Below are 91,281 nucleotides of genomic sequence, written 5' to 3' on the forward strand. Positions count from 1 at the left end.
ATCTTCACATAAGACTTCAAGACGCACTTAAAATATCCCAATTCACAACTGTCAGGAAAAGTTGACAGTAGTTTCTATCATGCTTGGAATGGCGTCAAGCAATCCTATCCATCAAAGTTGATATTCGTTACGGTTTCATCGTAATTGATGCAACTTTCGCCGCCACTGCCTTGCGTATGGTGCCCAACTTAACCTGACGGTCAGGATACCAGGGTAGTGGACGCAATAAGGTCATCGCTTTCAAGCCCAAACGTGCCGTTAGAATACCAACACCTAGTCCCTGCCCCGCACGAGCAGAAACTTTGCCAGCAAGATCCATCGACATCAAATCCATACTGGCATCAATAGCGAGCTCACTGGCACCAGCCGCCGCCATATTGACAAATACCGCTCTTAGTAACTTGACGCGAGATGCATAACCTAGCTCTACCCCATATACCTTGGAGAGGTTGTCGATCATTTTGAAATTTCGCCAAGCCACCAGCAACATATCAGCGGCAGCCAGAGGGCTCACGGCGACTAGGGCCGCACACTCGGTTGCGTGCTGTGATACGATTTTCGTTGCCAACTTGTCTTGTTGGCTCACCACCATCGAGTCATACATATCAAGAATTTCAGCGTCACTATGAGCAGGGTTAATACTGTTCTGCCAACGATCAAAGCCCGGATTCTCTGCCATCACACCACTTTGTTCTGCTACGGTTTCGCAAAAGTCTTTCCCTTTCCCAACGCTCTCACTATTAACAAGTGCTTCTGCTTCTTCTTGAACACTAAAATGATTTCGTAGTTTTCGCAGTTTCCAAAGCTCTTTACCCATAGCTCCTAAACCAAGCGAAGCGATCGCAGCAATAAACCCCGTCCAGCTTAAGGCCAGCCAATCAGAAGCCTGAATTGCGGTTATAACCGAGTCCACCGCTTGCCAGCCAACCAAACCAGCAAAAGTTGCAAATGCGCCAGTCGCGAGCCATTTTCTGCCCGATTTTGGACGAATGACATGCTCGAGTTGCAATTCCTGTTCGGTCTCTTGGTGCGCTTCTTTAACTTCAACAGGTACAAATGTTTCTTTTTCGCCGAATGTTTGCTGCGCCGTCAACTCCGGTTGATTCGATTGCTGATCTTTTTCCATTACTTTTTCAGAGAAAACTTGTGTTTGCTTCAACTCACTCATTTCAATTTATCTCCAATCAGGTAATCCAGTGCTTTGTCTAAGCGTATGTGCTTCACTGGCTCATCATTCGGTGAGGGCATCGGACGAAACGACGTAAAATCAAACCCGTTGTTTTGCCAATAAGCTGCATTTGGTAGCTTTTTCGGCACCTCTCCGGGAAACACAGTCATCGGCTCACCACCCAATGTTGTTCCTTGTAACGCCGGGATGGTCTTATCTCCAGAGGAAATAAACCCCGTCGTGGTTGCTTGGATGGAAGCGATACTCATGCAGCTCATCTCAATATTCTCGTAGGCTGCCGTTTGCCATGCTGGATGCACCATTTGTTGGAGCAGAGACACCAAATTTGGGTGCTGATCGGGCGTGATATGATCCGCTTTTGTAGCAGCAAACAACACTTTGTCGATTTTTGGTGAGAACAAACGACGCAAAAAGCTACTACGACCATAGCGGAAGCTATGCATGATCTGTTCTAGCGCTTGGCGCATGTCGTAAAACGCTTCATCACCGGCATTGAGAGGCTGCAAACAATCCACCAGTACAATCTGGCGATCGAAGGTCGCAAAATGATGCTTATAAAACGCTTTCACTACTTTCTGTTGGTATTCCTGAAAACGGGCTTCTAGCATCGCTAAGTTACTGCCCTTGGGCGCTTTGCTTTCCGAATCAGCACGACACGGAAAAAACTGTAGCACCGGCGCGCCTGCTAGCTCACCAGGTAATACAAAGCGGCCAGGCTGAACCCAATGAAGGCCAGAGTCTTTACAAGAATGAAGGTACTCTGTGTATGTGTGTGCAACTTTCTCAAGTAGTTTCTCATTCACTTCTGCAAAGAGATCCACTTTCTCCAGTTCAGAAAGCCAAGCTTTGGCTAAATCGCCACGCTGGCCTTTAAGTGCATCAAACTGAGTTTGCGACCACGTTGCAAAGTCCATGTCCAATAAAGGCAGGTCGAGCAACCACTCTCCTGGATAGTCGATAATATCAACATTTAAAATTGCGGTTTTACTCAACAGCTTTTTCGTAGTTTTATTTGGTTTGTACTTGAGCGCTAAGCGAATCTCACTCACATCACGTGTCGGTACTGGCCACTGAGGTGGAGTCGCATGAATTTGGCTCATCGCCTCATCGTAAGCAAAGCGTGGCACCATCATATTCGATTGAGGCTCACGCTTCGCCCCAATAAGGCGCTTATCTCTAGCCGCAGTCAAAAGAGGCAAATTGTCATGGGTTGCAGTATGAAGAAGCTGATTCACTAATGACGTGATGAATGCCGTCTTACCGGCACGAGAAAGTCCGGTGACAGCAATTCGAACATTAGAGTCCATACCTCTGTTGATAAAGTCATTAACTTCTTTCTTTATTCTCTTCATTACGCTTCTTTATCTTACTCCACTTTAAAACAACGTTGTCAGCGACTTCGAATTTCGATCTATGAATACTGTTCTATCCCGAATTCTATGAGTTTAACTTTATATACCTTAATAAAAGATGAACAAAACATCCGGCTTGATGCTGTATTAAAAAAAGAAAAGCCCCTGAGTGGTTCAGAGGCTTACTTAATCTACAGCATTAGTAACTCTATATGCGCTGATTACTATGTTAAACAGGAACCCGCTTTCTTTAAGCCTAGTCGTCTTCGATTAACTTATAGATAACAAATAGAGCGATTTCCAAAATCAACCACAACACACATGTGATGGTCACGTACTTTTCATCAAAGATGCTGATACCGTGAAGAATCAAGTCATAGCCAACAAAGCCACCTATCACTACAGCAAGAATAATTTGTAGAATCTGAATAAAACGAGGCATGCCGTCTCCTAATTATTGTTCGCATAACGTTTGATTGCTATGCCTAAAGGTTTATATCCTTAATTATATAGACAAAAAGTGCAGGTTTCGCTGCACTTTTGTCAATTGTTTGCTAGGTAAATCAGCACCTTGTCACATTCTCTCTACTGAGACGCAGCAAGATTGCCCTTTGCCTTATGCTTCCATCTCTTGAATTTTCACTTTCCAAGTGTCTGGACCAATTTGGTGCGCGTTAACACCATTTGAGTCGACGGCCACTGTTACTGGCATATCTTCAACTTCAAATTCGTAAATCGCTTCCATACCTAAATCTTCAAATGCGACAACGCGAGCTTTCTTGATCGCTTTCGCCACCAAGTACGCAGCGCCACCTACAGCCATTAGGTAAACCGCTTTGTGATTCTTGATAGATTCAACCGTTGCAGGGCCACGCTCAGCTTTACCGATCATGCCCATGATGCCGGTCTTTTCTAGCATCATGTCGGTGAATTTATCCATACGCGTTGATGTTGTTGGGCCAGCAGGACCAACGACTTCATCACCAACTGCATCGACAGGGCCTACGTAGTAAATGAACTTGCCGTTTAGATCTACGCCTTCAGGTAGACCTTCGCCATTATCTAGCATGCCTTGAATACGTTTATGCGCAGCATCACGACCAGTCAGAATTTTACCTGATAGAAGAACCGTTTCGCCTGTCTTCCACTCTTGTACTTCTTCTTTAGTAATTGTGTCTAAGTTTACGCGACGCGTATTTTCGCCCGCTTCCCAAGTGATATCTGGCCAATCTTCTAGTTTAGGTGGTGTTAGCTCTGCTGGGCCGCTGCCATCAAGTGTGAAGTGTACATGACGAGTCGCCGCACAGTTCGGGATCAAACAAACAGGCTTAGAAGCCGCGTGCGTTGGCGCCGTTTTGATTTTGACGTCGACAACAGTCGTCAAACCGCCGAGGCCTTGCGCGCCGATACCAAGTTTGTTCACGCGATTGAATATATCAAGACGAAGCTCTTCTTCTGCGTTTTGTGGACCACGGTCGATAAGCTCTTGAATATCGATATGCTCCATCAGAGATTCTTTTGCCAGTACCGCTGCTTTTTCAGCCGTACCGCCAATACCAATGCCAAGCATGCCAGGAGGACACCAGCCCGCCCCCATTGTTGGTAGCGTTTTTTCTACCCACTCAGCAATATCGTCAGATGGGTTTAGCATCACCATCTTAGTTTTGTTTTCACTACCGCCGCCCTTCGCAGCGATCTGAATTTCAACTTTATCGCCCGGAACCATGTTGATATGTACGACGGCAGGCGTGTTGTCTTTGGTATTAATACGTTTACCGGCAGGATCCATAAGTACTGACGCACGCAACGGGTTATCAGGGTTCGTGTACGCTTGTCGAACACCTTCATCTACCATCTGCTGAACCGTCATGTCGGTCGAATCCCATTGCACGCCCATACCGATGTTGACGAAGCACGTCACAATACCAGTATCCTGACAAATTGGACGGTGACCTTCTGCGGACATTCGAGAGTTAATTAAGATCTGAGCAATCGCGTCTTTAGCGGCTTGGCTCTCTTCGCGGTGATAGGCTTTTTCAAGAGCTTGAACAAAGTCTAGCGGGTGGTAGTAAGAAATATACTGTAGCGCATCAGCGACACTGCTGATCACATCCTGCTTGCGTATTACCGTCATTACATGCCTCGTTATAGTTATGCTTCCATTATTGGCTTGGCTTCAATCGTGTTTGTTGAGCTTATTGCTCTTTTGAGCTTCGTTTTTTATAAACAATTGTCGAACGGCTGATATCGACACACGAAACGCTGAAGTTGCCTACTTGTAAACCATCTCAAAACCCTATGAATAGAGGGAGTTTGGCTACACAGAGGAATATGATACTCTTGCTGCCCATGACATGCCATGCAGTGAACGATCTCTTTGTCACAAATTACACAAATGAACAACATGGACAATCAATTCATTGATTTTAAAGCGCTGGAATACGCACCAGAGTTTGCTCTTCACCTTTTTTCTCGCATTCAACACCAGCCTTGGGCGATGTTGCTGCGTTCTGCATCAAAAACGCATATCGATAGCCGCTTCGATGTATTGGTTGCCAACCCAATTGCAACGTTAGAAACCACTGCCGACAACACACAAGTTGAAACGCCATCGAATGCCTATTCAACTCAAGATGACCCATTTGCGCTGCTTCATCAGTTGCAAGAACAGTGGCTTCCTCACGTTGAGTTAAATAAGGAGTTGGATTTGCCTTTTGTTGGTGGTGCGCTCGGTTACTTCAGTTACGATTTAGGTCGCCGCGTAGAAACGATGCCAGAAGTGGCAGAAAAAGATCTCAACACGCCGGATATGGCGGTAGGTCTGTATGAATGGGCCGTCGTTGTTGACCACAAGCTTAAAAAAGCATGCTTAGTTGGTCAGAATATCGAGCAAGCTTGGCAGTGGTTAAACGAGCAAAAAGCAGAACAAACCGTTGACTTCGCTTTGTCTGGTGCTTGGCAGTCAAACATGACGAAAGAGAGCTACGCCACTCGCTTTGACAAGGTGCAAGAATACTTGTTGAGCGGTGACTGTTATCAGATCAATTTGGCGCAGCGCTTTAACGCACCGTATCAAGGCAGCGAGTGGCAAGCGTATCTGAAATTGGAGTCCGCCAACCAAGCGCCATTCTCAGCGTTTATCCGTATGCCTGAGTCTTCGATTTTGAGTATCTCTCCAGAGCGCTTTTTAGAGCTCAAAGATCGCGTCATTGAAACGAAACCAATCAAAGGTACTCGACCACGCAGCGAAGATCCAAAGAAAGATAACGCTAATGCCCATGACTTGCAGAGAGCGGAAAAAGATCAGGCAGAAAACCTGATGATTGTCGATTTGCTGCGTAATGATATTGGTCGGGTTGCATCACCGGGTAGCGTTCACGTGCCAAAGTTGTTCGATATTGAAAGCTTCCCTGCCGTGCATCATTTGGTGAGCACCATTCGTGCAAATTTGGATGAACAATACGCTCCTGCGGATTTGCTGCGAGCGTGTTTTCCAGGCGGTTCAATTACGGGCGCACCTAAAGTTCGCGCAATGCAGATTATTGAAGAACTGGAGCCGCATCGACGCAGCGCGTATTGCGGCAGTATTGGCTACATTTCACGCCATGGTCGTATGGACACCAGCATTACTATCCGAACTCTTGTAGCGGAAAAAAACAAACTTTACGCTTGGGCTGGCGGCGGCGTCGTGGCAGATAGCGATTGCGCCTCTGAGTATCAAGAAACGTTGGATAAGCTTTCAAAGATTTTGCCAGCGCTGCAATCGTAGGTTTCAACAGCACACAACGCCGCTTTAATGCTATTGACGAAAACAATCTAAAACGCCTCCAGAACGGATAATGCCGCTCATTTAACAGCGAGTGGCATATTTCTGTATCTCATCACCCTGCACAGCGACGAAAGAGCGTGATACAGGTTCTTCTATTCAAGCACTTTGTGGTCAAATTTGTTTCATTATCCGCTCGGCGTGCTGCTACTAGATTCTTAGTCTAGCCAAGGCTCGCTAGAATGACCCAAAAAACATCGTTAAATGATCGGCATTATCCAGTGTGGTGCGCTTTTTTGTGTGTTTTATTTGCATGTACTTTAGCTTTTAGCCGTTGGCCAACAAACATACTTTTTAAGAGGCAGCGTCTACTGCTCAAGCCACTTACACATAATCTGTTCGATATCGGTTGCGGTGTACGGCTTAGTGAGGATGTCGTCCATGCCTGAATCAATACACTTTTGACGCTCTTCGATGGTAGTGCCAGCGGTTAATGCAATAATAGGATGAGTAAAGCCACGCTCTCTCAGATACATCGTCGCCTCATAACCATCCATTTCTGGCATTCGGCAGTCCATGAATATCAGTTCGTAGTCTTTACTTTTCACCGCTTCTAATGCTTCTTTGCCGTTGGCTTTTAAATCAGGTGTAATGTCGAGTTTTTTCAGCATTTGAGTAACAATGACTTGATTCATTCTGATGTCATCAACCACTAATATTGAGCGTCCTGCTAAATCGCTTCGCTCTATGGTGACCAATTCCCCCTCTGCTGTGCCTTGTGCTTGCCCTTCCTCAAGAGGAATAGCAACTTTAAAAGTTGTCCCTTTGCGCTCTTCACTCTCAAAGCTAATTTGACCTTGCATCAAATCCACGAGGTTTTTACAAATCGCGAGACCTAAACCTGAGCCTTCAAAGCTGCGTTTCGCCGAGCGATCAACTTGGACAAATGGGTCAAAGAGTGACGGCTGTGCTTTTATTGGGATGCCAATACCAGTGTCTTCAACCTCAAAATAAGCCGTGCCGTTAAGCCATTCCACACGTAACACGACACCACCCAAGTGAGTAAACTTAATCGCGTTTCCCACCAAGTTAACCAAAATTTGTGTAATGCGCTCTAAGTCACCGACTAAAAATTCAGGGATCCCCAGCTTTTTGTCGATAGAGAAATGGATGCGTTTTTCCGCAGCCTTAGCTGCAAATACACCCATGATGGCTTTTTCAAGCTCCTCCCAGGCAAAAACTTTATGTATGATTTCCATCATACCGGCATTCATCTTACTGAAATCAAGAAGATCATTAATGATAACTCTCAATAAGTCCCCTGATTGAGTCAAATTGCTCAAGTATTGACGCTGCTCTTCTTCTAATTGGGTTCGACTCAATAACTCCGCACTACCCAATACGCCATTGAGAGGAGTTCGCAGCTCATGGTTAATCATGGCGACAAACTCCTTCGTCGCTTTTTCTGATTCCTCAGCCCGCTTTCTCAGCTCGACCTCTCGCTCTAAACTTAAGTGTCGACCAATAACACCATGAACTAAGTCAGACACGAGCTCCATCTGTTTGGAAATAAAAGACTGATCGATTTGATCTTGCAACACGGAGAAAATCAACTCCCCAACCGTTTCCCCATCAATGATAACTGGCAAATGCAAATTCTCTCCCTGCCAATTAGGAGTGGTGAAAATCTCGTTGTTATGACGAAGCTGTAAGTGACCAAAGTGATGACGACGCAATGAGCTCAGCTTTGTAGCGTCAAGAAACAAGTAAGCCGCAGAAATGATCGAGTTAGAAGTGAGCTGCTCAATAAAGCTCGCTATCATTGCTTCATCGAACGTGCTCGATAAAAAAGTACGACCGAACTTAATCAACGTCGCATCAATTTGCTCTTCAAACTCAAACTTACGAAGATCCTTTTTAGATTTCAGCTCCAGCTTTTTCAATGCAACACTGAGTTGCTGGTTGGATTCATATAACTCTAAGCTTTTCTGTTCCAACAGCTGCTCAGCTGCTTTTCTTGATGCAACTTCTCGTTTGAGTTTCCTTTCTAATGAGGAACTTCCCGTCATATCGTTCTTATTGAGCCTCTAACCAAAAACGTACTTTGCTACCATCTTCTGACTGATTTTGATGTTTGATATGAACTACCTCACCAAAATGCGCAGCACAGCCTTTTATCAATCCTAAGCATACGTGAGACATACATCTTGCGCTGTGGTAGTCAAATACCAATTGGGATTGATTTTCACTAATGAAATCAAATTGCGGAGGGTTAGCATCAGGATAGAGCTTCTTAACTTCGACATGAATAAAGTCTTCAACATGGCGAACAAATTGAAACGTCGTTTCACACTGTTGCAAACTGGCGTGACTAGGAATGGAGCGAAGTAAATTCAAAAAGACGCACTCTCCAAACACTTCTTGCAGTTGCTCGGGGGGAACACCAGATACTTTACTGAGATTCACGATCAACTTAACCAAGTCTTTGTGATCGTAACTACCAACAGCGGTGTAAACACCTTCATCGTTAGAAAGATCGAGAACTTGGTCTAACATATCAAGACCGAATTTCTCTTCTACTAACTCCATGAACTCGGTGAAAATAATCCCTTTCATTGGCCAATACTTGTCCTATAGTGACGTCCTAAAATAAAGAATGGTGTATAACCTTATAAGTTTCAAATTAATATGTTCAAGCAGAGTGAGACACACAACACAAAGAGGGAAAGTGCTGGCGAGTGCTTTAATGCGAATGTTTTATTTGGTAACCAGTAACGATAACGCCATACGCTTTGCCGTCTTTGAGTATAATAAATAATGGTTAGGCACGATAAATAAGGACTCAGTTTGGTTATCGACAAAACTCATTTACTACAGAACTTTCAATTTCGGCTTCCAACGGGCTACCACAAAGAGTCCCTTGCACGACTGAAATGGATGAAAGAAAAGTCCCTGAGAGATGCGGCAGTCTTAATCGGTTTTGTGGAACGCGATGACGGGTTACAAGTCATTCTGACTAAGCGTGCAGCCCACTTACGCCATCATCCGGGACAAATCAGCTTTCCCGGTGGCAAATATGAGCAGGAAGATATTCAGCTCGTGAATACCGCTTTAAGGGAAACCAAAGAAGAAGTTGGGATAGAAGATGAGCATATTCATGTGTTTGGTCAACTGCCTACACTACCAACGATTAGTCAATTTAATGTGACACCTTTTTTGGCTTTTGTTTCTCCGGAATATAAAACGCATATTGACCCAAATGAAGTAGAGTCAGTTTTTGAGGTTCCTGCCAACCATATTCTGAACCCCAAAAAATTGTATAGCACCAAATTTGACCTAAAAAGAAGCAGTCATCGTGTATTTGCTATCCCATATAGACAGCATTTCATCTGGGGCATGACGGCACAAATTATCGAATCAATGCAAAAACATATTATTTCACATTAAACAGTTGTTGATATCGGTGCTTTTATAGGCGCGATCATTATGCGCATCAATATTAATAAAACGTTGCTTCATAAACATTCATTCACATTAGATTAATTTTCCATTTTCACCGCAAACGCTTGCGGTGAAATAAATTTATACAAACAGCCCTATTGATAAGTTTTTCTAATTTTACTCATTAGCAGAAATCACGAGTAGCACATCATTTTCGTGATAAAAAGCAGGTTTTTGACATATCATTCAATAAGCGTAAGCAATAAATGATTTAGATCTAATTTTCCTAGTGTAAAATCTTGCAAAATTACTCCCGACTTATTTCCTGTTCCCAAAATGAGTAACTAAAAAATGAATACAACTACTTCTGCGGTTTCTACCGCACAATCGTCTAGTAAGTTTTCTTACAAAGACTTTACCTGGTGTCTGTCCCTTTTTGGTACGGCAGTAGGTGCAGGTGTACTGTTCCTTCCTATTAAAGCAGGTGCAGGTGGCTTCTGGCCATTAGTAATCCTAGCCCTAATCGCAGCACCAATGACTTGGTTCGCACACAAATCTTTAGCTCGTTTCGTTCTTTCTGCGAAAAACCCTGAAGCGGACATCACCGACACAGTAGAAGAGCACTTTGGTAAGACTGGCGCAAACCTTATTACGTTCGCTTACTTCTTCGCTATCTACCCAATCGTACTTATCTACGGTGTTGGTATCACAAACACAGTTGACTCTTTCCTAGTTAACCAAATGGGCATGGAATCTATTCCTCGCTGGCTACTTTCTGGTGCACTTATTGCTGCAATGACAGCAGGCGTAGTATTCGGTAAAGAGCTTATGCTGAAAGCAACTTCAGCAATGGTTTACCCTCTCGTGTTCATCCTACTAGCACTGTCTGTATACCTAATTCCTGGTTGGAACACTTCAATGATGGAAGTGTCGCCTGACTGGGGTGCAATGCCAGCTATCGTTTGGCTAGCAATCCCTGTTATTGTGTTCTCTTTCAACCACAGCCCAATCATTTCTCAATTCTCTAAAGAGCAACGTCGTGTATACGGTGATGACGCAGTTAAGAAAACTGACACTATCACTGGTGGCGCAGCAATGATGCTGATGGGCTTTGTTATGTTCTTCGTTTTCTCTGTTGTACTTTCTCTGTCTCCAGAGCAACTAGCAACGGCGCAAGAGCAAAACATCTCTGTTCTTTCTTACCTAGCAAACGTGCATGAATCTCCACTGATCTCTTACATGGGTCCATTGGTTGCTTTCGCAGCGATCACCTCTAGCTACTTTGGCCACTTCTTAGGCGCGCACGAAGGTCTAGTTGGTCTAGTGAAATCTCGTTCAAAATCACCAGTAAGTAAGATCGAGAAGATGTCTCTAATCTTCATTGTAATCACAACTTGGATCGTTGCTATCGTTAACCCAAGCATCCTAGGTATGATTGAAACAATGGGTGCACCGATGATTGCGGCAATCCTATTCTTGATGCCAATCTTCGCAATGCAAAAAGTTCCTGCGATGGCTAAGTACAAAACTTCAGCACCTGTGCAAATTTTCACAGCAATCTGTGGTCTTGCTGCAATTAGTTCTGTAATCTACGGCGCTCTTTAATCATCTCTGCCCAGTGCAGTATGATTAATCCAAAAATATAACGATAAAATTAAGCCTCCCAACTCCCCTTGGGAGGCTTTCTTCTGAGGTAATCGATATGATTAGTGTTTTTGATATCTATAAAATCGGTGTTGGACCTTCAAGCTCACACACTGTAGGCCCAATGAAAGCGGGTAAAGAGTTTATTGATGATCTTCGTGCAATGGGAAAACTGCGCGACATCACTAAAATCACCGTTGACGTTTATGGATCACTATCACTGACAGGGAAAGGTCACCACACAGATATTGCTATCATCATGGGTCTTGCAGGCAACACTCCTGAGAAAGTTGATATCGATTCTATCCCGGGCTTTATTGCTCGTGTAGAAGAAACTGAACGCCTTCCCGTTGGCATGCACTGTCACACAGTATCGTTCCCACGTGAAGGTGGAATGAACTTCCACAAAACAAACCTAGAGCTACACGAAAACGGCATGCAGATCCACGCTTGGATTGATGACGAAAAAGCGTACTCAAAAACTTACTACTCTATCGGCGGTGGTTTCATCGTTGATGAAGAAAATTTCGGTAAAGAAGCTGAGAATCCAGTAAAAGTACCTTACCCGTTTACAACGGCAGAGGAACTGGTTAACCAATGCCACGAAAGTGGATTGTCCATCAGCGCACTAACCATGAAGAATGAGCATGCGCTTCATTCAGATGAAGAAACTCGTACTTATTTCGCGAACATCTGGCGCACAATGCGCGAGTGTATGGATCGCGGTATGAATGAAGAAGGTATTTTGCCTGGTCCACTGCGTGTGCCTCGCCGTGCAGCAGCACTTCGCCAGCAGCTACTTACTTCAGAAAAGACAACAAACGACCCAATGTCTGTTGTTGATTGGGTAAACATGTTTGCTTTCGCAGTAAACGAAGAGAACGCAGCAGGTGGCCGCGTTGTTACAGCACCAACTAACGGTGCGTGTGGCATCATCCCTGCGGTACTGGCTTACTACGATAAGTTCATCCAAACTGTGACTGAAAAAGATTACATCCGTTACTTTGCAGCTTCTGGCGCAATCGGAGGTCTTTACAAGCGTAACGCGTCTATCTCTGGTGCAGAGGTTGGCTGTCAGGGTGAAGTTGGCGTGGCATGTTCTATGGCAGCAGCAGGCCTTGCTGAGCTTATGGGTGGTAGCCCTGAGCAAGTATGTATGGCAGCAGAAATCGCGATGGAGCACAACTTAGGTCTAACGTGTGACCCAGTTGCAGGTCAGGTTCAGGTTCCATGTATTGAGCGTAACGGTATTGCGGCAGTAAAAGCAATCAACTCTACTCGCATGGCACTACGTCGCTCTTCAGCTCCAACTGTTTCTCTAGATAAGGTTATCGAAACCATGCTAGAAACAGGTAAAGACATGAACGCGAAATACCGCGAAACATCTCAAGGTGGTCTAGCAATCAAAGTGATTTGCTAACACGCCTTTCTGAATACCAATCAAAACCCGAGTCTGTGCTCGGGTTTTTTTATACCTAAAAAACCCAGGAAAATGCGTTATCAGGACAAGTAAAAAAAACCTAAAACGTTGAATATATCCAAATATTATGGATATCTCAGTAAAAAATCACATCTCTTCCCTAGCTTTATTGATAACGTAGCCAAAAATTAAACTTGGAGCACATCAACACATGATTAGGTTTGAAATTGGAAACCAAATCTGCGTTTGCTTGTCCGAAAACGAAATATCTCTAGAGCTCAATCAGTCACTCCACCACTCCATTCCTGTCAACCCAAATGAGTACGCCATTCTGTCAACTATCGCCACATACGGCAGTTTAAATACGCCGATTAGTCAGCGGTTAATAGAAAGCAAAATCACTCAACAATACAAAATGACACTGCCTGAAAATGGCTTTAAAAACGCGGTGGCCGCTCTAAGAAAGAAATTTCGCAAGCTCACGGAAGAACATTTAACCACTAACAAAAACATTATCGAAAACATTCACCGGACCGGATACTTCATCCCTTTTACTATGCAAAACAACCACCAGAATGGCATCGAACATCAACAGAAGATCAATCAATACACAACCAATAGTCTTCGCAAAGCGCTTCGTATTTGCCTGCGTAATAAAAAGATCTATTCAGAAGCAATGTGGGTTGTGTTGATCACTGCGATCATTTTCTTTGCTATCTGTTACTACGCGATAAACAGCATCGTTAAACATAATTATCTGGATAACGCCTTCGAAATTGCAGAGAGCCTTTCCCGCAGGAGTTGCTTTGCTAATGAAAGCGAACTGAAGTCGCTATTTGATAATGTGAAGTTGGTGGAATCGAGCATGATGCTAGATCGTTTCAATATTCGATGCTTAGTCACTCCAGAAACCGTTGTCCCTGTCAGCAAAAAAGCCTTTGAAGAGTGGAGTAACAATAACAATTACACCACCCAATCATTTGACTTAAATAACGCAACTGTTTTGGTTCGTGTTAAAAACATTAACTTATCCGACAATGTTGAAAATCATATTTCACGTTTTTTTCTTTCTGGTATGAAGCTATCAACGAATACCGGAACGTCGTTAGAGATTGGTAACACCAATGAACGCTTTTTCAATTATCACGTAAAGAATAGTGGCTATAAAGAGGTGTATTACATCTCTGGACCGTTTCAAAGTATCATTCTACTGAGCTTACTTTTTCTCATTATACTGCGTCACCGCTCCCTACAAGCCTTTATGGCTTACTTGTGCGCAATTCGACAATTCAAAATAAAACTGGAGCCGATTTATAACACTTCGGCACAAAAGATTGTGCACTACGAAGCCCTCTCCCGGTTTAAGGTAAAAAATACGCAACGGTTTATTGAAACACTGATCCGCAATGGATTGCTGCTAACTCATACCTTACTGGTGATTGATTCCATCTACACCAAACAAAAAGCGTTGCCCATCCCTATCAGCATTAACGTTTGTCCTTCTTTGCTGCGAGGGCGTAACTTTTCAATCCTATATAGAGAGCTATCTAATCGGGATTGCCGTTTGCTGACAATCGAAATCACAGAAAATGCATCGATGTACTATACCTCTGAGATTTATGGCAATGTCGCAAAACTAAAAGCTCTGGATTGTAAAATCAGTATTGATGACTTTGGCACCGGCAATAATAACGTGGCGCTTATCAGCAAGCTGAATCCGGACTACCTCAAAATCGACCGAGAATTTGTTATTGGCCTAAAATCTGATGATAAAAAGATAGAAACCTTGCGTCAGTTAATTGCTATGGGCAATACGTATCGCTGCACGGTCATTGTTGAAGGCGTAGAAACGGCAGACAGTGCTCACTTACTCACAACATTGGGCGCCTATATTCACCAAGGTTATTATTACCCTCTTCATTGCTAGCTTTTCTTCACTCGGTTAGTTACTTAAAATAGATTTAATACTCTATAAAAACTCGTGGTGGCATAACGGTATGCCGCCAATTTGTGATTGAGCGATGATTGCGATTAAACCCACCAAACTGAAAGAATTTTCAAGTTTGATGCAATTGGATGTGCAAGAAGAGCAAAAAGGATTTTTTACACCGTTTGAAATGGCTTACCAAAAACGCAGTAAGTCAGAGGCGTTCTTTACGATTTATTCTGATGACCTATTAGTAGGCTATCTTGTTATCGATAAAGGTTTCTCCCAACATGCGCCGTTTGCTAAACGATACGAACTGGAGCTTAAATACTTGATGATTGATCAACGTTTCCAACGTCAAAGGGTTGAGAGTGAGGCATTGCGTAAACTGTTCCTTTATGCGTATACCATTAACCCTAAAAGCACCTCTCTTTGCGCCACTGTCCCACAAAGTCAGCAATACGCTATCAGTTTTCTTGATGCGTGCGGATTCATTAATACAGAGGAAACAACATTGGGTGATAATGAAAAAGAATGGATTCTACGACACCCATTAAGTTAGCTGGTGAAGCATAATCAAAATTGGGCCATTCAGACACAACAAAGGCAAGCTTCTCGCTTGCCTTTGTTTAATGCTCAATAGAAAGTGACTTATTCGCCTTTGTAAATACAACCCGCTGTGCACGTTTCTTTGATTTCGACTTTACTTAGCAGTGGTAAGCTTGGCTTAAGCTGCTGCCAAATCCATTTTGCTAACACTTCGCTAGTCGGGTTCTCTAACCCTTCAATGTCGTTTAGGTAGTAATGGTCTAAGCGATTGTAAATTGGTTTAAATGCAGCTTTGATCTCTGCAAAATCCACTACCCAACCTGTATGTGGATCAACTTCACCTTCTACATAAAGACGAACAAGGAAAGAGTGTCCGTGCAAACGACCACACTTGTGACCTTCTGGTACGTGTGGCAAATGGTGTGCTGCTTCGAACATAAACTCTTTGTATATTTCTGACAAATGGGATGACAACTTTTTAAACCTCTGTTTTATATAGACTTTTACAGCTATCAAATAGTGTGTATATGAACTCATATACACGCCTATATACACACTGTATTTTTTCGTGCTCCCCGATATACACACAAATCGGCGTGATTTAAGAAAAGGATCGGGCAAACACGAAACGATAATGTGGTCATTATCGTTGGCTGAGAGGCAATGCGCAAGTGAGTAAAACTTATATACACAATATCCGGCCACCAGCTACACGCAACAAAAAAGGGAACGCTGTCACGTTCCCTCAATCGTAGTAAACTAGATTCACATTCATCATTGATAGCGGCTGAATTGCCACAAAAAGCATACTTGTTAAGAATCTTCTTTTTGGTTGTTGTTAGTAAACTTGACTGCCTCTAGCAAACTGGCCGCTTTCATCACTGTACGCTGTATAAATTCCTTCGCAGCTTCGTCCAAAGCCTCACATTCCATAAGCGTAGCGACCACTCTAAGGTCATTTGATGTATATTTCATTTTATTGTCCTCCTAAGCCGAGTGGTTTACTGTCAAATAATTTACCAAAGAATTAGCAAGTGCTAAATAATGAAAACAATAGAATTGACTCCCAATATGAATGCTATTACTTAACGCAATATGTACATCATTTCGTATAAAAACAACAAATTGGAAACGCGCATAAACTACCAGACACCTGATCGCATATCCAGTAATTTATAACCATAAAGTGTGACTTTGTTATTACTATTTGATAGAAAGCAAAAAGCCGCAATTTAGCGGCTTTTTATGGCATTTAGATGTTTATTAGCGCTCTGGAACGGCATATTCTTCGAATTTCGGCTATTGCTGCGCTGGTGGAATCACCCTTGATTTTCTCGTAGATACAGTCATCGGTTTGGGCTGCAATTTTGGCTTGAGCCTCTTCTATCTGACGCTCAATTTTGTCGCGATCAAGGTTAGTAACCAAATCACCATGAACACCCAACTCAACCTCATAGAACTTGCAAACCTTATACTTTTCGATTTGCTCTTTTAGCTCCACCTCACGCATTGCACTATTAAAGTCAAGTTCCGACTTACCAAAGCCATGCATTTCAGCAACTTTGGCTCTGCCATATTCAAGCGCTTCTTCATCCGACAAACCATTATCAACACCTTGCGCAACATTGATTTTAAAGTCACGCGAGTACAGTTTGCTCTCCATCAAACGTGCATAATGATAATCATACGGGTTTCGTTGTTCCGTTACCGTCGGGCAACGTGGTAGTTGCGCTGCGGTGGCGCACGACGCGCCACCAGCTAAACCCAAAATCATTGCTGTTAAAATGCTTTTACTAGCGATCATTTTAGATCTCTCCATACTTCTTTTCTAAGCACTCCATTAATGCTACCAACTCTGTTGCTCTTGCAGCAACTTCATATATTTTTGATTATAGTGCGCACCATTCTGTGATTTACTCGCCATTTTGAAATGTTGCTTCACCGAACGGCTTAAAACTTCGTTGGTGATCGGGTTTTGTCGGCCCCATTCCGAGCGGTTGAACTCACGGATATTGTTAAGCACGCTTTTACGTCCATCATTGTCCTTAGTGCGTACCGCCAGCCAGTAAGCATTCATTAAGCTTTGACGACGGCGAGTAACTTGACGTTCGTAGCCTTTCAATGCGCTGTTTGAGTCGTACTGCTGAACAAGTCGAGCCGGAGTAAAACCAAGCGCTTGTTGAGCATGTTCAAACAATGTCACATCATCAATGATAATTTCACCATTTCGGTTTGTGACAGTGCCACCTTCTGAAGCGTATCGCGCAGTTCTAAACACGTCCTTAATCCATTTTGGAGTCATGTATTCTACGCCGCGCAAATACTGGCCTTCTGTCATGTAGTCCAAACCACGCGCCCAAGATACAGCAATACCAAATGATGCACCTGCCGCCTGTTGAAGAATGTTTTCAGCAACACCAACGCTATCTTGTGCGTCTGATTCTTGTACCCAAAGGCGAAGCAAATCAATGTTGATTCGGCTTGAAACGCTAGGCATTGAACCGTAGTACAAGCCTTTCGCAATATCTTCACCGAACGTCTTAGCAAGTAGCGATTTTAGCTCTGTCTCTGCATCCCAAGGCTCATTGTCATCACCTGCCACTGCATAGGCCATATTAGCAATTGCCGCGATTGTAGCGACTGGTAGAGCGTTTAGACCGCCAATGGCAAACGTAACGGCAAATGTGCCAAGCAACTGCTTACGCGCTTCCTTTCTCACCTCTGGCGTTTCGCCCTTAATTGAATCAAAGAAACGGCTAAACAAGTAGTAAGTCATGTTTTGGCTGTACTGCTTGAACTGCAATGCTACCGCCGCAACGTCACCTTGCATGAATCGAGCGCGGTTACGGCTCGAATAATCAAAGTGACTATCCCAAGTCGCTTTAGTTGCGTAATCAAGTGACTCTTGTTTGCTTAGTCCGTTCTTCTTCGCCATACGGTAAGCAGTGATAAAACAAACCTCACGGTTCATTACTTCGGCCCAATGGAAAGGCGCACCGATTAGTTGCTGTGCTTTCGCCCATTTACCCGTATAGTTTGACGACTCTTGCTCTGCCATACCTGTTAAGTCGGCCATTTGAGTTACGTCGATAGCACCAATTTTGATCGCGTGGCGTAACGCCTCTCTCTCTTCTTGGTTAAGTACGTCGCCCAAAATGCCGTTGGTCATGTCCATATCACCACGCAAGCCAGCTTTTGATTTTTTAGCAACGAACGTCTTAGCAAATAGGCCCGATAGACTTGCCATTTCCGCCGCTGTTTCCTTAAAACCAAAACGTGAGCCAATGTAAGGCAAAGCAATCTGCCAGTTTTGGGATAAGTTGATCATCGCTGACGCTGGTGAAATACCGATTTGCCAGAAGAACCCAAAACCAGTTAGCGCTTGCGCCCATTGTGCGCGTTGTGGGTTCATCATCCATTCGTGACGCTTAACCATTTCGTTATACAAGCGTGACGCCGAAACGTTATTGCTCTTATCCGTGGCAATCTTCAACTCTTCCATTAGATCGGTGAAGCGCTTCTCTGTTTCTAGTCGCGCTTGTTGGTTCGCTTGGCGAACACCCTGATCTGCTAGAACACGAGCCGCATCTTCTGAATAACCAGCCACACCTTTACGGTGAATGAATGATTTACGAATTGAACGATCAGGCATGGTTTGCAAATACATTTGGTAGATTTCATCAGTTAACTGATCTTTCACCTTGTCGTTAGTTTGCGCACCTGAGATCGCCTTAATAATATCGCTCACGAATGACGCGCTAGCACCATTTAGGCCGCGACTCTCTTGGATTTTTAGACCAAAGCGCACTTGTCCAACTTCTAAGTTCGCATTCTTATCATCCTGAACCTTGTAGCCAGCCGCCTGAAGCTTTTTAACGTCTTTCATCATGGCGTTTTCAGTCTCATACATTTGGAATACACGCTCACCGCTTGGGTCAACGGCATCGATCCAGTAGTTACCAAAACGCGCCAACGGAACATAGAAGCCAAGGCGTGATTTTTCCATCATGTAACGATGGTAAGTGTTCTCACCTGCTCGTTTGTTACCAGCCATGGCAAGATCAGTAATGCGCTCTTCTAGCGCCTTATCCATTTCCTCGCGTTGACTAATGTAGTGATCGCGCACATCGGTAAAGACTTTTTGAGCATCTGGCGAAAGCTGTAGGAACTTCTCGCGTAATGCCTTGTGTTTAAGTCTTAGTTTCGGCTCGTTCTTAATCTCACGCTCTAGCGCTTGGCGTTCTTGCCAAATTTCAGAACCGCGCTTAGTTTGCGAACCGCCGTACTCTTGGTAAAGCTTCGCTAGTGTTTTGAGTAGCGCTTTCTTCTCATCAGTTTGGTCAACATACTCTTTTGACGGGTCAACATCGGCCAACGTCGCATCGTGCAACAAACTAAAGGTAGCTTCGGCGTCTTGTGGCTTATCCTTACGGAACTTATTCAAGGCATCAGCTTGTTTGTGAACTTTCTCAATCAAGTCTGTTTTGCGTGTAGTAAACAAATCTTTGTTGTTTACATACGACTCAAGAATGTTGCCAACCTCACGGCTTACTCGTTTTCTACCTACTTCAGCCATTTGGCGTAGGTTTAACAACGCCCAACCACCATTTTTAAGCGCATCAAACTGCTTGCTAATAAATGGAACGTTGATCTTGCCAAGCATTTGCTTGTAGAAACTCTCATTCTTCGCTGCCAACGCATCAGCAATGCTCACAATTGGATCGCCTTGCTGCGCCAAATCCTCATCCATGCTTGAGATTGTTTGGCTAAAGCGCACAACGTTAGAAAGCGTGGTCATTCCGTTAGGTTTTCGAAGGTCGCTATCCACGTTGTTGATCATGTTGCGCACTTCTGAAAGCGTGATTTTCTCTGCACTCAAAATGCCAGAACGACGCAATGCACCAAGCACCCAAGACAACACTTTGTCTAAGATTCGTTGAGAAACGCTAGACTCTGTTTCTGCAATCTTAGCGATCACCTCTTCCGCTTTTACGTCTTCCGGTGCGGTTCGATATGATTTATCAACCTCGGCAAAGATGCCTTTCAAAGAGTTAACGTTTCGTAGGCTGTTGACCTTCTTGGTTAACTGCGCTTGTTGAGCAACGTCTAGGTTTGCGTATAGGCCATTGTGAGCAATAAACTCATGGCGCAAAGTGCGGCGAACGTCAGCAACGTTTTCCAAGTTTTCTGCCACCAGCACAACACGGTTATCACCGGACAACCATGCGCCTTTAACAATCGCATTGGATTCAGTTTCAACCAGTTCATGCAGATCGGCCATAGTTGGCACAACCATTACATTCGCACCTTTCAAACCGTCGTATTGGTTAATCCAATCTTGAGCGGCTTGAGTAACCTTTTCAGGCGATAGGCTGGTGGAAGGCTTTTTGTTGACTTCGCTGGCCTTGCTGAAACGAATATCGTCGTACTGATCGTTCGCTGGTTTTTCAATGACAATAATCTTTGTTGCTACGTTAGTAGGGTTCAAGCTGTTCTTGAATGCGCCAGCGTCTAGGTTGATCTCTTCTGCACCAACTTCATCTAGGTAACGACGGAAGTTTTTATTTGTTGTGTTGCCACGATTACCAGCCATTGAGCTAGTGATAGCAACCAACTTACCGCCATCTTTTAGCATCGTTAGCGCATGGTTGATGTGGTGAATATCTGCATCGTTACTAAATGGAGGATTCATAACAATGCGGTCATAGATTTCACCAGCGTTATATTCCAAGAAATCACCAGCAACAACGTTGTGCCCCTTCTCTTCAAGTAATTCGCTTAGAGTGAAAGCAAGTTCACCAACATCAAGTTCTACGCCATTTAGAGCTGCAATTTGAACGGCAATGTGACCCATACCAGCACTTGGCTCTAGCACTTTCATACCTGGTTTAATATCGGCTAAATCAATGAGCTTTTTCACTTCTGCTTCAGGAGTTGGGAAGAAGTCATTAAACGCATTACGGTTACCGCGTACAGTTTCCTCAATCTTCTCTGTGAGTTTTTGTAAGCGTGTTTTTTCTTTCTGCGTTGACATTTTTCCGTTGTTCGCTTGCTCATATTCACGCAATGCTTGGCGCAACGTGATATCGCCTTTAATACCCATGCGAATTAAGCGATCTTGCGACTTGAATAACTCGTTGATGTGCTCGACACGGTAAACAGTGTTTGATTTGCTACGCGCTAGCTGGCGCAATTTAGGAATAACTTTATCCCAACGCGCACCATTCAAGTTAACGCTCTCGTGCTCCTTCAAGCCTTTAATGTTTGCTCGAATAGATTTAGCCGTCATCTTGTAACCGTCTAGGTTTTCGATTTCTCGCGCAATGTATTCAAGTGACGCTGGCGTACTCTTCGGCGCTGGAAAACGAACGTAACGAGCAACCTGATTAAACTTAGTTTCTGGTTTTAAATGCCAGTTGCCTTGCTGATCTCGATACGCTAGTTTTTCTCGAACATCTTCAGGCATATCCCATTTAACACGGTTCATAACGCTTGTTAGTTCTTCAAGCTGGCTGATATCAGTCAAGTTGCCTAGCAGTAGGAACTCGCCAGATTCAACGCCATCGGCAATCTTACGCAAGATATTCGCTTGCGCCTCTTGCTTATCTGCTCGTGCCGCTGCGCTTGCTGCCATGGCTGCGCGACGAGAAGTATTAGTCAAACGCTGTGCGTTGTTTGACTCATCAGCTTTCGCCTGTAGTGATGCCGCTTTTTCGCGTAGAGCTTCAACTTGCTTCTCTTTTTTCGACTTCGTTTTCTCTTGATCGCGTTGTTTAACTCGTTCGCTTTGATCAACGTTCAAGCCGCCCATTACAGATAGGAAATCATCACGCGCTTGTTCAGATTTAAAGTCAAAACGAGCTGGCAAGTTTTTAGGTTTGTAAGCTCGTGCGTACCAACCGCCTAGCTGTTTCGCCTTGGCTCTCATATCGTTGAAAGTATCGCTATCAACTTCGCTAAACGCAGCGCCATAGCGTTGTTCACCTTTAGCTTCGTTGAGAACATCGACCTTGCTCAACTCGATAGTCCCGTCAGTTTCAACGGCCTTAACTTCAGCTTTTCGCTCTAGTTCGCGCTTTTCTTGCTCTGCTAGTTTGCTTAACTGATTTTCAGTGTATAGACGGTCAAACTCGGCTAGCTGCTGGTCATTGAAAGCATCAATAGTGCCGCCGTTAGCTCGTGCGTAGGCTTGGAAATCATCAAGTGTTTGAGGATTATCAAGAGCCTTTTTCTTGCGCTCGGCTTCCTGCTCACGCTCGATTGCTTGTTGTTTTCGTTTCTCAGCAAGCTTGTTGTAGTCAGCATCACTCATTTCAGAAAGAATGTTGCGCATAGCTGAAGGTGATTTAACTACAAACATTCCACCATCAGACTGAATAGCAGCAAACTGGTTGCCGATATCTTTAACCGCTCGCTTAACTAGATCGTCTTTACGCAAGCTTGTATCAATCCATTGGCCCATTTGAGCAAAGAAATTGCCGATAGCTGGCTTCGTGAATTGGCTAAATTCTTCCTCTAAAGCCGGAACATCATCAATGTAGTTATCGATCAGCTCAATTGCCTCTTCCTTGGTGTACTCGCCACTTTGAAGCGCGTTGATAGCTTTTAGATATTCACGCGCTCCACTTGGGCGAGAACGGCCTTTTTTAGCTTTAGACGCATCAGTTTCGTTGCTGGTGGCCTTGCTAGATTTTAGTTTGCTTCCTTTTGGTGGCGTTGGCTCTGGCTTGTCGTCACTCAGATAGCTTTTTGCCAAGTCGATTGCTTTTTGGCGATCTGATTGATATTGGCTAGTGATCCAATTGCTGAATGAATACAAGTCGTGCGTATCCGCGCCAGCTTCTTCCATTGCTTTAGATACTGCTTTCCAAGCTGGTTCTAACTCGTAGCTCTTGACGCGATAAGTTGGGTTTTCTGCGTACTTATCTGATACAGCTTGAAGAGTATCAATGAGCGAAGGCTCTTGCTTATCTGCTTTTGTATTGGTTTTGCGCTCTTCTAATTTGGCAATATCACCTTCTAGTCTATTGATTAGTAGGCGCATGGCTTCGCCGTTCTCACCATTAGCAATACGAGCTTTGTAGTGAGCGATCTCAGTTTGTTTGTAGTTGATTAGCGCATCCAGCTCTTCAACGGTTGGATTAGACAAATCTTTAAATGGAGGAACCTTGGCCGGAATCTCTGGAATTTCCACATCGGAATCCGCATCTTCACCAAAATCTAGGTTCAAATCTTCCCAAGAGTTGGCGTCTAGGTGGCCTTGGTTTTCGTTGATAAACTTATCCCAAACCGCTTCGTTACCGCCTTTCGCTCGGTACTCTTTCCAGACTTCACCAAGCTCGTTGTAAGCATCTTGTTCGGCTTTTTCTGCTGTTCTTAGTCGGCTTTGTGCTGCTTTAACTCGTGGATGAGCCATATCAACACCACTACGATCCGTAGAATGTTGCATTTCAACTTCATCTAAGTTCTCTTGAGCTGCTTCAACTTTCTTTTGAGCTGTCGAGATTTTAGAGAGTTTGCCCTTAGCTTTACGGCTGATTGTGGCCGGAATCGCTTTTAATTGTGTAGGTTTGTTCTCAGCTTTTTTCGCCGTAGAGTCGCGCTCTGACTTCACTCGTTCAGATAAGTGGCGATCAGCATAATCACGCAGATACTTATCAAACTCTTTATGCTGTGAAGAAGTTAGATCGGCACCCTTTTTAATTCCGTTTTCGTCTCGGAACTCCGCAATACGATGAGTGATCCAAGACATATAGCCAGCATTGCTATTGATAGATTCAAGCTCTTCCGCTTCCAAAGTATCTAAGTACGCTTGATAACGTGGGTTATCTGCCTTACCTGTTTTTGCTTTAGCAAAGCGTTCTTTTGCAATTGTCTGATTTACGTCCTTAGCTTTCTCTAGAGTGGTAATGCCTCGACGCTCAGACTCAAGCTCTGAACGTAACCATTTAAGATCTTCAGTAGTGCCTTTGCCGTCTTTGATTTTGTTTAGACGACCTAAACGAGCGGTAGCGCGTTGGCGAGAAAGGTCACTGTCACTTGCTTGGTATGCCTTCTTAGCGTCGGAAATCTCGCGATCCAAACCTTCCAGCTCTTCATCACTAAGTAGTGCGTCATATTTTGATAAGCGAGTTTTCAGAACGTCACCAAAGCGGAGCAAATCACCTAGCTTGCCAGTAAAGTAAATCTTGCCTGCTGAATTGATATATTCCGCAGCATCTTGCAAAACATTCATTTGTTCAGGCGTAGGCATTTGACCGCGATCAAGGCGTTGCTCAACACTAGGCCAAATATCAACGGCTTTCGCTGTCTTTTCGCGTTCTTCGACTAAAAGTGATTGGTCAACAACACCTTTGCTTTGGGCTTTTTCTGCTTCGCTCTGAAGGTAAGATTCATTGCTTTTTACAATAAGGCTTACATATTTATCCGCTGCTTGATTAGCTTTTCCAATAGCATCCATCAAGCGCATATCGCTACCTTTGCCATAGTCAAAAGCAGTAACCGGTTCCTCTTGTTCCGCTAGTCGGATTTGTACCTGTTTAAGCTCTTTATCTTGAGTGACGTAAACCGATCTCTCGCCAATAGTTGCATTCCACTTTTCGACTTTAGGCGTCAACGTTGTGGTATTACCGCTGCGCTTAACGTCCACTCCATCAATACCTTGACCTATTTTAAGGGTAGGTTTCTTGGCTTTTTTGCTATCAGCTTGAGCGTTTACTTCTTTGTCCAACCAGTTCAGATCATCTTTTGTACCCTTGCCTTCCAAGATGTTCTTGATGCGTTGTTCACGGTTAACTTTCTGACGGCCTTTGATTGCGATTTCAGCTTGAGCTTTACCAAGTTGACGGCCAAGCTCTGAACGTTTTGCAGCTTCACCAGATTGGTAAACATACTCGTCGCCAGTCTGTGGCAACTCTTCACTGTATGACTCAACCTCTTGAGACTCGCGCTTATCAAATTTCTTTTGAATACGAGCATTGCGATTAGGTTGGCGCTGTTCGACCTCTTGGGTTGATGCGGAAATAGGCTCTTGAGCAACTATATAAGGCGCACGATAACGCTCCTGCTCTGTTTCTACAGGATTTAGGTCATATTCATTCGCTAGCTTGGTGAATCGCTCATCACGATTAACGTCTTTAGGATTAACGTCAGACCATCGATCAAACTCAACTTGTGGCGCGTCATAAACTCGTTGATTCTCGATACCCGTTGCTAACGGAGTAACGTCACGCTCACCGTTTGGTTGATGTCCACCAGCAAACGAGTTGGTTTGAGCTTGTTGTCTCATACCTTGAAGAACACGCGCCTGATTGCGTTGAAACTCTGGCGTTTCCTCAACGTTTGGTTGATAGCCATTGGTTCGAATGCCGCGATTCTCTAGTTTCTGTTGAGCATTGCGCTCTTGAGCTTGCTGATCACGCAGAAAACTCTCTTCATCAGTCGGGCGTAACTGATCGACTTGTTTTAGCTCGTCGGAGTTAATGACACGCTGCAAAGCGCTGATCGCTTGCTCTTGGCTCATGCTTCCGTCACGACGCGCTTTTGCAATCTGAAGCACTGCTGCTGGCGAGATTTCCATGGCGCGTTGCAAGCCTTGTTTAAAGTTTTCGTCTTGCGCTGCAATTTCATCGACAAAACCAAGCTCACCACGTTGAATTGATTGGCTCAATTCAAACTTATCTCGTTGAGCATCTTGAGAATGGTATAGCTCTGAATCTGCCATTACTTCGCCAGTTTCAGGATCAAACATTTCTGCTTGAGCAACTTCATTATCAACTGGTGATTTTTGTTTCTGTCCAATAGCACTCAAGAACTCATTGTAAATTGAATTCATTGAACGCTGCGCCGCTTGACGTTCTTCAATGGATAGATCTGTATTAAGAGTTGCCAAGTAACGGCTCATGTCTTGACGCAATTGCTTCGCGTAATCATTGCCTCGGTCTTGTTTTTCCCAAGTTTTGATTGCGCTGACAGCTTGCTGGCCGTCACGGATTAGATCGGCATGATTGTCTGAAGAGAACAGATTAACAGGCGCTTGCTCTTGCTGTTTTGCAGCTTCAGAAATTGGTTGTTGTGGTTGCGCTTGCTGTGGCTGTACTGGTTCCGGCTGTTGTGGCTCAACACTTTGTTGTGCTTCCGCTTGATCTTCCGTTGCGTGACGCTCTGCTGCTGGTGGCACTTTACCCATTGCAGCACCTAACGCTTGATGTGCTAAAGCCGTAGATTCGTTAGCATCAAAGCCCATAGAAAGAGCGCGGTTCTCAATCTTCGGTCTTAGAAGAGCCTCAATCTCTTGATCTGTTTTACCAACCGAGCGCAATTGCGAAATCACTTCTGGATTGATCGCTTGTTCAATCTTGCTTTCAAAGTTACGACGACGGTAACGACCAGCCACACCACTAGGCGCACCAAAACCACCACCGATCAAACCACCGACTAAACCAGACTCAAGCGCAGCCGCGCCAACGCCTTCGGAGTTGTCGCCTTCAACGTCCATCTTTTCGTTGGTATGAACGTTAGAGCGGTATTGTTCAACGCCACCTTGTACGGCCTCGGTGCCACCTTCAGCAAGTACACCTTTACCAATAGCACCTTTGATTGTTTTGCCTAAACTACCTTTTAGCAGTTTAACCATTGCCTGATCACCTACCGTTTCACCGATCAGGTTGACCATGCCTAGAGTAAGGTCGGTTTTAATCGAATCTCCAACCTCTTGGGCCAATCGAGTACGAGCGTTGTTTAGCGCCTCTTCATCAGAGATATTCTTATCCGCTTCTTCGGCCACATAACGCTTGAACTGTGGAGAATCCATTAATTCGTGATAAGGAATGTTCTCGATTTCTCGTTGAACATTTAAGGCTTGACCACCGTTACCAGCCGCCAAGTTTAGAAGTGCGTTAGTACCGACATTGGCACCTTGGGACACCGCAGCGCTTCGACCTGCCATTGACGCTGCTTTACCTGCGGCACCTGCTGGCAACATGGTTACAGCCATACCACCAAGCACATTAGATGCTGTGCCTAACCATGTACGCCAATCTTTAGCACCTTCGCCAAAGCTCATATCATCATTGATGATATCTTTCGCCATGGCTTCGCGCATTTCAGGCGATAAGGTTTCGTATTGCTCATTAGCCCAATTCTCTAATGAACTTGCTGCCTTTTCTGCACCAACGAAATTCGCAGCACCAGCCAAAGTTTGCAAAGCGCCTTGTTGAGCCATATCAACAACGTCACCAAACGTTGATGTGTTTTGATTGCGTTCCCTTTCCTCAACTAGACGCATCGCCTCTCTGAAATCCATCGGTATCCCCTCTTATTCTGCATAGGAAATAGACAGGGGAAGTATAACCCCAACTGCACCGATTGGGGATTTTTGTTTACGTTCGATGAATTAACGATTAGCCAAACCTAATGCCATGTAGCGTGCGGCTGGTGGCGCATTTTTACGCTGCTCTTCTACTCGTTTAGCCTGAGTTTTTAAGTTATCTCTGGCGTTACTTGTTAGCTTATCGGCTGCGCTATAAAAGCCACTATAGTTAAGCCAATCCATTGCCTGTTGTTGTTCTTCAGGACTCAAGTTCGCTGCCTTAATTGCTGCAAGCTTTTCTTGATAAGTTCCATCAGAGTTTAGGATTTCCTCTCGTAAAGCCTCTAACTCGCCTTGATTTGACGGTTCACCTTCTGTCTGTCCGGCGGCCTTCTTCTCGCTATTGGTGAACTCTTGAGACTCGCTTATCAGCGTTTCATTAGATGGCTTTTTCTTGATGATATCTTTACTTTTAATCATCTCTTGAATAGCCTTATTTACCTGATCAGGCGTCGCGGCTGGGTTTTCCATTAGATAAGACTGAAGTTGCGCTTTGCTGCCCGCTTTGAACTCATAATCAGGATATGACTCAACAAACGCTTGCGCTCGTTTTCTTGCCATACTTTGCGCTTGTTCCTTGGTTAAGTATTGAGGATCATAACCTGTTAGTGGCAAATACATCATCGTATGACGCTCTAGTGCCTTCTCCCTTTCTCGATTCAAGCGATCAATTTCGGCCTGATAATCTTGTTCCTTATCGAACATATTGCGGTCAAGTTTAGCAATCTGTTCATCATACTTGCTATTAATTCCGTTTTGTTCAGATAGCTGTTGCTTCGCCAATTGAGCCATTGAAGAAGAACCACTAGAGCCTGAGCGACTAGAACGGCCTGAACGACCACCATATACAACATTGCCATTTTCATCGAAGTTCAGAGATCGACCTGTTTGAAGTTGACGCCAGTTGTTCAACTCTTCACGGTTCAAATGCTGACGAGTATCAATCATGGTTTTCATTCGGTTACTAAACTCCGACAATGGCACAACTAAGATATTGTCATCTGGCTTGCTTGTTCGGTTTTGAGTAACCGGAACTGTGACAGTTTTGCCATTATCAAGAGTTAGATCTTGCTCAATAACTGCGCCACCGCCTTGAGTGATTCGAACTGCCGAAACTTTTCTCTCAACTATTTGATGTTGCTTACCATCCTTATCCGTGTAGATCGTAGGTAAACCTTTTGCCTTGGTGATTTCAGGCATCAATGTTTCCACTGCATTGATCAACATTGGGTCATTTTCTGCTGGCATTTCACCTTGTGCCATTTTGTTGAACAAAGTCGCCGCCTCACCTAAAGCCTTGCCAGCATCACTACCAAGAATGTTGTTCACATCAAATTGAGGGTTTTTAGCTACATAATCTGCAAACTCCGGCGTCTCCATTAAGGAAAAATCGCCGCTGGCAATCGCCTTATCAATCGCTGGAAGGAAGATTGTTTGAAAACCTTCTTGGCGTTCCATAAGTGTTTTCTTATGGTTATATTCTTCCTGTTGCTGCTTAAATGTAAGCTCTGCTTGCGCCCACTGCTTTTCTTGTTGTTTTCGGCTTTTGGCTTGCCAATCTAGATCATCTTTACGCTGTAACTTTTGTTGTTCTCGATCTTCAAGCCCTTGCTGCCAACGAATATCTTCTCGCTGTTGCAAGATTTTCTTTCGTTCTCGGTCTTCGTTGTGCTCCTGTCTCCACAACTCACGATCTTGCTGGCGGTTGTGTAGGTCAATTAATCCTGCACCAACTCGAACGCCTTCATTAAAACTACCAATAACGTTTGCCATGAAAAAAACCTCTAAAAAAACGACGCAGCTAGACCACCAAGAACGGCACCAATTGCACCACCAGCAACAGTACCAACGACAGGTACAACACTACCAATTGTTGCACCTAGAGTTGCACCAGTACCGATACCTGACGCAATACCTTGCTTGTATTGCTGTTTAAGCTGCTCGTTCACTTGTTTGCGCTGTTGCTCTTGGTTAGAAAGATTTCTATAAGTATCAAGCGAACTTCTTGCGTTATTTCGACCAATATCAATTAGACCGTATCCCATATTAACCCCCTAAACTCCACCAACTGAGTTAATTAAGTTTCTGCTTCCTGACGAAACACCCGTCATCAATCCGACTTGTAAATCGTTTATAGCTTGGCGAGTGTTGTTATTAGTTGAAGCTAGCGCAAGCGCGTTATTCATTTCCAAGTTTCGTTTTTGCTGATCAGTTCGAAGATCACCTAAACCATACTTTCTAGTTGCATTTGCAGCATTGATATTGGCTTGTTCTAAGTTCTTCGTGGCATTTGCGTTATTTCTATCTAACTGCTTATTTAACAACTTATCGGTCATAGCAAAATCGATAAGTTGATTCTCATATTGCTGGAAGCGCTTTAGATAATCTTCGTACTGCTTTCTCGTAAGATTCGCGTATATGTATTCAGGATTACCAGAAGCGTTAACCATCATGTTTGAAAGATTATCGCTTTTAACACTGGCGGTTGGAGCGGTTGTGGCTGGCGCGGCTGAACTGCCAGTATTTGGATTGTAATAACCTAATTCACCCTCTTGAGGCATGATTATTTTCTCCTAACGTTTAACTTAAACCGTATGAACTAGCGCCGCCCATTGGCGCAAAGCCATCGTCTGATTTCATACTTTTGTAAGTATCTGGTTTGAAGTAATTACTTAATCCCTGTCCAGCGCTTGATAGCATCTCTTTGCCTGTATCGGTGCCAGTAAGTAAAGAGGCACCAGCGCCAGCAACCGCCGCCGGAATAGATACGGCGTTAGCTTCATCAATTGCAGCTTGGTTGGCCTTACGCGCTGACGCCGCCGCGATATCGTTAAGCCCTGCCGTGGCTTGAGTCGCCTGACCTCGCCCCATTGCAACTACGTTTTGAAGATTGCCAGTAAAACGCTCGGTTACGTTGTGTTGGCCTTGCGCAGTAGTTTGTACCTCGTTGGCATTGGAGCCTGAGATTATGTCGTTTGAAGCGCTAGACGCCTTACCTGAACTTGGATTAAAGCCAGATGCCGACAATTGTTTTTGAGTCTGATTGACAGCCGAACTCGTTGCACTATTCGACGTTGTATTGGCCGCTCCTGCTATTTTCTCGTAGTTTGCCTCGTCCCCCATTTTTTCGGTGATACGCATATATTCGTTTTCAATTGGAACAAACACCTCTTGATATCTATTCCACTCTTTAGCCGCCACCTCTGCTGCTGCAATCTGATCGGCAGTTGGTTTTGCTTTTTCTGGCCCTTTACCCATTGTTTACCAGCCTTTTCTCAAACCTGATTAAACCTTGCTCATTGTACCCTACTTTTTTAAATCCGTGAGCGCGCCAAAGCCTGTACACACCTGCTCTTCGAGCCAATGAAACAATCTTTTCTGCTCCCACATCTTTAGCAAGTTGATAGTACGCATTGATGTAATCTGATATGCCATGCCCGTTATCAGACCATCCAAAAACCACATACATAACTATCTCGTTATCTTCGTGCGTCACCTCCAAAACTGCGCCACAACGCTCACCAACAAACAAGTGTGCATCACCACTATCCAACTTACTGATCACCTCTTTCGGCAAATCCGGCAAATCATCACGACCAGCCACGTAAACAAGCTTTCTCACAAGCATGTAGATATAATTGTTGTGATCAACTTTAGCGAACCGCACTTTTTACCCCTGAACGATCTAGAGCGCCTTAATAAAATGGCGCAATTCCAAAAGCACTAAACCTAAGCTTTGTAGGTGAGCACTAATCCAGATGAGTTCCACACATTCCAAGAATTGTTTTCGTAGTTTCTTATGCGCAAACTAACCTTATAAGCCTTACCAGCCGGAAGGCTATGCCGCCAGATCGGTGAGTTTTGAGCGCTCATACCACCAATATCTTGACTATGAACAACCTCATCATTAATTAAAAAATCAAACCATGCACCGAACGCAGTCGCATACACACTCCCCCAAACAACCTCGCGATCCCAAGTAGCCATTGGAACATTTACTGAGTAGAGCGTCTGAATTAGTCCTGCACTACTGTCTGTCTTCATAACCGAGTACGGATAAGGTTTTATTACATCACCAACGATCTGATTAACATTGAGACGACCTTGAATATCGCAAGAATCAGTAATCGTAACGTTCCTTAGCACGCCAGAAGTCGCGGTAATTTTCCCCGAAACATCGGCACCAACCATTTTTGCCACACCAGCCGCGCTCACATAGAACTTGCTGTTCGGGTCATTAATCGTTGACGCTCGTAGCGTTACGTTTGCGATCACTGTATTTGCTTGCACGCTTGTTGCCACTACATCACCAGCAACCAGATCTCTAATGTCTGCAACCTTGATTGATGCAGTGTCTATTGCGAGTACGTATTTTGGCGGAGCTGTACCAACTTGGCCGCCGTTAACCCAATCCTGATAGGCTGGGTTTTTGATAGTGCCAAACACCGGAACGATGCTGTTGCTACCTGTACCACCAGTATTCTTGTCGTAAGCGACCTTAAAACCTGCGTTCTTAACAACAAATTCTGCGTTTGCTGTGCTCGTATCAGTGGAAGACTTGGCTATAAGAGCAACACTAGCCGTCATTCCACCTATGCTTGTTTTAACGCCCCACAACGCAGAATAGCCATCATCAAGATCGGCCAATGCTTCACTAATCTGTGTGACTGAAGATGAAACGCCGTTAACCGTTGCATTAACTTTTCCAATCTCGGTACTAATCGCCTGATTGGTTTGCGTCTTTGTGTAGTAGTTCTTGGATAGATTCGAGCTAACACCATCAATTGATGATTGCAGCGTCAAAGCAGATTTAGCAATGGCCTGATCGGTTTGCGCTTCAGTGTAATAGTTGTTGGCTAAGTTACTCTCAACCTCTCCAATTTTTGAAGACAATGAATTGGTTGCAATATTGATCGCCTTTTCAGTATCAACCCACGTTTTATAGTTGGTTGATAGATTGCTCTCAACTCCTTCAATTGACGCTGACAACGACGTATTTAATTGAGAAATTGCTGACGTTAGCTTGGCGTTCGTCGCGTAGTTTTGCTCAATGCCTGAAATCGAATCACCTAACTGAGTTTCGAGATCTAACTTGGCTGTAGATATAGCCTTATCAAGCTCAACTTGAGTCGCAAACTCTTGGCCTACCTGCGCAAGAATTGACTCCCCATTAGACTGAATTTCTGACTTAACAGACTCTCTTAATGCCGATAACGCGCTATCAACTTCAACCTTCGTCGCGTACTCTCGTTTGATCTGAGCAAGAATTGATGTCTCGTTTTCCTCGATCTGAGAAGTAACCGACTCTCTTAAAACCGCCATTGCCTTATCGGTTTCAACTGCTGTGTAGTAGTTGGTTTCAATCTCGGCCCTTAATGTCCGGTTCTCTTCTCTGCGAAATGCGCTTTCCTTATCAACGGTTACAGCGTTTTGCATAGCTGCTTCCGCTAATAATACGTCGATATTCTCAATAGTTTCTGCGTCTGGAATGGATGAAAAATCAATGCCTTCTAATGCCTCCGGTAAAGGAATTAGTTCGGGATGTTCTTCCATCTCCTTAATGATCAGGTCAAGGTAATATTGAGGGTCAACAACGCTCTTTGCATGAGTACCATTAATTGAGTTAATCGCTGAACGTTCGCCTTTTAGGTTTACGAACTTGATCCAATAGTAATAATCACCCGTAGGCTCAATCGGCAATGACGCAACGCTAGACGGAGTTGTTTGCACTACAATAGCATTTGCAAATACGTTATCTCTTGCTTGATAAATTTCGGTGTAAGCATGGCCTTTATATGGCGCGGTATCCCACGAAAGCAGTGCGATACCAAAGCCAGATTTAACCACTAAGTTTTGTGGTGTAGTTGGCGTCTGAACTTCCTCACCAACAATCGGATCACCACTACCGCCGTCCGAACTTGGGATATTAATTGTGCTCTGTAATTTACCGTTTCTGTAGTCAGCAAAACCGAGCTTTTTCATATCTTCCCAAAGGACGGCTTTTTTGCCGCCCTCGCCACGCATACCGATCAACTGTTCCAAGTTGTCGGCAACTGCATCCATTACAGCGTCACTTCCTTTCTTGTGGGGAATAGATTGGAATTTACCCTTTAGCTTTTTGCCGCCTTGTAATGTACGAACTGCCATTTACCCGTAAACCTCTGCCATACTAGAAGCAATGATCACCTCTTCTAATATTCCAGTGCCATAAACTTCAAATTGCCATGAGTTGCCCCTTGCTGGTGGAATGCGTATAGGTCGATTAGTTAACGTACCTATCTCATAATCTTTGATGACGACTCCATCAACGATAATTTTCATTCCAACCAATGCCGGATCTTCCGCTCGGATATACAGCGTACTAAGTGTTGGATACATGGCGTAATACTCTTTAGAACGCCAAACATACGCTTTAGGTTGGCCCTTGTTCCATTCAGCCAATTTTGTTCCATCTTCGCTTCGAACATAAAGCGTACCTGTCACTAAGTCAGTAAATCCAAGGTTTGAACCTAGAGAATGGAACGTAATGCCACCCGTTTTAGGGTCGAATATGAACGACTTATCAAGCGCCTTTCCGTAAAAAGCCAAATACTTTCCATCGTAGTAGTAAGCTTCAATGGTTTCTGGCTCCAATGCTTCCCACTGCTTAGAGTCAATAATATCTTTGGTAATTAGCTCAACGTCTTGACCAGTGAACGCACAAAGGCCATGAGGAGACGCATAGATAATTAGGTTGTCGATATTTCTCATAGAGCGCTTGGAAACACACGCTTGCATAGACTCAAGCTTTCGCCCACTGATCGCATCACTGGTGATACCTTGGAACACCCAAGGGTAACCTTTCGTGCCAACCAATAGCATATTGCTCACTGATTCCATTGCTACGATTTCGTGCTCTGTTGTGAGCTGATAATCTACAGGCCATGCGTGAAGCAAATACGGCTCACTAAAACAAACAGTTCGGTCATAGCCACCAGCCATAATTCCGTTAGGCATTAGGGTTAAAAACCGTAGCTTTTTGTTAGGCATTTCGTATTTTTCACTTTCCAGCGGGAACCCAAGATCATCGGCTGACTTATCATCCACAAACGTATTTTGTGAAATCGGAATTTCCCCAACCAGATAGAAGTCAGAAACACCACCCTCTGTTGACGTTCTATAGATTCGACGTTTAGTGATATTGCCGGATAAAACACCTTCACTTTGAAATGTCAGCGTAACCGTACTCTCTGGGAACTTAATTTCAGCTTGATTGCTGATCGGAGATTGCGCCCCTTCCTCTTCTTGTTCGCTAACAAGCGTGTAGACATAAAAACGAGTTTCGTCGTCGGTTGCTTCGTCTTCTTCTGGTAGAGGATCAGGAGCATTTACTTTTGCTGTCACGCCATGCTCTGGCGCTGGCACTCCTAATGGATAAGAGTCAACGGGAAGATCACCAACACCATTAAATATCTGGTTATTGGTAACACGAACTCCGGTATCACTTGTAAAATAAACACGGTTCCAAGGGTCACCAACAATTGGCGACACAACCACATCAACATCAGTTTTCCACTTGAACCACCAATCTAAAAACTTATAAACCGTTCTATGGCTTTCCGTTAAGCTTTCAGTGGTGTCCTTCAAGCCAAGGTAAGGCTGAAGGTTTCCAACCGGAAACTGACAATCTACCGCTTTTGTAGCATATTCATTTGGTAGGAGTCTCGGCGTCTGTTTTGGCCGTTCTCCAAAGAAAGTAGCGACGTTAATTCTAGGCATTATTTACCTGCTCTCTCTTTGTAATCAGCAACGGCTTTCAATCCGGCAACATCAGCCTGTAGAGCGCTGATATCTTGGCGAATATCTTTTACATCAGTGCCAATGTTTTGCTGAGTCGTCTCGATACTGTTCAAGCGATAATTCATCACATAGCCAGTCCCAACTATCGAAGCACACAACATCACAACGCCTAGTGGATTGTTGTTTAGTAACTTCTCTAACATCTTTCGCCCCTTTCAATTCGGGGCACTTTCGCACCCCGTCATAAACTGCAATGCTTGACCAATAATAACTCGGAATAAAAACACTTTCTCGATTGAAAACAAAAATCACCAATCGAGAACTTTAGATTTCTAAAAATTCGAATGGAGTTTGCATATCCCCTTCTGTCCAAGTGGCATATTGATTAAATAGCTTTTCCAATCGAATCGCATAAGCATCTTTAATTTGTTGGATTTGATTGTAAGTCAGTCTTACAGGTTCATTATTTGCTGCAATCCAGACCGTCTCTTTATCCAGCATATTATTTCGCTCTGCATACCATAGCGTTTCATCCATGTTGTTCCGGTCAACTTGGCGAACTTGGAACTCATATCCATGAATAAAGATGTTTGATAGTTTTATTTCATCTCGCAAAGCTTGCGCCTTGTTCCGATGAAACTCCGCGATCACATTGTCAGGCTTTCTCTCGACAACTGGCGTCTTGGTAACAGTAAACTCTTCATCATTGACCAAATAATCGTATTCACCATTATGAGTGTAATAATTAGCGTCGTATGACACTTCAATCACTTCATAAACGGCGCGGCGATTTTGCATATCGATCACTGGCCGCGCTGGTGGCAACGTGGCAACTTCTTCACCATCTTCGCCAATAGTGATTTCAGGAACAAAGTTCTCTACATCCACCAACCATTGAAGATATTGATCGTGGTTTACTTGAAAATCTTCCCAAGCAATTGCTCGTTCAAGCTCTGGCTTAACAAGTTGCTCCCAAGACTTACCCTCCCAGCGTCTTTGGTTTGCATCCTGATAAGTAATTTCTTCAGGCTTATTAAGAACGATAACCGTGTATTGCTCAGTTATAGGGGAAGTTTCCTCCCCCTCTGCGTAGCCAATCACTCGTTCTCGAACATCTTCAGCATAATAATGCCGGATATTCTCATCAATATCGGTTAGAGCTGTGTAGTCGGTATCAATGATCATAAATCCACCCCACTAACTTGAGAACCAGCACGAGCTTTGTTCTTTGTGTAGCCGTATGGAATTGCCAGCTCATGCGTACCATATAGACATAAATCACCATTGAGATTCTTATATGTCCCAACCTCACTTACGATTCGCAGTTTTCCATCATCACCCCATAAGTCCGACTGTGAACCATATACGACCAAGAAAGGATCTCCCGTTGGAGCTGTGATATACACAAAGCCTTTTCCGTTCTCTAACCACACATCCCCCCAAGACGCAGTAAAAGACTTAACGCAGCGAAGCAACTTATTACCCAAAGCATTTGTAATACTTGGATCGGTTAAATAAAACTGACCAGCAACACCATCAGTCGCAGTGTTAGTGGACGTAATTTTGGTTACATTCAACGACGAATAGCTACCAACCCAAATCAACTCATTGAATGATAGATTTAAATTGGCCTGTTGGTTGTTTGAACTCTGACTCCACAACACTTTGATTGCTGAATCATCATAAGCTGGTTCACCTAATGCAATACATTCATGCGTTGGCGAGAAATCAGGGTTACTAGCAAAATATCCATCAAGCAAAGTACATTTGTTCAGCTTCACTGTTTGGCTGTGAGGATGCATCTGCGAGTAGCCACTCACAACTTTGTTTATAAAACTTTCCCGTAATAATCCACCACGAGTACGATCATTAAACATCGTTGCGTAAACATCACCTACGCCATTAGCGCCATTTAATATAGGCTTGATGTTTGCTGATTTAGTAAGTTTTGCGCTAGCAGTATAAGAATGTAATGCAACGCGAGTTGATGGGATTGCAGAGCTGTTATCGCGCGCATTTAATGATGAAGCGAACGTATAAGTTCCGGTTTGCCAAGCTGTGTCACCGTCGCTCCAATACATTCGCATATCCTTGTCCACCGCAACGTGAGTCATCGGAAATTTATTTGCCACCAATGTATTGTTTGGAACAACCGGAATCCAGCCACCAAGCCAGCCATTTGCTAGTTCAGTTTTAGCCATAATACGCTCTGGTGAACCAAGCACATCAATCATATTAAAATTACCGGACACAGGTATATTGGTAGGTGAAGTGACGACTACGTTGTTACTGACAGACTTCCAGTAAGATGAAATATCGCCGTACTTAGAATCGAAATATACATACTGCCCGTGTCCATCTGTGGCTGCTGTTACCACTGTGTAACCATTTACCTTGAAATCTCTTGGATTCCGAGAACCAATGAAGTCATCAATTCCTTCAATCCATATAGCAGTTTTACCACCGTAAAAATAAGGCTCTGTACTTGTTCGAACGAACAAATCGCAACGAGTAGCAAACTCCTTGCCACGATAAGTACCATTCTCTAGCTTTTGGAAAATCTTAGCCGCTTCATCTTTGCTCCCCATATCCCAAGCACTAAATCGGTAGTCGATCACACCGCCCCAACCAGAAGCGTAGATAGAATCATAGAAACGACCATCGGGACGACTTGAACCGTCACGAGAACCAATAAAACCTGAGAACTCTTCGTTAGCACCAGCTTGAGTTAGGTCACTTGATGCTGTCTTGTAATCAAAACACTGACGAGTAGAACTAATTCCCGTCACTTGCCACCACTGAGCATTCCAACCTTTGCCAGATTGAACCCAACTCTTAGTACCTAATGGGTTAAAGCTTGGATGATAAGCACCTTTGTTTAATCGAGGAACTACACCGCAAACATAGAAATAACACTCACCGTTTACTGCGTAAGAACCATCTGAAGCATGAGAGAAACGAACTTTATACGCGCCCAAACTTTCATCTGGACGAATAGGCTCAACGTTGCCATCAAAAACGCCATACCCAAGAACATTATTAGGTTGACCAAATGAAGTGCCATTACCTCCGAGTACATCTTTAATGCCCTGTGGATTAACCACCGAACAGTTACCAAACACGCCGTAGAAATGTAAATAGTGTTGTGTTGCATCGACAGGGCTAAAGCCTTCCCAATCCCCATTACCTGCACCTGCAATAGTTCTCTGACGCACACGCCATTGAACAATTCGTCCATCATCAAGTAAATAAATGTTGTGTTCAGGATTAGAAACTAAAGCTCTCTTCTGCACATCCGTTGCAGCCCAAAAGTCAACGCCTTTACCTTTTGAGCCTGTATCACCATCAAAAGCAGCATAATAAGTTACAGGTCTATTAGAGCCTGTAGTAGCAATGCCTTCCATTGTGGAAGCAAGCGACTGAATACAACCATAAGGGTAAACAAATGGATTGGCCTTGCTGATTTCTTCTAAGAAGTACTCAAAACCAAACAAATCTACACGGTTGATTACTACTTCTTCAGTAGCTTCACATACCCCAACCGATGAAATAACCATTGTTTGGTTGTTACCTACATAAAGGAGAAAACCATCATCAGGACGGTTACTACCCGCTGTATACGTAAAAGTATTAACACCTTTTCGTAATGGTTCATGTCGTTGGTTAGGGTCAGAATACCCACCAAGACGGATAGCAAAATTGACCATATTTTCTGATGTACTCAGTGAATCAACAACAACAGTAATGATGTATGTTTTATTAGCTTCTGTTGTATGACCAACGTTTTTAACAGCCATTGATGATTTGTTTGCATTAATGCCTGTAGTGTCCTTAATAGTCATCTTCCCATCAGCAATAGTGAACGTACCACGTCCTGATGCAATCCCTAGCCATGAGCCATCACTACCTTTACGGAAATCGCCATTCTTTGTACGACCCTCAAAAGCTCTACCTACTGCTTCATTAACTGAACCAGCAACATCACCATACTTAGGGTCTACATCCTTAGTTAGGTCTAGCGTAGCTTTGCCTGAACCACGACAGTTACCAGTGGAGTCATAAATAACTGCGCCGTTCGGAGCTTCAGGGAACTTAATCGAAGCCCTTGGTTCAAACGCATCGTTGATATTAATCAGTTGCGAAATAAAGCCAGCGATATGCGTAACGGCATGGTTAGTTTTTGACGTTCCTGAAGCATTGGTGACCTTACCTATTCTTAGGCTATTTGGTGAGTCTAACTGCGACCAAAGCCCCTCATTGACAGGAACATAGTTGCCAGAACTATAGTGGCGACCAAAATCAACAAAACCACTAGCCGCAAACTGTTCACTAGCTAGCATTCGTGCAGCTTTCATGTTTGCTTCGCTTTGGCAATAGATTTGCCAACCAACATAACTACCGGATTTAATCTCTTCCGCTACTTGCTTTGTTTCATTCGCTAAGGCTTCAGTTTGCGTTTTCAGGGTTTGAGTATCGGTTTTACTTTGTGCTGCGCTTGTAGCTGAAGCAGCCGCTTGAGTAGCCTTTTGTGTTGCCGTTGATGCTGCTTGTTCGGCGCTCTGTTTTAGTGAAGTCATTTCACTAATTGCTGCGGTTGATTGCTGCGAAATGGCTGCTTTTTCTGTGGTAGCTAGATCCGAGATTTCGTTTTTGCTTGCACTAACTAAGGTGTTAATTGCACCCTTGCTCGTATCGGTAAGTGACGTAATGCTATTAGTGCCACCAGCCACTAGATCTGAAATTTCACCCTTACTCGTTGTCGTAAGAGTCGTAATATCTTTCTTGCTCTGAGTAGCAAGAGCCGCAATGTCACTTTTGCTTTTGGTAGCTAGCGCCGTTATTTCACTTTGACTCGTAGAAGAAAGTGAAGAAATGCTGTCCGTTCCACCAGTAATAAGCTCGGCAATATCGCTCTTACCAGTAGTTACTTGCGCAGAAATCTGGCTCTTACTTGTCGTAACCAGTGTTGTGATTTCGCCCTTAACAGTAGTCGCTTGCGTAGCAATAGCCGTACTAATAGCAGTAGCCTTGGCATCAATTTCAGTTTTTGATGTACTTACAAACTGCTCAATATCTGTTTTGGTTTGCTGAACTTGAGAGGCTTTTAAATCCACATCGCTTTTTGCTTTGTTCACTAAAGCCAACGTATCCGCCGCATCAGCCGCATAGCTCTTCGCTGAATACTTGCCAGGTTCAACTTCGACACCTTGCGCCGCATTAGAGTATTGACGAACAAGGTCTAGAGCTGCCTGTGTATTAGCTAGATCGTTTTTAATACTTTCAGACTGAGCGATCAGGTTTGTGATATCTGACACCAGTGTTTGAAGTGGCACAACCTCAATAGTTGAGCCGTCATCGGTGTGAATAAGAACCTTGTCAGCCGTTGATGTGTAATAACCTCGAAGGTCATCAAGCAACACTTGTTTTGAGTTGATAGCCGCCGCGACCATTGCAGCCACACGAGTTGCAATAGTTACTGAAGTATTTCGAATGATCGCATACTCACCATTTGCTGGTGGAACGCCAGTAAATGGCCTGAACAGTGACAAATGTTCGTTATCGGTGATCGATTCGACCTCATAAATACTGCCAGCTATGAACATGATATCGCCAGCTAGCGGTTTATTTCCGGCATCAACCCATAACGTACCAACGCCTACAACCTCTTTTGAGCCGTCGGTTACAGTTACCGTACCTCTTCGATACCAGCTACTACTCATTGTGCTCTACTCCAATTAATTAGCGTGGTTGGTTTTTGATATCAGCGCTCTTTTGTTGAACGATGCTATCTGCTTGGCTCTTGTCGCCTAGCATTGTTCTAAAGGCGTTTAATGCTGTGGTTGCACGAGCGGCGTTAGCGGTAAACTCCGCATCCTCACTAAATGCTCGGTAGACAAGCCACTCAATGATCGCGTTGTCGTACATCGGGTTTAGTTCGCATTTGGTTTCAGAGTCGTAATCGCTTTCAGTTATTGGCGTAGGCACTTTTGCAAATACGCACTCAATGGTTGTTCCAGAAACAACCGGAGGATACATATAGAACGTGGTTGGATTTCGGTCATCGTAAAGCCACGCCTTGGCCGCGCTAGCAAGAGGCTCTGAACGCCATTCAGGGCGATAATCATCAAGCATCTTCAAATCTACATTGCCAGAAATGGCCGCGCCGCCTTTGTTTCGCAGAACATCAACAACAAAACGGGCACCTACTGGAATTGTCTGAGTTGAACCCTCAACACAAACAAAGTCCTCATTGGCCGTTAGCGCATCAGATCGAATTGCTAGGATTGCTCGAACTGCCGAGTTGAACGCATCTACCCAAAACGCTTTATCCCAACGGATCATGTTTTTATCGACAACGAGACGAGCTGCCTCATCGATCAAGTGTTTGACCGGAGTGTTATTAGCAGACATACACACCTCTAGTAGAAATTGTGCTTACGCACTTTGTTTTTGAATGAATTGAAGTTGTCTTTGCTTATTCGGTAAGCGCGGCGATAACCCTCGATAAATTCACGCTCGTACATCAACGCGAGATCAGGGTTAAACCAATTTGTGCCAACCTGTAGTCGGAGTCGGTAAGCAGCGCCAGCCGCTAGAGCCTCACCGTAGTTTTCAACTAGGTATGAATTAAGGTTGTTCTCATCGAAATTTAGCTTTGGTTTTAGTACCGCCGTAACGGTCACCGCATCAAAATCATTCGTGAATGTGAACTCGTTGGTTACAGGATCAAAAACGTAGTCGTCATTGACGTAAAGCGGAGAACCGCAATTACTCACTACGCTGTCAATTTTTAGAATTGCTGAATCGGTAGGAATGCCAGCAACCGGAATTTGCACACCAGACACAACGGCGGTCAATTTGACCTTTGTTTTTAGGAACTCTGATTTCTCGCAAAACTCGCGGTAAGAGTCGCGCAAGGCGTCATCCATCATGATATCGACAACGCCAGCGCAACGCTGGCGCACTAACCGATATAAATCAGATAGTGCGCTCATCATTAAGCCTCTGGAATACCGTGTTTAGCGTGTAGCTTGTCACGCACTGCCATGCGTAGAGCTGACGCATGTGTTTCGCCTTCTGGAACTTCCAACGCTAGCGGATCAATTGGAAGCTCTTCTGCTAGGATAACGGTTTCAAGTTTCGCCTTGGTGTATTTGGAAATGTTGACGACTTCGCCATCGACCATAACAAGCCAAGTGTTTGCTTTCTCTTCTTCAGCTTTTAGTTGCGCCGCTCGTTCCGCTAGTTGCTGGCGCTTTTGCTCTTCAGCTTGTAGGCTCTCGATTAGAGACTGAGCACTCTCAGGAGTAGCAAAACAAGATTTGATTTGCAGTAATCGGTGCGCCACTTGTTCCGGTACGCTGGTTGGTTCGCCACGGTTAAAGTAGTAGTCACGGCCAAGCGTGTTTACTTTTTTAATTGGCTTTTCACCGATCCAAACAATTTTCTTTTCTGCTGTCATAGTCAATACCCTTATGTGTATTCGATGTGTTGAGCTGCGGCCATTGCCACGGAACATGTAAAAAAGGCCAGCCAATTATCTGACTGGCCTGTTTTTCAACAGAGTGGACTATCTTAGATAGTGCCGACTGAAGTGGTGTAAATCGCTAGACGGATCTTATCTTCCGTAACTGCGGCACCTGCGAACGTTAGAACAAGACACTTATCTTTTTCAGCAACATCTTCTGACGGGAAGTATCCAGCCTCATCAGACGACAACGCACCTTTCGGAACTTCCGTGGCCGTACCGATCACATCTTCTAGCTTGGTGCCAACTTGAGGCGCATGAATACCATCACCTAGCAGCACTTCATTAAGCGATGCTTGTGCAGTCAAACTAGTAACCGCGTCGCCTTTGGTAAGGATCTTCACTTCCACCAGCTTCACGCCAGCCTCAAGGCTTGCTGCGATAACCGAGTCACCATCAGCAAGTGCCGGAACTTCAGCGAACATCACTGAAAGGTTACCGTGAGTACCGTTATAGACGTTTTGCTTAACGGCTGGTGATACTTTAACTGCCATTGCAATTCTCCTTTGATTCCGATGAATAAAGGCTGGCTAGATAGCCAGCCAGTCACTTATTACTTAGATAGACCGCCAACGGCTGTATCTAGCACCATTACGCCGTAGTCATTGATTCGGCCATTCTTCTCTTGGAAGCGAACTTTCTTAACGCCGCTCATCCAAGCGATAGACGTTTCACGACCGTTGCCATGGTCAACCTTCTCGGTGTGCATAGAGAACTGAGCACCGCTTGAAGATTTACCGTAAGCCACTGCTAGCGCTTGGCCGCCAAGTAGGATTGCGCGGTCAATTACTGTTTTTGCTTCGACTTCAGTTTCAGTACCGTTGCCGCTTGCTGCGCCAACTTTCACTTTAGAGCCAGCATTGAAACGTACTGGTTTACGGTATTGACGAACCAAGATGTTGCGCCACATTAGGCGGTCACCTTGGAATAGTGGATGCTTAAAGCCTTGCGAACGGTTAACCGCATTCGCGATTAGCTCTTGCACTTTGCCAGCACCTTGAACGTCAGCCCATAAGTCGGCCCATTGGCGCGGAGTAACAAATAGAACGTAGAAAGGCGATTCGCCGTAAAGCTCATCTGCTTCGAAGCGGATAGGCTTGATTGGGTGTGCCATTTCTTCTAGGTAAAGCGCAATTTCATCGATCTTCGCTAGGGTTAGCGTGTCGGCTGCCACGATTTCCGCAATACCTGTTGCGTCACCACCGAAGAAGTGACGATCCGCTGTAGGAGCGGTAACAGGGTTAACCATGATTTCACCAAACATTGAATGATCCGCAGTTGGAACAATCATGTCGGAAGGCATGAAGTCACCACGCGCACCAGCTAGGTGATACGTTGCGATTTCATCTTGCAGATCGTTGAAGTAGTTACCAAGCATTGTACGAGCTACTTGAAGTAGGTTTTGCTTGGTGCGTTGTTGAGCCATCTTACCGCCTGAATCGACGTTATGACGGCCTTGGTTAATGACTAATTCAAACTCAACTTTTGATAGAGACTCGCCACGACCTTCGATTTTTTTATCGCCCATCGTTGGCATACCGCCCAAGTTGTGGAACAAATCCATTTCAACTGTGTCACCAGCTTGTTTTGTAAGGTCGGTGATCATTACAACTGGCGCACCAGCTTCAGTTTGAGTTTTGTTTCGGTTGCGGTCTGCTGGCACTGCCTTTGGAGCTTTACCAGTTAGCATGTTTACAAAAGTGTTTTGGCGGCGCGTATGAGTAAACAGCGCGGCACCAAACGCTTTAGCAGCTTGAGCTTTAGTGATAGTAGTCATTATGAAATCCTCGACTAATCTAGAGCTATCACCGCTTGAGCTAGGAACTCTTCAACCTTCTCTGGCGACATATTGGCAAGTGATTGCTCAAGCGCTAGTGCGTCTTGATTCAACAATGCCTGATTAGCTGCCGCCGTAGTGTCCAGTGAAGAACCACCTAGACTAGACGGTGAATTAGGTACAACGGTTTGTTTTTCTGCCGTTTGTTGAGGTTGCTGCTGGCCTTGCTCGGCTTGTTTCTGTGCCTTTTCAGCATCAATTGACGCTTGAACCGGATCACCGAAAGCGGCCTTCACTCGGCGTTGCACTTCTGCAAAGCGTTCTTTTAGTGGCATGGCTTGGAACGCTGGATCATTCTTGAGCTTGTTGTCGATAACTAGGGCCATATCCCAACGGTCACGGTCACTCGATTCCCAAGTGCGAAGTTCTGTTAGTTCGTCAGCGTTTAGCGCGTTAGTAACTTCGTTAACTCCGTCATTGGCTTCTTGTTGAGTGGTCGTAGCCTTACTTTGAAAACGCTTAACTAGCGCCGTTAGTAAATTTGCTGCCGTTTCTGGCAACTCATCACGCAGCGCATTGAGTGCATTTTCATCGTTCAGCAATTCTTCAGGTAGCTTTTCAGGCGTAATGCCAGCTTCTTCTAATTGCTTGGTGTATAGCTGTAGTTTTTCCTTGGCGGTTGTAGCTTCACTTAACTGTTGCTCTAGCTCCTGCATACGGCTTGACGCTTCGCTCGCCTGATTGCGAGCCTTTTCTAGAACTGCATAAGGAATCGTATGTTTACCGTCCTTACTTGCTACCGCTGCATTGTCTGGATCAACTTCAATGTAGAGCTTGCCGTCAATCTCTCGAACCCCAATGCTATCTTTGGCCGCATTCGTTTTAGACTCTTGGCCCTGTTCTGATTTATCTAGGTTGGCGTCACCTTTTGGCTGAGTAGTGTCAATAACACTTGGTAGTGCCTCATCTTCCTCGCCTACGCCCATTTCGTTATCAGTCGAATGGTTGTCTTGGTCATTTTCACCGCTGAGAACGCCCAAATCGTCATCTAGGTCAATTTCATCTAGCAGTGCGTCAATGTCTTCGACGTTGCCAGTTAATAGTGCTTGGTCAAGTTCTATAGTCATAATCCCCTCATGTGCGCTTATCGCTGCGCTTGCGTTTGGTTTGTGCTTATCGCCGCACTTGCGAACAAGAAAGCCAGCTAACGCAATCGCGCTAACTGGCTTTTTTATGTTCTCGTGTTGCGTTAGTTTTTCGCCGCACACTCAATTTGCTGATAAATGTACCACAAATTTACGAATGCAAACTAAAAATTAACGTTCAATGATTATCTAGGCGTAGCGAGTCTCACCTGATTTAGTAAACAACAGGATTGCATTCTCTGGTGCATCTTCTGGTAAGTTGAACACATCCAAGTGCAACCAGCTCACACCTTCTTCCATTCTCGTTAGATAAGGGAATCGGTCTTTGTGTTTAATAATCAAATCACGCAACTCTTGAGCCGTGTAATAATTACTAATTAAATCAATATCTTGCCCTCTGCCATGCGCAGAGAATGGAGTGAAATGTTTGTCACTCGCAAGTCGCAAACCTGAGTAACCACGAGATCCACCAGCTTTCCAGTTGTTACAGATAAGCGCCGCTTTCTTCGGATCGATTTCACTAAGCAGCGTTCGCAGCTCATCAATGGTGATCAGCAATCGAGCATCCATACCAAGCATGGCCTTTTCACCACGCGCCTGATAAGCAGCTTTGCTCACAAGTTCCCAAGTCTTGAACCATTTAGGTCGATAGCTTCTTAGTCGTTTGTCATACATGGCTTTTCTCTCCAAACAATTACGTCTTATGCGCTCATCTTTCTGTAAGCTTCTAGCTTGTAGATCTCTTCGAATGTGTTGTTAAAACTCACTTGTCGGCCAATCTGGTCACGCCAGTTTTCAGGGTCGATACAAGTTGCTGGTTTACCAACAACAACAAAGCCGCCTTTCATCTTGATGCCGCAATACATGAATTTATTACCTGCAAGCGTGACGGTTTGAAAATCAATCTCTTCAATTCGATCAGCAATGTCTTGAGGCTTTACACGTTTGCCAGTGCAACCTAGCTCTTCCATCATTTCTTGAATTTCAGTATTCGGCTTAAACTCGGCTGGTAATTTCATTTACTTACTCCCCCACTTCATAAACTTCATTGGTTGCTTTGTTCGACCTAAGCCCTGCATCATCGTTGAGCCTAGCCAAAACACGATAGCCGTTGAGAACGCGCCCATTACCTGACCTGCAATCATGATAATTAGTTGCTCGTATGATTTTGGAACCGTCCACCAAAACAATGAGCAAAACATACCTGACACCATGACACACAAGATCAGAGTTAACGCTGAAGGCATCCAGTGATCGCCGTGTGCGTCTCTCGCGTCTTGTGTGTCTGTTAGCTGCATAGATAACTGGTTAAGCGCCATTTCTTGCAACTTAACTGCGTGTTGATTCTGAAACTCAATAATCTTTGTTAGAGCTTCAGGGTTTTCTATCAGCTCTTTGATAACGGCGTCCGGTGTATCTTTGACACCAAGAACGCCAGCGATCAGAGTACCTATTGTTTTACCAGTGGCACCGCCAAGTAATGAACCAACCAAAGGGGCGGATTCGCCCACGATGTTTTTAACTTGTTCCCACACTTCTAGTTACCTCTTACATTTAGATTTGAAGGTTTAGCAATTGCTGGTCGATGTTCGCTAATATTGCATTAACTGTGCTATCTGCTTGTGCTTTGACTTCTGCGACCTCCTGTAAAACTTTCGCAGTTTCGGCCTCAACCTTGTTGTCTTTAACGTCTTGGCTTTCTGCATCACGTTGTAGTTTGGCAATCTTGGCCTGTAGTTCTTCAACCTTGGCCGCGCCTAAAGCAACCTCGTTTTGTAGCTGCTGCATTTGAATTTCAGCCATTTCTTGCTGCTTGCGTTGTTCTTCCTGCATAGCTGCTTGTTCTTCTGGCGTCATATCTTCCGGCGCTTTTGGAATGTTTAGAGTTTGTCTGATACGGTTCAGGATCTCTTGCTTGTTAGGTACATCCATTAACTCGACAACCATATCTAGCGTTGCCATTTGAATTTGTGGTGGCAACTGAGCAACTAGCGCGGTTAGTTGTTGAGCCATTTGAGCGCGGAATGTGGCAGTTTGCTGGATTGGAGCTTGAGCGATATGACCTTTCCAACGCTTAACGTCGTTGGTCACTGTGCCGTCGTCATTGGTCACGTTTAGGTGAATGACTTTTCGCTTATGGGCGTCTTGCTTGTTGATAGTTACAGCGATATTGCTTTGCTTCGCTAGGTCTTCGATTAGATAGGCCATTAACAGATCAGCAACTCGTGTTCTCGAATAGTGATAGTTGTCATTGATCTCTGCTAGCGTAGTCGCGCCTTGTTCCACTAGAGAGTTAATAGCCACTCCGCTGGTGGCTGAAGAGTCTTGGCCCAACATTGCATTGTAGATACCAGCAACGTCTTGGATTTGCTTCATTGAGTCCTGCATAACAGTAAACTGCTGACTCGCAATATTGAAATCTTGCTGAATCTGGATAGCTTCACTGATTGATTTCTTGTTCTTGCGATCAGGGTTTAACTCAATGTAACCATCTGCGCGTTCGACCTCTTCGAGCAAGTCTTCGCGGCTCATATTGGTTGCGTCTTGGTCTGCAATGACACGTTTAGCTTGTAGCAGCCACGTAAGCTTCATACGACGATAGTTGATCTCATCTTGAGCACTAATCATTCGGCTTACAACACCATAAGGTTGGCCGGATTTATCCATTCGATAACCGAAGAACGGAACAATTGGAAAGTATCCGCTCGGTGCAACTGATTTACGATCAATGATTCTATGAATACCAACAAACCACGCTTCGCGTACTGCTGACCATGTAGCAATTCGTGGTTTAAATGTACCCATTTTTACGCCAACGGCTTGAGCGATATTATTTGGATTGTATTCAACTGTTCGGCCATTCTTTAGGTCGATGACATAACCGCGTCTAAATGTACGGTAGTAGATAACCTGTAAGCAGATACGGCCACGCGCCTGATCTAACCATTCAGACGTATTTCGATCCCAACTCTCAAATTCATGGTAAGCAGCAAGCAAATCTTGGTCTTGCTCTTCGTAGCTTTCAAGGTTTGCAAAGTCTTCCCAATTATTCATTGCTTGGCGAATGATTTCGGCGTGTTCAGGGAAATGAGCAATAGCCTCGTCAACGTCTACCCAACGTTTACGCAGCAACCATCGAGCATCAGACAAGTCGGCCTCTTGAGCGTTCCAGTCCCACCACATTTCCTGACGGCGAACTGGCTTGATGTTGTAGCCACCACCATAGAAAGGATCGTCATTTCTGGTAACTTCTACCCAACCAATACCAGCTTTAATTTGTGAAGCGTAAGCGTCGGCATTAGCGCGATCAGCTCGTGCAAGTCGCCACGCATCTTTAAACTTCTCCTGAAGTGCATCGCGTAGCTCTTCGCCGTCATCGTCATCGGCTGTAAGTACAAGATCAGTTCGTGTTCTTGCTTCCATACCTAAAACGGCGTCAATAGCTGGCGCTATTAGGTTATTGATAATGATCGGTTGTCCACGTTCTTCGTAGACTTGTTTTACTTCCGGCGCTAGTTGGTTGCCGTCGTAGTAATCACAACACTTTTGCGCTGGGTCGCGCCAGTTTGGTTGTGCTTCCACGTTTGAGACTAATCGGCGTAATTGAGCAAGGTTAAAGCCCTTGCCGTCATGCTCCGCATGGTCTTCATTCCAAGCCATAAATTCTCCCCTCACTTAGTACGCCAATCGCTTGATCGCTTGGTGCGTGGCTGTAACTTGGTCATGGTTCTAGGCATTCGAACAACCATTTCTAGCGCAATCGCATAGCTCATCACTTGGTCATCAAATGCGCCTTCAATTGCGTTCATGCTTCCTTTGGAGTCATAAACGTAGGTATTCAGCTCTGTAACTGTCCCGATCCATCGAATGCCCGACGTATTATTGCGCAATTGCTCATTTAAGTTTGAAATAATTATCGGCTTGGATTTACGAGTGGTAAGCCAGCCTAATCGTCCTGTTTCTTCGTCCTCGTCTTCCTTGTCGTGGTGTTCTTCTTGGTAGATTCTGGATATTGGATAGATATCGCGTAGAACGTTTAAAACGGCGTGGCCGTGGTTGTTTCGTTCTGGCGCAGCGTAGGCCGCTCTGCCGTTTTTACCTGCGTACATCTTTCCAATGATTGCGATAATCTTTGCAAACTGGTCTGTGTCGATATGACCAAACCAATGAGCAACTTGATTGCCAGTTTCGTCCAGCACATCAATTGAACCTCTGTCCCCATGTTCCAGACCTTCCGCAACGTCAGCGCCAAGGGCGTAATCCTTTTCTGGATCAGGCAATTCCCAAATAAGCAAATAGCCCTGTAATCCGTTCTGCATGTTCTCGCTTTTACCTTCACGGTTTACGCTATCTCGAACATCAAACATTGCACCTGTCTCTGGATTAACGTCATAGACAAGCAACGGTTTGGTACAAGCTGACTCCGCAGCCATACAGGAAGGAGCGCTAAATACTCGACGGCCTGACGTTAAGAACGCCTCTTGTGGTGTACTTGGATACTCTTGTTTCGTGTACTCTTCGTAGTGGTTATAGGTTTCGACATACCACTGCTTTTGCTCATCCGTTAACGGTCTACCCAAGTGACGGATCACGAATGGCTCAATCGACTTAAAGTATTCAATAAAGTATTTGGATAGCTTCAATCCGCCTAATGGCAATGGTGAGTAATATCTAGGATGAGTGAACCAAGGAATGAATCTAAAGTGGAAATCTTTAGCACCTAACTTCACTCCGCTATGTGCTCGTTCCTCAGCTTTCTTACACAACTCAAAAAAGAGTCCTGCCGCGCCTTCTGCCGTCGATTCAATAAAGAGTTTGCAACCTTCGTGAACAGTAGGCATCGAACCTGTTTGGATCTCTTTGGCCTTTTGTGGGTAACCTGCACAAATACGGCCCAACTCTGAAATATGTAGAAACTGCAACGTACCGGAACGGAATGACGTTGCAACACGGATTCGTGAACCATTAGAAAAACTGAGTCGGCCACCGTTAGCGCCACCAGCTCGTTGAACTACACGAATGCGAGAGCGCAAGTAATTAGGCAAATTGTTATATGGAAAGACAACCTTTGTCTGGAAGATAGCGCCAGCACTCTCCAAATCTTGCGCGATAATACCTGCGGCATAGTTCTTATTGAATAAACACGAGTCCAGCGCGTACAAGTCGATAAAGGTACTAAAGCCCAACTGACGCGCTTTAAGAATCAATTCAAAGGTATGGGCTGTTTCAAATAGATCTCTCTGAGCGTCACGCATTCGAAACGTGACAACGCGACCTTTATCATTCTCTATCTTGTAAAGGTTGTTTAAGCGCCATTCCTTACAGGTCATATAGTTCCTGAAGTAACGGCGCTTCTCTGGCCGTGAAAGCGCTTTGAATTGCTGATCGGTAAGCGCTGGCATAACTAGGTTTATGCCACGGCCATTAATAGAATCCTTATACGGCTGAATACCATCATTCATCATCGTTCAACACTCCACCTTTATCTTTGAAGCGCTGAATGATTTCATCGTCATCCAAATCTTGGACTTCATCTAGCAACATACCTAGATCATCATCGTCGCCTAGACCTTCACGTTGTTTCTGGTCGAGATCATGACGAGCAAGCGCAGCTTGAGCCTTAGCCTTGTCAGTATTCGCTTCGGCCAACGCAATGCCTTTGCGTTTAAGGTTGGTATCAACTTCGACTTGTGTGGTTTGAGCGATAACCTTGCTTATTGCTCGATTGGTTAATCGACGGTTCGCCATTTGGCCCTCTAAATACTCAAGCTTTCCGGTGTGGTGGCAAACCATGCCAAAACTCGACTCGATTCGTTTCTCAAGTCGGTCAATAAACTCCTGCTCTAGTTCTGTAGGTTTATCACCACGTTCTTCCAGCTCTTTGAGGAAGTCAGCTAATTCATCTTTGTATTGCGTGTAGCACTCAAGCGCCTGAAGAGCGGCAAGCTTATGCACTTCTAACTTAAATTCGTCATCGACTTGATGAGAGTATTTAACTAGGTTGCCAAATGCTTTAGTCATCAAGCCATGCACGAAAGCGTTGCTATTTCCCTTTGGAGCGCCAGCGCCAGCTCGACGGCCACCGTGTCCATTTTTGGCACTTGATTGATTCGCGGTTTTCTTGCGTTTGATTTTGGTTTTGGGCGGTGTAATCCCTTTTGGTTGTAATTTTTCGCCCTGAACTTCTTCGTTGTTCGCGTTCTGTTCGCTTGGTTTGTTCTCTTTTTTCTGTAACAGTTTGTTATTTAAGTATTTTCTTGCTGTGGAGTAGACTAAACCATTGCGAACACAAAACGTCTTAACGTCAACGCCAGTTTCTTCGTATTCGCTAAGGTATTGTTTTTTAATGCGTTCCCAATTAATTCTCGCCACTTCTCTAACTCCGAGTGTTTAATTGCGTCAACATGTTATCACTGTTCAGTGTTCATTGTTTTCGTTCGATGATCAAAGGCACGTTCTAACCAGCCTCTAAGCTGGCCTAAGTTGTCCGATGCAATCTCAATAACAATCCAGCCTAAAAGCTGCGCTTCGTTCATCTTCTCTCTGTCGTTTGCAAAGCCAACGCCGCGAGTGTGACGCCCATTTGAATGAGTACCGCCGTGAACCTCCAAGGCAATCTTTAAGTCGGGCCAAGCGTAATCCATTCGCCATTTGCGAGTTGGATGAAATAGAACTTCAGTTTGATATGGTGGCAAGCCGATAAGGTTGCGCTGAACACGCGCATGTAGCTTCTGGTAAGCCTTGCTAATGTCCCTTTGCTGTTTGGTCGGTGTTTTGGCTTGGCTTTCGATAAAAGCCTTTCCTAAGTGTCTGACGGGGATATAAACGGCCATATCTGTTCTCACCTGTGAACCTTATGACACGAATGATAACAAAAAAGCCAGCTTTAAAGCTGGCTTGTTTAGTTTAAATGTGCGTTCGAGGATTATTTTTTGCCTTTAAATACGCCACGTTTACGAGCGATGAATAAACCCATAAAAAGAATGGCAAAGTATTCCACGATTATTAAGATGCAATTGAACATTTCTTGAGTTATTACTTCAGCGTTCATGCTAACAACCTCCCGAACAAACAATTACTCTACATCTACATGGTTCATGTGGAACTCAATCAGATATTCCTCATCTTCTTGGTAGAACTGCAAAGAGTAGTCTGAGCGTTCGATACATTTGAATTTGCTGTTCTCTTCCATATCCGGCGCGTAAAAGTCGTATTTCTTGTTTAGGAATGCTTTGACTCTTTCTTTACTAGAGAAGTAATTAGTATGCGTTGATAGCGGCTCACCTCGCTTAGTAGAAACGCGCACCACTTCATAGATAGTAATGCCTTGGCGGTATTCTGGACGCTCACACTCAAACACTTCTAGGCGGTTTTGCTTCCAAGCAAGGGCTTTGATTGCGTGACCCTTAACGGCTTCCAATGCTTCACGCGCTTCGTTCTCTGAATCCCAAGAACCACACCAGCAGTAAGCAATGTCTAAGCAATCTTGTTGGATTGGTGACGCTTCGTTGTAGAAGTTACAAACGGCCTTTGCAGTTGCCTCAACGCCAGATTTAGAAAGATTCATTAGTAGATTGCCTGTTTGCGCCACCAGCTCTTTAAGATCAGCAATAGCAGCAGTAGCAAGTTTGATTTGTTTTTCTTTTAAGTTGGTCATTTTGGTCATCCTCGTGTCGAAAGGTTCAATTTTGTTTGCATGTAAAATATAGCCCCGCCATTTTCGTTAGTAGACAAAAAGACACGAACGAAAACAAAATGTTTTTAAGGATGATCAAAAAAGGCCGCTATTGCGACCTTTAGACATAAAAAAACCGCCTCGAAAGGCGGCTTTTAATCATCAGTTTTATAAGAACCGGATGCAGTAATCCACTAGGGTTTTCTGCAAATCTTGCTTATCACTAATCAAAACCATGGCGTAAACCGTATCTGTCGCATCGTCGTATTGATAGATAAGTTTGAACCCATCAAAACTAAACTGACGAAAGTGATACACCCCAAGCTGAGTTAGCTCATAACAAGCCGGATATATGGCCGGATTGCTCTCAACGTTCTGCTCGAACGTCTCAATCAAATTTTCAATTCTCTCTACTACGCTAATGGAATCATTCCATTGTGAGTAGTAGTCAATACGTTCTTCTACTGTATTAAAGAACGTTTCCGTATAAACAATATTGGCCATCTTATGGTCACCTTATGATTTCTTGGCGGCCAATCTCTCCTTAAATGAACTCGATGACATTGTGCGACCTTGAGCTACATCCTTGCTACTGATAGTAACAAGCTTCATCAAGGCTACTGCTTGATCGCGCTTTAGTCGTTCTTCGTATGATTCCACCACATAAATCGGCTTACCGTTTTGTGTGATCGTCATCGCTTCATCTAGTGGGAGATCGGCTGCATTTTTCTTTAAATAGCTTACCGTCTCAGTTCGCATGGGTTTCTTCCTTCGGTATAAGAACGTAAACCAGCTAAATTTAAAAGTTAGTCTGGGTTCATTTGTTTGCGTTACTAACTATACACCAAAACCTATATTAGTCCAAATTTAAACTAAATTTAGCTTACATCCAACTCGGATTGATCGATTAAGTGCTCTTTATGCTTATTAACCATAAAAACGACTACTTGAAAGAGCTTTTGCAATAGGCATTGCAAACTCATTTATGCCCTATTGTTGGTTATCACTGAAGCGAATTAACTTCATCTGAATGAAAGTCTCCCTTGCCGACAGCTATCCGAGGTAGTCGAAGTAAGCTTTTAAACTATCCGTCATTTTGCAATTTAATATCTATCACCTCTCATTAACCTATTGATTATCAATTGAACTGTAATTGGAAAGATTGCATGATAGGAGTATGGAAGACGGCTAAAATCCGTATGGAAAGCGTTAGCCGTATAGGGAGATTTTATTTCACATGAAAATATGGTTGAGTCTTGCGTTTGTTTTTTTGCTGGTTGTCGGATTGAGTTATCCAGTTGGCTTGGGGATTTTCGGTGGTTTAGCTTTCGAACTAACGCCGAAAGCTTGGTCTGATTTTGCAACATTCTTTGGCGGTGTAAGTGGCCCAATACTATCTGTAATGGCTTTAGTGTATATTGCTAACACTCTTAAATCTCAGCAGGAAAGCGTAATTGTTAGTAAGAAGTTGATTGTAATAAATACTTTGAAAAATGCCTTAGAAAGACATTTTCAGTCTATTGAACAAAAGATTTCTGCGCCTTATATGAATACGGGACTATCAGTAGAAAGGTATTTTATTAACTTACGAAATCAGAGGGAGGTGGCAGTTAATGAGGATGTTATTGTTGCTACTAACCTTTTGGTAGAGATTGCATATTTTTCAGGAAATATGAAATTTTATTTGGAAAGGCTCAGGGATATCGGAGAGTCAGAGCTAGAGCAAGGTCAGTTGGATATCACAGAACGATTAGCATACATCAGTAAGCTTTCTCCTTACGTAAATCTCTTGGGATTTCATGCCAACCTAGATGTATTGTCGCCAGACCAAAAAGAGTGGTTAAAAATATTTAAATCACAAAACGGCTAACAAACTGTTTAAGAGTGATTCGCAACGCGTGGCATTTTTACTATGCATTGGTTTAAGTGATTAAGGTGGTTTGCAGCGGCTTCTGCATTGCGTTGCTCACACCTTAACAGGGCGTTAGCACTCATTAATAAACATCTCATTTTCTTTTTGGAGTAAAAATGGAAAGAGGTATCGTAACCCCAGCTCAAGAAATCTTGAGTAACGGAGATTCACTATCAATTAACGGTGGCTTACCTCCCGAGAAACTACGTTATATGGCTTTGTACTGGGATAAGATAGTTATAACCGACAGTAACATTTTTGGTACGGGAATTTCCGGCGATGGTCTTTTACTAGAGCAGGCAAAAGTGTTACGAAAAGAGACTGCAAGAATGTCATTAAATGGGACATTCAATGGCAGTGGTTTGGCGAAGATGCATTTTGATGGACTGAGCCAAGTTGCAACTCAATTAACCCAAGAAAATCCCGGACAATGGGCTATACATCAATCTGGTGACCAGCTCGTAATTCCGAAAGGCTTGTCTAGGGATTTAGTTACCGCTGATTTTGAACTATCAAAGTGTTTACCTGTACCGTTACCAGACTATCCCATAGCTAAACTAATCGCATTTAAGTCGCAACGAGATAATGAGCTACAAGGTTTGCGTCAAACCCTCGATGAGTTATATCTTGAAATATCAAAATCCCAAGACATCCCTCGTTCAAAAATTGTACAAATAACTCGCCTAGAGAATGCAATAAAAGATTTAGATAAAGTAGCTAAGGAAAGTTGGGGGACTCGTTTGTTGGCGAGTCGCAAGGTTGCATTAGACATTAACCTTGGAACAATTGGACAAGGTGTCGTGTCCGGTGGGTTAGTTGGTAGCAACTTTAACAGCCCATTGTTAGGTGTTATTGCCGGAGCTGGTCATTCGTTACTTGCTAGCATGAAGTTTGAAGTCAGCTCTTCTTCTCAGCTAGCTAGTTCTGTTGGAAGTCAACTTGACCTTTCGTACCTGACGTCTCTAAAAAACGAAGATATTGTGCGCTAATGTGTGCTAACTGTTTAAGAGTGATTCGCAACGCGTGGTATTTTTACTATGCGTTGTGTTTAGTGTTTAAGGTGGCATGCGGAAGCATCGGTATTGCGTTGCTCACACCTTAACAGGGCGTTATGTGTATTAATTGAGGTCATCATATGAACGAAAGCATAAATTTCGCGCCTTTTATAACTTTGGGTGTTTTTGTGCTTGGTATCCTTTTTACTCCTTTAATGAGGAAGTGGGATTTTTATCTGTCATCATCAAAAAACAAAAAGGTGTTATATGCAGAGCTTTCTGATTGCAGGTTGTACTTGAAGTCGATAGCGATAGAGCATTTTAAATTGTTACATGCACTTGAAACTCAAGCTGATGCTCAAGGAAATATTCCTCAAATACCAGTCCCAATAGTGAAGAAGTTCGACTTAGACTTTCTAAAAGACTTTTATAAAGAATGTCTACTTCTCCTGTCTGTAGATGAGCGTCATCTAGTTCGTGGAATACCCGAAAAGCTCGATAGCATCAGAACAATGTCCGGTGATTTCTTGCAAGATGTTACTAAAGACAGCTATTACAACCAAAGAGCCGTGAGGAATATTCTTTGGGCGTCTTGCTCGCTTTATTGCGAGGTCAATGATCTTTTAAACAATAAATACAAACAGGGTGAGATTCTTGGATCGATAGAGTCTACGCAAGTTGCGTTGTTAGAGTTTGGGTTTTCAGATGAGCAAATGGAAACGGCTAAGGCTTTCAAGTCGTTGTTAACTGAAGAGCAAAGAAATGCAATCAACGACCCGCTAAGGTTTTTTGTGTAATAATACACATACAAACTGTTTAAGAGGGATTCACAACGCGTGGCATTTTTACTGTGCGTTGGTTTTAGTGTTTAAGGCGGTATGCCGCAGCTTCGGTATTGCGTTGTTCACCCCTTAACAAAGCGTTAAATGAAATGGGGAGTATCGTGGATAAAATCGAAGTTTTTCTAAATAAATTGATTGCTTTCGAGCATTCAGAAACGGTTTTCAATCCATATAAGGATGAAAACGCTGTGAATAACTTGCGAGAATACTTAAACTTGTTTTTAAGTGATGTTGGCAATGTACATATGCTTGTGGGAGAGGCTCCTGGGTATTTGGGTTGTCGTGTTACGGGTATTCCTTTTACAAGTAGTGAACAACTAGCACGTACTGAACATCCAGTGTTACTGAAAATTAAAGACAAGTTGCGTTTCGCGAGTATCCAATCCGAAAATACAGCAAATTTTATGTGGGAAGTGCTAGGGGAGCGAAATCGTATACCTTTGCTCTGGAATTCGTTTCCATTTCATCCGTACAACAAAGGTAACCCGAAGTCTAATCGAGCACCTAATGCATCAGAATTGAAAATCGGGAGAGAATTTCTTGAAGATCTTCATGAAATTTTCTTTCCTTCTAAAGTAGCAAGCATAGGGCGTAAAGGTGAAAAAGCTTTGAGAATCGCGTTCCCTAACAGTGAGGTTCAGTATATTCGTCACCCGTCATATGGTGGCAAATCTGATTTTATTATGGGTATGCAAAATTTCATTTAACAAAGCATTTAAGAGTGATTCACAACGCTTGGCGTTTTCGCTTCGCTCAAGTATAGCCAAGCGTCGCTAACACCTTAATGCGGCGTTAGGTATTCAGAGGGAACTATGGAAAATTACAAATCCTTGATTGGTCATTTGCCTGAAGCAGACCATGCTATTGGTACAAAACTAGCTACTTGGGAAAAGTATCAAGAGAGCCACCCAGAAATTTGGAATACAATACAATCTATATTTTCTGGTGAACAGGATGTAAAACTACGCAGGCAAGACCTCAAAGACATCGCAGACACTCAGGATTACAACAAGTTAATAATATCAACGATTCTATGGGGCTACTCATCAGGCATGAGGGGCAACAACTTCTCAAAGATTATGAAGAAATTGCCTGAGATAGCCTCTTTATTAAAGTGTGCATCGCAAGGTATTGATGACTGGGAAACACACTACAACAAAGTAAAAGAAATTAGTGGGTTAGGGTTGTCTACATACTCAAAATTTCTCTATTTTGTTGGAGGTAAAATTGAGGGGCATGAGCCACTAATTTTGGACATTCGTGTAATTGAAGCCATCAAGACAGGTATCTATAAAGAGTTTGCTGGCATGAAGCGTATAACTTATACAAATGCCCCAAACCTTTATCCTGAGTATCTGAAAATTATGAACGATTTTGCACTATCTTCAGAGTGCACAGCAGCACAGGCAGAGATGTTTTTGTTTATGTTTGGGCAAAACCTAAAACAACATACCTAACAAAGCATTTAAGAGTGATTCGCAACGCTTGGCAGTTTCGCTTCGCTCAAGTATAGCCAAGCGTCGCTCACACCTTAATGCGGCGTTATGTGAATTGGAGAAATTGACTATATGAAGAAGTTTATCGCTATATTTATAGCTCTCTTTTGTCTAGCCTCGATTGGTGCTCAAGCTAATGATCATCAGTTAAAGACAGCATATGATAATCATCAAAGTGATGTTCAAATTCAAGGCTCAGGCACAGTAATTCGCTTGCTACGTGATGACAACGAAGGAAGTAGGCATCAAAAGTTTATTTTAAAGTTGGACAGTAAACAGACCTTACTTGTTGCTCACAATATTGATTTGGCTCCTAGAATTCCAAACCTAAAAGTGGGCGATCGAGTTCAGTTTTACGGTGAATATGAATGGAATAAAAAAGGTGGTGTTATGCACTGGACACACCATGACCCAAACAATAGACACCCGCACGGTTGGTTAAAGCACAACGGTAAGACGTACGAGTAAAAATTCACATAACAAAGCATTCAAGAGTGATTCGCAACGCTTGGCAGTTTCGCTTCGCTCAAGTATAGCCAAGCGCCGCTCACACCTTAATGCGGCGTTATAATTTTGGAGATTCCTTATGAGGATAAATCACACATGCCCATATTGTATGCAAGAAGCATTTAATAGAAGCGGCATGCAGAGTCTTAGTTTTAGGCTTACGCCTCACATGCTCCATGATAGCGGAGTACACGAAATTAAATGTCCGAGAGGTCATGAATATTCAGTTGTGTTAAATGCTGCAAAATATGAGATCTTATATGACTTAGGTATGAATGCTTTGGGTGACGGTTACACTCGGGAGTCGGTTTCGTCATTTGCTAGTGCTCTGGAGCGCTTTTACGAATTCTTCATAAAGTTTCAAATGGTGAACACTGGCATTACATCAGAACTCGCAGATCAAGCGTGGAAGACCGTTTCAAATCAATCTGAAAGGCAGCTTGGTGCTTTTACCTACCTCTACTTCTCATCACTAGGTGAATTACCACCAGAGCTAAGCAGCAATGATCGTGGCTTTAGAAATAAAGTAATTCATAAAGGTTACATTCCATCCGTAGACGAAGCTATAGGGTTTGGAAAGGTTGTTTACAACCATATAATGGCGGTTATATCAGAACTTGAAGTTAAATATGGTCGTCAAAAACTGTATGAGTTTTACTCGAGCCAACTTCCACAAGGTGGTTCTAGTTGGGTTGTCAATGAATCGGCCAAGTCTATGAATCTATCTCAAACATCTGGAGGCACCTCAGTGGTTGATTTTGATACTATGTTACAGAGGTTTAGTAGATAGAAAATTATAACAAACTGTTTAAGAGTGATTCGCAATGCGTGGCATTTTTACTATGCGTTGTTTTTAGTGTTTAAGGTTGTATGCGGCGGCATCGGTATTGCGTTGCTCACCCCTTAACAGGGCGTTAGAAGTAACAAGGAGATTAGATGGACAAGTTACAACAAGAGATAGAAAGTTGGTCTTGGTTAGAAGGTATAGATCATGGTTTGGATGGATATGAGCAACTTAACCAAATAGGACTTAAACTCAATAAAGAGCTACAAAAAGCTAGTCCATCCGACACCAAACTACAGACTTTTGAAGAAAAAATAGAAGAACTAAGCCAAGAACGAAAAATATTCTTATCTCAAAGTGTAACTGGTCGCTTCATCAACAGTATTGAGGATAAAGCTGTTGCAGTTAGTTGTTTACGCACGCTTTTGAACCAACAAGACTCTGACATTGAGGGTATTGTTACAGCAATTTTATATAAAAAGGGATTACGAAAGAAATTATTGCCGGAAAAGCAGCAATTTCTAGATTTGATGTCAGAAATCAGAATACAGGCTAAAAAGCAGCAAGAGTCTTTGGAAAGTGAGTCTATTGCTCTAGAAAAACGAGCCCGAGAATCTGAACAATTAGTCATAAGCTTAGATGACAGAGTAAAAAAGGCGATTCAAGAGGCTGAAGAAAACAAGGATACATTTGTTAATCGGGTTGAAACTGACTTACAGGAAGCTATCAACTTCAATTCCAAAAGGTACGAAAGTCAGATTGAAGAACTAAACACTAAACTGGAGTCTGAAAAACAGAAAGCTAAAGAAAAAATATCCAATTTTGTTGAGTCATACAAAAGTGAAATCCAACTCAAAGCGCCTGTTTCATACTGGGAAGATAATAAAAAGTTCCACAGGAAACGAGCAAAATACTTTGGTATTGCATCTTTAATTATCGCTCCGTTCATTTTTGCTTTAATAACGTGGGTTGGTTGGGAAGTTCTGTCTACGGACTCAATTGTTTGGGGTAAGATCGGAGTTATTGTATTTGCGACATCTTTAGCTTTATGGCTCATAAGAATTTTAGTAAGAATGTATCTTAGTCATAATCATCTTGAATTAAGTTCGCAGGAAAGAATTATAATGACTAAATCTTACTTAGCTCTTTTAAGTGAGGGAGGCGCTTCTTCTCCTGAAGAAAGGCAATTAGTTCTACAATCAATATTCAAGCCTTCGGCAACAGGCATCATCTCAGATGATGCGGCACCACCAAGTGTTATTGAACTGATAAACCGAACGACCTCAAGATAGTAACTTCTATATTGCTCAAGAGTGATTCGGCACGCGTGGCATTTTCGGGTTGCGCTGAGTTCAGTGATCAATTAGGTCACTGTGCGATAGCTTTTGTATTGCGTTGCTCCCCCTTCACGCGCCGTTTATTATTTGAAGGCCGTGGTAGAACGTCGATTCAAATTTCACATCGCAAGTCGTTTCACTTGATGTCCAGTATTGATGGTTTCTCGCATTAAAGCCATCACCTTGCTGAGCCTTCAGGGATTGAACAGCGTACACCTCAATATACACAGTATGTACGCTTTACATGCTCATATTGTCACTTGCTCACACGCCAATAGACGTGTTTTTTACTGAATACTCAATCTCGGTGGCCGATATAACTATCGTTCCAACATGGAAAGTTTGTTTTCGATATCTTTGGCAATGACTTGCAGCTTGCTAGAAAGCCGTGATCGAATGATGCACATAAGAATCTGCTTATCTTTTTTGTACCAAGTGTAAAGCGTATTACGGCCTCGCCCCGACTCGTCCTCAAGGTCGGCAACTGTTAAACCAAACTGCTTTAAATACTCCGCTAGATCGTATCCCATAGGCTCACACCGTCTTTAGATGCTCATTACACTCTTTAATAACGTCCACCAGCTTCTCTATCGTTAAAGAGCTGGCCGAACGCCCCTCAAATTCAGCAAATAACTCATGCAATACCATGCACTTTGTTTGCTGCTTTAGAAACTTTGCTTCGTCTAGCATTCGGGTAAGGCGCTTGATTGCTTCTGCTTTGCGAATAACTAACTGAACCGCGCTTAACTTAGGCGCACTCAAATAACCGATCACGGCACCTAAATCGCGCTCTAATTGCTTAATCTCACTCACGCTCATCGGTTTTTGCCTCTTCTTCGATATATTCCGAAACAGTCTCGTTAAAGAACACCGTGAAATCCGCACGAAAATCACTAGGAACGTCGCAACCAAGCTCCATAACGTATTCGCAAGCTTCCGAGAACTTAGGGCAATCTGGATACATCAGAATGATTTTAGCCAGTTCAAAACACGTAATTTCTGCGTTTTTTTGACTGACGGCATGATTAACAAGCGATTGCCAAGCAATGTGATTCATCACTGAGTAATTGCAAAACTGCGGCTTAGTTTGAATGGCCGCTTTAACTAGAGTCGGCAACGTTCCGGTGCGCTCTGCAATTACGTTCGCCAGAATGGTTTTCATTGAGTCGCAATTTAAGTCAAACCATAGGGCGTCAAGCTCCGCTTGGTCGCTGTAGGCTAGTTGGACGTAAGCGCTTGCAAATTCTGGATTATCAAAACCAAGTACGTCTTGAAAAACAATGGTCGCTGCGTCAATGGTATTCACTACTTTCTCCTTAGCTGTCTTGCTTACTAACTTCGCCTAGTTCGGCCTCTTCCGGTGTAACTGCGTCGATAACAGTTATCTGGCCGGACTCTTCAAGCAACTTGCTTAGTCGGGCCACTTCTTCTTGTAGTTCTTTGATTTGGCTTTCTTGTTGCTTGGTTCGGAGTAAGTAGTAATTCGAGTTAGCGATACCAAAAGAAATGTTTTCCATAACGATGCTCGATACATCCTCATGGTCATGTAGAAGAGCCAAGGCTTTAGCCGCTGCTAAGGAACAAAGCTCACTAACGCTAACAGGTTGCAGCGTGTTGGCTTCCATCTGTTTAAGTAGTGATCTTGATTTCGAAAGAATCCCCTCTGCTAGTAGCTGTTCTTGCGTTGACAGTACAATCTCGCGTGTCATAGCTGGATATTTCCTCGTTGTTCTCGTAGATAGTGACAGACTTGTACGAACCGACTAGCTTGGCTAGCCGGATCATAAACTCATCAAGGTTTAAGCGTTTCGCATCAGTGAATACGATTTGACGAGCTTGAAGTAATTCGGATCTTTTCTGCTCCGTCGTCTTTTGATTCGTCGCTTTCATTGTGGTGTTCAGAATCCTTGCATTGGCAATCTTCACAATCGCACTCTGTAAGTTTCACGCTGCTCAAATCCACACCTGCCATCTTTGCAAGAGCAATAGCTGTTACCTTTGGAAGAAGTTGAGGCATAAGCTCTTTGATCACCTCGTTCAAAGCACAACCGATGTGATCAGCGAGATTATTGTTAACCGTAGGAAACTGTTCGTGTTTAATGCCTAGACCTACTCTTTCATCATCCTGAATCTCTGGATTAATGGTTAAGGCGATTTTAAAACCGTCCCTTTGCACAAACTCTTCAAGAAAGTTCATTAGTTCTGGTCGTGTTTTGCTGTTTAGCACTTTTTGGTCGGTCATTTGTTTATACCTATTTGTTGAATTAGCCACAAAGGGCTTAGAAGAAAGCCGCTCGTCATAAGCAGCGTTCCAATCAAAAAAATTATGGTCGATGCCTTATTTGTTAACTTTCGATTCATAGAATCATAGAACGACAACACCGAAATCATAAAAAGAGCGTGACCAACAGAGAAGATCACGAATCCAAACAAAACAACAATCAAGCCTATTTTCCCCTGTGTTTTGTCTGGTAATACCTTGCGTCACTTTGTGTTGCGCCATTGTGCCATAGCAATAATTTCTTTTGTTGGCGCTAGCTGGTGGCGGCCAAATGGGATTTTGTTTTGTCGCATTATCTCGATGACTTTAGGAACTAAGTGGATACTTAGCCCTACTACTCGGTAATGCTCAATCTGTGGAATTGCTCGGCCTAGCTCGAACGCTAGGTACTCAACTGCATCTTGCTCTGAGCAATGTCTATGGATAGAAAGGAGACGAATAGCTGCGTTAAATCCTATTGCCGCGATTTCATCTCTCGGTGAAATTTTGTTTTTGGTCATGTCAGTCATACCTTGCAATATTCATTGAACAAAAATAATTGTATTCGCTCGATGATTATACAAACAAACCTAAATATTGGAATTTATGTTTTCAAAAATGTTGCGTTGCTTCGCGTCCTCTCGCACCAACTCTTCAAAGCTCCATATTCCGTTAAGCTCTCCAATCTGATCGAGCGCTTCTAGTGGCAATTTAGACCACGCATATTCCACCAGCTCTAAATCTGTACCAACCTTGTTGAAGAATAATTGCTTGCGACTACCTAGCGGATCGTGTCGTACTGGTTCGCCTTCTGGTATTGGGTTGCCGCCAGTTGCGCCTCGATGGTGAACGAGACAAAGGCCATAACCAAAAAAGTGAGCTAGTGGCTTAACCGCACCTTTCTCACTCGAATGATGAAACTCAACGTATTCCAACGGTTCAGGCCAATCATTCGGGTGACCAAGCTTATCGCAAGCTATACAACCACAACGTTGAATCACGGCCTGTCCATAGATCTGTTCTGCCTTTGTCGGTTTGCGACCTTTCATTGCTCTTCTCCTGTTTTCTAGGCACAAAAAAAGCGCTGCATTCACTAAATGCAACGCTCTAACTCAAAAGCGATACTCTAAAGCGTCACTGTTAACGCCTCGGCTTGTTCTTTTAGATCTTCAATCATGGCTCTTGGATAGGAACCAAGCTCCTGAATGTTGATAGGCAGTAACGTATCTGCGTCAACTCCTAAGTGATCGGCTATAGCGGCCATTATTTTCTTAGTTGAGTAAGGCTTCATTCTCTGGCTCAAAGCAACTTGCTGATAGCCAGCTTGCGCAAACACGCCTTTTTTGTAGTAGTGATAAGTGATCAGGTAGTAGGTTAATACTTGGTTCGGATTACTCATCTAATGCGTTCCCCTAAATAACTGCTAATGTCTCTTGGTATTTTTTGAATAGCTCTAACACTCGCCCTTTGGCCGCAAATCGCCCTAACTGTCCACCAGCAAACCATAATCCGGTATCTGATAGTGAGAGAAGTTGAATTTCTTTCTTGAGCGCGGCTTTAAAGTCCTCAATGAGCACCATCTTAGTGAGAACGGGGAACGTCCCACTATTCACTGTGATTGGTCTAGTTGGAACGTCATAAGCTTCCACTAGCTCTTTAGCCTTTTGATTGGATAGCCCGTAGTGAATACCCAAACCGGAAACAATCGCATATCCAGCCGGAATAAAATTGCGCTCTAACTCGTCAATTCGTCGATGAGCGTCGTTGGCCGTATCAATGGCCTGTTTGGTCTGCTTCTCCTGTTCAACTAGAGCCTTTGCTTGCTCAAGTAACCATTCCGCGCTTGTTCGCGGCTGTTCGGTCAATGAATAGGAGCCATGCTTTCGAATGTTTGGTAACACTTCGTGAGTGATCCAACGCTGAAACGGCTTACCCTTTGGCGCTTGGCTGGAAAGAATCAAGTCATACATACCAGCCTCGTTTATTACCGTAAGCCGTTGATTTAACTCTAACGTCGAGCAGCTCGACGTTGGAAATTCGGCCATTAATTGCTTTAGCGGCTTCTTATCTTGTTCTGAAACATACCGATTAACCGCATCACGAGCGTTCACAAGGCCAAGCATTGCGCCGACCTCGTTCCCGATAAACCAAGGATCGTTATCCATATCAATGATGACGGTCAGATCCCCAAAAATAGGTTTGTTGAATTTGGTTATGTTCATCAACGTAATTCCTTAAAACATGGTTCTTTTGGTCATACCCTGCTTACACACGAACACGCACTATTGGCTTAACTTCAGTCATGCAATGAATATCAATAGAGTCGCCTTGCGGCGGCTCATAACACACGACTTTGAAATCATTCGGATCTACTGGCTTTTTAGGTCTAATGAATTGGCTATATCTCTTTCCGTTAAGCTTGAAATCGTACTGATAAGGCAAGTCTCGTAATTTCATGCCTACCTCACCAACTTGAGTGATTTCAATCTCGCAACGATTACGCTAGCCAGAAAGTAAATCATCACCGTAAATTCGATGCCGAACTTAGCCAGCATGTAGATCGCTAGTGCGCCGTGTATCGCTACTAGAACAGTTTCACTAAAACGCATAACTCACCTAGAAACGAAAACGATGCTTGATTTGTTGAATGTTGTGGAACACTGGCAAGTGGAGCTTCTTTGCGTAAGCAACTTCAGCGAATGCGCCAACGCTAGTTTTCCAGTTCGGCAAGCAATAAATCGCGTCAACTTCACGAATCATTGCCATTGCTATGTCCATGTACCCTTGTTCGCTTAATCCTTCTGGCAACATCAGTGTGTGAACGGGAACGTGACCGATGCACTGAATCTTTAGGGCTGCGCGTTTAAATTGCGCTTCGCTATCAGGCACATCGGTAACGCCACCAGCGATATAAATCTTCATCCCTTAATGCTCTCCATTTCGCGTCTAAGGGCGTTGATTTTTAGCTCAATACGCTCAATTTCTTCGGTACTGGACTCTTTAGTGATTTGATGTTGCAGCTCCGAGATCTCGCGTGGGATCTCTCCTACTCGCCATAGATAAAAATCAAGCTTTTCGATTTTCTTATGTCGGATAGCTTCTAGCTGGTCTTTGTCTACGAGCTGGTAGATCTGCGCTAGCATGATTTCAACGTCAGCAATTTCTTCCATCACTTCAGTGATCGAGCCTTTGCCTTGTCGAAAGTGGTGGTACAGGGCAACGGCCAATTCATTTAGCTCTGAAATGGCTTGTTCAATTTGGCGTCTGCGCCCCATTGTTAACAATACTTGGCAAGCTTTTTGGTCTGGTAATTTGATCATTGATTGTCACCTTGTGTTTTGTTTCAAAAACAAATATATGATTGAAATTTACGTTTGTAAATTTAACAGGCCGAAAATTTAGATTCTTCTTCTGCGCGGTGAAGAGCCTCTAAAGCAACATCAAACGCTTCAATTTCCATTCGCCCGTATGAGCTACACGTATTGCCGATCATGCTAGCCATGCCAGCTAGTGTTTTTAAGTCCTGTTCTAAGTTCTCACTCAATACTTTGAAGTCTCTTTGCTTCGCTAGCTTGTGAAGGCGAGATACGCTCAAGAATGCGTTGCTGGTGGCTTCTAGGTAATTCACTAGCGCTTTAGCAAACTCCTGATCCATTGCTGGCACATCGTTGTTGATTGCAATTTCTTCAAAGCCGTACTCGTGCATTTTGGCGATCAAAATCTTCATTTGCTGCTTGATATCGTTCATCGTTTCATGGCCCTTAGTTGGTCAATTCGATCAGAAAACTCGTGTCGTTCTCCTGAACGTCGATACTCTTCTCGAACCTTGTCACTTACCGAAACTCGACTGTGTACTGGTAGCGCTTTTAGCTCATCCTCTGCAAGTCTCAAGCGGCCAGCTCGTTCTTTAGCGTCTGCATCCCGTAGATACTTGATGAAAAGTTCTAACTCTCCACCAGCTCTAGCTCGTTTCAAATCCCAATCACAATTTTGTGCTACCCATTTCTCGGCTCTCCCCATTGGCGCACGATTCAAAAATCGGTCATAGGCTTCGCGGTATTCCGCTTCGGTTCGCTGGTTAATCTGAGTCATCAACTCACCAAGCGATGGAGGGAAGCGGTTGCCGTTGGATAGTCGGTCAAAGCAGATCGCTAGTATCCGGTTAAGTTGCAAATCATTCAGGGTCGAAAGGAAGTTTCCCCATACCGTAGTAATCACTGCGCCATTCATCGTTACCCATGTCTTGCCGTACATTTCCGTTAGCGTGTCCCATAGGGCTGTTAGCTTGGGATTCAATCCATTGGCGCTGTTGTTGTACTCGTGCAAATTTGATTGCTGGCGATTGGTTTGGGTAAATCCGCAACCATTCAGGGAAGATTGACTGATCGGCATTCTCGCCATAACCGATTCCATTGATTTCAAATTTCTGTCCATTGTCGATACCTCTTAGATTCGTGTCGTTAAGCAATTCATCTGTCCAGCGTTCGTACTTGATGTAACGTTCTGGATGTAAGCGATCAAAACCTTGTTGCTGCGCTGCATTGCGTCGCTTTACGTCTTCAGCGAGCATTCGTGCAAACTCGTAAGGCTCGGCCTTTAGGCGCTTGATAGCTCGCTTAAACTCATTGAATGCTTGAATCTTCCCAACCTTTCTCATTCCGGCAGTCCAGAAAATTGCAAACGCATCAGAAAGCAATTGGTCTGAATCGTCAGATTCGGACGAAGTATTTAGATCAGTATTTAGTTTAAGATCAGTATTTAGTAGTGTCGTATTAGCCGGATCTGGCTTTTCCGTAATACGGCTTTCACGGATTAGGCTTTTTGGATAGTCACTCACTTCATACCAGGTTGAACCGTCAGCCTCTTTGTGGCGAAGGCAAAAGCCACGCTCAATAAGCTCTTTTAGTATTACGTAAACACCATCACGCCCCGTTTTCTTCATGGTTCCGGTGGTTACTTTCTCTAAGTGGGACACTTTAACTTCCCAATCATCAGGTTTTGACAACAAGTAACTAAGCAATCCCATAGCTTGAAAACTCAAACAATGGTCTGCATAAACCTCGTTGCAAATCATGGTGAAGTTGCGACTTGCACGTTTACGCTTGATCGTTGCGTTCTTATTTGGTTGTGCCATATAATTACCTCGTCACAGCACTAACATTTGGTGCAAACTTAAAGACCGCCGCCTCACAAGGCGGTTTTTTTTTACTTAAAATTCACTATTTGTTCGAATGTCTTTGTAGATATAACTTGCGCGTTCAGCCTGTTCTTCTTCGTTGTATTCGTCTTTAGGTTCAGTCAAACCACACTTTTCAACTAACGCTTGTCTGAGTGATTCAAGTTTCTCGACTGGCACTCCCAATGCGTTGCTGAGTTCATCGACCTCTTTCCACCAGTTGAAACTTGTCGCGCTCAAAACGCAGTAAGCTCCTAACTCTTCAAGCGTCAAACCACGCTTAAAAATCATCGTTGGAACGACAGCCATGTTGTTTAGAACGAAAAAGCGATTTTCAGGAATGTTCATGGTTACCTCTCAATGTGCTTTGGTTGAGCGTGGCGACACTAAGCTATTAGCGCCACAAGTGGGTGGCTGATAGGAAATAGCTCCCACGCTCACCAAAACACACTTTTAGGTTATCTACTGTTGAGTGTCGTCAACATTCGATGATTTCAATCATTGATCGTAAACAGTGAAGTTGTCAAATAAAAAAAATTAGACCAATAATCGACCAAAAAAAAGAATTGGTTTATACTTGGTGTGTGAATTTCACATACATATACAAGCGTAATATTTAAACATCAAACAGGGGGCATTATGTCTATGTCTGTGCTTGCTCGGAACATCGAGCAGAGGAAACGGGATTTAAACATAACCAAAAGCATCGACTTGGCAAAGAGATCTGGTGTAAGTCGAGCGGTGTTAACCAACATCAAATTGAATCCAGAAAAAAGTATCATGCTTGATTCGGCTATCAGGCTAGCAGATGCCCTCGATTGCCGTCTTGAGTGGTTAGCTACTGGTGAAGGTTCGCCAACGGCTGACGAATACAAAGAGCTTTCTCGCATTGAACTAGGTGCTCCCCTAGTATCATTAAACTCGTTCGTTGACGTTGACCCAGATGAGTTTTTAAAAACGGGTGTTTCAGAGCGCACTCAACGATTCCCTTGCCCTAGTGGAAACTCAAAGAGTCAATTCGTTGTAAAGGTGAACGACCAAATCAAAAACTATCCTGCTGGTGGCTACTTGTACTTTGACATTGATAAATCACCTGTGTCTGGTCAATTGGTTGTAGCAAACACTGGTAACAACGTGGAGATCATGGAATACCAATCCGCACACGGTAGGCAGTTTTTGAAATCCATGAATGAAGAGTTACCTCTTGAATTGCGTCTTGTAGAAATCACTGGTCAGAAATTAATTGGCACTTTCGCTGCGTATGCGATATTCTAATTTGTGCCGATAGATATTACTCACAATCAGCTTTTAAAAGGATTTCCCTCGCTATGCGAGGGTTTTTTTTGTCTAAAATCCCAAATAAAAAATGAAAACAATAATTTCATTTTTTATTGTTCTCGAACACTTCCAATACTTTCATCGTTAGGCTACTATTTGCATCGTTCGGAAACAAAAGAGCAGAAATAAAACCGCCCATTCCTGAGCGGCTTTATTCACAAGGTATGACCAGACCATTTAATGGTATGACCGTGTTGAAGCGGCGACCAAACCGCTGCAACGCCGTCATAGTATCACAAAAGATAAGTGAGTAAACATGACTATTGACGAAGCAAAAATGACTGGCGAAGGAACTGCCAAAAAAGACCCTCAAATGGAACGTGTGACTAACTTCCCTGAGTTTATCGAGCGTGTAGAGGCTGGCTCGATTGCTAACGTTCTTGGTTTAGCCACATCCAACGTGGCACTAGCTGTATCTAACTCCGGTAAAGCTGGCGAGATCATCTTAAAGCTAAAGCTTTCACCAGCATCTAAAACCGACCCGTCGATTATGAATGTAACCACGGCGATCACGGTTAAAGAACCGAAAGTAAATTACGGCTCGAAAGTCGAAGACTTCAAATATGAAACCGTGGCGTTTGCTGGCTTCGGTGGCAAGTTGAGTTATGACCGCCCAGCCGTTGGCGTCCACAACCAGCTAGAAATTCCGGCTGGCATTAGCAAACTAAGCGTTGGTAAATACTAAGGAGTAAAGAAGAATGTCATTTACTAAAGAATCAATTCAAGAACTTGTAAATAAGGGTAGCGTTCCTGAGTTTATTAAAGCTATTGAAGCTAAAAATACGCTTTCCCAACTGATTCTAGTGCCTGACAACTGTTCCCTAAAAGATTTGGAACAGTACCAAGAACACCGCAATAACTTGCGTGGCGAGTTTAATACAATCTCGATCACTGAGTTTGCGAAGTATGCAAAAGACCACCAGCTAGAAGGCTCAAAGACTTTTATTGATGCTGATTCAATGAAAGCTAAAACAATCTTTGACGTTGGTACTAACGACAAAGCAGGTCATCAACTTCACAAGGCTTCAGTATCACTAAAACGCACTGCGCCATTTAAAGCGCTGCTAAACATCGACGGCGAACGCATGGAACAACGCGATATGGCTGAGTTCTTGGAAGATTGGAAAGACTACATTTCTGCGTTTGACTCAAACGGCGAACAAATTGAAATGTTCAAAGCGATTGCGGCTGTTCGTGAACTTGATTTTGAACACACTCGCGGCTCAAACCGACAAGTTAGTGATTTCTCTCAATCACAAAGCGAATACGAACGTATTGCGACTAAAACTCGTGAAGATCTTGTGCTACCTGCGGCATTTGTATTCACTTGCGAACCATACTCTGGTTTAGGTGATTTCCGCTTTGAGTTGCGCCTATCAATAATTCGAAATGAGCTTTTAACCCTACGCATTAAACGCATGGAAGAGATTCAAGAGAAAATAGCTGAGAAGTTCCTTGAAGTCGTTAAAGAAGAGTTCGCCAACCAATCTGTAGCAATGCCGACTTACATCGGTACTTACTAATGAGTAATGGTACCCTCACTCACGAGGGAACCAAATCAGATAAGTTGTATTCACAAGGTAGACCAATGACCAACCAAACCCAACCTGTAGACGTTGCTGTTAATCACCTTCTAAACATGGTTCAAAACCAACTTGGTAACGTCCTTTCTCTTGTTGAAACCCAAGCACAATTAGTTTCTGAATCTCTAAACTACGAAACAGATCAGTACAACGAACTAATTGATCGAATTGAAAAGGCCGAGTCAGAACGCGACACGCTTGAACTGAAAGTTATTGAGCTGACCAAAGAGAACGAAGCAATTGAACTAGACCACCTAGACAAGCTCAACAAACTACACAGCGAATTTAACTTACTAAAAGCAAGAACGGCTGATCTTCCTGCACTAAGAGAAGAAGTTAAGCGTTACCGTGAAATGAATCCAGACGCTTTAAAGCAACGCCTAGCTAAATCACGCGCAACTGCTGACGAGCGCTTAAACACAATCAACCGTTTAAAGAAAGAATCAAGCGACTACCGCAAAGAAAATATTCGCTTGAAAAAAGAAGTTACTCAACTAAGCGAAGCGGCATTAGAAGCAACGCACCTATGCGAAGAGTACAAAGCTCGATTGCATTTCATTGATGGTGACGTAGAAAAGCCTTACGTTGGCAAAGACGGTTTAGAGCTATTTATCTACCGTTATGGCTACCCTCTTGCGTTCAAGCCATTGGTTAAAAATCTAAGCGTAATTCGTGACTTAAACTTCCATATTGAATTGCGTTCCAATTGGGCTGTTTGTTGTGTGGTAAGTGTCTCTGACTGGCTTATCCCATTAATCCCAACAGTTCACGAGTTTGAAGGCCGTATTCCTACAGAGCTATATACAGACCTTCAAGAAATTTACACGAACGCTGCTGAAGTTAGCCACCAGCATCTAATTGCGCGTGTGGAACACTTTAAAGAAGTCACACTTGAATCTGTTTACGACGGTGTAATCACCGAACGAGAATTGAAGCTTCTGAACGATGCAAATTATTTCTCTGTTTACAGCGTAATGCACCCAACCGATGAACAACTAGCAAAATCAGTTAAGGGCATTAGCGAAGCAAGTGCGTCAAAAATCCGAGCAGCAATTGACGAAAAGATCGTTCAACCTTGGGAACGCGAGAACTGGACGAAAGAGCAAGTAAACGAGGTTCGTCGCAAGTGAAATACGATGTGATTTATGCCGATCCACCTTGGCAATTCAGTTCAAAAAGAACTGGCGGATCAATGAAAAGCGGCGCTTCACAAAAGTATCTAACAATGACGATAGACGACTTAAAGAAAATGCCAGTTGGTGAACTGGCATCTGATAACTGTTATCTGATCATGTGGTACGTGAACGCCATGCCTAAAGAGGCGTGTGAGCTTGCTGAAGCGTGGGGATTTACCGTTAAAAACATCAATGGATTGGTTTGGGGAAAAGAGACTGTTAACGGCTTACCTTTCTTTGGTCTTGGTTACCACACAAGAGCTGGAACAGAATCGGCACTAATCGCGGTTAAAGGTAAACCAAAACCAGCAAGTCGCTCCGTTCGCTCGTTCTTTACGGCACCAGTTGGCGAACATAGTGCCAAGCCACAAGAAGGCCGCAGCAAAGTAGAAAAAATCGCTGGACGGTTCGCCAGAAAGCTTGAGCTTTTCCATCGAGGCGAACCAAGAAATGGTTGGGATGTATTCGGCAACCAATCGGCACCAAGTTTAATTTTAGATGAGGTTGGATTCAGAAAACCATACTTAGCGGAAATTCAGCTTCAATATGAGGAATTAGAAAAGTGGAAGAAAAACTAATTAGTATTGAACAATTGCTTGTTAGATATCGCCCTTTTGCAATGCGAGATGGTGAAAACTTCACAAAGCGCGGCTTATACAACTGGCGTAAAACAAAAGGCTTCCCTGAACCTGTTATATCTTCACCAAGACTCATTTGGAAAACTGAAGATGTGCTCAAATGGGAAAGTGATCAGGGTTACGACTTTTTATAGGTATATAGATGGGCGTTAATTATGGAGGTCGATTAGGGCAAATACTGAAAGCATATAAAAACGTACATTGCCCTATCTGTAAGACGGCCCAAGTGCAAATTATTAGCTACTTGGAAGGCGATCCTGAGTGGAAATGCCGTCACTGCAAGCAACGTTTTTCGATGCCGTTCGTTGACCCAACACCATTAAAGGATCGCAAAGATATTCCGGTTGAAGTTAAGGCGCTAATGTATCTCGATGATTACAGCTTATTGAAAGCGTGGCGTGTTCACTTAGGCATTACTCAAACGGAACTGATAAAACGAATGGGATGCACATCAAGATCAATGATGTCCCGTTTGGAAAGCAAAGATACCGACCACTTGAGAGAGTCAACACGAGACAAACTCGCAAAAGCGCTCGGTATAAAATCTCGTCAACTTTCTACTTTATAGTTAACTACGGCGTCATGATAAATTTTCATGGCGTCTAGTTGCTGACTCAAATACTGACCTTTGTTGTAGGTTTTCATTTCACCTGCCATTTCATGGCCTAACATCTTTTCAGCAACATAAGGCTCAATTTTCAAATCTCCAAAGTGAGTTGCTAGCGTGTGTCTAAATACGTGTGGCGACCAGCTTGGCAACGCTAACGCCGCTTGCAAAGGTCTAAAACGGCTTTGAAAGCCTTGCACTCCTAACTCCATACCCCTGTTCGAGATAATCAAGTTCTCAGAGCTTGGATGAAGGTTGTATAAAAATTCAAAGTAACCAATCAAGAAATCTGGAATTGGACGAACGATTAAACGCCCGTTCTTGCTGTTTTCTGGTGGCACTTTCCAAGTTCTACCTTTCAGGTCGATGTTAACTTTCTTGGCCGTTCTCAGTTCTCCGCTACGCGCTCCGGTAAACATGAGAATCAAACAAGCTGCCGCAAACTCAAGAGGATATTCACCAGAACGGCAATAGTCGTAAATCTGCTTGAGTTCTTTGAATGATAAAACCCTATCCCTTGGCTTCGACGGTGTGCCAACAAAACGGCTTTGAATATTGATCAGTTTGTTCTCTTCAATAATGTCTACAGCCATTAGGTATTTGGCACACTGCTTTAATTCTGTCAGCAAGCGAACTGGAACAGTTTTACCTTCAATAGTCTTAATCACGTTGATCCAATCAACGGTTTTCATCTGCTCCCATTCATTAGAGCCAATCTTGCTAATTATGTGTGTATATAGCGCGTTGATAATTAGCTTTGGATATTTGCGCCTTGGGGTCAATTCTTCATTAATCCAAAACTCAATACACTCTTGAACGGTTGAGATTTTCTTTTTGGCTCTGTTGTTTCGCGGATCTAAACCTTGCTCAAGCATCTTTTTAGCTTCTCGGTGAATATCCCTAGCTTCTTTTAAAGAAACTTGAGGATAAGTGCCGATTGTTAAGATTGCTTGTTTCCCCTGCCAGCGGAAGCGATAGAAAAAGCTAATTTTTCCGCTCTTATAGAAGCGCGCAAGTAGGCCGCCGCCGTCGGCTAAATCTTGGTGTGGTTTGTCTGTTGGAAAGTTATTTTTGGACTTTAAAGCCCGTTCGGTGATGGTCATAGTCTACCCTGTCATATACACAATATATACACACATTACGTTTCTTCAGGCATTTTCCCCATGTCACACGAGGAAACACCATGAAGCTCGCAAGTCCCGTATTTATTGGCTTTACATGATAAACGATGTAGATTTTGGAAGCTATTAGAAAGCCGATGAAACTAAAACATATTCCCTTTGTATAATTCTGTTTTCATCTTGATTCTCAGGCTTTAAAAAGACAGACAATACTAAGGAATTCGCTGCCAAGAGACAAGCGTTACCCCATACAAGCGTAGCAAAAACTTCCGCTGGTTCCTGGCCTCTTTGCTATCACTCACACCAAAGCGCCGTATTTCTGTCACGCGCCAAACATTTGATTACACAGCACTCACATCACAATTACATATCCCCAACATGTGTGGGGTCACAATCATTCATTTCGTTGTTCGCAGTGCGCATTTGTGCACATTAATATTGTGCAGTTCGTTCCAATTACACTTATAAATTTATGCGCTCAACTATCACTTTTAAGCTCTTACTGGCGTTAATTGCTGTCTTCAGCTGCGTTCTAGCTGCCTCTACGGCTTACCAATACCATCAACAAAAAACCTTAATCAATGATGTTCTTAGTGAACAACTCCATGATAAGGCTAGTAATTATTTCGATAGCCTAAATATGATGATGCTTACGGGCACCATGTCGCAAAAAGAAACCTTACGTCAAAAGGCCCTGGCCCAAGAAGGCATTGAAGCAGTTCGCGTGTTACGAGCTGATACTGTGACCAAACTTTACGGACCTGGGCAACAAAACCAGCAGCCTGTCGATGATATTGATCAACGAGCGTTGAATGGTGAACTGGTGATTGAACCAATCTCAGCCGATTGGGGCAAAGGGTTAGTAGTCGCACTACCAATGAAATCGAGCGAAAATTACCGTGGCACCAACTGCGTTTCTTGCCACGTTGCACCAGCAGGAGAAGTGTTGGGCGCGATTCGCTTGGAATACAACATGAATCATGTCAATTCAATGATCAGTAAACAGGCAATGTTTGCGATGGGAATAATGGCCGTAATCGCATTTGTGGGCTTCATCATAACGATGAGTTTGATTCAGAAAATCATTGTACGACCAATTCAAAGAACGTCGAAATTCATGTCGAATGTGAGCCATAGCAAAGATCTATCTCAACGACTTATGCATCACCAACAGGATGAAGTGGGCCAACTTTCTACTGCCATCAATTCATTCATGGATACGGTCTCCGAAAGCTTAGAACGTGTGCAAGACACCTCTCACTCACTTGCCGACTCCGCGAGTAAACTAACTGCTGTCGCGCAGTCCACAGATAAAGCTGCCAATAACCAACAGCTAGAGACCAGCGAAGTACAAAGCAATATCACCGATATGCTGCAGCAACAAACTGCGGTTGAGGACTCGACTAACAACGCTACTGTTTTGGTCAATCACACCGTTGATGTCGCCACTCATAGTGCAAGCCAAGCACACAATGTAAGTGAAGACATCAAACAACTAGTAAGTAACATTGATACCGTACGGGAAAAAATCAGCTCTCTAAATCAAAGAACCGAAGAAGTGTCGTCCATTCTTGTGGTTATTAAGGGTATTGCAGAACAAACCAATCTGCTCGCGTTGAATGCTGCTATTGAAGCCGCCCGAGCCGGAGAGCAAGGGCGCGGTTTTGCGGTCGTCGCGGAAGAAGTGCGTAACCTGGCTTCTAGGACGGCTGAGGCCACTGGTAATATTGAACATATCATTTCTCAATTCCAGCAAGGAAGTGAAGAGTCATTAACTTCTGTTGATACCGTCTGCCAGTTTGCTCATCAACGCTCTGTCGATGTCGAGACACTATCAGCCACAATGCATAACGTTGTTGACGAAATGCGCCAAGTGCTCAGACATGCAGAAGATATCCAAAACCAGACGCAAACCACATCTGATGTAAGTCAGCATATTCAATCTAAAATAGATGTGATCACACTGCATGCTAACGACACATCGCAATCAGCATCGCACACGCGTGATATTAGTGTTGATTTAGAGCATCTATCCGAACGTTTAGAGCAATTACTAAACCAATTCACACTTTCAGAGCACAAAAGAGTGAATAAATAGAGAGATTCTCCCCATCAAAACGAATATAAAGGTTGATGCGAGCGAATTGACAGGTAATATGTCTCGTTGAATCTGTAAAATGCTACCCAACTCAGCGCTTAGCTTGTTTTTTGAACAAAAATGTTATTAGACAAGTACTTTAAGTAAGCGTTGAGTTGAATTTTTACCTCAATGGAGAATATTGAAAACATGACTTACGCGCCTGTATCAGACGTATTGAAAGGTCAGCTAGCAGTAGACAGCGAAGTGACTGTTCGTGGCTGGATCCGTTCACGTCGTGATTCCAAAGCTGGAATCTCTTTCCTTGCCATATATGACGGCTCTTGTTTCGACCCGATTCAGGCCGTGGTCCCAAATAATCTTAATAATTACGAAGACGAAGTATTAAAGCTAACGACTGGCTGCTCTGTTGAAGTAACTGGTAAGATTGTTGAATCTCCTGCAAAGGGTCAAGACTTCGAACTTGCTGCCACTGACGTTAAAGTTGTTGGTTGGGTTGAAGATGCTGAAACTTACCCAATGGCAAAAACTCGTCACTCAATCGAGTACCTACGTGAAGTTGCGCACCTACGTCCGCGCACAAACGTAATCGGTGCAGTAGCACGTGTACGTAACTGCCTATCTCAAGCAATCCACCGCTTCTACCACGAGCAAGGTTACTTCTGGGTATCTGCGCCGTTGATCACGGCTTCAGATGCTGAAGGCGCTGGTGAAATGTTCCGTGTATCTACGCTAGACATGGAAAACCTTCCTCGCACTGACGCTGGTAAAGTGGACTACAACGAAGACTTCTTCGGTAAAGAGACGTTCCTAACCGTATCTGGTCAGCTAAACGCAGAAGCTTACGCTTGTGCGCTAAGCAAAGTTTACACTTTCGGCCCTACTTTCCGTGCTGAAAACTCAAATACAAGCCGCCACCTAGCAGAGTTCTGGATGGTTGAGCCTGAAGTTGCGTTCGCAGAACTGGATGATGTAGCGAAACTGGCTGAAGACATGCTCAAGTACGTGTTTAAAGCAGTGCTTGCAGAGTGTCGCGATGACCTTGAGTTCTTCGCTCAACGCATCGACAGAGAAGCAATCACTCGTCTAGAGCAGTTCGTTTCTTCTGACTTCGCGCAGGTTGACTACACTGACGCAATCCAGATCCTTCTTGATTCAGGTCGTGAGTTCGAATTCCCAGTTGAATGGGGTATCGATATGTCTTCTGAGCACGAGCGTTTCCTTGCTGAAGAACACTTCAAAGCACCTGTAATCGTTAAGAACTACCCGAAAGACATCAAAGCATTCTACATGCGTGCTAACGATGACGGTAAAACAGTTGCAGCGATGGACGTTCTAGCACCGGGCATCGGCGAAATCATCGGTGGTTCTCAGCGTGAAGAGCGCCTAGACATTCTAGATGCACGTATGCGTGAAGTGGGTATCGATCCTGAACATATGAGCTGGTACCGCGACCTACGTAAATACGGTACAGTGCCACACGCAGGCTTCGGTCTAGGCTTCGAGCGCCTAGTATCTTACGTAACTGGTATGGGCAACGTTCGTGACGTGATCCCATTCCCACGTACTCCTCGCTCTGCGAACTTCTAATCACTTTTTAGTGATATTGAATTAAAAAGACCTCCCATGTGGAGGTCTTTTATTTTGTACGAATGATTTTCTAGCAACCGGTGTATGCACTCTAGTTGTTATCTTCGTCGTCATCCTCATCTGCTCGCGCTGCGTATTTTACTCCAACCACACACAAGCCAAACATCACAAATGGGATAACGGCAGCAGTGTATTCCGTCCAAACCATATGAGAGAAAGATTTCGCCAATATCAAGTGTGCAAACACCAACAAAAATGCGCTAAAAATAGCAACACCCATCAACCTAAGTTCATGCTTTACCAACTGCTTTTTCATTACGGCTCCTAACCTAAATGGTTGTCTGCCCATGATTGAAACACAGCTTCGGTATCGTCCACTGATACAGTTTGAGCAAAAAACAGGTAAACAGTTGGCTAATGAAGTAATTCTCCGACCGTCTTCACGGCTTGTTCTAATTCATCATTTACAGGTAACGATGTATTAAGCCTCAGGTAGTTCTCATAATTTGGAGCGACAGAAAACAACTGACCAAATGCTACAGTGATGTTCGCTTCCAATAACTTTTGATAAATCGCTTTTCCGCACTTTGTTTTCGGCAGTTCTATCCAAAGAAAATAGCCGCCTTCCGGTTGCGTGTAACGAATTGATTGGGGAAAGTACTTATCAACCAGTTCAATAAACGCCAATTGCCGCTGCTCAAGATTCTTTCGCAGTTTTCTAAGATGGCTATCATAACTATCGTTTTGTAAGTAATGCGCGATACCCTGCTGGATTGGTGCACTGCCTGACAACGTCGAGATAAGTTGCAGCTTTTGAAGTTGCTCATTGAAGCGTTTGTTTACCACCCAGCCCAGCCTATAGCCAGGGCAAAGGCTTTTTGAAAATGATCCACAATGCAACACGCGTTCTTGTGTATCAAAAGCTTTAAGTGAGCTTGGCTTTTTTTCAGAAAAATAAAGCTCTGAATACACATCATCTTCGATCAAGTACACATCGTATTTATCAGCCAGTTCGACGATACGTTGCTTCTGCCCGTCACTTAATAAGGTTCCTGTTGGATTGTGAAAGTTAGTCATTAACCAACATGCGCGAACATCATTGTCGGCAAAAGTCGCTTCAATTTGATCCACTGAATGTCCAGTTAACGGATCCACCGTTATTTCTATCGCCTTTAGACCTAAACGTTCAATCGCTTGAAGTGCGCCATAAAACGTCGGTGATTCAACTACAACAGTATCTCCAGGCTGGGTCACGGCCTGAAGGCTCAAATTCAACGCTTCTAATGCGCCAGAAGTAACGACAACATCATCATGGGTAAACACCATACCTTGTTGGATGTACCGTTGAGCAATCAAACGGCGTAGAGACTCACAACCCGGCGGCAAGTTATCCAATAACGTCTCTGCCCCCATCTTCCTACCTGAGCTGGCTAGATTGCGGTTTAGCGCTTCTAATGGGAACAATGCAGGGTCTGGAAACGCGGAGCCAAACTTCACCGCATTCGGTAAGGCCTGATTTTTGAGGTAGTCGTAAAGTTCATCGTTGATGCTAGAGCGATAAACGGAAGTAGCTGGAGAACTCGGTTCGAAGCGGTCCAACTCCGCAGTAACAAAGTATCCAGACTGAGGTTTCGCTGCGACCCAACCTTGTGCTTCGAGCAGCTGATAAGCTTGTAATACCGTACCTGCGCTGACAGAATGGTTTCGGCTTGTTACACGCACTGATGGCAGCTTTTCCCCTGCTCTCCATGTATTTTGCTGAATCTGCGTTTTGAACAGCTCAGCCAGTTGACGGTATCGGTTCATGTTTCCCTCATTTCACTTACAGCCGCACCATAGCATACTTCGCGCCAGCATTCTGATATGGGAGTATTCAATTTAGCAACGTAATTTATCAAGCTTATCAATAGATATTTCAGCCACGAAGTGAGCGTTTATATCCCATACTTTGACTGTTACACACATATTGCCTCACATCTTTGCAATACCTAAAAGCCAAGGTTTTACGTTGGACTGAGTGCGTTAAACTCACTTCGAGCTACGGTCTTTAAATCAGGAGGAAGCGATGAAAGTTTTTACAATGGACGATCTCTCGTATCGCGGAAAACATAAAGGTGTACATAGTTGGGACCATCCTGGCAGTACCACCCCTTATTATTGGCATCCTGATTGGCTGCATATCGCTGAAGATGCTTTGGGTGAACACAAAAAGGCTGACCTTGAAGTCCCTGATGGAGAAACAGCTACAGAAGAGCATGTAAAAGCGGCGATTCTCAAACACTTGAATGACGAGTAGTTTAGGCTCTATCACCGTTCAAGAATAGCATTAGGTAGGCGAATCCATCGTCGTATGCTTTAAACACAAATAAAGCTAAAACCTGCCAAATAGTAAATTCTTCTGAATGAGAAGTACGCATCTTCTATCGCGTTCAAAGGGCAAAATAAGTCGATTGTTATCACATTAATTTTCATTACATCTGTTACATTTAAATAGTAATGGTGATGCACACCTCAACTCATGGATTATGAGAGAAAACAATAATGGCGAAATACAACGAAGAAGATATTAAATACAAAGGTGAATCCAACGGCGTACATTCTTGGAGCTCTCCTTCCGGCCAACCTTATTACTGGCATCCAGATTGGTTACACGTTGCAGAAGATGCGACGGGTACGCATCCGAAGCAAAAACTTGAAGTTGAAAAGACAGAAGTACCAACCGAAAAACACGCATTAAAAGCGATCTTAAAGCATATGAACGACTGGGCGACTGAAAAACTTTCTTCTAACCCTGACATCGAAACCAATGCGGTTGAGTCGGAAATCAATCTGAAGAAGTAACCCCAACCGATATCCATACTTCTAACAGTAAACGCTCCACCTTTGGTGGGGCGTTTTTGTCTCAACAAATCCTCACTAGACAACTATAAACGCGTTAACGCAAAGCACTGAATTGAAACGATTGGGATGTGTGCAAAACTTCTCCAACCATGGCATAAATGCCCTTCAAACTCTGTGCCTACCAAACGTTTTCATGGCAAAAACTTTAGTTATGTTAGAATTCTGTTTCAAATCGCAACTTTTTTAGGTTTTCTTTTCAGTAACGGTTGTAACCAATATTGCTGAAAGGTATAAATGTTAGCACACCCCTTCGATTAACATGGATGAAGATTATGTTTGAAAAAGTAGTTGCCGCTCCGGCTGACCCTATTCTTGGCCTTACTGAAGAGTTTAAAAAAGATGCTCGCGCAGAAAAAATTAACCTTGGCGTAGGTATTTACAAAAACGAGCAAGGCGAAACTCCCGTTCTTGCGACAGTAAAGAAAGCTGAAGCAGCACTTGTTGAAACTGAAAAAACCAAATCTTACCTAACCATCGAAGGCACAGCAGAGTACGGTATTGCAGTGCAAAAACTGCTTTTCGGCTCTGATGCAGAAATTGTAAACGAAAAACGCGCTAAAACAGCTCAAGCTCCGGGTGGTACTGGTGCACTACGTGTTGCCGGCGAGTTCATTAAACGTCAACTAGGCGATGTAAAGATCTGGATCAGCAACCCAACATGGGCGAACCACAACGGCGTATTTACTGCTGCTGGTATCGAAACGGCACAATACAGCTACTACAATGCTGAAACAAAAGACAAAGACTTCGATGCGATGCTAAATGATCTGCAATCTGCATCTGAAGGCGACATCGTGCTTCTACACGGCTGCTGTCACAACCCTACAGGGATCGATCCTACGGCTGAAGAATGGGAAACATTGGCGAAACTTGTCGCAGAGAAGAAATTGCTTCCTCTGTTCGACTTCGCCTACCAAGGCTTTGCTAAAGGTGTGGAAGAAGATGCTGCAGGTCTTCGTACTTTTGCTAAGTACAACAAAGAAATCCTAGTCGCGAGCTCTTTCTCGAAAAACTTTGGCCTATACAATGAACGCGTAGGTGCCTTCACGTTAGTAGCTGAGTCAGAAGAAGTCGCAACAACCGCATTTTCTCAAGTTAAAGCCATTATTCGCTCTATCTACTCTAACCCACCTGCACACGGCAGTGCTGTCGTGACTCACATTCTTGGCAACGCCGAAATGCGTGCGGAATGGGAAGCTGAAGTAGCAGAAATGCGTGACCGTATTCAAGAAATGCGTGAACTATTTGTAGCGACACTAAAAGCAGAAGGTGTGGACGCAGACTTTAGTTTCATCGAACGTCAAAATGGTATGTTCTCTTTCTCTGGTCTTTCTAAAGAGCAAGTTAACCGCCTTAAAGAAGAGTTCGGTATTTACATTGTCGGTTCTGGCCGAATCAGTGTTGCTGGTATGACGAAGTCAAATATGGGCCCTCTGTGTAAAGGCATTGCAGCGGTTTTATAATCGACTGTCGCATACTTTGTTAAAAGGAAAGGTCAGCATAAGCTGACCTTTTTTGTTTTAACTTAACGCCAAAAACGAACCCGTCCGATCTAGTAGACAAACTTCAAACTCAGCCCAACTTCATTGACGTAATCTGAGCTTTCACCGCTGTAATCAGTATCTCTAAACTGATAAAAAAGACCAGTGCCGATGACTTTATGCCATTGGTAGTTAAGACCGATCTTAAAATTGTTCTCATCAACGATATCACTACGGTTCAACTCCACTTCAGCTGTCGCAATAAGCTTTTCACTGAGCAAGTAATTCACCCCAACAGTTACAGCTTGAATCAATTCGCTATCGGAAGACAACGTATTATCCGTTTTGTCGTCCGTCGCTTTCGCTTTGATTGCGCCTATTCCATATATCCCGTAGATATCGAATTGCTCTGTAACTCCATAACGGTAACCACCACCAAACAAAAGGCGGTCAATGCGAAGAGTAAAATCATCCGGATGGAAAAACTGCGCTGAGTAATCAACATTAAACAACCAATTCTCAGTAAACAAATAGTTACCACCGAGTCCCACTGTGGTCGTATTAGAGTTATCTAACCATTCTTCGTTTGTCGTTCCGGCACCAACATCCAAATGAATGTGTTCGTACCCAAATTTTTCTGCTTGGTCCATGACCACTGCGCTTGATATCGCCGGCAAAGCAGCTAAAGAAACAAGCAATAAATTTCTCACCATTCGACTTCCTTTCATGAGAATTATCTAAACACTGTATTCCATCGCCTGAGCTACTTGGCTCAAGAAGAATAGCTTAATCTAAAGACGTGATAACGATCTGAAACAGCCAAAGATCTAATCAGTCATCACGAAGAAAACATATCGGCGACGTCTTTTTCAATTGAGGTGACCATATAGTAGTAAAAATGAAGCTCCCTTATCGTGCGATATGTCAGAATCTTATGACTGAGCACGAAAATCGCGGTTCAGATAAGACTCTGTTTTAAAACTAAGTTAAGATTACTTTATTATTTGCGAACTAAAAGGCGCCTTCGATGGATGCAGAACTTCTCGAGATTTACAACTTTCTCGCCAAGTATCCCCCGTTCAATGAACTCCCTGAAGAAACACTAAACAAGGTGACAGAGAGTGTCGAAATCTCGTACTACCGAGAAGATACCCCCATCATCCATTTTGGAGACTATATCCAAGATTTATACGTGGTGCGAAGCGGTGTTGTTGAAGTTTATCGACGCAAAGGTGAGCTGTATAATCGCCTTGACGAAGGTGACCTATTTGGCCAGATGGGCATGCTCACCAATAACAAAGTCCGCTTTCCGGTAAAAGCCATTGAGGATACCCTGCTCTACTGTATTCCTGGTGACATTTTCCAAGAAATTTACGATAACTTTGATTCCTTTGCGGATTTTGTTGAAGTTGAAAATAGCGCTCGTTTACGCCAAGCCATTTCAGAAAACAAAGACGCCAATGACCTGACGACATCGAAAGTGAAAACCTTGCTGACTGGCGAGGCTCATACGATTGATCGTGGTCAGACAATCCAACAAGCCGCGCAGCAAATGGCGAATGACAACGTATCGGCTTTACTTATCGTCGACCCAGATTTCGTTCGTGACGAAGACGATCCACAGTCCCCAGTACTTGGTATCATTACTGACCGTGACTTGTGTACCCGTGTGTTAGCTGAAGGTTTGTCCCCACAGGACGATGTGTCCAGTGTGATGACCACTGAAGTCATGTCTCTTGACCACAACGCTTACATCTATGAAGCAATGTTAACGATGCTGCGTTACAACGTACACCACCTACCAGTGGTAAAAAACCAATTACCAATCGGTATTATCGAAACAACCGACATTGTTCGTTATGAATCTCAGAATTCGTTGTTGTTGGTGAGTAGTATTTTCCAACAACAGACTATCGAAGATTTAGCAGTTGTTGCCGAAGAAGTGAAAAGCAGCTTCGTGCGTCTTGTCAATGAAGATGCCAACTCTCACATGGTGGGTAGCGCGATGTCGGTCATTGGCCGAAGCTTCAAACAGCGTCTGCTAGAAATGGCAGAAGAAGAGCTTGGCCCACCGCCAATTCCTTATTGTTTCCTTGCACTTGGCTCAATGGGGCGAGATGAGCAACTGTTGGTGACTGACCAAGATAACGCCATCATTCTAGATGAGACTTATCAAGAAGAGAAACATGGTAAATACTTCGAAGCCCTAGCAAAATACGTCAGCGATGGGTTAGATGCCTGTGGCTACAAATATTGCACAGGTGATATTATGGCAACCAACCCACTATGGCGCATGACTCGTTCAGAGTGGGAAGAGTGTTTTGCTGACTGGATTGATAACCCGAACCCGAAAGCACTACTCAACGCCTCCATCTTTTTCGACTTGGATGGCGTCTATGGCCGCTTAAAATGGGCAGAACAGTTAACTAGCTTTATTGTTCGTCGCGCTCGAAAGAACAACCGCTTCTTAGCGTGTTTGGCTCGTAACGCACTAAACAGAACACCACCTCTGGGCTTCTTTAAAGACTTCGTGATGGAAAAAGATGGCAGACACAACAACTCCATCAACCTCAAACGTCGCGGTACTGCTCCTCTGGTCGACTTAATTCGCGTTCACTCTCTGGCGGTTGGTTCACGTGCACAGAACTCGTTTGAGCGTCTTGACGACATTATTGATGCTGGCATTTTGCCAAAAGGTCGAGCACAAGACTTAAAAGACGCGTTAGAATTTATTTCCATGGTACGTATTCGTCACCAAGCGACGGATGTGGAACTAGGCATTGAGCCTGATAACAATATCGAACCGGAAAACCTCTCTGAGTTTGAACGTCGCAACCTAAAGGATGCATTCCAGATCCTAAGCAATGGTCAAAATTTCCTTAAGTTCCGCTACCAAGCGAACAAGAGCTTTAAGTGAGGTTTAGCATGATTAAAAAGCTCTTTCAGAAGCCAACCATTCAGTGGCCAACGAAGTTTGAACAAAAGCTGGAGATGGCGAAGGATGAGAATTTAATTGCGTTTTATAGCAACAAGCCGCCTGCTCCAGAAACACCGTTATCTGAGGTGGAGTTCGTGGCGTTAGATTTCGAAACGACGGGTTTGAATCCTGAAAAACATGACATCATTACTATTGGTTTGGTGCCGTTTAACCTGAAGCGAATTTTCCTACGTAACTCGCGTCATTGGAAGGTACGTCCACAGCGTGCACTCGATGAAGATTCAGTCATTATACACGGTATTACTCACAGCGAATTGATCGATGCACCTGACTTAGGCGATATCTTAAGCGAGCTGCTACCATGCTTAAGCGGGAAAATCATTGTTGTTCATTACCGTCGTATCGAGAGAGAGTTTCTGGATAAAGCGCTCAAAAGCCGTTTAGGGGAAGGTATTGAGTTTCCTGTTTTAGATACGCTGCACCTTGAAGAAACGATTCAACAGAAACGTTCAGGCTCTCTCTGGGAGCGTTTAAAAGGGAAAAAACCAGAATCGGTTCGGCTAGCGCAATCTCGACGCCGTTATGGGCTGCCAGACTATACGCCTCACCATGCATTAACCGATGCAATTGCTACCGCAGAGCTACTGCAAGCGCAAATCGCCCATCATTACAGTGAAGAGCAACCCATCAGTGAGTTCTGGCTGTAATATACTTCACGCTTAATAGCGATCAAAAAAGGAGCCAGATGGCTCCTTTTTTTTGCTTAGCTTGAGACAAGATTACAGCTTAAAGCGTTGAATCTCTTGTTCAAGTTCGTGTGATAGCTCAGACAGGTGAGCAGCTTGTTCTGCTGCTTGATGAGCTTCGACTGACAACTCGTTAGACACGTCACGAATACCTTCAGTGTTACGAGTGATCTCAGTGGTTACCGATGCTTGCTCTTCTGCTGCTGAAGCAATCTGCGTTGCCATATCACTGATACGCTCAACAGCAGTGTGGATTTGCGTCAAGCTCGCTGCAGCCGCATTGGCATCATCAACACTGGTATCAGCTAGACGACGACTGTCACCCATAATACCGACCGCTTTGGCTGTTGTGCCTTGTAGCATCTCGATAGTTTCTTGAATCTCTTGCGTTGAAGCATGAGTACGTTGGCTCAATACGCGGACTTCATCTGCAACCACAGCAAAACCACGGCCTTGCTCACCTGCACGTGCCGCTTCGATCGCCGCGTTAAGTGCAAGTAGGTTCGTTTGCTCTGCAATGCCTTGAATCGTTGATAGAATCGTATTGATGCTATTTCCGTGTGCTTCTAGCTCTTGAATCACATCAGTAGCAACTTGAACTTCTTGCGCTAAGTTCTGAATAGAGCCTTGCGTTTGAGTTACTTGGCTTGAGCCGTGTGAACAAGCTTGAACCGCTTCTTCTGAGTTACTTGCCGTGCTATCAGCATTACCTGCAATTTCTTGTGTCGCTGCTGCCATTTCGTTCACAGCCGTCGCCACCATGTTGATTTCATCTTGCTGGTAAGAGATACGCTGACTACGCTCCTCAGCTTGCTGTGCTGTCGTGCGTGCTTGCTCTGAAAGCGCAGAAGATACGTGGCTAAGCTTAGTAACCATTGTGTGCATGTTGCCAACAAAACGGTTGAAGTTTTCCGCCAGTTTACCTACTTCATCATCACTGCGTGGTTCTAGGCGTTGCGTTAAGTCACCTTCGCCAGATGCAATTTCTTCCAGTGCATTTGATACGCGGTTCAAGTCACGGAACAAGAAACCAACTAGCCAAGAAACTGCAAGAATAACCACAATCGTGATCGCCACAGCAGTGAACAATAGATCTCGTAGCAATACCGCATGACCTGCTTCTTCTGTTGCGCGATCCATTTCAATCGCAAACATCCAATGCGTGCCAGGAACTTTATTGAAGTAGTAAAGCTTCTCTTTTCCTTTGATTACCGTATCTTCGATACGACCTTCATCGGCGGCACGCTCAATTGCCTCTTCTGAAAAATCTTTTAGAACACTGGTGATAGGCTTAAGCGTCAAGCTTTTATCTGGATGCGCTAAAAAGGTGCCTTCATTCATGTCGATTAGCATCGCATGCGCGTTTTCACCTGCATCTAAGTTAATCACATCGCTGATAAGCTGATCGATCAGTACATCCGCACCAACAACACCAACAAACTGACCATTTTTCATTACTGGCTCAGCAATGGTCACAAGTAGTGCATTCGTGATTGCGTCTTGATATGCGGCTGTGATGATTTGCTTACCCGCTGCATCAGCATCCTTGTACCAAGGACGTGTGCGAGGGTCATAATCAGCACGGTTACGCTCCGGATGAGAGCGGTACATATCACCGTTTGGTGTACCAAGGAAGATGTCATCGAAGCCACCAGCCTTGCGAGCTTGTTGTAGGAAAGGAACAACGTCTTGCTCGGTCGAGTAGTCGTTGAACGCAGTGGCAATATCTTTACGGATATTGACCCAATCAGAAATTCCCTCTGACGCAGTAGTACTAAGACTTTGCGCACGTGAATAGACACCTGAACGAGTCTGATCAAATAATTGACCAGCCGACAACCAAGTAAGTGCTGTTGCCATCACAACAACAGCAGAAAGGCTTGCGCCTATAAGCTTTTGTTTTAATGATAATTTCATATTTATAGTTTTTTGAGTTGGGAGAACAGTTAAGGTGCATGAATATTACACACTTTTTTACGACTATTCACTAATTTTTAAAAAACAAAATAGCACATTAACTCTTTGTAAAATATGAACTTTCATGTGTCATTTTTTTGTCTCGAGCGTCATAAAAACCGCGCAAAAAAAGCCAGCAAATTGCTGGCCTTTTGATTCATTGTTAGTCAGACGGTTTTATAAAATGCCGAATTACTGACGCTCTGTTCTCATACCCATCAATAAGCTCACACACATTGCAAGCAGAATGAAGGTAAATGGCAGTGCTGTAGAAATGGCACCGGCCTGAAGAGCTTGAACCGCCTCGGAGCCACCAATCCATAGCAGAGCAACCGCAATTGCACCTTCCATGAATGCCCAGAAGACACGTTGAAGTACAGGTGCATCGACTTTACCACCTGCCGTGATACTGTCGATAACAAGTGAACCAGAGTCAGAAGACGTAATGAAGAACACAAGTACCAGCACAACAGCGATGATAGAAAGCATGCTACCAAATGGAAGAACATCAAACATTTGGAACATAGCAAGTGATACGTCAGTCAAGCCATTTGTGCCCAGCTCACCTACTTTATCAACAACTTGCTCGATCGCCAGGCCACCAAATACAGACATCCAAACAACGGTAACCGCCGTTGGAACCAGCAAAACTGCTGTGATGAACTCGCGAACGGTACGGCCACGAGAAACACGCGCGATGAACATGCCTACGAATGGCGACCATGAAATCCACCAAGCCCAGTAGAACACTGTCCAGCCTTGGAACCAAGCTTCGTCCGTACGACCAAACGGGTTACTTAGTGGGATGATATTCTCTACATATGCCATAAGTGTGGTTGGAATCGAACCTAGGCTCGCCGCCCAACCGATAAGACCAACAAGGAGAAGTAGCAAGAACGCCACAACCATGTTGATGTTACTAATGACTTTAACACCACCATCGATGCCGCGTACGACTGAAACAACAGCAAGTAAAGTCACCACGGTAATAACGACGATTTGCAGACCTAGGCCTGGCTCAACACCAAATACGTGATGAATACCACTTGCTGCTTGCTGCGCACCTAGACCTAGGGATGTAGCAAGACCAAATAAAGTCGCAAGCACAGCCAGAATGTCCACAATGTGGCCAGCCCAACCCCATGCACGATCACCCAGAAGTGGGTAGAAGATCGAACGCATAGATAGCGGTAAACCTTTGTTGTAGGCAAAGAATGCTAAAGAAAGTGCTACAACACCGTAAATTGCCCATGGGTGAAGGCCCCAGTGGAACATCGTTGCACCCAGTGCCAATCTCGCGGCTTCTGGTGTATTTGCCTCAACACCAAGTGGCGTTTCATACCAACCGGTGAAGTAAGCGACAGGTTCTGCAACACTCCAGAACATTAAACCGATACCCATACCAGCTGCAAATAGCATTGCAAGCCATGACATAAACGAGTAATCGGCAACAGCGTCTTTACCACCTAGTCGGATCTTACCCATTGGTGAGACGATAAGCGCCAAACAGAAAATAACGAAAATGTTACCTGCAATAATGAACAACCAATCGAATGAACCAATAATTTTCCACTTCAGCCCATCAAGTGCCGTCTTTGCGGTATGTGCATCTAGAACTAATGCAGCGACAAGAAACAGCGCAATTAAACCTGCACTAATACCAAAAACTGGGTTATGAACATCAAAACCCCATTTTTGAACGTTGTCCTGACCTACCGTATAGTCGGTACTATCGATACTGTACTTATCTATACCCTTTGTCATCGTTCCTCTCTATTTTTGTAGTGTTTTTACGTACCAAACAAAAAAAATCTTTCGAACACGATACGTTTTGCATTCCGTGAAGGCGCAAGATCCTATCATTTGACACGTTTTTGTCTATCTTTTTGCTATTAAAAAATCCAACAACTTACTTTTCACTGTGTGGTTACGGCCTTTGATAGAACAAATCACTACTACAATAGTTAGACCACAAACATTTATTGCTATAATAATTTTAGCTCTTCTTATTTTGTCGAAAAGGCGCGACAAAATGGTATTGAGGACACGGCGTAAAATTGTAGGGGTAATTTTTGATTTCCCCCCTTTAAATAAGGGCGCATTTAAGTTAGTGTCGCCTCGATAAATGTTCCCTACAGACTGGATGAATAAATTGGAAAAGTACGAAGAAGTATTGGTCTCGATTCGTCAGATCATCCGCGCTATTGATTTACATTCTAAAAAGCTGAGCAAAGAGTC

General features: G+C 43.8%; 87 protein-coding genes and 1 pseudogene. 29 read left to right on the top strand and 59 right to left on the bottom strand.

Annotation, left to right across the window (positions count from 1 at the left end; all coding sequences use genetic code 11):
* Positions 1 to 127: 127 nt before the first annotated feature.
* The 4 genes from R7P72_RS18330 to R7P72_RS18345 all read right to left on the bottom strand — a co-directional run bounded on the left by R7P72_RS18330 (position 128) and on the right by R7P72_RS18345 (position 4,675).
* Positions 128 to 1,168, bottom strand: coding sequence for a YcjF family protein (locus tag R7P72_RS18330; protein ID WP_213907187.1), 1,041 nt, complete (start codon positions 1,166 to 1,168; stop codon positions 128 to 130).
* A complete protein-coding gene (locus R7P72_RS18335; RefSeq protein WP_318110740.1) occupies positions 1,165 to 2,541 on the bottom strand; it encodes a YcjX family protein in 1,377 nt (458 codons plus the stop codon). The genes R7P72_RS18330 and R7P72_RS18335 overlap by 4 nt, the downstream gene beginning before the upstream one ends.
* A 256-nt stretch (positions 2,542 to 2,797) precedes the next feature.
* Complete coding sequence (locus tag R7P72_RS18340; RefSeq protein ID WP_005376906.1) at positions 2,798 to 2,983, bottom strand: hypothetical protein; 186 nt, start codon at positions 2,981 to 2,983, stop codon at positions 2,798 to 2,800.
* Positions 2,984 to 3,157: 174 nt separating this feature from the next.
* Positions 3,158 to 4,675 carry a fumarate hydratase gene (locus R7P72_RS18345; RefSeq protein WP_005376905.1) on the bottom strand — a complete coding sequence of 506 codons (1,518 nt, stop codon included), beginning with the start codon at positions 4,673 to 4,675 and terminating at the stop codon, positions 3,158 to 3,160.
* 270 nt (positions 4,676 to 4,945) lie between these two features.
* Here R7P72_RS18345 and pabB point away from each other — a divergent pair, with 270 nt between their 5' ends.
* A complete protein-coding gene (gene pabB, locus R7P72_RS18350; protein ID WP_318110741.1) occupies positions 4,946 to 6,310 on the top strand; it encodes an aminodeoxychorismate synthase component I in 1,365 nt (454 codons plus the stop codon).
* Between the two features lie 365 nt (positions 6,311 to 6,675).
* Here the strand turns inward: pabB and R7P72_RS18355 are convergent, their stop codons facing one another.
* Both R7P72_RS18355 and R7P72_RS18360 read right to left on the bottom strand, forming a co-directional pair.
* Positions 6,676 to 8,376 (bottom strand): ATP-binding protein, encoded by a 1,701-nt coding sequence (locus tag R7P72_RS18355; RefSeq protein WP_005376903.1) that lies wholly within the window; start codon positions 8,374 to 8,376, stop codon positions 6,676 to 6,678.
* 7 nt (positions 8,377 to 8,383) lie between these two features.
* On the bottom strand, positions 8,384 to 8,923 hold the full coding sequence (locus R7P72_RS18360) for a heme NO-binding domain-containing protein (RefSeq protein WP_005376902.1): 540 nt from the start codon (positions 8,921 to 8,923) through the stop codon (positions 8,384 to 8,386).
* 231 nt (positions 8,924 to 9,154) lie between these two features.
* Between R7P72_RS18360 and R7P72_RS18365 the strand changes: the two genes are divergently transcribed.
* From R7P72_RS18365 to R7P72_RS18385, 5 genes are all read left to right on the top strand, one after another.
* Complete coding sequence (locus tag R7P72_RS18365; RefSeq protein ID WP_005376901.1) at positions 9,155 to 9,754, top strand: CoA pyrophosphatase; 600 nt, start codon at positions 9,155 to 9,157, stop codon at positions 9,752 to 9,754.
* 345 nt (positions 9,755 to 10,099) lie between these two features.
* Positions 10,100 to 11,353 carry an aromatic amino acid transport family protein gene (locus R7P72_RS18370; RefSeq protein ID WP_005376900.1) on the top strand — a complete coding sequence of 418 codons (1,254 nt, stop codon included), beginning with the start codon at positions 10,100 to 10,102 and terminating at the stop codon, positions 11,351 to 11,353.
* A 97-nt stretch (positions 11,354 to 11,450) separates the two neighbouring features.
* On the top strand, positions 11,451 to 12,812 hold the full coding sequence (locus R7P72_RS18375; protein ID WP_005376899.1) for an L-serine ammonia-lyase: 1,362 nt from the start codon (positions 11,451 to 11,453) through the stop codon (positions 12,810 to 12,812).
* Between the two features lie 211 nt (positions 12,813 to 13,023).
* Positions 13,024 to 14,739 carry an EAL domain-containing protein gene (locus R7P72_RS18380; protein WP_031778938.1) on the top strand — a complete coding sequence of 572 codons (1,716 nt, stop codon included), beginning with the start codon at positions 13,024 to 13,026 and terminating at the stop codon, positions 14,737 to 14,739.
* Between the two features lie 94 nt (positions 14,740 to 14,833).
* A complete protein-coding gene (locus R7P72_RS18385) occupies positions 14,834 to 15,301 on the top strand; it encodes a GNAT family N-acetyltransferase (protein ID WP_318110742.1) in 468 nt (155 codons plus the stop codon).
* Positions 15,302 to 15,390: 89 nt separating this feature from the next.
* On the opposite strand, the gene queD is transcribed toward R7P72_RS18385, so the two are convergent.
* The 30 genes from queD to R7P72_RS18535 form a co-directional block, all read right to left on the bottom strand.
* Positions 15,391 to 15,762: a 6-carboxytetrahydropterin synthase QueD gene (gene queD / locus R7P72_RS18390; RefSeq protein ID WP_167394193.1), complete on the bottom strand. Its 372-nt coding sequence runs from the start codon at positions 15,760 to 15,762 to the stop codon at positions 15,391 to 15,393.
* A 339-nt stretch (positions 15,763 to 16,101) separates the two neighbouring features.
* Positions 16,102 to 16,263, bottom strand: coding sequence for a hypothetical protein (locus R7P72_RS18395; RefSeq protein ID WP_153993878.1), 162 nt, complete (start codon positions 16,261 to 16,263; stop codon positions 16,102 to 16,104).
* A 277-nt stretch (positions 16,264 to 16,540) separates the two neighbouring features.
* Complete coding sequence (locus tag R7P72_RS18400) at positions 16,541 to 17,092, bottom strand: hypothetical protein (protein ID WP_115386134.1); 552 nt, start codon at positions 17,090 to 17,092, stop codon at positions 16,541 to 16,543.
* A 42-nt stretch (positions 17,093 to 17,134) separates the two neighbouring features.
* Positions 17,135 to 27,592, bottom strand: coding sequence for a PLxRFG domain-containing protein (locus R7P72_RS18405; protein ID WP_318110743.1), 10,458 nt, complete (start codon positions 27,590 to 27,592; stop codon positions 17,135 to 17,137).
* 90 nt (positions 27,593 to 27,682) lie between these two features.
* Complete coding sequence (locus R7P72_RS18410; protein ID WP_203511918.1) at positions 27,683 to 29,431, bottom strand: hypothetical protein; 1,749 nt, start codon at positions 29,429 to 29,431, stop codon at positions 27,683 to 27,685.
* Positions 29,432 to 29,442: 11 nt separating this feature from the next.
* Entirely contained in the window at positions 29,443 to 29,703 is a 261-nt protein-coding gene (locus R7P72_RS18415; protein WP_021454663.1) for a hypothetical protein, read from the bottom strand.
* A gap of 9 nt (positions 29,704 to 29,712) precedes the next feature.
* Positions 29,713 to 30,219, bottom strand: coding sequence for a hypothetical protein (locus tag R7P72_RS18420; RefSeq protein WP_206972401.1), 507 nt, complete (start codon positions 30,217 to 30,219; stop codon positions 29,713 to 29,715).
* 19 nt (positions 30,220 to 30,238) lie between these two features.
* Positions 30,239 to 30,916 carry a hypothetical protein gene (locus R7P72_RS18425; protein ID WP_021454682.1) on the bottom strand — a complete coding sequence of 226 codons (678 nt, stop codon included), beginning with the start codon at positions 30,914 to 30,916 and terminating at the stop codon, positions 30,239 to 30,241.
* Positions 30,909 to 31,262 (bottom strand): hypothetical protein, encoded by a 354-nt coding sequence (locus R7P72_RS18430; protein WP_127891400.1) that lies wholly within the window; start codon positions 31,260 to 31,262, stop codon positions 30,909 to 30,911. The genes R7P72_RS18425 and R7P72_RS18430 overlap by 8 nt, the downstream gene beginning before the upstream one ends.
* Positions 31,263 to 31,387: 125 nt before the next feature.
* Positions 31,388 to 33,805: a phage tail tip protein gene (locus R7P72_RS18435; protein WP_206972400.1), complete on the bottom strand. Its 2,418-nt coding sequence runs from the start codon at positions 33,803 to 33,805 to the stop codon at positions 31,388 to 31,390.
* Complete coding sequence (locus R7P72_RS18440; protein ID WP_053318068.1) at positions 33,806 to 35,416, bottom strand: hypothetical protein; 1,611 nt, start codon at positions 35,414 to 35,416, stop codon at positions 33,806 to 33,808.
* Positions 35,416 to 35,640 carry a hypothetical protein gene (locus R7P72_RS18445; RefSeq protein WP_020840883.1) on the bottom strand — a complete coding sequence of 75 codons (225 nt, stop codon included), beginning with the start codon at positions 35,638 to 35,640 and terminating at the stop codon, positions 35,416 to 35,418. Before R7P72_RS18445 ends, R7P72_RS18440 begins: the two co-directional genes overlap by 1 nt.
* A gap of 121 nt (positions 35,641 to 35,761) precedes the next feature.
* Complete coding sequence (locus R7P72_RS18450; protein ID WP_085344014.1) at positions 35,762 to 36,622, bottom strand: DUF4376 domain-containing protein; 861 nt, start codon at positions 36,620 to 36,622, stop codon at positions 35,762 to 35,764.
* Positions 36,619 to 41,157, bottom strand: coding sequence for a hypothetical protein (locus tag R7P72_RS18455; RefSeq protein ID WP_318110744.1), 4,539 nt, complete (start codon positions 41,155 to 41,157; stop codon positions 36,619 to 36,621). The genes R7P72_RS18450 and R7P72_RS18455 overlap by 4 nt, the downstream gene beginning before the upstream one ends.
* 19 nt (positions 41,158 to 41,176) lie before the next feature.
* Entirely contained in the window at positions 41,177 to 41,848 is a 672-nt protein-coding gene (locus R7P72_RS18460) for a DUF6682 family protein (RefSeq protein ID WP_029810711.1), read from the bottom strand.
* 8 nt (positions 41,849 to 41,856) lie between these two features.
* Positions 41,857 to 42,435 carry a hypothetical protein gene (locus tag R7P72_RS18465; protein WP_169628557.1) on the bottom strand — a complete coding sequence of 193 codons (579 nt, stop codon included), beginning with the start codon at positions 42,433 to 42,435 and terminating at the stop codon, positions 41,857 to 41,859.
* A complete protein-coding gene (locus R7P72_RS18470) occupies positions 42,435 to 42,899 on the bottom strand; it encodes a hypothetical protein (protein ID WP_020840888.1) in 465 nt (154 codons plus the stop codon). Before R7P72_RS18470 ends, R7P72_RS18465 begins: the two co-directional genes overlap by 1 nt.
* 113 nt (positions 42,900 to 43,012) lie before the next feature.
* A complete protein-coding gene (locus R7P72_RS18475) occupies positions 43,013 to 43,459 on the bottom strand; it encodes a hypothetical protein (protein WP_046268180.1) in 447 nt (148 codons plus the stop codon).
* Between the two features lie 59 nt (positions 43,460 to 43,518).
* Positions 43,519 to 44,742: a N4-gp56 family major capsid protein gene (locus tag R7P72_RS18480; RefSeq protein WP_029810786.1), complete on the bottom strand. Its 1,224-nt coding sequence runs from the start codon at positions 44,740 to 44,742 to the stop codon at positions 43,519 to 43,521.
* A gap of 14 nt (positions 44,743 to 44,756) precedes the next feature.
* Positions 44,757 to 45,869 carry a hypothetical protein gene (locus R7P72_RS18485; RefSeq protein ID WP_318110745.1) on the bottom strand — a complete coding sequence of 371 codons (1,113 nt, stop codon included), beginning with the start codon at positions 45,867 to 45,869 and terminating at the stop codon, positions 44,757 to 44,759.
* A 207-nt stretch (positions 45,870 to 46,076) separates the two neighbouring features.
* Positions 46,077 to 46,562, bottom strand: coding sequence for a hypothetical protein (locus tag R7P72_RS18490; RefSeq protein ID WP_318110746.1), 486 nt, complete (start codon positions 46,560 to 46,562; stop codon positions 46,077 to 46,079).
* Between the two features lie 26 nt (positions 46,563 to 46,588).
* Positions 46,589 to 46,906 carry a Gp49 family protein gene (locus R7P72_RS18495; protein WP_268810150.1) on the bottom strand — a complete coding sequence of 106 codons (318 nt, stop codon included), beginning with the start codon at positions 46,904 to 46,906 and terminating at the stop codon, positions 46,589 to 46,591.
* The gene (locus tag R7P72_RS18500) at positions 46,907 to 47,422 is read right to left on the bottom strand and encodes a hypothetical protein (protein ID WP_318110747.1); all 516 of its coding nucleotides are present in this window, start codon (positions 47,420 to 47,422) and stop codon (positions 46,907 to 46,909) included.
* Between the two features lie 19 nt (positions 47,423 to 47,441).
* Positions 47,442 to 49,547, bottom strand: a complete 2,106-nt coding sequence (locus R7P72_RS18505; protein ID WP_021822480.1) for a phage portal protein — start codon at positions 49,545 to 49,547, stop codon at positions 47,442 to 47,444.
* Between the two features lie 11 nt (positions 49,548 to 49,558).
* Positions 49,559 to 51,352 (bottom strand): terminase, encoded by a 1,794-nt coding sequence (locus tag R7P72_RS18510; RefSeq protein ID WP_020840896.1) that lies wholly within the window; start codon positions 51,350 to 51,352, stop codon positions 49,559 to 49,561.
* The gene (locus tag R7P72_RS18515; RefSeq protein ID WP_169601412.1) at positions 51,342 to 52,259 is read right to left on the bottom strand and encodes a hypothetical protein; all 918 of its coding nucleotides are present in this window, start codon (positions 52,257 to 52,259) and stop codon (positions 51,342 to 51,344) included. Before R7P72_RS18515 ends, R7P72_RS18510 begins: the two co-directional genes overlap by 11 nt.
* A 38-nt stretch (positions 52,260 to 52,297) precedes the next feature.
* On the bottom strand, positions 52,298 to 52,720 hold the full coding sequence (locus tag R7P72_RS18520; protein ID WP_020840898.1) for a hypothetical protein: 423 nt from the start codon (positions 52,718 to 52,720) through the stop codon (positions 52,298 to 52,300).
* 242 nt (positions 52,721 to 52,962) lie between these two features.
* A complete protein-coding gene (locus R7P72_RS18525) occupies positions 52,963 to 53,544 on the bottom strand; it encodes a hypothetical protein (RefSeq protein ID WP_169601414.1) in 582 nt (193 codons plus the stop codon).
* A 186-nt stretch (positions 53,545 to 53,730) separates the two neighbouring features.
* On the bottom strand, positions 53,731 to 54,066 hold the full coding sequence (locus R7P72_RS18530) for a type II toxin-antitoxin system RelE/ParE family toxin (RefSeq protein ID WP_029796471.1): 336 nt from the start codon (positions 54,064 to 54,066) through the stop codon (positions 53,731 to 53,733).
* Positions 54,067 to 54,078: 12 nt separating this feature from the next.
* Complete coding sequence (locus tag R7P72_RS18535) at positions 54,079 to 54,321, bottom strand: type II toxin-antitoxin system Phd/YefM family antitoxin (protein ID WP_020840902.1); 243 nt, start codon at positions 54,319 to 54,321, stop codon at positions 54,079 to 54,081.
* Between the two features lie 478 nt (positions 54,322 to 54,799).
* Here R7P72_RS18535 and R7P72_RS18540 point away from each other — a divergent pair, with 478 nt between their 5' ends.
* The 8 genes from R7P72_RS18540 to R7P72_RS18580 all read left to right on the top strand — a co-directional run bounded on the left by R7P72_RS18540 (position 54,800) and on the right by R7P72_RS18580 (position 61,390).
* Positions 54,800 to 55,432: a hypothetical protein gene (locus R7P72_RS18540; RefSeq protein WP_169601416.1), complete on the top strand. Its 633-nt coding sequence runs from the start codon at positions 54,800 to 54,802 to the stop codon at positions 55,430 to 55,432.
* Between the two features lie 158 nt (positions 55,433 to 55,590).
* Positions 55,591 to 56,463 (top strand): DUF6236 family protein, encoded by an 873-nt coding sequence (locus tag R7P72_RS18545; RefSeq protein WP_169601418.1) that lies wholly within the window; start codon positions 55,591 to 55,593, stop codon positions 56,461 to 56,463.
* 146 nt (positions 56,464 to 56,609) lie between these two features.
* A complete protein-coding gene (locus R7P72_RS18550) occupies positions 56,610 to 57,266 on the top strand; it encodes a hypothetical protein (protein ID WP_169601422.1) in 657 nt (218 codons plus the stop codon).
* A gap of 146 nt (positions 57,267 to 57,412) precedes the next feature.
* Positions 57,413 to 58,018 carry a uracil-DNA glycosylase family protein gene (locus R7P72_RS18560; RefSeq protein ID WP_169601426.1) on the top strand — a complete coding sequence of 202 codons (606 nt, stop codon included), beginning with the start codon at positions 57,413 to 57,415 and terminating at the stop codon, positions 58,016 to 58,018.
* A gap of 105 nt (positions 58,019 to 58,123) precedes the next feature.
* A complete protein-coding gene (locus R7P72_RS18565; protein ID WP_169601428.1) occupies positions 58,124 to 58,768 on the top strand; it encodes a hypothetical protein in 645 nt (214 codons plus the stop codon).
* Between the two features lie 111 nt (positions 58,769 to 58,879).
* Positions 58,880 to 59,275: a DUF3465 domain-containing protein gene (locus R7P72_RS18570; protein ID WP_169601430.1), complete on the top strand. Its 396-nt coding sequence runs from the start codon at positions 58,880 to 58,882 to the stop codon at positions 59,273 to 59,275.
* Positions 59,276 to 59,423: 148 nt separating this feature from the next.
* Positions 59,424 to 60,104 carry a hypothetical protein gene (locus R7P72_RS18575; RefSeq protein ID WP_169601432.1) on the top strand — a complete coding sequence of 227 codons (681 nt, stop codon included), beginning with the start codon at positions 59,424 to 59,426 and terminating at the stop codon, positions 60,102 to 60,104.
* A gap of 146 nt (positions 60,105 to 60,250) precedes the next feature.
* On the top strand, positions 60,251 to 61,390 hold the full coding sequence (locus R7P72_RS18580) for a DUF6161 domain-containing protein (protein WP_169601434.1): 1,140 nt from the start codon (positions 60,251 to 60,253) through the stop codon (positions 61,388 to 61,390).
* 365 nt (positions 61,391 to 61,755) lie between these two features.
* Here the strand turns inward: R7P72_RS18580 and R7P72_RS18585 are convergent, their stop codons facing one another.
* The 17 genes from R7P72_RS18585 to R7P72_RS18665 all read right to left on the bottom strand — a co-directional run bounded on the left by R7P72_RS18585 (position 61,756) and on the right by R7P72_RS18665 (position 69,219).
* Complete coding sequence (locus R7P72_RS18585) at positions 61,756 to 61,965, bottom strand: hypothetical protein (protein ID WP_020840915.1); 210 nt, start codon at positions 61,963 to 61,965, stop codon at positions 61,756 to 61,758.
* Positions 61,966 to 61,969: 4 nt separating this feature from the next.
* Positions 61,970 to 62,254: a hypothetical protein gene (locus tag R7P72_RS18590; RefSeq protein WP_021453067.1), complete on the bottom strand. Its 285-nt coding sequence runs from the start codon at positions 62,252 to 62,254 to the stop codon at positions 61,970 to 61,972.
* The gene (locus R7P72_RS18595; RefSeq protein ID WP_021484991.1) at positions 62,241 to 62,741 is read right to left on the bottom strand and encodes a hypothetical protein; all 501 of its coding nucleotides are present in this window, start codon (positions 62,739 to 62,741) and stop codon (positions 62,241 to 62,243) included. The genes R7P72_RS18590 and R7P72_RS18595 overlap by 14 nt, the downstream gene beginning before the upstream one ends.
* Positions 62,742 to 62,751: 10 nt before the next feature.
* Positions 62,752 to 63,144, bottom strand: coding sequence for a hypothetical protein (locus R7P72_RS18600; RefSeq protein ID WP_033908281.1), 393 nt, complete (start codon positions 63,142 to 63,144; stop codon positions 62,752 to 62,754).
* A gap of 104 nt (positions 63,145 to 63,248) precedes the next feature.
* A complete protein-coding gene (locus tag R7P72_RS18605; protein WP_025541757.1) occupies positions 63,249 to 63,677 on the bottom strand; it encodes a hypothetical protein in 429 nt (142 codons plus the stop codon).
* Positions 63,678 to 63,919: 242 nt separating this feature from the next.
* Entirely contained in the window at positions 63,920 to 64,216 is a 297-nt protein-coding gene (locus R7P72_RS18610) for a hypothetical protein (protein WP_021454335.1), read from the bottom strand.
* A gap of 69 nt (positions 64,217 to 64,285) precedes the next feature.
* The gene (locus R7P72_RS18615; RefSeq protein WP_276433784.1) at positions 64,286 to 64,744 is read right to left on the bottom strand and encodes a Ref family recombination enhancement nuclease; all 459 of its coding nucleotides are present in this window, start codon (positions 64,742 to 64,744) and stop codon (positions 64,286 to 64,288) included.
* Between the two features lie 77 nt (positions 64,745 to 64,821).
* Complete coding sequence (locus tag R7P72_RS18620; protein ID WP_020840923.1) at positions 64,822 to 65,094, bottom strand: hypothetical protein; 273 nt, start codon at positions 65,092 to 65,094, stop codon at positions 64,822 to 64,824.
* 13 nt (positions 65,095 to 65,107) lie between these two features.
* The gene (locus R7P72_RS18625) at positions 65,108 to 65,917 is read right to left on the bottom strand and encodes a Bro-N domain-containing protein (protein WP_169601436.1); all 810 of its coding nucleotides are present in this window, start codon (positions 65,915 to 65,917) and stop codon (positions 65,108 to 65,110) included.
* A 43-nt stretch (positions 65,918 to 65,960) separates the two neighbouring features.
* Positions 65,961 to 66,152, bottom strand: coding sequence for a hypothetical protein (locus R7P72_RS18630; protein ID WP_020840925.1), 192 nt, complete (start codon positions 66,150 to 66,152; stop codon positions 65,961 to 65,963).
* 2 nt (positions 66,153 to 66,154) lie between these two features.
* On the bottom strand, positions 66,155 to 66,304 hold the full coding sequence (locus R7P72_RS18635; protein ID WP_020840926.1) for a hypothetical protein: 150 nt from the start codon (positions 66,302 to 66,304) through the stop codon (positions 66,155 to 66,157).
* A 7-nt stretch (positions 66,305 to 66,311) separates the two neighbouring features.
* Entirely contained in the window at positions 66,312 to 66,617 is a 306-nt protein-coding gene (locus R7P72_RS18640) for a DUF4406 domain-containing protein (protein ID WP_020840927.1), read from the bottom strand.
* Positions 66,614 to 67,015 carry a hypothetical protein gene (locus tag R7P72_RS18645; protein ID WP_169601438.1) on the bottom strand — a complete coding sequence of 134 codons (402 nt, stop codon included), beginning with the start codon at positions 67,013 to 67,015 and terminating at the stop codon, positions 66,614 to 66,616. Before R7P72_RS18645 ends, R7P72_RS18640 begins: the two co-directional genes overlap by 4 nt.
* Positions 67,016 to 67,077: 62 nt before the next feature.
* Positions 67,078 to 67,443 (bottom strand): hypothetical protein, encoded by a 366-nt coding sequence (locus R7P72_RS18650; protein ID WP_169601440.1) that lies wholly within the window; start codon positions 67,441 to 67,443, stop codon positions 67,078 to 67,080.
* The gene (locus tag R7P72_RS18655) at positions 67,440 to 67,913 is read right to left on the bottom strand and encodes a hypothetical protein (RefSeq protein WP_169601442.1); all 474 of its coding nucleotides are present in this window, start codon (positions 67,911 to 67,913) and stop codon (positions 67,440 to 67,442) included. The genes R7P72_RS18650 and R7P72_RS18655 overlap by 4 nt, the downstream gene beginning before the upstream one ends.
* Complete coding sequence (locus tag R7P72_RS18660) at positions 67,870 to 68,829, bottom strand: hypothetical protein (RefSeq protein ID WP_021453565.1); 960 nt, start codon at positions 68,827 to 68,829, stop codon at positions 67,870 to 67,872. Before R7P72_RS18660 ends, R7P72_RS18655 begins: the two co-directional genes overlap by 44 nt.
* A gap of 75 nt (positions 68,830 to 68,904) precedes the next feature.
* Positions 68,905 to 69,219, bottom strand: a complete 315-nt coding sequence (locus R7P72_RS18665) for a hypothetical protein (protein WP_169601444.1) — start codon at positions 69,217 to 69,219, stop codon at positions 68,905 to 68,907.
* Between the two features lie 291 nt (positions 69,220 to 69,510).
* Here R7P72_RS18665 and R7P72_RS18670 point away from each other — a divergent pair, with 291 nt between their 5' ends.
* The 7 genes from R7P72_RS18670 (at position 69,511) to R7P72_RS18700 (ending at position 74,173) form a co-directional block, all read left to right on the top strand.
* Positions 69,511 to 70,146, top strand: coding sequence for a helix-turn-helix domain-containing protein (locus tag R7P72_RS18670; RefSeq protein ID WP_025510299.1), 636 nt, complete (start codon positions 69,511 to 69,513; stop codon positions 70,144 to 70,146).
* 319 nt (positions 70,147 to 70,465) lie between these two features.
* A complete protein-coding gene (locus R7P72_RS18675) occupies positions 70,466 to 70,894 on the top strand; it encodes a hypothetical protein (protein ID WP_020840934.1) in 429 nt (142 codons plus the stop codon).
* Between the two features lie 13 nt (positions 70,895 to 70,907).
* Positions 70,908 to 71,732 carry a DUF2303 family protein gene (locus R7P72_RS18680; protein WP_169601446.1) on the top strand — a complete coding sequence of 275 codons (825 nt, stop codon included), beginning with the start codon at positions 70,908 to 70,910 and terminating at the stop codon, positions 71,730 to 71,732.
* A gap of 65 nt (positions 71,733 to 71,797) precedes the next feature.
* Positions 71,798 to 72,922, top strand: a complete 1,125-nt coding sequence (locus R7P72_RS18685) for a hypothetical protein (protein ID WP_025589011.1) — start codon at positions 71,798 to 71,800, stop codon at positions 72,920 to 72,922.
* Complete coding sequence (locus R7P72_RS18690) at positions 72,919 to 73,545, top strand: MT-A70 family methyltransferase (RefSeq protein WP_021454678.1); 627 nt, start codon at positions 72,919 to 72,921, stop codon at positions 73,543 to 73,545. The genes R7P72_RS18685 and R7P72_RS18690 overlap by 4 nt, the downstream gene beginning before the upstream one ends.
* Entirely contained in the window at positions 73,530 to 73,739 is a 210-nt protein-coding gene (locus R7P72_RS18695; RefSeq protein ID WP_020840938.1) for a hypothetical protein, read from the top strand. Before R7P72_RS18690 ends, R7P72_RS18695 begins: the two co-directional genes overlap by 16 nt.
* An 8-nt stretch (positions 73,740 to 73,747) precedes the next feature.
* Complete coding sequence (locus tag R7P72_RS18700) at positions 73,748 to 74,173, top strand: helix-turn-helix domain-containing protein (protein ID WP_169601448.1); 426 nt, start codon at positions 73,748 to 73,750, stop codon at positions 74,171 to 74,173.
* On the opposite strand, the gene R7P72_RS18705 is transcribed toward R7P72_RS18700, so the two are convergent.
* Positions 74,155 to 75,315, bottom strand: coding sequence for a tyrosine-type recombinase/integrase (locus R7P72_RS18705; protein WP_169601450.1), 1,161 nt, complete (start codon positions 75,313 to 75,315; stop codon positions 74,155 to 74,157). The genes R7P72_RS18700 and R7P72_RS18705 overlap by 19 nt on opposite strands.
* Positions 75,316 to 75,805: 490 nt before the next feature.
* On the opposite strand from R7P72_RS18705, the gene R7P72_RS18710 reads away from it, so the two are divergent.
* Positions 75,806 to 77,431, top strand: coding sequence for a methyl-accepting chemotaxis protein (locus tag R7P72_RS18710; protein WP_005376889.1), 1,626 nt, complete (start codon positions 75,806 to 75,808; stop codon positions 77,429 to 77,431).
* A 189-nt stretch (positions 77,432 to 77,620) separates the two neighbouring features.
* On the top strand, positions 77,621 to 79,021 hold the full coding sequence (asnS, locus tag R7P72_RS18715) for an asparagine--tRNA ligase (RefSeq protein ID WP_054577700.1): 1,401 nt from the start codon (positions 77,621 to 77,623) through the stop codon (positions 79,019 to 79,021).
* A 91-nt stretch (positions 79,022 to 79,112) separates the two neighbouring features.
* Here the strand turns inward: asnS and R7P72_RS18720 are convergent, their stop codons facing one another.
* Both R7P72_RS18720 and R7P72_RS18725 read right to left on the bottom strand, forming a co-directional pair.
* Positions 79,113 to 79,337: a hypothetical protein gene (locus tag R7P72_RS18720; RefSeq protein WP_033905633.1), complete on the bottom strand. Its 225-nt coding sequence runs from the start codon at positions 79,335 to 79,337 to the stop codon at positions 79,113 to 79,115.
* Positions 79,338 to 79,435: 98 nt separating this feature from the next.
* Entirely contained in the window at positions 79,436 to 80,827 is a 1,392-nt protein-coding gene (locus tag R7P72_RS18725; RefSeq protein WP_318110748.1) for a PLP-dependent aminotransferase family protein, read from the bottom strand.
* Positions 80,828 to 81,086: 259 nt separating this feature from the next.
* Here R7P72_RS18725 and R7P72_RS18730 point away from each other — a divergent pair, with 259 nt between their 5' ends.
* From R7P72_RS18730 to R7P72_RS18740, 3 genes are all read left to right on the top strand, one after another.
* Positions 81,087 to 81,317 (top strand): hypothetical protein, encoded by a 231-nt coding sequence (locus R7P72_RS18730; protein WP_005376886.1) that lies wholly within the window; start codon positions 81,087 to 81,089, stop codon positions 81,315 to 81,317.
* Between the two features lie 245 nt (positions 81,318 to 81,562).
* A complete protein-coding gene (locus tag R7P72_RS18735) occupies positions 81,563 to 81,862 on the top strand; it encodes a hypothetical protein (protein ID WP_005376885.1) in 300 nt (99 codons plus the stop codon).
* Positions 81,863 to 82,194: 332 nt separating this feature from the next.
* Entirely contained in the window at positions 82,195 to 83,385 is a 1,191-nt protein-coding gene (locus R7P72_RS18740; RefSeq protein ID WP_005376884.1) for an amino acid aminotransferase, read from the top strand.
* 89 nt (positions 83,386 to 83,474) lie between these two features.
* Here the strand turns inward: R7P72_RS18740 and R7P72_RS18745 are convergent, their stop codons facing one another.
* Positions 83,475 to 84,116, bottom strand: a complete 642-nt coding sequence (locus R7P72_RS18745) for an outer membrane beta-barrel protein (protein ID WP_005376883.1) — start codon at positions 84,114 to 84,116, stop codon at positions 83,475 to 83,477.
* A 314-nt stretch (positions 84,117 to 84,430) separates the two neighbouring features.
* Between R7P72_RS18745 and R7P72_RS18750 the strand changes: the two genes are divergently transcribed.
* Positions 84,431 to 86,320, top strand: coding sequence for a DUF294 nucleotidyltransferase-like domain-containing protein (locus R7P72_RS18750; protein ID WP_005376882.1), 1,890 nt, complete (start codon positions 84,431 to 84,433; stop codon positions 86,318 to 86,320).
* Between the two features lie 8 nt (positions 86,321 to 86,328).
* Positions 86,329 to 87,048, top strand: a complete 720-nt coding sequence (locus R7P72_RS18755) for a 3'-5' exonuclease (RefSeq protein WP_005376881.1) — start codon at positions 86,329 to 86,331, stop codon at positions 87,046 to 87,048.
* A 72-nt stretch (positions 87,049 to 87,120) separates the two neighbouring features.
* On the opposite strand, the gene R7P72_RS18760 is transcribed toward R7P72_RS18755, so the two are convergent.
* On the bottom strand, positions 87,121 to 89,004 hold the full coding sequence (locus R7P72_RS18760; RefSeq protein ID WP_005376880.1) for a methyl-accepting chemotaxis protein: 1,884 nt from the start codon (positions 89,002 to 89,004) through the stop codon (positions 87,121 to 87,123).
* Positions 89,005 to 89,235: 231 nt separating this feature from the next.
* Positions 89,236 to 90,807 carry a BCCT family transporter gene (locus R7P72_RS18765; RefSeq protein ID WP_005376879.1) on the bottom strand — a complete coding sequence of 524 codons (1,572 nt, stop codon included), beginning with the start codon at positions 90,805 to 90,807 and terminating at the stop codon, positions 89,236 to 89,238.
* 388 nt (positions 90,808 to 91,195) lie between these two features.
* On the opposite strand from R7P72_RS18765, the pseudogene R7P72_RS18770 reads away from it, so the two are divergent.
* A pseudogene (locus tag R7P72_RS18770) lies at positions 91,196 to 91,281 on the top strand (MarR family transcriptional regulator); the annotation flags it as partial.

This window comes from Vibrio sp. Vb0888 (assembly GCF_033338835.1).
In the GTDB taxonomy this organism is placed as follows: Bacteria; Pseudomonadota; Gammaproteobacteria; order Enterobacterales; family Vibrionaceae; genus Vibrio; species Vibrio alginolyticus.

Bases quoted from the DNA above. Each gene is read 5' to 3' on its own strand.
- R7P72_RS18330 (WP_213907187.1), bottom strand. From the start codon at position 1,168: ATGAGTGAGTTGAAGCAAACACAAGTTTTCTCTGAAAAAGTAATGGAA.
- R7P72_RS18335 (WP_318110740.1), bottom strand. From the start codon at position 2,541: ATGAAGAGAATAAAGAAAGAAGTTAATGACTTTATCAACAGAGGTATG.
- R7P72_RS18340 (WP_005376906.1), bottom strand. From the start codon at position 2,983: ATGCCTCGTTTTATTCAGATTCTACAAATTATTCTTGCTGTAGTGATA.
- R7P72_RS18345 (WP_005376905.1), bottom strand. From the start codon at position 4,675: ATGACGGTAATACGCAAGCAGGATGTGATCAGCAGTGTCGCTGATGCG.
- pabB (WP_318110741.1), top strand. From the start codon at position 4,946: ATGGACAATCAATTCATTGATTTTAAAGCGCTGGAATACGCACCAGAG.
- R7P72_RS18355 (WP_005376903.1), bottom strand. From the start codon at position 8,376: ATGACGGGAAGTTCCTCATTAGAAAGGAAACTCAAACGAGAAGTTGCA.
- R7P72_RS18360 (WP_005376902.1), bottom strand. From the start codon at position 8,923: ATGAAAGGGATTATTTTCACCGAGTTCATGGAGTTAGTAGAAGAGAAA.
- R7P72_RS18370 (WP_005376900.1), top strand. From the start codon at position 10,100: ATGAATACAACTACTTCTGCGGTTTCTACCGCACAATCGTCTAGTAAG.
- R7P72_RS18375 (WP_005376899.1), top strand. From the start codon at position 11,451: ATGATTAGTGTTTTTGATATCTATAAAATCGGTGTTGGACCTTCAAGC.
- R7P72_RS18380 (WP_031778938.1), top strand. From the start codon at position 13,024: ATGATTAGGTTTGAAATTGGAAACCAAATCTGCGTTTGCTTGTCCGAA.
- R7P72_RS18385 (WP_318110742.1), top strand. From the start codon at position 14,834: ATGATTGCGATTAAACCCACCAAACTGAAAGAATTTTCAAGTTTGATG.
- R7P72_RS18395 (WP_153993878.1), bottom strand. From the start codon at position 16,263: ATGAAATATACATCAAATGACCTTAGAGTGGTCGCTACGCTTATGGAA.
- R7P72_RS18400 (WP_115386134.1), bottom strand. From the start codon at position 17,092: ATGATCGCTAGTAAAAGCATTTTAACAGCAATGATTTTGGGTTTAGCT.
- R7P72_RS18405 (WP_318110743.1), bottom strand. From the start codon at position 27,592: ATGGATTTCAGAGAGGCGATGCGTCTAGTTGAGGAAAGGGAACGCAAT.
- R7P72_RS18410 (WP_203511918.1), bottom strand. From the start codon at position 29,431: ATGGCAAACGTTATTGGTAGTTTTAATGAAGGCGTTCGAGTTGGTGCA.
- R7P72_RS18415 (WP_021454663.1), bottom strand. From the start codon at position 29,703: ATGGGATACGGTCTAATTGATATTGGTCGAAATAACGCAAGAAGTTCG.
- R7P72_RS18420 (WP_206972401.1), bottom strand. From the start codon at position 30,219: ATGCCTCAAGAGGGTGAATTAGGTTATTACAATCCAAATACTGGCAGT.
- R7P72_RS18425 (WP_021454682.1), bottom strand. From the start codon at position 30,916: ATGGGTAAAGGGCCAGAAAAAGCAAAACCAACTGCCGATCAGATTGCA.
- R7P72_RS18435 (WP_206972400.1), bottom strand. From the start codon at position 33,805: ATGGCAGTTCGTACATTACAAGGCGGCAAAAAGCTAAAGGGTAAATTC.
- R7P72_RS18440 (WP_053318068.1), bottom strand. From the start codon at position 35,416: ATGCCTAGAATTAACGTCGCTACTTTCTTTGGAGAACGGCCAAAACAG.
- R7P72_RS18445 (WP_020840883.1), bottom strand. From the start codon at position 35,640: ATGTTAGAGAAGTTACTAAACAACAATCCACTAGGCGTTGTGATGTTG.
- R7P72_RS18450 (WP_085344014.1), bottom strand. From the start codon at position 36,622: ATGATCATTGATACCGACTACACAGCTCTAACCGATATTGATGAGAAT.
- R7P72_RS18455 (WP_318110744.1), bottom strand. From the start codon at position 41,157: ATGAGTAGTAGCTGGTATCGAAGAGGTACGGTAACTGTAACCGACGGC.
- R7P72_RS18460 (WP_029810711.1), bottom strand. From the start codon at position 41,848: ATGTCTGCTAATAACACTCCGGTCAAACACTTGATCGATGAGGCAGCT.
- R7P72_RS18465 (WP_169628557.1), bottom strand. From the start codon at position 42,435: ATGATGAGCGCACTATCTGATTTATATCGGTTAGTGCGCCAGCGTTGC.
- R7P72_RS18470 (WP_020840888.1), bottom strand. From the start codon at position 42,899: ATGACAGCAGAAAAGAAAATTGTTTGGATCGGTGAAAAGCCAATTAAA.
- R7P72_RS18475 (WP_046268180.1), bottom strand. From the start codon at position 43,459: ATGGCAGTTAAAGTATCACCAGCCGTTAAGCAAAACGTCTATAACGGT.
- R7P72_RS18480 (WP_029810786.1), bottom strand. From the start codon at position 44,742: ATGACTACTATCACTAAAGCTCAAGCTGCTAAAGCGTTTGGTGCCGCG.
- R7P72_RS18485 (WP_318110745.1), bottom strand. From the start codon at position 45,869: ATGACTATAGAACTTGACCAAGCACTATTAACTGGCAACGTCGAAGAC.
- R7P72_RS18490 (WP_318110746.1), bottom strand. From the start codon at position 46,562: ATGTATGACAAACGACTAAGAAGCTATCGACCTAAATGGTTCAAGACT.
- R7P72_RS18495 (WP_268810150.1), bottom strand. From the start codon at position 46,906: ATGAAATTACCAGCCGAGTTTAAGCCGAATACTGAAATTCAAGAAATG.
- R7P72_RS18505 (WP_021822480.1), bottom strand. From the start codon at position 49,547: ATGGCTTGGAATGAAGACCATGCGGAGCATGACGGCAAGGGCTTTAAC.
- R7P72_RS18510 (WP_020840896.1), bottom strand. From the start codon at position 51,352: ATGATGAATGATGGTATTCAGCCGTATAAGGATTCTATTAATGGCCGT.
- R7P72_RS18520 (WP_020840898.1), bottom strand. From the start codon at position 52,720: ATGGCCGTTTATATCCCCGTCAGACACTTAGGAAAGGCTTTTATCGAA.
- R7P72_RS18525 (WP_169601414.1), bottom strand. From the start codon at position 53,544: ATGACCAACTTAAAAGAAAAACAAATCAAACTTGCTACTGCTGCTATT.
- R7P72_RS18530 (WP_029796471.1), bottom strand. From the start codon at position 54,066: ATGGCCAATATTGTTTATACGGAAACGTTCTTTAATACAGTAGAAGAA.
- R7P72_RS18535 (WP_020840902.1), bottom strand. From the start codon at position 54,321: ATGCGAACTGAGACGGTAAGCTATTTAAAGAAAAATGCAGCCGATCTC.
- R7P72_RS18540 (WP_169601416.1), top strand. From the start codon at position 54,800: ATGAAAATATGGTTGAGTCTTGCGTTTGTTTTTTTGCTGGTTGTCGGA.
- R7P72_RS18545 (WP_169601418.1), top strand. From the start codon at position 55,591: ATGGAAAGAGGTATCGTAACCCCAGCTCAAGAAATCTTGAGTAACGGA.
- R7P72_RS18550 (WP_169601422.1), top strand. From the start codon at position 56,610: ATGAACGAAAGCATAAATTTCGCGCCTTTTATAACTTTGGGTGTTTTT.
- R7P72_RS18565 (WP_169601428.1), top strand. From the start codon at position 58,124: ATGGAAAATTACAAATCCTTGATTGGTCATTTGCCTGAAGCAGACCAT.
- R7P72_RS18570 (WP_169601430.1), top strand. From the start codon at position 58,880: ATGAAGAAGTTTATCGCTATATTTATAGCTCTCTTTTGTCTAGCCTCG.
- R7P72_RS18575 (WP_169601432.1), top strand. From the start codon at position 59,424: ATGCAAGAAGCATTTAATAGAAGCGGCATGCAGAGTCTTAGTTTTAGG.
- R7P72_RS18580 (WP_169601434.1), top strand. From the start codon at position 60,251: ATGGACAAGTTACAACAAGAGATAGAAAGTTGGTCTTGGTTAGAAGGT.
- R7P72_RS18585 (WP_020840915.1), bottom strand. From the start codon at position 61,965: ATGGGATACGATCTAGCGGAGTATTTAAAGCAGTTTGGTTTAACAGTT.
- R7P72_RS18590 (WP_021453067.1), bottom strand. From the start codon at position 62,254: ATGAGCGTGAGTGAGATTAAGCAATTAGAGCGCGATTTAGGTGCCGTG.
- R7P72_RS18600 (WP_033908281.1), bottom strand. From the start codon at position 63,144: ATGACACGCGAGATTGTACTGTCAACGCAAGAACAGCTACTAGCAGAG.
- R7P72_RS18605 (WP_025541757.1), bottom strand. From the start codon at position 63,677: ATGACCGACCAAAAAGTGCTAAACAGCAAAACACGACCAGAACTAATG.
- R7P72_RS18610 (WP_021454335.1), bottom strand. From the start codon at position 64,216: ATGACCAAAAACAAAATTTCACCGAGAGATGAAATCGCGGCAATAGGA.
- R7P72_RS18615 (WP_276433784.1), bottom strand. From the start codon at position 64,744: ATGAAAGGTCGCAAACCGACAAAGGCAGAACAGATCTATGGACAGGCC.
- R7P72_RS18620 (WP_020840923.1), bottom strand. From the start codon at position 65,094: ATGAGTAATCCGAACCAAGTATTAACCTACTACCTGATCACTTATCAC.
- R7P72_RS18625 (WP_169601436.1), bottom strand. From the start codon at position 65,917: ATGAACATAACCAAATTCAACAAACCTATTTTTGGGGATCTGACCGTC.
- R7P72_RS18630 (WP_020840925.1), bottom strand. From the start codon at position 66,152: ATGAAATTACGAGACTTGCCTTATCAGTACGATTTCAAGCTTAACGGA.
- R7P72_RS18635 (WP_020840926.1), bottom strand. From the start codon at position 66,304: ATGCGTTTTAGTGAAACTGTTCTAGTAGCGATACACGGCGCACTAGCG.
- R7P72_RS18640 (WP_020840927.1), bottom strand. From the start codon at position 66,617: ATGAAGATTTATATCGCTGGTGGCGTTACCGATGTGCCTGATAGCGAA.
- R7P72_RS18645 (WP_169601438.1), bottom strand. From the start codon at position 67,015: ATGATCAAATTACCAGACCAAAAAGCTTGCCAAGTATTGTTAACAATG.
- R7P72_RS18650 (WP_169601440.1), bottom strand. From the start codon at position 67,443: ATGAACGATATCAAGCAGCAAATGAAGATTTTGATCGCCAAAATGCAC.
- R7P72_RS18660 (WP_021453565.1), bottom strand. From the start codon at position 68,829: ATGGCACAACCAAATAAGAACGCAACGATCAAGCGTAAACGTGCAAGT.
- R7P72_RS18665 (WP_169601444.1), bottom strand. From the start codon at position 69,219: ATGAACATTCCTGAAAATCGCTTTTTCGTTCTAAACAACATGGCTGTC.
- R7P72_RS18670 (WP_025510299.1), top strand. From the start codon at position 69,511: ATGTCTATGTCTGTGCTTGCTCGGAACATCGAGCAGAGGAAACGGGAT.
- R7P72_RS18675 (WP_020840934.1), top strand. From the start codon at position 70,466: ATGACTATTGACGAAGCAAAAATGACTGGCGAAGGAACTGCCAAAAAA.
- R7P72_RS18680 (WP_169601446.1), top strand. From the start codon at position 70,908: ATGTCATTTACTAAAGAATCAATTCAAGAACTTGTAAATAAGGGTAGC.
- R7P72_RS18685 (WP_025589011.1), top strand. From the start codon at position 71,798: ATGACCAACCAAACCCAACCTGTAGACGTTGCTGTTAATCACCTTCTA.
- R7P72_RS18700 (WP_169601448.1), top strand. From the start codon at position 73,748: ATGGGCGTTAATTATGGAGGTCGATTAGGGCAAATACTGAAAGCATAT.
- R7P72_RS18705 (WP_169601450.1), bottom strand. From the start codon at position 75,315: ATGACCATCACCGAACGGGCTTTAAAGTCCAAAAATAACTTTCCAACA.
- R7P72_RS18710 (WP_005376889.1), top strand. From the start codon at position 75,806: ATGCGCTCAACTATCACTTTTAAGCTCTTACTGGCGTTAATTGCTGTC.
- asnS (WP_054577700.1), top strand. From the start codon at position 77,621: ATGACTTACGCGCCTGTATCAGACGTATTGAAAGGTCAGCTAGCAGTA.
- R7P72_RS18720 (WP_033905633.1), bottom strand. From the start codon at position 79,337: ATGAAAAAGCAGTTGGTAAAGCATGAACTTAGGTTGATGGGTGTTGCT.
- R7P72_RS18725 (WP_318110748.1), bottom strand. From the start codon at position 80,827: ATGAACCGATACCGTCAACTGGCTGAGCTGTTCAAAACGCAGATTCAG.
- R7P72_RS18730 (WP_005376886.1), top strand. From the start codon at position 81,087: ATGAAAGTTTTTACAATGGACGATCTCTCGTATCGCGGAAAACATAAA.
- R7P72_RS18735 (WP_005376885.1), top strand. From the start codon at position 81,563: ATGGCGAAATACAACGAAGAAGATATTAAATACAAAGGTGAATCCAAC.
- R7P72_RS18740 (WP_005376884.1), top strand. From the start codon at position 82,195: ATGTTTGAAAAAGTAGTTGCCGCTCCGGCTGACCCTATTCTTGGCCTT.
- R7P72_RS18745 (WP_005376883.1), bottom strand. From the start codon at position 84,116: ATGGTGAGAAATTTATTGCTTGTTTCTTTAGCTGCTTTGCCGGCGATA.
- R7P72_RS18750 (WP_005376882.1), top strand. From the start codon at position 84,431: ATGGATGCAGAACTTCTCGAGATTTACAACTTTCTCGCCAAGTATCCC.
- R7P72_RS18755 (WP_005376881.1), top strand. From the start codon at position 86,329: ATGATTAAAAAGCTCTTTCAGAAGCCAACCATTCAGTGGCCAACGAAG.
- R7P72_RS18760 (WP_005376880.1), bottom strand. From the start codon at position 89,004: ATGAAATTATCATTAAAACAAAAGCTTATAGGCGCAAGCCTTTCTGCT.
- R7P72_RS18765 (WP_005376879.1), bottom strand. From the start codon at position 90,807: ATGACAAAGGGTATAGATAAGTACAGTATCGATAGTACCGACTATACG.